Source organism: Niallia sp. FSL R7-0271, from assembly GCF_038005785.1.
GTDB lineage: Bacteria > Bacillota > Bacilli > Bacillales > Cytobacillaceae > Niallia.
In genome coordinates, this window is the sequence record NZ_JBBOTZ010000001.1 from 3,528,763 (window position 1) to 3,643,639 (window position 114,877).

At 39.4% G+C, this 114,877-nt stretch carries 119 protein-coding genes, 5 pseudogenes and 1 riboswitch (2 of these 125 running past the window's edge); of the genes and pseudogenes, 29 read left to right on the forward strand and 95 right to left on the reverse strand.

Features of this window, described 5'->3' with window-relative positions; genetic code table 11:
- Window positions 1-244: the start of a hypothetical protein gene (locus MKX82_RS18020; RefSeq protein WP_341078935.1), read on the reverse strand. Its footprint begins 503 nt before the window's first position; the window shows 244 of its 747 coding nt (coding positions 1-244); it begins with the start codon at window positions 242-244; its stop codon lies beyond the left edge, outside the window.
- A gap of 384 nt (window positions 245-628) precedes the next feature.
- Here MKX82_RS18020 and MKX82_RS18025 point away from each other — a divergent pair, with 384 nt between their 5' ends.
- The 3 genes from MKX82_RS18025 to MKX82_RS18035 all read left to right on the forward strand — a co-directional run bounded on the left by MKX82_RS18025 (window position 629) and on the right by MKX82_RS18035 (window position 2,010).
- Window positions 629-874 (forward strand): helix-turn-helix domain-containing protein, encoded by a 246-nt coding sequence (locus MKX82_RS18025; protein ID WP_233315772.1) that lies wholly within the window; start codon window positions 629-631, stop codon window positions 872-874.
- A gap of 166 nt (window positions 875-1,040) precedes the next feature.
- The gene (locus MKX82_RS18030) at window positions 1,041-1,523 is read left to right on the forward strand and encodes a competence protein ComK (RefSeq protein WP_233315773.1); all 483 of its coding nucleotides are present in this window, start codon (window positions 1,041-1,043) and stop codon (window positions 1,521-1,523) included.
- Between the two features lie 64 nt (window positions 1,524-1,587).
- On the forward strand, window positions 1,588-2,010 hold the full coding sequence (locus MKX82_RS18035; protein ID WP_233315774.1) for a hypothetical protein: 423 nt from the start codon (window positions 1,588-1,590) through the stop codon (window positions 2,008-2,010).
- Window positions 2,011-2,051: 41 nt separating this feature from the next.
- Here the strand turns inward: MKX82_RS18035 and MKX82_RS18040 are convergent, their stop codons facing one another.
- Together MKX82_RS18040 and MKX82_RS18045 are read right to left on the reverse strand one after the other, a co-directional pair.
- Entirely contained in the window at window positions 2,052-3,407 is a 1,356-nt protein-coding gene (locus MKX82_RS18040; RefSeq protein WP_341078938.1) for a zinc ribbon domain-containing protein, read from the reverse strand.
- A gap of 68 nt (window positions 3,408-3,475) precedes the next feature.
- Complete coding sequence (locus MKX82_RS18045; RefSeq protein WP_341078940.1) at window positions 3,476-4,285, reverse strand: zinc ribbon domain-containing protein; 810 nt, start codon at window positions 4,283-4,285, stop codon at window positions 3,476-3,478.
- A 473-nt stretch (window positions 4,286-4,758) separates the two neighbouring features.
- On the opposite strand from MKX82_RS18045, the gene MKX82_RS18050 reads away from it, so the two are divergent.
- Entirely contained in the window at window positions 4,759-7,587 is a 2,829-nt protein-coding gene (locus MKX82_RS18050) for an Ig-like domain-containing protein (protein WP_341078942.1), read from the forward strand.
- 126 nt (window positions 7,588-7,713) lie between these two features.
- Here MKX82_RS18050 and MKX82_RS18055 read toward each other — a convergent pair whose 3' ends face one another.
- The 6 genes from MKX82_RS18055 to MKX82_RS18080 all read right to left on the reverse strand — a co-directional run bounded on the left by MKX82_RS18055 (window position 7,714) and on the right by MKX82_RS18080 (window position 11,937).
- Window positions 7,714-8,391, reverse strand: coding sequence for a class D sortase (locus tag MKX82_RS18055; RefSeq protein WP_341078943.1), 678 nt, complete (start codon window positions 8,389-8,391; stop codon window positions 7,714-7,716).
- 3 nt (window positions 8,392-8,394) lie between these two features.
- Complete coding sequence (locus MKX82_RS18060) at window positions 8,395-9,573, reverse strand: processed acidic surface protein (RefSeq protein ID WP_237941983.1); 1,179 nt, start codon at window positions 9,571-9,573, stop codon at window positions 8,395-8,397.
- A 174-nt stretch (window positions 9,574-9,747) separates the two neighbouring features.
- A complete protein-coding gene (locus tag MKX82_RS18065) occupies window positions 9,748-10,179 on the reverse strand; it encodes a DUF4304 domain-containing protein (protein WP_341078946.1) in 432 nt (143 codons plus the stop codon).
- 260 nt (window positions 10,180-10,439) lie between these two features.
- Complete coding sequence (locus MKX82_RS18070) at window positions 10,440-10,580, reverse strand: hypothetical protein (protein ID WP_233315781.1); 141 nt, start codon at window positions 10,578-10,580, stop codon at window positions 10,440-10,442.
- Window positions 10,581-10,954: 374 nt separating this feature from the next.
- Window positions 10,955-11,242 (reverse strand): hypothetical protein, encoded by a 288-nt coding sequence (locus tag MKX82_RS18075; protein ID WP_233315782.1) that lies wholly within the window; start codon window positions 11,240-11,242, stop codon window positions 10,955-10,957.
- Window positions 11,243-11,388: 146 nt separating this feature from the next.
- Window positions 11,389-11,937 carry a hypothetical protein gene (locus tag MKX82_RS18080; protein ID WP_341078948.1) on the reverse strand — a complete coding sequence of 183 codons (549 nt, stop codon included), beginning with the start codon at window positions 11,935-11,937 and terminating at the stop codon, window positions 11,389-11,391.
- A gap of 284 nt (window positions 11,938-12,221) precedes the next feature.
- Between MKX82_RS18080 and sinI the strand changes: the two genes are divergently transcribed.
- On the forward strand, window positions 12,222-12,338 hold the full coding sequence (gene sinI, locus MKX82_RS18085; RefSeq protein ID WP_233316137.1) for a DNA-binding anti-repressor SinI: 117 nt from the start codon (window positions 12,222-12,224) through the stop codon (window positions 12,336-12,338).
- A gap of 310 nt (window positions 12,339-12,648) precedes the next feature.
- On the opposite strand, the gene MKX82_RS18090 is transcribed toward sinI, so the two are convergent.
- From MKX82_RS18090 to MKX82_RS18115, 6 genes are read right to left on the reverse strand one after another with little or no spacing between them, the layout of a single operon-like run.
- On the reverse strand, window positions 12,649-13,548 hold the full coding sequence (locus MKX82_RS18090; protein ID WP_233315784.1) for a ketose-bisphosphate aldolase: 900 nt from the start codon (window positions 13,546-13,548) through the stop codon (window positions 12,649-12,651).
- A gap of 26 nt (window positions 13,549-13,574) precedes the next feature.
- Complete coding sequence (locus MKX82_RS18095; protein ID WP_237941986.1) at window positions 13,575-14,429, reverse strand: class II fructose-bisphosphate aldolase; 855 nt, start codon at window positions 14,427-14,429, stop codon at window positions 13,575-13,577.
- Between the two features lie 18 nt (window positions 14,430-14,447).
- On the reverse strand, window positions 14,448-15,530 hold the full coding sequence (locus tag MKX82_RS18100; RefSeq protein ID WP_341079579.1) for a PTS fructose transporter subunit IIC: 1,083 nt from the start codon (window positions 15,528-15,530) through the stop codon (window positions 14,448-14,450).
- 16 nt (window positions 15,531-15,546) lie between these two features.
- Window positions 15,547-15,864, reverse strand: a complete 318-nt coding sequence (locus MKX82_RS18105; protein WP_233315786.1) for a PTS fructose transporter subunit IIB — start codon at window positions 15,862-15,864, stop codon at window positions 15,547-15,549.
- A 15-nt stretch (window positions 15,865-15,879) separates the two neighbouring features.
- Window positions 15,880-16,350: a PTS sugar transporter subunit IIA gene (locus MKX82_RS18110; protein WP_396953783.1), complete on the reverse strand. Its 471-nt coding sequence runs from the start codon at window positions 16,348-16,350 to the stop codon at window positions 15,880-15,882.
- Window positions 16,351-16,387: 37 nt separating this feature from the next.
- Window positions 16,388-17,890 carry a BglG family transcription antiterminator gene (locus MKX82_RS18115; protein WP_341078955.1) on the reverse strand — a complete coding sequence of 501 codons (1,503 nt, stop codon included), beginning with the start codon at window positions 17,888-17,890 and terminating at the stop codon, window positions 16,388-16,390.
- Window positions 17,891-18,430: 540 nt separating this feature from the next.
- Between MKX82_RS18115 and MKX82_RS18120 the strand changes: the two genes are divergently transcribed.
- Complete coding sequence (locus tag MKX82_RS18120) at window positions 18,431-20,110, forward strand: methyl-accepting chemotaxis protein (RefSeq protein WP_341078957.1); 1,680 nt, start codon at window positions 18,431-18,433, stop codon at window positions 20,108-20,110.
- Between the two features lie 43 nt (window positions 20,111-20,153).
- Here MKX82_RS18120 and MKX82_RS18125 read toward each other — a convergent pair whose 3' ends face one another.
- The gene (locus MKX82_RS18125; RefSeq protein WP_341078959.1) at window positions 20,154-20,564 is read right to left on the reverse strand and encodes a VOC family protein; all 411 of its coding nucleotides are present in this window, start codon (window positions 20,562-20,564) and stop codon (window positions 20,154-20,156) included.
- Between the two features lie 181 nt (window positions 20,565-20,745).
- Here MKX82_RS18125 and MKX82_RS18130 point away from each other — a divergent pair, with 181 nt between their 5' ends.
- Entirely contained in the window at window positions 20,746-21,048 is a 303-nt protein-coding gene (locus MKX82_RS18130; RefSeq protein WP_341078960.1) for a hypothetical protein, read from the forward strand.
- 26 nt (window positions 21,049-21,074) lie between these two features.
- Here MKX82_RS18130 and MKX82_RS18135 read toward each other — a convergent pair whose 3' ends face one another.
- Both MKX82_RS18135 and MKX82_RS18140 read right to left on the reverse strand, forming a co-directional pair.
- Complete coding sequence (locus tag MKX82_RS18135) at window positions 21,075-21,521, reverse strand: PhzF family phenazine biosynthesis protein (protein WP_341078962.1); 447 nt, start codon at window positions 21,519-21,521, stop codon at window positions 21,075-21,077.
- A gap of 14 nt (window positions 21,522-21,535) precedes the next feature.
- Window positions 21,536-21,943 (reverse strand): PhzF family phenazine biosynthesis protein, encoded by a 408-nt coding sequence (locus tag MKX82_RS18140; RefSeq protein ID WP_341078965.1) that lies wholly within the window; start codon window positions 21,941-21,943, stop codon window positions 21,536-21,538.
- A 229-nt stretch (window positions 21,944-22,172) separates the two neighbouring features.
- Here MKX82_RS18140 and MKX82_RS18145 point away from each other — a divergent pair, with 229 nt between their 5' ends.
- The gene (locus tag MKX82_RS18145) at window positions 22,173-22,655 is read left to right on the forward strand and encodes a hypothetical protein (RefSeq protein ID WP_341078966.1); all 483 of its coding nucleotides are present in this window, start codon (window positions 22,173-22,175) and stop codon (window positions 22,653-22,655) included.
- A gap of 357 nt (window positions 22,656-23,012) precedes the next feature.
- A riboswitch (cyclic di-GMP riboswitch) is annotated at window positions 23,013-23,094 on the reverse strand.
- 981 nt (window positions 23,095-24,075) lie between these two features.
- On the opposite strand, the gene MKX82_RS18150 is transcribed toward MKX82_RS18145, so the two are convergent.
- From MKX82_RS18150 to MKX82_RS18250, 21 genes and pseudogenes are all read right to left on the reverse strand, one after another.
- Entirely contained in the window at window positions 24,076-24,504 is a 429-nt protein-coding gene (locus tag MKX82_RS18150; RefSeq protein WP_341078968.1) for an Imm6 family immunity protein, read from the reverse strand.
- A 94-nt stretch (window positions 24,505-24,598) separates the two neighbouring features.
- A complete protein-coding gene (locus tag MKX82_RS18155; RefSeq protein ID WP_445738834.1) occupies window positions 24,599-25,282 on the reverse strand; it encodes an SMI1/KNR4 family protein in 684 nt (227 codons plus the stop codon).
- A 414-nt stretch (window positions 25,283-25,696) separates the two neighbouring features.
- Window positions 25,697-26,005, reverse strand: coding sequence for an immunity 22 family protein (locus MKX82_RS18160; protein WP_341078970.1), 309 nt, complete (start codon window positions 26,003-26,005; stop codon window positions 25,697-25,699).
- Window positions 26,006-26,125: 120 nt separating this feature from the next.
- Window positions 26,126-26,616 (reverse strand): annotated as a pseudogene (locus MKX82_RS18165) (immunity protein YezG family protein).
- A 210-nt stretch (window positions 26,617-26,826) separates the two neighbouring features.
- Window positions 26,827-27,558: a DUF4261 domain-containing protein gene (locus MKX82_RS18170; protein WP_341078973.1), complete on the reverse strand. Its 732-nt coding sequence runs from the start codon at window positions 27,556-27,558 to the stop codon at window positions 26,827-26,829.
- Between the two features lie 130 nt (window positions 27,559-27,688).
- Complete coding sequence (locus MKX82_RS18175) at window positions 27,689-28,102, reverse strand: Imm30 family immunity protein (protein WP_341078974.1); 414 nt, start codon at window positions 28,100-28,102, stop codon at window positions 27,689-27,691.
- Between the two features lie 30 nt (window positions 28,103-28,132).
- A complete protein-coding gene (locus MKX82_RS18180) occupies window positions 28,133-28,297 on the reverse strand; it encodes a hypothetical protein (RefSeq protein WP_341078977.1) in 165 nt (54 codons plus the stop codon).
- 297 nt (window positions 28,298-28,594) lie between these two features.
- A pseudogene (locus MKX82_RS18185) lies at window positions 28,595-29,302 on the reverse strand (hypothetical protein); the annotation flags it as partial.
- 188 nt (window positions 29,303-29,490) lie between these two features.
- A complete protein-coding gene (locus tag MKX82_RS18190) occupies window positions 29,491-29,847 on the reverse strand; it encodes an Imm3 family immunity protein (RefSeq protein WP_341078979.1) in 357 nt (118 codons plus the stop codon).
- A 561-nt stretch (window positions 29,848-30,408) separates the two neighbouring features.
- A complete protein-coding gene (locus MKX82_RS18195) occupies window positions 30,409-30,924 on the reverse strand; it encodes a SecY-interacting protein Syd (RefSeq protein WP_251648139.1) in 516 nt (171 codons plus the stop codon).
- A gap of 65 nt (window positions 30,925-30,989) precedes the next feature.
- Window positions 30,990-31,260, reverse strand: a pseudogene (locus MKX82_RS18200) (recombinase family protein); the annotation flags it as partial.
- A 36-nt stretch (window positions 31,261-31,296) separates the two neighbouring features.
- A pseudogene (locus tag MKX82_RS18205) lies at window positions 31,297-31,717 on the reverse strand (recombinase family protein); the annotation flags it as partial.
- Window positions 31,718-32,110: 393 nt separating this feature from the next.
- A complete protein-coding gene (locus MKX82_RS18210; RefSeq protein WP_341078981.1) occupies window positions 32,111-32,590 on the reverse strand; it encodes an immunity protein YezG family protein in 480 nt (159 codons plus the stop codon).
- Between the two features lie 5 nt (window positions 32,591-32,595).
- Window positions 32,596-33,108 (reverse strand): DNA/RNA non-specific endonuclease, encoded by a 513-nt coding sequence (locus MKX82_RS18215; RefSeq protein ID WP_341079580.1) that lies wholly within the window; start codon window positions 33,106-33,108, stop codon window positions 32,596-32,598.
- 58 nt (window positions 33,109-33,166) lie between these two features.
- Complete coding sequence (locus tag MKX82_RS18220; RefSeq protein WP_341078982.1) at window positions 33,167-34,405, reverse strand: IS110 family transposase; 1,239 nt, start codon at window positions 34,403-34,405, stop codon at window positions 33,167-33,169.
- A gap of 157 nt (window positions 34,406-34,562) precedes the next feature.
- Window positions 34,563-35,339: a recombinase family protein gene (locus MKX82_RS18225; protein WP_034767640.1), complete on the reverse strand. Its 777-nt coding sequence runs from the start codon at window positions 35,337-35,339 to the stop codon at window positions 34,563-34,565.
- Window positions 35,340-35,756: 417 nt separating this feature from the next.
- Window positions 35,757-36,242: a DUF6985 domain-containing protein gene (locus tag MKX82_RS18230; protein WP_034767638.1), complete on the reverse strand. Its 486-nt coding sequence runs from the start codon at window positions 36,240-36,242 to the stop codon at window positions 35,757-35,759.
- A gap of 5 nt (window positions 36,243-36,247) precedes the next feature.
- Window positions 36,248-38,194 (reverse strand): T7SS effector LXG polymorphic toxin, encoded by a 1,947-nt coding sequence (locus tag MKX82_RS18235; protein ID WP_341078985.1) that lies wholly within the window; start codon window positions 38,192-38,194, stop codon window positions 36,248-36,250.
- A 188-nt stretch (window positions 38,195-38,382) separates the two neighbouring features.
- Window positions 38,383-38,757: a YkvA family protein gene (locus MKX82_RS18240; protein WP_251646632.1), complete on the reverse strand. Its 375-nt coding sequence runs from the start codon at window positions 38,755-38,757 to the stop codon at window positions 38,383-38,385.
- Between the two features lie 166 nt (window positions 38,758-38,923).
- Window positions 38,924-39,856 carry a glycoside hydrolase domain-containing protein gene (locus tag MKX82_RS18245; RefSeq protein ID WP_341078987.1) on the reverse strand — a complete coding sequence of 311 codons (933 nt, stop codon included), beginning with the start codon at window positions 39,854-39,856 and terminating at the stop codon, window positions 38,924-38,926.
- Window positions 39,857-39,946: 90 nt separating this feature from the next.
- Window positions 39,947-40,276, reverse strand: coding sequence for a hypothetical protein (locus MKX82_RS18250; protein WP_233315820.1), 330 nt, complete (start codon window positions 40,274-40,276; stop codon window positions 39,947-39,949).
- Between the two features lie 213 nt (window positions 40,277-40,489).
- Between MKX82_RS18250 and MKX82_RS18255 the strand changes: the two genes are divergently transcribed.
- The gene (locus tag MKX82_RS18255) at window positions 40,490-44,017 is read left to right on the forward strand and encodes an Ig-like domain-containing protein (RefSeq protein ID WP_341078989.1); all 3,528 of its coding nucleotides are present in this window, start codon (window positions 40,490-40,492) and stop codon (window positions 44,015-44,017) included.
- Between the two features lie 298 nt (window positions 44,018-44,315).
- Here MKX82_RS18255 and galU read toward each other — a convergent pair whose 3' ends face one another.
- Window positions 44,316-45,212 (reverse strand): UTP--glucose-1-phosphate uridylyltransferase GalU, encoded by an 897-nt coding sequence (gene galU / locus MKX82_RS18260; RefSeq protein ID WP_233315822.1) that lies wholly within the window; start codon window positions 45,210-45,212, stop codon window positions 44,316-44,318.
- A gap of 247 nt (window positions 45,213-45,459) precedes the next feature.
- On the opposite strand from galU, the gene MKX82_RS18265 reads away from it, so the two are divergent.
- Window positions 45,460-46,290: a PAS domain S-box protein gene (locus tag MKX82_RS18265; RefSeq protein ID WP_341078992.1), complete on the forward strand. Its 831-nt coding sequence runs from the start codon at window positions 45,460-45,462 to the stop codon at window positions 46,288-46,290.
- Between the two features lie 85 nt (window positions 46,291-46,375).
- The gene (locus tag MKX82_RS18270; RefSeq protein WP_233315824.1) at window positions 46,376-46,540 is read left to right on the forward strand and encodes a hypothetical protein; all 165 of its coding nucleotides are present in this window, start codon (window positions 46,376-46,378) and stop codon (window positions 46,538-46,540) included.
- A 195-nt stretch (window positions 46,541-46,735) separates the two neighbouring features.
- On the opposite strand, the gene arfA is transcribed toward MKX82_RS18270, so the two are convergent.
- From arfA to MKX82_RS18290, 4 genes are read right to left on the reverse strand one after another with little or no spacing between them, the layout of a single operon-like run.
- Window positions 46,736-48,241 (reverse strand): arabinosylfuranosidase ArfA, encoded by a 1,506-nt coding sequence (gene arfA / locus MKX82_RS18275; RefSeq protein ID WP_233315825.1) that lies wholly within the window; start codon window positions 48,239-48,241, stop codon window positions 46,736-46,738.
- Between the two features lie 30 nt (window positions 48,242-48,271).
- Window positions 48,272-49,114, reverse strand: a complete 843-nt coding sequence (locus MKX82_RS18280) for a carbohydrate ABC transporter permease (RefSeq protein ID WP_233315826.1) — start codon at window positions 49,112-49,114, stop codon at window positions 48,272-48,274.
- Window positions 49,111-50,040 carry a carbohydrate ABC transporter permease gene (locus MKX82_RS18285; RefSeq protein ID WP_233315827.1) on the reverse strand — a complete coding sequence of 310 codons (930 nt, stop codon included), beginning with the start codon at window positions 50,038-50,040 and terminating at the stop codon, window positions 49,111-49,113. Before MKX82_RS18285 ends, MKX82_RS18280 begins: the two co-directional genes overlap by 4 nt.
- 55 nt (window positions 50,041-50,095) lie before the next feature.
- Complete coding sequence (locus MKX82_RS18290; protein WP_341078996.1) at window positions 50,096-51,397, reverse strand: ABC transporter substrate-binding protein; 1,302 nt, start codon at window positions 51,395-51,397, stop codon at window positions 50,096-50,098.
- Window positions 51,398-51,747: 350 nt separating this feature from the next.
- Between MKX82_RS18290 and MKX82_RS18295 the strand changes: the two genes are divergently transcribed.
- A complete protein-coding gene (locus tag MKX82_RS18295; RefSeq protein WP_341078998.1) occupies window positions 51,748-52,374 on the forward strand; it encodes a YesL family protein in 627 nt (208 codons plus the stop codon).
- Window positions 52,375-52,410: 36 nt separating this feature from the next.
- Window positions 52,411-53,328 (forward strand): ArsR/SmtB family transcription factor, encoded by a 918-nt coding sequence (locus MKX82_RS18300; RefSeq protein ID WP_341079000.1) that lies wholly within the window; start codon window positions 52,411-52,413, stop codon window positions 53,326-53,328.
- Window positions 53,329-53,356: 28 nt separating this feature from the next.
- Here the strand turns inward: MKX82_RS18300 and MKX82_RS18305 are convergent, their stop codons facing one another.
- Window positions 53,357-53,707, reverse strand: coding sequence for a winged helix-turn-helix transcriptional regulator (locus MKX82_RS18305; RefSeq protein ID WP_233315831.1), 351 nt, complete (start codon window positions 53,705-53,707; stop codon window positions 53,357-53,359).
- Between the two features lie 122 nt (window positions 53,708-53,829).
- On the opposite strand from MKX82_RS18305, the gene MKX82_RS18310 reads away from it, so the two are divergent.
- On the forward strand, window positions 53,830-54,852 hold the full coding sequence (locus MKX82_RS18310) for a zinc-binding alcohol dehydrogenase family protein (RefSeq protein ID WP_341079002.1): 1,023 nt from the start codon (window positions 53,830-53,832) through the stop codon (window positions 54,850-54,852).
- Between the two features lie 52 nt (window positions 54,853-54,904).
- On the opposite strand, the gene mmsB is transcribed toward MKX82_RS18310, so the two are convergent.
- From mmsB to MKX82_RS18330, 4 genes are all read right to left on the reverse strand, one after another.
- On the reverse strand, window positions 54,905-56,023 hold the full coding sequence (mmsB, locus tag MKX82_RS18315; RefSeq protein ID WP_233316145.1) for a multiple monosaccharide ABC transporter permease: 1,119 nt from the start codon (window positions 56,021-56,023) through the stop codon (window positions 54,905-54,907).
- A 110-nt stretch (window positions 56,024-56,133) separates the two neighbouring features.
- A complete protein-coding gene (gene mmsA, locus MKX82_RS18320) occupies window positions 56,134-57,636 on the reverse strand; it encodes a multiple monosaccharide ABC transporter ATP-binding protein (RefSeq protein ID WP_341079004.1) in 1,503 nt (500 codons plus the stop codon).
- Between the two features lie 65 nt (window positions 57,637-57,701).
- On the reverse strand, window positions 57,702-58,781 hold the full coding sequence (gene chvE / locus MKX82_RS18325; RefSeq protein WP_233315834.1) for a multiple monosaccharide ABC transporter substrate-binding protein: 1,080 nt from the start codon (window positions 58,779-58,781) through the stop codon (window positions 57,702-57,704).
- 296 nt (window positions 58,782-59,077) lie between these two features.
- The gene (locus MKX82_RS18330) at window positions 59,078-59,233 is read right to left on the reverse strand and encodes a hypothetical protein (protein WP_341079005.1); all 156 of its coding nucleotides are present in this window, start codon (window positions 59,231-59,233) and stop codon (window positions 59,078-59,080) included.
- A 271-nt stretch (window positions 59,234-59,504) separates the two neighbouring features.
- Between MKX82_RS18330 and MKX82_RS18335 the strand changes: the two genes are divergently transcribed.
- The gene (locus MKX82_RS18335) at window positions 59,505-59,777 is read left to right on the forward strand and encodes a hypothetical protein (protein WP_341079007.1); all 273 of its coding nucleotides are present in this window, start codon (window positions 59,505-59,507) and stop codon (window positions 59,775-59,777) included.
- 267 nt (window positions 59,778-60,044) lie between these two features.
- On the opposite strand, the gene MKX82_RS18340 is transcribed toward MKX82_RS18335, so the two are convergent.
- The 4 genes from MKX82_RS18340 to MKX82_RS18355 form a co-directional block, all read right to left on the reverse strand.
- Entirely contained in the window at window positions 60,045-60,947 is a 903-nt protein-coding gene (locus MKX82_RS18340) for a hypothetical protein (RefSeq protein WP_341079008.1), read from the reverse strand.
- Window positions 60,907-61,437: an RNA polymerase sigma factor gene (locus MKX82_RS18345; protein ID WP_341079012.1), complete on the reverse strand. Its 531-nt coding sequence runs from the start codon at window positions 61,435-61,437 to the stop codon at window positions 60,907-60,909. Before MKX82_RS18345 ends, MKX82_RS18340 begins: the two co-directional genes overlap by 41 nt.
- 291 nt (window positions 61,438-61,728) lie before the next feature.
- Entirely contained in the window at window positions 61,729-63,108 is a 1,380-nt protein-coding gene (locus tag MKX82_RS18350; RefSeq protein WP_237942022.1) for an MFS transporter, read from the reverse strand.
- 5 nt (window positions 63,109-63,113) lie between these two features.
- On the reverse strand, window positions 63,114-65,513 hold the full coding sequence (locus MKX82_RS18355; RefSeq protein ID WP_341079015.1) for a hypothetical protein: 2,400 nt from the start codon (window positions 65,511-65,513) through the stop codon (window positions 63,114-63,116).
- Between the two features lie 208 nt (window positions 65,514-65,721).
- Here MKX82_RS18355 and MKX82_RS18360 point away from each other — a divergent pair, with 208 nt between their 5' ends.
- Entirely contained in the window at window positions 65,722-66,591 is an 870-nt protein-coding gene (locus tag MKX82_RS18360) for an AraC family transcriptional regulator (protein ID WP_233315840.1), read from the forward strand.
- Window positions 66,592-66,862: 271 nt separating this feature from the next.
- Here MKX82_RS18360 and MKX82_RS18365 read toward each other — a convergent pair whose 3' ends face one another.
- On the reverse strand, window positions 66,863-67,024 hold the full coding sequence (locus tag MKX82_RS18365) for a hypothetical protein (RefSeq protein WP_233315841.1): 162 nt from the start codon (window positions 67,022-67,024) through the stop codon (window positions 66,863-66,865).
- A 337-nt stretch (window positions 67,025-67,361) separates the two neighbouring features.
- On the opposite strand from MKX82_RS18365, the gene MKX82_RS18370 reads away from it, so the two are divergent.
- Window positions 67,362-68,255, forward strand: coding sequence for a helix-turn-helix domain-containing protein (locus tag MKX82_RS18370; RefSeq protein ID WP_341079018.1), 894 nt, complete (start codon window positions 67,362-67,364; stop codon window positions 68,253-68,255).
- Window positions 68,256-68,349: 94 nt separating this feature from the next.
- On the opposite strand, the gene MKX82_RS18375 is transcribed toward MKX82_RS18370, so the two are convergent.
- A complete protein-coding gene (locus MKX82_RS18375) occupies window positions 68,350-68,928 on the reverse strand; it encodes a TetR/AcrR family transcriptional regulator (RefSeq protein ID WP_233315843.1) in 579 nt (192 codons plus the stop codon).
- A gap of 214 nt (window positions 68,929-69,142) precedes the next feature.
- On the opposite strand from MKX82_RS18375, the gene MKX82_RS18380 reads away from it, so the two are divergent.
- Window positions 69,143-69,769, forward strand: a complete 627-nt coding sequence (locus MKX82_RS18380; protein ID WP_233315844.1) for an FMN-dependent NADH-azoreductase — start codon at window positions 69,143-69,145, stop codon at window positions 69,767-69,769.
- Window positions 69,770-69,808: 39 nt separating this feature from the next.
- Here MKX82_RS18380 and MKX82_RS18385 read toward each other — a convergent pair whose 3' ends face one another.
- The 5 genes from MKX82_RS18385 to MKX82_RS18405 all read right to left on the reverse strand — a co-directional run bounded on the left by MKX82_RS18385 (window position 69,809) and on the right by MKX82_RS18405 (window position 75,850).
- Window positions 69,809-71,068, reverse strand: a complete 1,260-nt coding sequence (locus tag MKX82_RS18385) for a hypothetical protein (RefSeq protein WP_341079020.1) — start codon at window positions 71,066-71,068, stop codon at window positions 69,809-69,811.
- Between the two features lie 81 nt (window positions 71,069-71,149).
- Window positions 71,150-72,523: an allantoinase gene (locus MKX82_RS18390; protein ID WP_285109767.1), complete on the reverse strand. Its 1,374-nt coding sequence runs from the start codon at window positions 72,521-72,523 to the stop codon at window positions 71,150-71,152.
- 29 nt (window positions 72,524-72,552) lie between these two features.
- Complete coding sequence (locus MKX82_RS18395; protein ID WP_233315846.1) at window positions 72,553-73,950, reverse strand: NCS1 family transporter; 1,398 nt, start codon at window positions 73,948-73,950, stop codon at window positions 72,553-72,555.
- A gap of 682 nt (window positions 73,951-74,632) precedes the next feature.
- Complete coding sequence (locus MKX82_RS18400; protein ID WP_233315847.1) at window positions 74,633-75,175, reverse strand: YdhK family protein; 543 nt, start codon at window positions 75,173-75,175, stop codon at window positions 74,633-74,635.
- 72 nt (window positions 75,176-75,247) lie between these two features.
- Window positions 75,248-75,850 (reverse strand): LysE/ArgO family amino acid transporter, encoded by a 603-nt coding sequence (locus MKX82_RS18405; RefSeq protein ID WP_237942027.1) that lies wholly within the window; start codon window positions 75,848-75,850, stop codon window positions 75,248-75,250.
- 123 nt (window positions 75,851-75,973) lie between these two features.
- Here MKX82_RS18405 and MKX82_RS18410 point away from each other — a divergent pair, with 123 nt between their 5' ends.
- Window positions 75,974-77,404, forward strand: coding sequence for an aminotransferase-like domain-containing protein (locus tag MKX82_RS18410; protein WP_237942028.1), 1,431 nt, complete (start codon window positions 75,974-75,976; stop codon window positions 77,402-77,404).
- An 11-nt stretch (window positions 77,405-77,415) separates the two neighbouring features.
- On the opposite strand, the gene MKX82_RS18415 is transcribed toward MKX82_RS18410, so the two are convergent.
- The 5 genes from MKX82_RS18415 to MKX82_RS18435 all read right to left on the reverse strand — a co-directional run bounded on the left by MKX82_RS18415 (window position 77,416) and on the right by MKX82_RS18435 (window position 83,667).
- Window positions 77,416-77,757: a PTS lactose/cellobiose transporter subunit IIA gene (locus tag MKX82_RS18415; protein WP_237942029.1), complete on the reverse strand. Its 342-nt coding sequence runs from the start codon at window positions 77,755-77,757 to the stop codon at window positions 77,416-77,418.
- A gap of 42 nt (window positions 77,758-77,799) precedes the next feature.
- Window positions 77,800-79,119, reverse strand: a complete 1,320-nt coding sequence (locus tag MKX82_RS18420) for a PTS sugar transporter subunit IIC (protein WP_237942030.1) — start codon at window positions 79,117-79,119, stop codon at window positions 77,800-77,802.
- A 36-nt stretch (window positions 79,120-79,155) separates the two neighbouring features.
- Entirely contained in the window at window positions 79,156-79,470 is a 315-nt protein-coding gene (locus MKX82_RS18425; RefSeq protein WP_285109765.1) for a PTS sugar transporter subunit IIB, read from the reverse strand.
- A gap of 136 nt (window positions 79,471-79,606) precedes the next feature.
- Window positions 79,607-81,565 (reverse strand): BglG family transcription antiterminator, encoded by a 1,959-nt coding sequence (locus MKX82_RS18430; RefSeq protein WP_341079031.1) that lies wholly within the window; start codon window positions 81,563-81,565, stop codon window positions 79,607-79,609.
- A 71-nt stretch (window positions 81,566-81,636) separates the two neighbouring features.
- Window positions 81,637-83,667, reverse strand: coding sequence for a Na+/H+ antiporter (locus MKX82_RS18435; RefSeq protein ID WP_233315853.1), 2,031 nt, complete (start codon window positions 83,665-83,667; stop codon window positions 81,637-81,639).
- 181 nt (window positions 83,668-83,848) lie between these two features.
- Between MKX82_RS18435 and MKX82_RS18440 the strand changes: the two genes are divergently transcribed.
- From MKX82_RS18440 to MKX82_RS18450, 3 genes are all read left to right on the forward strand, one after another.
- Window positions 83,849-84,118 carry a DUF3949 domain-containing protein gene (locus MKX82_RS18440; protein ID WP_233315854.1) on the forward strand — a complete coding sequence of 90 codons (270 nt, stop codon included), beginning with the start codon at window positions 83,849-83,851 and terminating at the stop codon, window positions 84,116-84,118.
- 66 nt (window positions 84,119-84,184) lie between these two features.
- A complete protein-coding gene (locus MKX82_RS18445; RefSeq protein ID WP_237942032.1) occupies window positions 84,185-84,418 on the forward strand; it encodes a hypothetical protein in 234 nt (77 codons plus the stop codon).
- An 82-nt stretch (window positions 84,419-84,500) separates the two neighbouring features.
- Window positions 84,501-84,662, forward strand: a complete 162-nt coding sequence (locus MKX82_RS18450; RefSeq protein ID WP_233315856.1) for a hypothetical protein — start codon at window positions 84,501-84,503, stop codon at window positions 84,660-84,662.
- Window positions 84,663-84,698: 36 nt separating this feature from the next.
- On the opposite strand, the gene MKX82_RS18455 is transcribed toward MKX82_RS18450, so the two are convergent.
- The 10 genes from MKX82_RS18455 to MKX82_RS18500 form a co-directional block, all read right to left on the reverse strand.
- Entirely contained in the window at window positions 84,699-84,965 is a 267-nt protein-coding gene (locus MKX82_RS18455) for a hypothetical protein (protein WP_233315857.1), read from the reverse strand.
- A 106-nt stretch (window positions 84,966-85,071) separates the two neighbouring features.
- Window positions 85,072-85,998, reverse strand: coding sequence for an ATP-dependent 6-phosphofructokinase (locus tag MKX82_RS18460; RefSeq protein WP_233315858.1), 927 nt, complete (start codon window positions 85,996-85,998; stop codon window positions 85,072-85,074).
- A gap of 21 nt (window positions 85,999-86,019) precedes the next feature.
- Window positions 86,020-86,469: a ribose 5-phosphate isomerase B gene (gene rpiB, locus MKX82_RS18465; protein ID WP_233315859.1), complete on the reverse strand. Its 450-nt coding sequence runs from the start codon at window positions 86,467-86,469 to the stop codon at window positions 86,020-86,022.
- Between the two features lie 22 nt (window positions 86,470-86,491).
- Entirely contained in the window at window positions 86,492-87,841 is a 1,350-nt protein-coding gene (locus tag MKX82_RS18470) for a gluconate:H+ symporter (RefSeq protein ID WP_233315860.1), read from the reverse strand.
- A gap of 239 nt (window positions 87,842-88,080) precedes the next feature.
- On the reverse strand, window positions 88,081-88,743 hold the full coding sequence (locus MKX82_RS18475; protein ID WP_233316148.1) for a FadR/GntR family transcriptional regulator: 663 nt from the start codon (window positions 88,741-88,743) through the stop codon (window positions 88,081-88,083).
- Between the two features lie 193 nt (window positions 88,744-88,936).
- Window positions 88,937-89,695 carry an SDR family NAD(P)-dependent oxidoreductase gene (locus MKX82_RS18480; protein WP_237942035.1) on the reverse strand — a complete coding sequence of 253 codons (759 nt, stop codon included), beginning with the start codon at window positions 89,693-89,695 and terminating at the stop codon, window positions 88,937-88,939.
- Window positions 89,696-89,718: 23 nt separating this feature from the next.
- Complete coding sequence (locus MKX82_RS18485; RefSeq protein ID WP_233315862.1) at window positions 89,719-90,663, reverse strand: transketolase family protein; 945 nt, start codon at window positions 90,661-90,663, stop codon at window positions 89,719-89,721.
- Window positions 90,663-91,496, reverse strand: coding sequence for a transketolase (locus MKX82_RS18490; protein WP_233315863.1), 834 nt, complete (start codon window positions 91,494-91,496; stop codon window positions 90,663-90,665). Before MKX82_RS18490 ends, MKX82_RS18485 begins: the two co-directional genes overlap by 1 nt.
- A 349-nt stretch (window positions 91,497-91,845) precedes the next feature.
- The gene (locus MKX82_RS18495) at window positions 91,846-92,310 is read right to left on the reverse strand and encodes a hypothetical protein (RefSeq protein ID WP_237942036.1); all 465 of its coding nucleotides are present in this window, start codon (window positions 92,308-92,310) and stop codon (window positions 91,846-91,848) included.
- Window positions 92,311-92,442: 132 nt separating this feature from the next.
- Window positions 92,443-93,624 (reverse strand): YhgE/Pip domain-containing protein, encoded by a 1,182-nt coding sequence (locus tag MKX82_RS18500; RefSeq protein ID WP_341079040.1) that lies wholly within the window; start codon window positions 93,622-93,624, stop codon window positions 92,443-92,445.
- Between the two features lie 170 nt (window positions 93,625-93,794).
- Here MKX82_RS18500 and MKX82_RS18505 point away from each other — a divergent pair, with 170 nt between their 5' ends.
- A complete protein-coding gene (locus MKX82_RS18505; protein WP_233315866.1) occupies window positions 93,795-94,415 on the forward strand; it encodes a TetR/AcrR family transcriptional regulator in 621 nt (206 codons plus the stop codon).
- Between the two features lie 333 nt (window positions 94,416-94,748).
- On the opposite strand, the gene MKX82_RS18510 is transcribed toward MKX82_RS18505, so the two are convergent.
- Genes MKX82_RS18510 through MKX82_RS18525 form a run of 4 tightly spaced genes read right to left on the reverse strand, consistent with a single transcriptional unit; the run spans window position 94,749 to window position 97,261 of the window.
- Window positions 94,749-95,981 carry a glutathionylspermidine synthase family protein gene (locus tag MKX82_RS18510; protein WP_341079043.1) on the reverse strand — a complete coding sequence of 411 codons (1,233 nt, stop codon included), beginning with the start codon at window positions 95,979-95,981 and terminating at the stop codon, window positions 94,749-94,751.
- Window position 95,982: 1 nt separating this feature from the next.
- On the reverse strand, window positions 95,983-96,438 hold the full coding sequence (locus MKX82_RS18515) for an RNA helicase (RefSeq protein WP_341079045.1): 456 nt from the start codon (window positions 96,436-96,438) through the stop codon (window positions 95,983-95,985).
- Between the two features lie 15 nt (window positions 96,439-96,453).
- Window positions 96,454-96,852, reverse strand: a complete 399-nt coding sequence (locus tag MKX82_RS18520; RefSeq protein ID WP_237942040.1) for a DUF350 domain-containing protein — start codon at window positions 96,850-96,852, stop codon at window positions 96,454-96,456.
- A gap of 25 nt (window positions 96,853-96,877) precedes the next feature.
- The gene (locus MKX82_RS18525; RefSeq protein ID WP_341079047.1) at window positions 96,878-97,261 is read right to left on the reverse strand and encodes an aminotransferase yhxA; all 384 of its coding nucleotides are present in this window, start codon (window positions 97,259-97,261) and stop codon (window positions 96,878-96,880) included.
- Window positions 97,262-97,405: 144 nt separating this feature from the next.
- On the opposite strand from MKX82_RS18525, the gene MKX82_RS18530 reads away from it, so the two are divergent.
- Window positions 97,406-97,798 (forward strand): GNAT family N-acetyltransferase, encoded by a 393-nt coding sequence (locus tag MKX82_RS18530; protein ID WP_341079048.1) that lies wholly within the window; start codon window positions 97,406-97,408, stop codon window positions 97,796-97,798.
- A 15-nt stretch (window positions 97,799-97,813) separates the two neighbouring features.
- Here MKX82_RS18530 and MKX82_RS18535 read toward each other — a convergent pair whose 3' ends face one another.
- Window positions 97,814-98,779, reverse strand: coding sequence for a quinone oxidoreductase family protein (locus MKX82_RS18535; RefSeq protein ID WP_341079051.1), 966 nt, complete (start codon window positions 98,777-98,779; stop codon window positions 97,814-97,816).
- Window positions 98,780-98,897: 118 nt separating this feature from the next.
- Here MKX82_RS18535 and MKX82_RS18540 point away from each other — a divergent pair, with 118 nt between their 5' ends.
- Window positions 98,898-99,806, forward strand: coding sequence for a LysR family transcriptional regulator (locus MKX82_RS18540; RefSeq protein ID WP_233315873.1), 909 nt, complete (start codon window positions 98,898-98,900; stop codon window positions 99,804-99,806).
- A gap of 27 nt (window positions 99,807-99,833) precedes the next feature.
- Here the strand turns inward: MKX82_RS18540 and MKX82_RS18545 are convergent, their stop codons facing one another.
- A complete protein-coding gene (locus MKX82_RS18545) occupies window positions 99,834-100,346 on the reverse strand; it encodes a DinB family protein (RefSeq protein ID WP_341079054.1) in 513 nt (170 codons plus the stop codon).
- Between the two features lie 220 nt (window positions 100,347-100,566).
- On the opposite strand from MKX82_RS18545, the gene MKX82_RS18550 reads away from it, so the two are divergent.
- The gene (locus MKX82_RS18550) at window positions 100,567-100,989 is read left to right on the forward strand and encodes an NUDIX hydrolase (RefSeq protein ID WP_233315875.1); all 423 of its coding nucleotides are present in this window, start codon (window positions 100,567-100,569) and stop codon (window positions 100,987-100,989) included.
- A 24-nt stretch (window positions 100,990-101,013) separates the two neighbouring features.
- Here MKX82_RS18550 and MKX82_RS18555 read toward each other — a convergent pair whose 3' ends face one another.
- The 8 genes from MKX82_RS18555 to MKX82_RS18590 all read right to left on the reverse strand — a co-directional run bounded on the left by MKX82_RS18555 (window position 101,014) and on the right by MKX82_RS18590 (window position 106,804).
- A complete protein-coding gene (locus MKX82_RS18555) occupies window positions 101,014-101,355 on the reverse strand; it encodes a GIY-YIG nuclease family protein (protein ID WP_233315876.1) in 342 nt (113 codons plus the stop codon).
- A gap of 19 nt (window positions 101,356-101,374) precedes the next feature.
- The gene (locus MKX82_RS18560; RefSeq protein ID WP_341079056.1) at window positions 101,375-102,127 is read right to left on the reverse strand and encodes a DUF2087 domain-containing protein; all 753 of its coding nucleotides are present in this window, start codon (window positions 102,125-102,127) and stop codon (window positions 101,375-101,377) included.
- A 141-nt stretch (window positions 102,128-102,268) separates the two neighbouring features.
- Window positions 102,269-103,105 carry a metallophosphoesterase gene (locus MKX82_RS18565; protein ID WP_341079058.1) on the reverse strand — a complete coding sequence of 279 codons (837 nt, stop codon included), beginning with the start codon at window positions 103,103-103,105 and terminating at the stop codon, window positions 102,269-102,271.
- 6 nt (window positions 103,106-103,111) lie between these two features.
- Window positions 103,112-103,840 (reverse strand): hypothetical protein, encoded by a 729-nt coding sequence (locus MKX82_RS18570; protein ID WP_341079060.1) that lies wholly within the window; start codon window positions 103,838-103,840, stop codon window positions 103,112-103,114.
- An 81-nt stretch (window positions 103,841-103,921) separates the two neighbouring features.
- Window positions 103,922-104,248 carry a MazG-like family protein gene (locus tag MKX82_RS18575; RefSeq protein ID WP_233315880.1) on the reverse strand — a complete coding sequence of 109 codons (327 nt, stop codon included), beginning with the start codon at window positions 104,246-104,248 and terminating at the stop codon, window positions 103,922-103,924.
- A 388-nt stretch (window positions 104,249-104,636) separates the two neighbouring features.
- Window positions 104,637-105,098 carry a GNAT family N-acetyltransferase gene (locus tag MKX82_RS18580; RefSeq protein ID WP_341079062.1) on the reverse strand — a complete coding sequence of 154 codons (462 nt, stop codon included), beginning with the start codon at window positions 105,096-105,098 and terminating at the stop codon, window positions 104,637-104,639.
- Between the two features lie 64 nt (window positions 105,099-105,162).
- Window positions 105,163-105,873: an SAM-dependent methyltransferase gene (locus MKX82_RS18585; RefSeq protein WP_341079064.1), complete on the reverse strand. Its 711-nt coding sequence runs from the start codon at window positions 105,871-105,873 to the stop codon at window positions 105,163-105,165.
- A 49-nt stretch (window positions 105,874-105,922) separates the two neighbouring features.
- A complete protein-coding gene (locus MKX82_RS18590; protein ID WP_237942049.1) occupies window positions 105,923-106,804 on the reverse strand; it encodes a GNAT family N-acetyltransferase in 882 nt (293 codons plus the stop codon).
- A 286-nt stretch (window positions 106,805-107,090) separates the two neighbouring features.
- Between MKX82_RS18590 and MKX82_RS18595 the strand changes: the two genes are divergently transcribed.
- Together MKX82_RS18595 and MKX82_RS18600 are read left to right on the forward strand one after the other, a co-directional pair.
- Window positions 107,091-108,050 (forward strand): exonuclease domain-containing protein, encoded by a 960-nt coding sequence (locus MKX82_RS18595; protein WP_233315884.1) that lies wholly within the window; start codon window positions 107,091-107,093, stop codon window positions 108,048-108,050.
- Window positions 108,051-108,183: 133 nt separating this feature from the next.
- Window positions 108,184-108,309, forward strand: a complete 126-nt coding sequence (locus tag MKX82_RS18600; RefSeq protein ID WP_267913402.1) for a hypothetical protein — start codon at window positions 108,184-108,186, stop codon at window positions 108,307-108,309.
- An 85-nt stretch (window positions 108,310-108,394) separates the two neighbouring features.
- Here the strand turns inward: MKX82_RS18600 and MKX82_RS18605 are convergent, their stop codons facing one another.
- The 4 genes from MKX82_RS18605 to MKX82_RS18620 form a co-directional block, all read right to left on the reverse strand.
- Complete coding sequence (locus tag MKX82_RS18605) at window positions 108,395-109,723, reverse strand: 6-phospho-beta-glucosidase (protein ID WP_233315885.1); 1,329 nt, start codon at window positions 109,721-109,723, stop codon at window positions 108,395-108,397.
- Window positions 109,720-110,049 carry a PTS lactose/cellobiose transporter subunit IIA gene (locus MKX82_RS18610; protein ID WP_127739042.1) on the reverse strand — a complete coding sequence of 110 codons (330 nt, stop codon included), beginning with the start codon at window positions 110,047-110,049 and terminating at the stop codon, window positions 109,720-109,722. The genes MKX82_RS18605 and MKX82_RS18610 overlap by 4 nt, the downstream gene beginning before the upstream one ends.
- A 105-nt stretch (window positions 110,050-110,154) precedes the next feature.
- Complete coding sequence (celB, locus tag MKX82_RS18615; protein WP_233315886.1) at window positions 110,155-111,483, reverse strand: PTS cellobiose transporter subunit IIC; 1,329 nt, start codon at window positions 111,481-111,483, stop codon at window positions 110,155-110,157.
- A gap of 20 nt (window positions 111,484-111,503) precedes the next feature.
- Complete coding sequence (locus MKX82_RS18620; protein ID WP_127739040.1) at window positions 111,504-111,809, reverse strand: PTS sugar transporter subunit IIB; 306 nt, start codon at window positions 111,807-111,809, stop codon at window positions 111,504-111,506.
- Between the two features lie 356 nt (window positions 111,810-112,165).
- Here MKX82_RS18620 and MKX82_RS18625 point away from each other — a divergent pair, with 356 nt between their 5' ends.
- On the forward strand, window positions 112,166-112,357 hold the full coding sequence (locus MKX82_RS18625) for an aspartyl-phosphate phosphatase Spo0E family protein (protein WP_233315887.1): 192 nt from the start codon (window positions 112,166-112,168) through the stop codon (window positions 112,355-112,357).
- Between the two features lie 166 nt (window positions 112,358-112,523).
- Here MKX82_RS18625 and MKX82_RS18630 read toward each other — a convergent pair.
- Window positions 112,524-113,543, reverse strand: a pseudogene (locus MKX82_RS18630) (homoserine dehydrogenase); the annotation flags it as partial.
- A gap of 139 nt (window positions 113,544-113,682) precedes the next feature.
- Window positions 113,683-114,877: the 3' portion of a SpoVR family protein gene (locus MKX82_RS18635; protein WP_233315889.1), read on the reverse strand. Its footprint extends 221 nt past the window's final position; 1,195 of the gene's 1,416 nt are visible here — the last part of the coding sequence; its start codon lies off the right edge, out of view — the gene reads right to left on this strand; it ends in the stop codon at window positions 113,683-113,685.

Here is a 114,877-nt window from a genome sequence, read left to right on the forward strand (position 1 = left end):
CGTTCAATAACGGCTCATAGGCTGGATCAAACCATTCTTTGTATGGCTTATCTTGGAAGTATTCATTTAGGGCAGCCAAATATTGCTGATTAAAATCATAAAAATGATCTTTTTTCATTGACTGAAAACGAAGGAAAGGGTCTGGGTCAGGGAACTCCTTCTTGGAAGGATTCAAACCGACTGTAATGATACGGATCGGGGATTCAAAATATTTTTTGATATTGCCAAAGTACAAAATTGGCATAGAAGATTTCACAACATAGGATAAATCTTTTTTTGATTCGAAGTTTTCCAAACACTCTTTTGCTAGACTGGTTAGTTTTGCAGGTTGAATAACAATAAAAATCACCCTTTCAAGAATTTTAAAAAAGTATTGCTCTACTAAATATTTCGCCCTCTATTTCAGTTTTCCCTTCAAAACGATTTAACACATCCAAACTTTTTTTAAAAGAATGATTCAAAATGCTTTAGACGCACGCCTTGAAACCTGCCATAATAGGAAAACCAGAGAAAGAGGAGCGTTCAAACTTTTTTTTACAATCATTTACTATAAATGTAAAAAAGCAAACTCTTGGTTGTGGAAACGCCTTCTTTTTTAATGGATAATAATGCTAAAAGAAGGTTTGACATGATTAATGAAAAATTTTTTGCAAGTTCATTAGGAAAACAAATCCGCTATGCAAGAATGAAGAAGGGTTTATCCCTTGAACAGCTCGGCGAACGGACAAGCATGAGCCCCAATTTCATCGGCAGGATTGAACGCGGCACATCTATTCCAAAATCCTTTACTCTATATAAGCTATGCAAGGAATTGGGCATCAATCCTAGTTTTCTGTTCATTCAAGCAGAAAAAGAGTACAAGGAGCAAATTTAGCTTACTAACTCCTTTCCCCTCCCCATTTATATTCTCTCTAAATCCCTGTAATTTTTACTGTATCCAAGAAACAACAGACAATACCTCTCGCAAAAAATTTTTCCCTTCTTAAGATTAACTGCATGCAAACCTCCCTTTTCACCTACTAAAAAAGGAGTGCATCGCAATGGCTAATTTCTATGATGATTATGAAATAAGCGAAAAAACCCTCGCCTTGAAACCTGCCTATAATCTGGAGTACAGCACGATTGTCCTTGAAGGAACAGAAGAATATTATGTAAAGAAAACTCCGCTTGAGCTGATCAAACAGGCCTCCCTTTTCGGCGGGGCTGAATATGACGGACGGCGCTGTGCTGTTTCCTTTCTGACCGGCATTAAAAAGAAAATCCCCATTCCCATCAATCCGCAAAAAAACATCTACGCTTTCCCGACACAATCGCCAAGCCAAATGGACTGCCACTGGATTTTTTTCTCCCATGTTAACCTCATTTCAGGAGCATCCTCTGTCAGCAATAAAAGTACAATGATTGTTTTCCAAAATGGCAGGAAGCTGGAGGTTAAGGAATCGGCTCATATTCTCGACAAACAGATGTACAGAACCTGGATGTGTGTGAAAGCATTGAGCGGTGATTTTCCTGTCAGCACATAATCTCTTGCCAACAATAAGAAAATCGGGTATTAATGAAGAATAAAAGTTGTTACAGGAGGAAGATATGGCAGAGATTATTCGATTCATCGCCGGGATTGTCAATGAAATACATGATATTATCATGCAGGCTGCGGCCCATTTCGGCTGGCAGGCTAGTGATAAAGACTTGCATCTATGGATTATTGGCATCATTGGCATCCTCTCCTTTTTCGCGGTTCATGCCGTTTTCAAACTGCTTGCAAAATGGAGCATCACGAGCATCTCCTTCATTTATACCTTCACACTCATATTAGTACTCGTTTTTGCGATTGAAATACAACAAGGCATCACCGGCCGCGGCAATATGGAGTTTCAGGATGCAGTCGTTGGGATTTACGGATTTTTGCTGTTTTTCGGTGTTTATGTGCTGTACAGGGTTATTCGGTATGGTTTTCTGCGAATGGCACGGAAAAAGGCTAAAGCTGGACGGACGAGAAGATCAGGGTAAAAAAAGGAAGAACCTTTTTTAGCGGTTCTTCCTTTTTCTATTTATTTGTCTTCTGTGCTGATAAGCTCATTTATTTCCAACGCACCATCTTCAAGCTTATTCACTTTATAGGAGGATTTGTACTCCTGCCTTTTTGTTGTTCCATCTTCATAAGTAATGTCATACACATCTTCTGTATCAACAACATAGCCTTCGTCTGTTTTTTCATAATCTGTCACCTCGACAGAGACAACTTCTTCTGTAATGCCCTTTTCGTAAATATACTTTACATAATCTTTCGACTCTGTGTACGCTTTGCCATTCGGATCTAAATACGGACTCACAAAGGAGAATTCCCCTGCATTCATAGCAGAAACACTAGCATAGTAATAATCTTCCATGAATGAGTTCAAAGCCTCTTCTGTTTCTTCTGGTGTATCCTCCGTAAATTCTAAATCAATATAGTTCGTGTTAATAACTTTTTGAGCAGCAGTTTTCATTACGCCGTCCTTTGTTTCATACTCTGCATGAAGACTGATAGAACCGTCTGTAGGAATTGGACCGAAATCATATACATCTGCAACCTTTTTGCCAGTACTCTTTCCATTCACAAACAGGATACTGTCATCAATATTAGAATAAATATCTACATATTCCCCTTCAAAATCAAGATAGATATCCAGTACATTAGCATAAGCATCATCAAAGTCGAGCTTTTCTGTGTGTGATAAAGAGGCATAGTCGCCTTTATAACTGCCTGCAAGCTCCGTGTCACCTGGCAGTACATCCTTTATGGTCAGATCTTCGTCCACCTTCTGCTTGCTGTCTCTATATTCTACTTCTGCTCCGTCCAAATTGGCACTTACAGTTAGCTCAAATGGAATTGCCTCGATTTTGTATTGCTGGTAAAGGCCGAATTTCTTATCTCCCTTTACAAGACGCACAATTTCATTGCTGCTGTTATCTGTAACGGTCGCCCCGGCTGTGACACCTTCATAGGAAAAGGAGCTGGATATTTCGGATTGATAGTCTTTCAGATAAGCTAAGTAGCTTTTAATGTCTTCCTCTTTGAAGTCACCATCAAATTGCTCAAAGGAAATAACCTTCTTCGCCTCTTTTACATCCTTGCTTTTGACAGCTTGTTCAAATGCTTCTATTGTCTTTTCTGGTGTATATAGACTAGCAATGAACTTATGCGCACCAAACAGAATTACCACAGCCAGCGCAGCTGAAAGGATGATGATTTTATTTTTTTTGGACATTGGCTCTCTCTTAGCTTCTGCTGTTTGATGATTAGCATTGCTGGAAGGAGCTTGGACCGTTTTGCCGGTTTGTGCAGCTTCAAATGGCTGTCCACATGAATTACAGAAATTCTGGCCTGCCTTTCTTTCCGTACCGCAATTTTTACAAAATTTCATTTTTCTCTTCCCCCATATTTTAATAAGAGGCCTGAAATACGACAGGCCCCCTAAATTCTCTCTTTATGTTAAAAACCAAATGGATTCATCATATCGAGCATTTCCTCGATGTTTTCCAATGCTGCATCACTAATGATCATAAATACAATCGCAATCGCAATATAGGATAAAAGAATGCTGTAGAATGCATCCAATCCACCGTTACTCTGCTTTTTATAGCTGTAAATAATCAATGGAATCACAAAGGAGAATGCCGTTAATCCCAACAACAGGAAGAATACAAAAGAATAAGAACCAATTAAGGAAATAATTAGTGCAATCACAAAAAATGAGGCTGGAACTACTAAGAATGTACCAAATCTCGCTAGTACATCAAGAAAGCCGGCAGAAGATTTACCAAGCTTGACCGCTCCGAAGATAATTAGTACTACTAATGCAAGTATAATTAATAAAATAAATAATGGTTTAATTACAACAGCACCGAAGCTGATATCTGGCGAAAACCAGCCACTGTTATAGCTGCTAAATGCACTCTTTAATGCAAAATAACTCATAAGCGGAATCATCAAAGCAAATAAAACAATTGTAATGATTCCATTGATGAAATTCTCTTTCCCTGTATTTGCTGCTGCTTGAACAGGATTTTTTAATGCTGTTAAAAAGTATGAAAAGTATTGCTTGGAAACAGTCTTCGTTTTCTCTATATATGCTTGACTGCTTCCTGTCTGTCCAGCTGTTGTTGAAGCCGCTGCAGCTGCTTCCTCTTTGGACAATACTGGATTTGGGTGTGTCCCGGTTTCTGTCTGCAGATTTGCTCCGCATGATTCACAGAATCTAGCATCCCTATCATTAGGATGCCCGCACTTTACACAATTCACTGTTAAGTCTCCCCTTTTTTCTATCTATATATTGAAAATAAAGAAAAAGCTGTATTCTCATACAAAATATTCAATCCCCTAAATTTCCTCACTTATTGTAATAGGTAAATCAACTTAACACCAGTAATAATATGGTAAATAAATAATCCATTATACTCATTATTCCTTTTTAAAAAAACCACTCTAGTTTTTAATGCAATCCTTAACCTCCTGCTAATACAAGGTTTAAAACAATTAAAAAAATACGGATACCTTGTAAATTTTTCTCTGAACTTTCGTTCGACAAATTTCGAGGGTATCAGCGTAACGAATGGAATCATTTACTATTTCATCCTGCTAAAACACTACCGATATAAAGCCGATATCATTAAAAAAAGAGATTCATATAAGGACATGATGTCCAGCTGACGGGTTATCGGCCAAGGGTCTATGCCGATAAGCCGGGCTACTTTTTTCGGGAAGGATGAACACTTGTGGGGAAAATAATTTCTGGATTTTCTGCTTTTCTATTACTCTTTTCTATACCTTTAAGTACTTTTGCCCAAGAGGAGAATGTATCTTTAAAGGCAGCTAGCGTTAATACAAACTTAAACACAAGTTTGGTACCTCGGCTTGATATAAGCAAGCATCTTAACTTTGACAATGTGGAGGATTATCCGCTTATCAGGGACGGTGCTGTGGCGGGAAGCTTGACCGACAGTGTCGGCAGTACCAATACAGTTACCTATATTGGCACCTCTTCCTCTGAAACCGCAGATGAAGCGATGAATTTGCTGCTGGCTGTTCAAAATGACAGCACAAATAAGGATGCTTTTTTGGATATAGAATTTTACACAGACAATAATGGGGCCCTTGACTATATCGGCGGCATTTCAAACGATATGTCTTCCTCTTTCGGAAACATGAAGCTTGGAATAACGCTTCCAAAGTCACTTTATAAAAACAGTGCCTACATATACTTGCGTCTTGGCACCTCGAAAAGCCAGTCTGATTTATATTATTCTGATACAACTTATTTCAAGGTAGCAAACCCATTTTACACAGGAACTGCTTTAAACATAAGCAGCGGGACAAGCTATTACAGCTTAATCAGCAATGAATCTACCAATGCTTATCAAAGCGAAAATACTGGGTCATTAGAGATTAACAATGACGAATATACGTTCAACAAAAACATGGAAAAAGAAGCCTATATGCTTGATTATGTCGTTCCGTTCGAGCCAGAAGATGCGGACAAAGTAACGACTAAAAGCACCAATTCTGTAATCGCCTCCTATGATGAGGGCGACAGCAAAGCATTTTGGGTAACAAATATTGAGACAAATGAAGATTACCAGCTGACTGCAAAGCTTCTGTACAGTGGCACCTACGCAGATGTGTGGGTAAATAACAATGAAATTACGGCAGATGCGGCTGCACAGCTCGGCAAGGAATTCGATGATTCTATTCACCTTTCTGTGGCAACAAATTTCGGGAAGGAATCAGATGTTAATAATGACGGAAAGGTTAACATCCTTGCCTATGATATTAAGGATGGGTTTACTGGTAGCGGCGGCTATGTTGCTGGCTATTTCTCGCCTGTCGATTTATATAATGATACAAACTCAAATAAGTCAGAGATTTTCTATATTGATACGTACCCGCTCATGTATGACGCAGGCGATATCGATGTGTCTGAGGCTTATATGACACTTGCCCATGAATTTCAGCATATGGTCAGCTTTAACCAAAATGTGTTTATCCAAGGATCTACACAGCTGGACACATGGCTTGATGAAGGGTTGGCGATGGCAGCCGAACAAATCTATTCAAAGGATATCCTGCAAAGCAGGATTGATTATTATAATTACAGCACAAGCATCACATCAGGGCAGTCCTTACTGAATTGGGATTATTACGGGGACACGTTAGCGAATTACTCCCTTTCCTACTTGTTCCTGCAATATTTGAAATACCAGGCTGGCCAAGGGGACAGCATCTTTAAGGAAATTATCGCAGACACAAACAGCAATTACAAAGCAGTCGAGAACATCATTCATAAATATATTGATCCTAAACTAACATTCGGACAATTTATGACGAATTTCCGGGCAGCACTTGTCTTGAAGAAGGATTCTGGTCCGTACGGCTTTAAAGGCGTTTCCGCTTTTGATTCCCTTAAAGAGAAGCTGTACAGCGGGACAACAACTTTGTCTTTAAAAGGCGGCGGTGCTGTTGTAAAAGGATTAAGCTCACCAGAAGACTTTTCTGTACCATCAACGAAGGGTGCCGATATTACGTATACAATGCTGACAAACAGCAGCGGCACAGATGTGCCGACAACTCCGACTGTGTATGCAATAGGTGACAGTGATACTGCTTTAAGCGGGATTGCCGACCCATACACAACCATCTTTATTACAGCAAATGGAACAACAATCGGCAGCGGCGCAGCAAGCAGCAACGGGACGTTCCAAATCACGATTCCGAAGCAAAAGGCTGGTACAAAACTAGCCGTCTATTCAATTGATACAGCTGGCAGCCGCAGTGCAGAGGCAGCTGTTACCGTGAAGGATAAAACAGCACCATCCAAGCCGAAGGTTAACACTGTCAGTGATTCTTCCACAAACGTCACTGGAACTGCTGAAGCAGGTTCGACTGTTCAAGTTCGATCAGGCTATTCAACTATTGGAAAAACAACAGCTGACAGTAAAGGTGCTTTTAAAATAACAATTACGAAGCAAAAGGCAAGCACAAAGCTGGTTGTGAATGCAACAGACAAAGCTGGCAATAAGAGCGGTGACACATCTGTCACTGTTGTCGATAAAATAGCACCAACAAAGCCAAGTGTTAGCTCGATCAGTGATGCGACAACATATGTGACAGGCAAGACAGAAGCAAAAGCAAAAGTGTATGTAAAAAGAGGCAGCACAACAATTGGCACAGCAACAGCCGACAGCAAGGGAGCCTATAAAATCAAAATAGCGAAGCAAAAGGCAGGCACGTATTTAACGGTGTATGCTGAGGATGCTGCCCATAATAAGAGTAATTCTGTTTCTATTAAAGTTGCCGACAAAACAGCACCAGGCGCACCTAGTGCTAAAACGGTCACATCGAAATCAACAAGTATTTCTGGCAGTGCAGAAAAAGGAGCTACCGTTTATGTGTACAGAGGCAGCAAATATTTAGGAAAAGCGACTGTCAGCTCAAATGGAACATACAAAGTGAAATTGCGCAAACAGAAAAAAGGCACTTCCTTGAAGCTGTATGCGAAAGATAAAGCAGGCAATAAGAGTTCTTATCGAACCATAAAAGTAAAATAATAAAAACGGCGTCTCTGAAGGTGAAAACCGCTTCAGGACGCTGTTTTTTGCTAGTTAAACAAACGTTTGATTAAAGCTAACTGCAGAAAAAAAAGAAGCTTCCATGGCTGGAGCTTCTTTTTTTCATCAGCTGTTCAGCTGCTTATCTACTAAATCAGCAACTAAAATATACCGTTTCGGAGCATCTCCGATATAGTTAAACGGATAGCAGGTTGTGACAGTTAATGTTGCTTTCGGTTTTGGAACGATAACCGTTCTATCATCCTTATCAACAATTCTGACCCGTTTCACTTTATACGTAAATTCCCCAGCAGCTGTCTTCACTGTTAGAAGATCACCTTTGCCAACTTCCCCAAGTCTTCTAAACACAGTATCTCGATGGCCGGAAAGCACCGTATTGTCCTCTTCACCAGGCATAACACTGCCTGCAAAATGACCAACACCCTTTTCCAGCTCATCTTCATCTGTGCCATGAATGATTGGAAGAGTCGCCTCTAGCTTCGGAATAAGCAAATCCCCCATATAGTCCCCTACTGTTGGCATTTCTGCATAAAGCGGAGTCTCATCTGGTGGTTCTTCCGGCTCTTCCTCCACTGCCGGAGGAGCTTCCGTTTTCTCCTCTTCTTCCTTCGGCAAATCATCTGCTTTCACTTGCTCTGTCTTATAAAGGAAATAGCCCTTTAAAAAAGGATAAAAGTTGGAGCTGGTAAACCAGACTCCAACTATAATGACAGCAGCAGTCAATGAAAGAAGAATCCATTGCTTACGGCTATTTCCTCTTCTGTTTTTATTGGCTGCCCGCATTTTTTATTGTCCTTTCACCCAAACACGTCTAAACAACACAACACCAGCAAGCACAATCACAAGTCCAATGATTGTATTTTGCAAGTAGTCAGAAGCAGTGTTTGGCAGCTTTCCGCCTTTTACAGTCTTTTCAACCGCTTTAGTAGCTGTTTTTACTGGAATTTCTTTTACGATTTGTTCTGCTTCTTGAAGGTCTTTACCAGTCTCTTTGATTATTTCAGAACCGAACATTTCATTCGTTAGAATGATATCTGCCAGGAAATCACCTTGTTTATTGTAAAGCTCAATCAGCAAGTCTGCACCATCTGTTGACGTCATCGTCATCATGCTTTGTACAGATAATGGTTTTTTCACACCATCTTTAACAAGATAATACTTCACATCAAGCTGCAAAATATCCAGCATGTCGTTCGAGATATCCAATAGCTCAGCAATTTGCTCTGCTGTCAGGTCATCTGCAGAATCGAATTCACCAAATGCCATCATTCTTTCGCTCAATGTATATAGTTGATCCTCAAAATCAGGGTTTTCTTCATAAATTGTTATAAAATGCTCAAGCAATCTGTCCATTTCTTCTTCTGTCAGGTCCATGGATAGGAACAGCTCGTCAATCTCTGCTTCTAAATCTGCTCCACCATTCATGTAATAATCTACAGTAGAGTCAAGGTCTTCGATAAATTCATAGTGATCGATAGACTCATCAAACTGCTGAAGATACTCTTCTAATTCATCAGCAGATGCAAAGCCGTATCTTTCTACAAGCTCTTGCAGGTTCTCATCATTGATAAGTGTGCCATAAGTATCATCTAAATAGTAGCCAACATAATCATAAACCTCTTCAGCGAAAAGAAGGTATTCGCTATCAAGAACGTCTTGTCCCACTTCAATATCACCATAATCAGCAAGAAGCTCATTTAACTCTTCTCTTGTTAGATCATAGTCTGTCAAAATTGGCTCGATAGATTCTTCTGTTAATGGTGTGCCCAGCTCATCAGCAGATTCGAAATCTTCCAAATACCAATCTTTGCTTTCTAAGTAATCGATATAATCCTGCTTTTCCCAGCCGATTTCTTCTAAAAATGCTTCGAAATCCTTATCATTAGATTCCATTGCAAACGAAGTTACAGGCAGAAGGCTTAAAGCCAGTAAAATAGCTGTAAACAAACAAAGTAAACGCTTCATTGGTTCCCCCTACTATCTCTATTTTTAGTTTTCAATTTATTATACTTGCAGAAAAAGGGATTAGAAACAAAAATATTTTTCTAAAATAAAATATTTTTGTTGCTTTTTTACTAGAAACCCATACTGAGTAAGAAAAGTAACTATTTTACAATAAATGCATTATACAAAGGGAGATTAGCTTGGAAAAAATCGCTTAAATAAGGAAGATAGCCAACCTACATCTGCCGTGTTAAGCAGCTTCAGCATCCTTTCTGCCACTTTTTGATAATCTTCCTTTGTTACGGCATTTTCATAATCAAACCAAATGCCATCTTGATCTATTGATTTACTTCCCAGTCTGTACCGATTATTCATATGATGAGCTGTAACCTTATTAGGCAGAATCTCTTTTCCCCAAATCATGGTTGTTCCCTCTTTAGGACAAACAGCTAACTCCACAATAAATGAACCTCCCCATTTATTGAATTGGAAGGTAATTAAATCAATATTGTTTTTATTCCTTCTTCTGAAATGGTTAAGAGAACCTTTAAAGCCTTGTCGCCTTAAAACAGGAATGACTACCTCTTTTAACGCAGTGAGCATTTCTCTTCTTTGATCTGACAGCATTCCATTACTCCTTCTCATGTAGTTAAATTACAATCTTAGCAGCTGTCCTACGCTGAAAAAAACAATTTATTTCTAACACTGTAAACATTTCAAGCAAACAAGCATACTCTAACTCTTGAACAAAATAAAAAGCCCTAATAAAATTAGGACTTTTCCTCAAAAATCTTTGCACCATATATGCATGAATAACATAAGATACATCCTGGGCATAGGCAAATGCCGTTAAAAAAACACATAGAGCTCCCTTTTAGCAGGTAAGCTTACCGGCGGCCTACATTGGTATTCAGCTTTGCCAATTCAGACTCTAACAGGCTCATCAATTCCTTCACTGTAGCACCCTCATTGCCTTTATTGTACACACTCAGCAATAATGTCTTGAAGTCCTCTTTATTGTCAGCCATATTATCGCTCCATTTTTTATTTTTTTATTTCAACAAACCATCAGTTCATGAACATGAAAATATTTTATATTATATGCCTGATTTCCAAGAACGTTATTTAGTGTTAAGCCCTTTCTAAAATGAAAGAGCACAATCCCTGATTGATTCCCATTTTTAACGGCTGATAAACTGGTTAGCTTGGACTAATTTACATAAATGAATAAAGCAGCTAATAACGCTTTGTTATTAGCTGCTTTTAGTTAAATGTTCTGGATAGAGAATTTTTCATGTATATGATTAGAAGCAGAGGGTTACTTGCCGTGCATCTAGATGAATCAATATGCTATTTGATACTAAATATTTTCAAGAAGAGAAAGATATTGAAGTGAGATTTTTTATTGTTTTCTCCATTTTTTCCGCTGGAGAATAACAAATAGGGAGGATATCGTGATGCCCATCAGCAAAGCAAGCACAGCAGCACCAATATAAAACGGGGCAGACGGCCAGTAATGGTTTGTATAGAAGATAAAACAGGCAAAAATAAGAAGAACAGCTAAAAACAGTTCAAACACTAACGTAACAAACAGAAACGCTAAATAAGGCCTGACAATTGCTTTATGCGACACATGTTCTAACGTCATGCCTTGCCACCAAAGCTCCCCGAGACGGCTGAGTTTCTTCATCCCCCATCACCTCAATTATATTGTTAATTCATTGTATGTTGGGGGTGAGGGAGATTTTCATCGTTCCTTTAAATATTGTCAGCTACATAAATATTAGGATCGAGAAAAGAAGTATTGACCATTAGCAGCAAGTAACCATAAAACTTTTAATTCATTTTTATCTTCACTATTTCCTCTACGCTATTTTTATTTGTATTTAATATAAGATAGACTGCTTTAATATCTTCTACAGCAGCAGTTCCGTCTACTTCATTAAAGGAACTTTTTTCAGTTAATTCTTTAAGTGATGTTAATTTATTTGTCACCTTAACAATGGAGTCATACTCCATATATTTATATACAATTTCTAAATCAGATCTTAATAGCTTATGATAAAAATGCTGCACAGATTGTTGTATATCAGTATTCCTTACAGGAGATTTCTTAGCAATTTCATCTAAAGTATTTTCACATGTATAAATTAACTCCTCAAGAACTTCCAATCTTACTTTAGACGCTTCTAAAAAAAGCATAAAGTTTCGCCGGTCTATTCTTTCCTTCACTATGTAGCATGTTAATAGTGTTCCAATACAAGCCACTATAACTCCAGTTATTCCTCCAATTATTTCATTAAGCATGTAGAAAAGCAGCCATATCCACAACAAAAGAAGCGCAAAAATAATTATATATATCTTATAAGATTTCATTTTTCTCAACTTACCGCCTCCTACGCCTATTATTAAGAAAAGAATATTGCATTAATACAAATTATAACATTTTTGTATATTTATCTTAATTTAATTCTATTAAATTAAAAAACTAAAGTCGATTTCGATAAATTATATATTTATTAACTGAGCTACCAAAGATGACACTAGCTACTATAGTACTATGCTTCTGTAGAAAATTGTCGAACTTTTTTTCTTTATCTAAGTAACTATTTAAAGTAATATTAAAAATGCGACAAAATACCTATACAGGAGTTCATATGTTACATTCTATGATAGACAATCAAGAGCTAGATACAGATTGGATAGAATTGATTTCATATGCTAAGGAGATAGGTATGTCCATAGAGGAAATTAGAAAGATTCTCACTATACTTAAACCTGCTTAAGGTTCTTTTTAGCATAATAATCATTCATCATTAACTTTCTCTCCCTTCCATAAGGAAAGGAGATTTTTTTTATTACTTTCCACTATCTCTTCTCAAATACTGGATTAAGATTTCATCCAGTCATGATAAATTCTTTATAAGATGTTGCTGCAAGTTCCCTACCCCAATGTGTCTACAACTAATAAAAATAGCTGTTTCGCTTAGTGTTTAATGAAAAAAAGCAGGAGATTATCTCCTGCTTTTAGTACCATCTTTTATGTGATTATTTTCACAAATATCCATTGCTCTATTCAAGCCTTACTATAACTTTTTACAGCTGTGCCGTTCTCCAAGCCCGCACATTCTCCCGTCTATACACATCTGCTTTATCCACTGACTGGAACAGATTCATTTTATATTGAACAACCTCTTTTGCAGCGTCAATGCAATCAGGATAAATAGCATTTGGATCCCACAGCTCTGTTTCAGCAAGTATTTCACGACACTTTTTGTAGAAAGCATATTTATAATCAGAGGAGATATTAACCTTCTGAATGCCGATTTTGACTGCCTCGGCAATCTCCTCATCTGGGTTGGCAGAGCCGCCATGTAAAACTAGCGGGATATCAACAACTTCTTTGATTTGGCGCAAAATATCCATGCGCAGCTGTGGCTTCATGTCTTTTGGATAAATACCGTGACAAGTGCCGATTGCGACTGCTAATGTGTCAACACCAGTGCTTTCAACGAATTCCCTCGCATCTTCTGGTCTTGTGTAAATAACCTCAGTTACGCCACCTTCAATTGTTGTGCCTGTATTGCCAATTGTTCCTAGCTCTCCTTCTACTGACACGCCAAGAGGATGGGCGATATCAACGATTTGCTTTGTAACTCTGATATTTTCTTCAAGAGGTAGAAGCGAACCGTCAATCATGACAGAGCTGAAGCCGACGTGGATGGCTCTCATAATACTTTCCACACTATCGCCATGATCAAGATGAAGCACAAATGGCACATGACTGTTTTTGATCCGGGCAAGCACATAGTGAAAGAAATCATCCTTTGTGAAATCTAGCTCTGTCGGGTGCACGGCGATAATAGCTGGTGAGTTGTTTTTCTCTGCCTCTTCGACAACCACTCTTAAGAAATTACTGTCCGCTACATTAAAGGCTCCTACCGCAAATTGGTGCTCCTGTGCCACTTCTAATAATTGCTTCATGTTTACTAACATTGTCTCTCCCCATTTCGATTAGATTTTTATAAAGACTTGCCTGTTGACTCAGATAAATCCATATAATATTTAACCATTTCCTTGCCAGCATCGACTGTACCTTGGATAAGGCGAACATAATCGACAGTCTCATTTTCCTTTAAGTATTCTTGAATACTGTTGACTTGAGCCTTCATGAAATCAGAACCAACATTGATTTTATTGATGCCAAGGGCAATTGACTTTTTAATATTTGCTTCTCCGCAGCCTGAGCCGCCATGTAAGACAAGGGGTATATTTGTTTCTGCTTTAATTTTCTCGACTATATCAAAGCGGAATGGCGGCACATAGCCGTCTGGATAGTCGCCATGACTTGAGCCATAAGAAATCGCTAAAGCATCAATTCCTGTTCGTCTTGCATACTCAATAGCTGCATCCGGGTCTGTGTACATATCATCATTAGTGAGATTATTGCGGGAAACAGAGCCGATATTGCCAATCTCGCCTTCCACACTGGCATCATAGGTTTGAGCAAACTCAACCATCTTTTTGGTAATCTCAATATTCTGTTCAAGCGGATAAGCAGACGCATCCATCATCACACTTGAAAAGCCGTCTCTTAAGCATCTTTTCACAAAGCCTACATCCTTGCCATGGTCGAGATTAATTGCAACCTCAACACTTGCGTCGCGTGCCATTTCGATAATCGGCTGTGTCAGCAATTTACTGCCAAGATGTGCTTGTAAATGGTCTTGCAGAAGATCAATGATAACAGGCGCTCTTAATTCTTGAGCTGCTAATATGACGGCCTTTGCTGTCTCTAAATTGAAGCAATTGATAGCCATCACAGCGTATTTTCCTTTGTTGGCACGTGCAAGCATGCCTTTCATGGAAACATACATAAGCCTCTTCCCTCCTGATTAAAATGAGATTTTTACATCAGATAAGTCCATATTTTCTTCCTCTGTTGTTTCCTCCGCTTTCTCGACAGGCTCCTTCTTCCAGAAGAACAGCATCAAGCCTGTTACAACAGAACCAATCAGTAACGCCAGACAGAATAGAAACGGATGATTCATGGCTGGTACGATGAACATGCCGCCAGATGGGACAGGTGAGCCTACACCCCAAAGCATGGAGAAACCGCCGCCAACTGCTGCACCGAGTGTACAGGAAACAACTACTCTTACGATATCAACAGCAGCAATAGGAATAACACCTTCAGTGATCATACAAACACCCATTGGAAAGGCAATTTTAATATTATCTTCCTCTGATTTCGTATATTTCTTTTTCTTTAATGCTTTTGATAATACCCATGAGATAGCAACACCGAATGGCGGCACCATAGATGCGAGTATTTTAACGGCTTCTGGTTCATATATGCCTTCAAGCAGCAAGCCGTCGGCAAAGAGGGAGGCTACTTTATTGACAGGACCGCCGAAATCAAATGCTGCCATGCCGCCTAAGATTGCCCCAAACACAAACCTCATCGAGCCTTGCATGCTCGTCAAGAACGATGTTAAGCCATCTGTCGCCCACACAATCGGCACCCCAAGTACAAAGAACATGAGAAGCCCGACAACGAGACTGGAGATGAGAGGAATAATCATCATTGGCATAAGCCCTTCCGCCCATCTTGGCACCTTCAAGTTATTCTTTAAGAAGAGTACAAAGTAACCGACAATAAAACCGCCAAGCATGCCTCCTAAGAAGCCAGCACCAATCGCATTAGCAATCAACCCCATCAGCAAGCCTGGTGCAATACCTGGACGATCAGCAATCGAGTAGGCAATCGCCCCGGCAATGACCGGAGCAAGCAGGCCCATTCCTAGTACACCTAATGACACAAGAGCAGATGGAATCGAGAAGGCTTCTTGATAGTTTTCAATAACAGTCCCGCCTGTCAGATTCCCGATCGCAATTAGTAAACCTGAAGCCACTACTAATGGCAGCATATAGGAAATTGCAGTTAACGCATGCTTTTTAATTTGCAGTTTTTTCAGCATATAAAAGACCCCTTCACTGGTTTTTGTTTAATTCAGCTTCAATCTTTTTGTATAGCTGCTTAGGTGCTTTAATAGCAATATGTGTCGGCACCTCCACAATTCTTTTGCCCTTAAAACGCTCCTTTCCGCTCACCTTTATATCTGCGGCAATGATGACAAGATCAGCTGCTTTTATTTCATCCGCTGTCAGCTCATCCTCAATCCCGATTGTTCCTTGTGTCTCAATCCTGACTTTATGGCCAAACTCCTGTCCTGCCTTAATCAGCTTTTCCTTCGCAATATACGTATGAGCAATTCCAGAGGTACAAGCAGAGATTCCAACAATGTTCATAAGATATTCCTCCTGTCAGTTGTTTTCAGCAAAGATCTCAATGAATTCTTTTCTTGTCTTAAGGGACTGGAACTTTTCAATTTTCTCCTCATCAGCAAGCAAGACAGCAACCTTCTGCAGGAGCTTAATATGAGTTGTTGTCTTGTCGCTATTCTTGACAGCAAATAAGATAATAATATTAATCGGCCCCCCGTCCAGCGACTCCCACTCTATCTCCTTATTTGTCCTGCCGATGGCAATTGATGTTTTTTGAACAAAGTCTGACTTACCGTGAGGAATGGCAATCCCCTTTTCCAAGCCAGTCGGCCCGGCATTTTCACGAAAAAGGACATCTTCTATAAATGCTTCTTCATCTGTTACGCAACCGTTTACAAATAACAGGTGGGTTAATTCAGCAATAACACCAAGCTTAGTTGTCGCCTGTAAATCGAGATTAATTAACTCCTCTGTCACAACTTTTGTAAAGTCTAAGTCATCCATTTTCACATCCATTTTGATCCTCCTATTTAATTCTTTATAGCCATCATCTGTTATAGATGATTACTTGATTTTTGTAGTAATCCTTAATAAACTGATCAATCTTGTATTTATCATCTTCATTTAATATCGGGCTGACCAGGATTGTCGGCTTGTCGCTGATGCTGTGTGTTTTCACTGTGGAAATGACCAGCTCAACATCCTCATAATCAGACTGCTTAATGCGCTCTTGAGCGATGATTTTATTAATGTGAATATTCGGAAAGTTTTTCCTGATTTTTTCGCTCAGCATATGAGACGTGCCAACTCCACTCGTACATTCAATTAAAATCGGAATCTGGTTCACAAAGCGATCATCATAGGAAATTTGAAAATACAGCGTAATATAACCAATTTCTTCATCTGTCAGATGCTTATCATAGATACCTTCTTCCATTAATTCATTTGCCGAAAATCGAACAAGCTGAAAAATATTAGAGAAATTCGTTTTAATTGATTTCAAGATTGGATTAATAATATAAATCTGGTGATTAAGGCGATAAACCATAGAGTGAAGATGCATCGTCAATCTTTCCCGCAGCTCTCTGTCCTCTGTAAACCGGTAGCCGCTGTTTCTCGAGACTCTGGAAATAAGCTGGTCTGCGAGAGCAATAACCTGGTTATTCAACAATACTTCAGACTGCTGGTTAAGCAGAAATCGGGAGTTAAGCTTATAAGCCTTTAAAATATAGTAGAGATTCAGCATTTCATAATGCTTTAATTGGAAGGAAAATTGCTTTTCAAGCTTTTCAGCTAAAGAACGAACCATTGGATAGATGGCAGAGCTGTCGTCAATCTGTTCATAGATGATTTCCTCATTAGGAAACAGCTGGAGATGATGCGCTTGCTTTTCAATAATGGATAAAAGGGAGCAAAACAAGGTTAAATAATAGGGCTGATCTAAAAGCAAGTCCTGTTCCTCCTGAAACTCATGGAGAATCTGCTTTATTTCTGCTAATCTCCCATTCTTCACCTGAATGTCCTTAATGGAATCGGGAATATCATACTGACAAAACGGATCGCCAATCTGCGTTAAATAGCTTTCAATAATAACAGCCATCAGCCTATACAGAGAGAATTGATCACCACTGATGAAGGTTCCCTCATTCGTCCGAGATAAGCGGATGCCATATGGCACAAGCTTCTTCTCAATATGCTTAAAATCATTCAAGATAGAGCTCTGACTGACAAAATAGCGCTCCGAGATTTTCTGAATAGAAGTCTTGCATGGGGCAATCGAAAGGAGAAATAACAACAAATCTAAACGCCGCTCATTAGGATGCTCGAACTGATCAGAAAGTGCTGACTCCTCTTCTTCCAATATCTCCAGCAAATAACCATTATTCTCTTTCTTCGTGAGCCGATAAGCAGAGCAATGATTCCCAATATCCTGCATATCACGATAAATCGTCTTCCGTGAAACAGCCAGCCGCTCCGCCAACTCAGAGGCCGTCACAAACCTCCTCTCTCCCAGCAGAATTTCAATAATTTCACATTGACGCTTATTCATGAACTTTCATCACCTCGTTTCTATGCTCTTATCTTACCAACGTGTAAGCGGATACACAATTACAATTTTGGGGTGGATTTTGTGTCCTTATTGGAGGGAGTAATCAATAATGGAATAATGACTAAGAGAGACTATTAAACACATATAAATTCTTTTTTCTTTATCTATTTAAATATAAAGCGCAAGCTGTCACTTCAACAACACTTCAAAATAAGCTATATCTAGTTCCTGATTAACGTCTTCAATTTTCAATTATAATTATTATTTTACTACGTTCTATTACTCCTTAATAATTCGTTCTTAAAAATGTTTTATTTTAGGTTTATAGTCCTAATTACTTGGGTATATAGTCACTGTTGTGTTATTATCATTTCCTGTCCAATTAAAAAGCGAGGTGAAACAAAGGGCTTCAATCATATAAATATTTAACATACTCAATCGTTCTTTCATTATTTGATAAGAACATTTCCAACTATATATTTCAGTTTCAAAATTCTTTACATCAAAAAATATAAATTAAAGTTATTGCGAGGGGCAAAAATGGGAATTAGAAGAAAAGTGTTTATTGGGTTCGGTGCGATATTATTGTTTATTATTGGGTTTGCTGTTGTTGGTTATTGGGGAAATGATCGTGCTGATAATCAGATGGCAACATTAATTGATACAGATTATAGACTTGTTTCTTTGGCAAATAACCTGGAGGAAAATGTTGCGGAACGTGTTATTATCGCTCGTGGTTATGTGTTATATGGAAATGAAAAATATAAAACGCAGTTTGCTCAGAAAACAGAGGAAGCTGACTTGTTAATGGATGAAATGAAAGAAATATTAGGGGATAATGCAGATTTTGCTGATGCTGTTGCGAAAACGGCAAAATGGGAGAACCTCATTACAGATCAAGTTATTCCTGCTTACGATGAAGGGGGTTTTGATGCGGCAATACCATTAATGGAGCAATATTGCCAAGTGTGGTCGTCAGATGCTATGGATGCTTGGGATAAGATAAAGGATACAGTCGATGGGCAATTATTGAAAACAAGTGATAGCATCATCTCGGAAAATCATGCCCAGAAGAATGTATTTATGGTAATGGCTGTTTTAACTGCAGTGATTGTGTTAGCTGTGGCTGCATGGATGATTTACACTGTCGTAAAACCAATCAAAGTAATTGAAGGAAGACTTACTCAAATTAGTAATAATGATTTATCTGGAGAACCACTTTCTATCAATAGTCAGGATGAATTCTCGCAGCTTGCTAATGCTGTGAATATGATGGTCGCAAACTTAGTAGGCATGATTGACCGCATTAAAACAACAGAAGGAAGATTGTTGAACACTTCAAGTCAGCTGCTTGGTGCAAGACAGGATTTGGAGGCCCAATCAGGTGGAATTCTTGAGTCTTTTGAACAAGTATCTATCGGTTCCATGCTTCAAAAGAATACAGCTAATGACATGGCTGCAACGATGTCTGAAGGTGCAAAAGGTATTGAGCTTATTGCAAGCTCCTCCTCTTCAGTTGCCGACTACTCAGTCCGTGTTAATGACGCAGCAAGTGAAGGTAATAAAGTTATTCAAGAAACTTTGGATGAGTTAAAGGGCTTAAATAGTACTGTTACGGAAACAGTTTCCGTTATGGAAGGTCTCGGAGAAAGAACAAATAGAATTGGAGCAATATCAGAGGTTATCACTAATATTGCAGAGCAGACGAACCTGCTTGCTCTTAATGCGACAATTGAAGCTGCAAGAGCTGGCGAACATGGGAAAGGATTTGCTGTGGTTGCAACAGAGGTTAGAAAGCTTGCAGAGAACTCTAAAGCATCTGCAGAGGAAATTGCTGATTTGATTGCAGTAGTTAAACATGATACAGAAACAGCAGTCACTTCAACTATTAAAAGTAAAAGTGAGATGGAAAGCAGCTTATTTGCAGCTAATAATGCTGGTTTAGCCTTTAAAAACATTTTAGCTTCTATCGAAAATATCGTCGCTCAGATTCAAGATATCTCTGCTACATCTGAGGAACTGTCTGCTAGTGTTGAGGAAATCACAGCCTCTGCTGATGAATTGGCCGCTATTGCAAGTGAAAATGTTGACCATGTTAATGCTGTAGCCTCTGCTTCTCAAAATCAAACTGCAACTAATGAACAAGTGGGCAGTTTGATAAATGAGCTGAATGAGATGTCTAAGGAACTTAATGATACAATGGAAAGATTCAAGTTATAATTAGTCAAAACGCCGCTTATTAAACGGCGTTTTTTTCTTACATTTAATAAACCAACTCAACCTCCCGATGCTCCCAAACATCAAACAAATTCCCGTCCAAGTCCTCTAATGTGAAAAAGTTTCCATTATGTCCTTCATTGCTGATTTCGCTCACTAGTACTCCTTTTGCTAACAGCCTTTTATGAAGGAATTCAATATCGTCGGTGAAGAAGGTGATGATCCAGCGTTTTCTGCCTTCGACACGAAAGTGGGCACGAGACATGTCATCACTTTGTAAAAGATGCAGGATAGGTCGGTCATCCCGGAATAAACTGACGGAATCTTCTTGATGATGTCTTGCATTAAAGCCGAAGTTTTCCGTCCACCACTCAGCAGCTCTTTCCATATCTGCTGTTGGGATAACATTATAAGCGATACCTAATACTCTTCCCCTTGTACTGATGTTAGCTGTCATTCTCTTCACACTCCTTAATTCAATCGATTATTTTCTCATAAATTTGTTATTCTATCTCCTAGATGAAAATACCTTTCAGTTGCGCAAAGATAATGTTTCGGAACAGAATAATTGAATGCGCTTTCCTTGGGTGTTATAGTGAAAATAAGTATGACATATAATAACGAACGGAGATGAACTTATGCTGAATGTCAGAGGCTTATCATATAAAGATGTTAAAATCAGCCACTTGAGCTCCTTTGATGGCTATCAGATAAACTTTCGCATTAATGATCATTTATATCAATTTTTGGTAGGAAATAAGAAAAGACCTTTCCCTTTGAATGTGATGCATATCTTCAAAGAAAAGGATGTATGTGCCTTCTGCAACAAGACGATCTATCCGTACCCTGCTGGGCAGCAAATCTGCTTTGAGTTTCAGAAGCATTTACCGTCCTTGTTGAATCACTTCCAGACAATGTATCCGAAAGAATTTATTGCTTAAGGAGGGAGATTGCTCCCTCCTTTTTCTTATGATAATTCTATCCATTTAGAGGAGATATAGATGCCCTCTCCCCCAACCTCCAATGCTTCCACATTATTATTAGCATCAACCTTAACATGAGAGATAATTTCTGATGGGGCATTCATCGCATGTCCTTGTTCAAAAATAAGGCTTGTGGCGCCTGGCTTCACTACATTATGTTTATAAAGATAGCCTGTTAACGCTCCACTTGCCGTGCCTGTTGCGCTTTCCTCATTGATGTCATATAGCGGTGCAAAATTACGGCAGAAGGCATCAACTCCAGAATCTGTATCTAAAGTAAAGACATGATAACCGACTACTTCCAGCTTGGCGCTTATTTCTTTCATTCTATTAAAATCTGGTTGAAGCGTTTGAAGCACTTGATTATTTTTGACTGGAATTATGATATCCTTTAATCCTGTTGAGACTATCTTAATAGGAAGAGTTGTCATGATATCCGCCTCATTTATATGCAGTGACTCGGCAATTCCTTTTTGTCCAGCTCCTGCCCAAATTGAGGATTATTTTGTGTTAGAAAAACCTTCTCCCCTTCTATCCGAACTGGCAGGATGCCTGCTTTCGTTTCAATTGTAAAATTGTTTTTGCTGACAGCCTTTCTTTGCACTAATAACGCAAAAGAAGCAATTGTTGCATGGCCGCATAAGTCCACCTCAGACACCGGTGTAAAGTATTTAATTTTATAGTCTGCTGCAGAAGAACTTTGAATAAAGGCTGTTTCAGACAGACCCATTTCAGAAGCAATGTACTGCATGTCTTCTGCACTCAGTCCATCTCCATCCACTACAACTCCTGCGGGATTGCCTCCTGATTTGTTTTTTGTAAAAGCATTTACTATAAATACTTGGATGTTCATTGGATATCATTTCCTTTCGGTATTTATGCATATATAATGACCTTAAGGAAAAGAAACTCAGCAGCGTTGATATGCAACCCACATTATTTTTGCCAAAAGTAACCTTTCGAGCTTTATTAGCAAATCTATAGAAGTCTGTAGCTTTATTACGATTGATAAGGGTAAATAGTTTCCCTTCTAATTAGCTTATACCTATATTAACGAAGAAAGAAGGCGTGACATATTGAAAATGCCAGAAGTATACCTAATTGGCGAACTAAGAATGAAAGACTTCGAAATCTTTAGACTTATGCAAACAAAAACAGATGGATGGAATTATGTAATTGGCTTTCTTGTTATAGAAGACTGCAAGAGGAAAACCCGGTTATCAGATTATCCTTTCTTAGAAGCAGTATATAAAGCTAACCCAGAAGAGTTTGAGGCATCTGATAATCTAATAAAAGTGCAGGCAATTATCGCAGAGCCACTTGGTGAAGAGGATACAGAAGTGTTAGAGCATATTGGTGTCAGTTTAGTTGAATTCAAGGAGCATACTGATGTTACGTTTGCTGTAATCGTGAAGGAAAATCTCGACGATTTAATTGATAACTTGGATGAAAAGCCGTTTGAGGTATATACAGAACTGTTGCAGCATTCCGAGTCAAAACCTAATGTTTCTCATTTTAAGAGGGAGTCCTTTCGAAGGCTTTATCAAGATGAATCTTCTTCCTAACACAGAGAGCCCTTATCAATGAGATACGGGCTTTACTGTGTTGTATGGTTAAAAGAACCAAGGTATCTGTCGGTGTGTGAGTGTGTGAGTATAACAAGATACCTCAGATAGGAAATAAGACCTATAATTGGTATTATATTACCAGAATCTATAATGGTAAAGAGGTAAGTAATTCCAAATTATATAAAACAAAAAGCCCTTCTCAAAATGAGAAGGACAATAAGGTTAGTTTTCGAACTTTCTTTTCTTTCCACATCGTACACACTTGTCAGTATAGTAACTGAACTTATGCCTACGTTTACATAGGCAAATAATTGCTTTGAAAAACATGTTAGCACTCCCTTGATGATTTTCAATCGAGGTAGTCCAGCCATCATAGATTTCCTTAGACCTGTGACTTTGCGTCCCATTTTTTCAAGATGGTTTGCCTTTGTCTGATTGGAAAGATATATGGATATATTAACAGTATAATGATAGTTTTTCCATTAACAGCTCATTACATCTTGTTAACATCTATTACAGAGAAGACAAACAACTGTTTATAAAGCTTTACATTATTTACCCTTAAACATAAAAAGACCCTAAAAGCACCATTGGACATCGGGCTCTTAAGGCTAGAAAAGAAACTCCACATCAACACAATAGTTTAGGGTTGGGGTACTATTTGTGTGATGGGGGAACTTACACTTATATATCGTCAAATAATAATATAGATTTAATAAAAATTTTTCCCAGCCTAAACGACTAGTTTTTCTAATAAAAACTAGTCATATTTGTTAAAATTTTCATATGACAGACATAGTTTCTTCCTATACAATAAGGAAGTTCTTAATAACTTTTAAGCCTTACCTTCTAGGTAAGGTCTTTTTTTTGCGTAAGAGAATCATAAACTTAAGGCTAGAGCGAAACCAATACTTTAGCATGGGTTACTATGTGACTTATTCAAGCAGTGTTCTCTCCTCTCAAACATCCTCCACATCATTCCTCAAAACCCACTTCTTATACACCCTCTTTCCCAAGGCAGTTCAGATGGCAGAAAGCCCACTTCCTTAGCAATAAAGAAATCTCCTTCGCCTAGTAATAATTGATTTTCTTTCATCTCCCAGATTGGAAAGGTATGGCCTTTATACTTTGCATACTGATTAAGATAATATAAACTACTGATTTTCTCTCTTTTTACAAGATTTTCGTAGTTTCATTTTCATTGAGTTCAAAGTCTGCAGGTGCTGAGGCAGGGTCTCTAACAATTAATTGAAATGTTATGTTATCCTTTTGTATATATTCAAACTCCATTCCCTTATTTATATAAGGCTCTCCTGCCGCTCCACATTTGTCTCCTCCGTTCTGTAGCTATCTTTCTTTTATAGTCTATTAACCGAAGATTAGCTTTAAGAAATCTTGTCTATCTACTTTATCTGTGTCAGTGCAAGTTGGTAGCAGTTAGAGCTAGTTTCATTTGCCCAGCCTCTTCTATTAACATTAAATCATTTTCAACCGCACTGTTTAAAATAATTGTGATACTATCAGCGGCAAAGCCTTCCAGTGATTGCGGTAAATATTTTACTTCTTCTCGTTTGTAGGCTGCCCATGCTGTATAAGCAACAGTATCAACTAACAGAGACCATATCAAAGCAATGTTTAAGTTTTCTTCTTCCTCCATATATTCCGAGATGCCTGTATAGTCAGCATTATCAATAAGCTCATACAGCTCATCTCCTGTTACTGCCCCAGATTCTACCCAAAGCCAGCACTTATCCAAAGCATCTCTGCCAACTGGATATCTTTCATCTGATTTATTGATTACAGAGAATACTATTTCAGTAGTAACAACGGTCTCTATTATATTCACTGTAAATATTGAAAATAGAATTCATTTGTTTTGTATGCTGACCCCTTAAACAAAAATCTACAATGCAATTAAATTAAATTATTAGGAAGCTTTTTTAATTATCTTGCATCCCAATCACAATCCATTCATCAACAACGTCCCAAAAACTCACATTATATTCTGGCTGATCATTAGTAAACCACAGTGTTGCTATGTCATCATTATTGTTGTCTAAATCTATAGCAACATAGCCTCCCATGCCACTCTGAAAAAAACCATAAGTCTTTTCCATATTAATCCTTAATGGTTCATCTAATTCCTCAAGTATTCCCCATTCATACTCATCAAAACGAGTAACATGCTCAAATGGCACAAGTCCCATAGCACTACTTGCGAAATAATAGAAGCCATTATGTAACTCTTCATAAAACGCCTTAATCACTTCTGGGAATGCTACCCAATCATTTAGTACTGACTTGGTTGAAATACCGCCTTCATAATAGTGAATTTCTTCATCTTCACTTTTAATACTGTAAAGTACTGCATATTTTCCATTGTCTATAATTAATTCAAGTTCCACTAAATTTTCTTTTATGTATGAAATTGTATTGCTTAATTCCTTCTCACAAACACTTTTCCATAAAGCTATTAATTTATCCTTTTGAATAAATTTATCTGCTTCTCGAAAGATCTCTAGCCATTTTCCCGGTATTTTTCCGTTTTCTATATGCAGCAAGTCTTTGTCAGATACAAACTCAATACTCTTTCTATATTGTTTAAGAAAAGCTATTTTATCCAATAAAATCATTCCTTTTTATTATTCTAAAAGAAAAGGTTCATGTTATTTACTATCCAACTACTATTACTGTTCGGCTGAAGGATTATATTCAAGCTTTACATTTTTTAATCGATCCATTACTTTACTTATCCTTTCTGATTTGTTAGCTCACCTACGGCATCAATTGCATTAAATGAACTTAAGCACTTTGTTATATATTCAACACTTCCTAGTCTATTAATTACGGAGAATCTGCCCATTCATGTGGCACAGACTTTAGATATTTTTTATATTTTTAGACATTCTCCTTTTATATAATCAGCAAATTTCCAATCTACCTGAATTATCTTACTCCTCATAATAAACGGAACCTAAATAAGTTAAATTTCCATCCTTAAATTTAACTTTATTGATATTCCCTTCGTATTCGAATTCCTATAATTTAATGACAGAATCATAGGTTTCTGAAAATACTTCCCCATAATGTTCAACAAATTGCAATAAAATTACAGATTCATAAGAAGATCCACTTAAAAGGGTAGTCAACGATGCAGTTGGAACCGCTCTAAAAGAGATTTCTAAAAGATCTTGGTTATAGCTAGTAAAATCCATACCAAAATCGTTCATAAATTCCGATTGAATTCTATCTCCAACTTCATCAAGCTTAATTTCAATATATTCTTTTAGATTATTTTTTGTTTTAAAATTACCTATCCATAACGACATAACACCTGGATTTCCCATGATGTCACTCCCAACTAAACGTAATTAGTAACACTCATCTTTCGAAATATGATTATATCCTTTTATAAATTATTCCCCCAAGGCTATATCTGTTTCCACTGCCTAATAGAGACCGTATTGTTAGATAGGATTATTCGGAAAGTCTTGAAGATACGATACTTATTAATTAAAGCTTTACTATTTTCTTCTGGTACATTGCCTAAGTACTTATTTTTCCAAATAATCATTTGGTCACTAAAACTATAGTCCGTATCGAACCAATTTGTATAATCGTAATGTATCTTAAATTCACCATTATTCTTTAGGGACATTGTAAAAGAGTACCAAAGTTCTTGCTGATTATCCTTAAAAGCATTCCTTAGTTTCTTACTCAATTTATACAAAATATCTTCTTTCTTCTCGAATTCCTCTTCATCGATGTCATATTTACAAGGAATTTGTAAGCTGTAATTATACACTTGCTCACTATCAGGGGTATTATAGAAAAAATAAGTTCCTCCACCAGTTTCTGATATTTGAGCATAAAAATAACACTTAGCCCACTCTTCCGGAATTAAACCATTAACCGTTTCAGCTATCTCTCTATAGAGTCTATTCATTTCTAGTTCCATACTCAATCACCTTCCATTCCTTGAAAAATTTCATTAGTTAGTCTTTGAAACTATCTGGATTATCCATCTTTTATTTCCCTTATATGCTCAAACTTGCTATTCAGGGTTAAAATCCATATTACACCTCAAAAAAAGAAAAGTCAGTAATGTTAAAAGCACTTGCTGTATCATACAAGCAAGTGCTGAAGTATTTGAGTGTTAATTTTTTGGTCATTGGTGAGAAACTAGATTCCACATCCCATATGGATTATAAAATAGGTCATCTTCCTCAAATATTGTACAGCTTTCTTGCCTCAATAAGTATATAGGGGAATCAGAATCCAAGCTAAATGTTTCACCACTAGTAATCTTCGGTCTTTCTATAAGATTATATAAACAAAATACTCTAAACAATGTCTCGACTTCTATACCGGTTATAGTATCTGAAGTTGTAATAACATCTGGGTATCCGAAACTCTGCATACCAGTAGTGTAGAATGTATTGTTTTCACGAGACATTTGAACAAACGCTGTAAATATTCTTGTAATATCTTTGCTCATCGTTATTTCCAACCAATCCGCTTTTGTGCGAGCTCTTCCAGAAGATTCAACATTTACTGCCACTCCACCAGCATGTAATACTGCACTAGCAACCTCCATAATTTTTATAACCTTTTCTAAAGAACCTCCTTCTCCAAAAATATAAACAATACTTTTATGATTTTCCAGACTGATTATGTCTTCTTTATCAAATGATCCATTTCCTGCTATTTCAAAAGCTTCAGCTACATAGGGGTTAAACTCACTTATTTCTACATCAAAGAATTCCCCTGGAGCTTTGAGGCTTCCAATATGATTACCCATATATACATAACCATTACCTTTTCTAGCCATAGCCTCTATAAATTCACTTCTAGTTTCCCAATTTCCAGGTATACCCAAAATGATTTTTGGTAATTCCATTATATTATCTCCCTATTGTTTCAATAATTATTTTTAACTTCTATTATGTCTTAGTATTGTTCCTTTTTCTAACTTAATCTTGCTAAGATGAAATTAACTTTTTCTAAATATAAATCTTGATCCTCTTCTCTTATAGTAACAAGAATGTCATTAATCTTTTTTTTGTTGTTGGGCTATTAACATTTTCTAATGCCTTAATATAAGGTTCCACTAAGTCCTTTGAATTTAAAATTGTCAGATGAATTCTTTCGGCCCAAAACTCTGCATGAGGTAACATTCTTGGTATGCTGATGGCTAATTTATTAAGCCCTTCTTCTAGACCATTATTCTTGGCAATATAAAAAATGGTTTCAATAAGATAATCACCTGCTGATGGTTCCGCGATATCATCTTCAAAAATAGTACACAGTTCAGGGATTATTTCATTCGTTCCATGCTTTGATAATTCATTGAGAATATTTTCAAAAACTTCAATATCATCTCCATCATTTTCAAGAAAACGCATCTTATGTAAAATAGAAATCTCTTCCTTAAAAGTAGCCATTGTGTTTTCCTCCCCTTCCGTCTCTCACAATTACTCAAGCTCATCAAATATCTTCACATCATTATGTTCATACGTTCTATAGTAATTAATATATTCTTCAATCTTCTTTCTAGTTTCTTGGTTATATAAACCATCTTCTTTAAGAATCCGTCTTAAATCATTAATATCGAATGCTAAGGTGTCTCGTGGTTTCAAAGACATATATAAATCGAAGTCCTCTTTCCTTGTTGTTTTACTCAACCCATAAGTAAATGTTCTTCTATGTCTACCACCTTGTCCTGGATGAGGATGTTCTAAGAACATAGCATAACTATCTTTAGTTTTAATACCAGCATATATTTATTGAATGGCATGTGATGCCCCGTTATATTGTCGCCTATTTCATTAGGTAACCATGATTCAACTCATTTGGTAGCAACTCATTACTCGTCTGTGGTATATTTTGTTTTTTATTCTCCACAAAATGTTTATAACGCTCATGAATTTGCTCCTTTATTTTATCATAATGAGAATCCTTATCTCCTTAACATGAGTGGTCGTGCCAGATATGCCTATTACATGATCTGCACCACCTTCTTTTACAACTTCTTTATTCTTTATTCTTAATCCCACTACACGCCCACTCAATCTATTCAAATAACTTTCCTTATCCCCACTAACCTTCCCAACATCAGCCCTGCTCTCAGCTTTCAAGTAGGAACTCATATTGCCAACTCCACCTGCAAACGCTGCATTAGGAGAAGTATTTAGACTACGTCCAAGATCATCCATAAACGCTCTTGAAACATCCGCTCCTTGCTTGCCAATCTGCACGGTGGAGTTCAAGGCTTGTTGGCCAAGTCGGTTGGCTTCTTTCGCCAGACCTGGCACAAATGGTAGGCCGGCGAAAATACTTTGGGTTAGGCTTGCTTGGCGCTGCTGGTCTGTGAGTTCGTTTCCGAACATGTCTTTGCCGGTTACGTATTCGGACAGGCCGTTGGCGGAAAGGAGGCCGTAGATGCCCATTTCGGTTTTTTCTAGGGTGCTGAAGACATTTACGTTTTTGTAGGTGCTCATGGCATTTTCGGCGGCGCTGATTCCTTTTGCGGCTGAATAGATGCCTTTTCCGCCTTTAACTGCTCTGCCTGCCCAGCCGACGACTGGGATAAAGCCGGCTAATACCATACCGCCTGCTGCTAAGCGCTGTGCGGTTGACATCTTTTCGCCTGTGACGGGATCGACGCCTTCGACTGCGCGCTTGTAATCATAATAGCCGGTTAATTTATAGAAATGTTTACTATAACTCTAGCTTCTCATAAAAAAACCTGATTTCCTAAAAGAGAAATCAAGTACTTTATAGTTAAGTATTTTAATAATCATAGTTTAAAAATTTTCTTATTTAGTAAATACTACTCGGAATAAGGGTTATAATCTATTTCAGCCTTACTTAGACCATCCAATACTGTCTCTATCCTATTAGTCAAGTTTGCAATTTCTTCTTGTGTCAGTTCGTTTGTAACATCTAAATCTTTAAACATACTTAATCTCTTTGTTATACCTTCAACATAACCAATAAAGACCTTATTTTTGGATAACAATATTTCACCTACAGCAGTATCAACAATAAAATCTTCTATCTTTCCAAGATTTATATACTCATTAACAGTTCTTGCTATTGCATATTCATGTCCCCTATTTAATTTTAAATAATCATTATATTCTTCATTAATTGCCTCAAATATTTCATGATAATCCCAGTCTTCCACGAAATCACTCCTCTTCCAGCTTTTTTATACTGACCCTCTTGCTCTTTCACTCTATCAATTATACGTGCTTCTGTTACTGAATCTATTTGCTTCCAAGTGCCTCATTCCATGTTTGGCTTTCTGTACAGATTAAGTTTACTTAGAGTCTTTATAAGTATTTACTCGATTTCGTTTAATACTGCTTTTATTTCATTCCCTTCCAAAACAGTCATATATTCATTTGATAAAGCAGGATTGGATGATTTCTGGTTTAATTTTTAGTGTTGATAAGTATATAGAGCATATAACTCGAGGCAAAACTAAACAAGCTGAGTCCAGTAGAATACCGAACTCAGATCTTGGAAACTGCCTAAATATATTGTCTAACTTTTTTGGGTCAGATCACAAAGAAGTGCTTTAAGTTCATATGTTTTTTATGTAGCATAAATTTTGTAGGTCTTAGCTTAATTTTATGTTACCATATATACATCTTTCTATAAAAAACTGCAGTCCAATAGTATCTAACACTTGGGCTACACACTTCATATCCTACATTTTTTTCATATAAATGTTCTTAGTATATTATTTTTGTAACTTTAAACTAGAAATTAACTCATCTAGACTATCCGAAATCACTTCGAACGTACCTCGTTCAAAATCTTCCAATTCAACCTTACCACTTACATTATCTAAAACAACTATCAAACCGTTCCCCTCTATACCTATTGGAGTCTTATCAAGCTTATTATGATTGTTTTTATATCCTTCTAAAACACTTTCGAAGGAATCCAATTCAATATTTGGTAATACAGGTTCTAACTTAATATAATGATTACCAATAAATCCATCTAAATCAGCAAACCAATAAGAATTAAAATAGTCATCAATTGAAGTGTGCAGTTTAATTTCAAATCTTTCCTCAATCGTCGTTAAATCATTCTTATTATCTTTTTCAATAGGTTTCCATGAAATTTCTTCTTCATCATCCATTTCACCTTGATATATAAATGAATCAACTTCTTCGTTATATGGCATTTTAAATAAAAAATCTAACCCTTTATCAAAATATTCTTTTCTTAAATTAAAATATTTGCTCATAGCATCCTTCATTACCAAAATAATCACCCTTACTTTTCTAAGAATTTTTCTAATAGTTCAGCATATTTTTGTATCAATACTTTCGCCATATTAGAGCGCCAGAATCGTGATGTATCCAACACAACAACATAGCTTACTTGTTTATACGCCATATCGGACAATAGTTCTTGTAGTCCATCACTTTCAACTGTTAATCCCTCCTCATCAACAGTCGCTCCGCTTAATCTCTATCTTCATACACACGAAGTAGTTCTAAATTATTTTTGTTACAGTAACGTTCACTCTCTTCTACTTGATTGGCTAAACTATACTCATCATGTGCTTGTAAACTCGTATGTAACCAACTACTTACTTTCCCATCATAAATACCTCCCGTTGATATTGGTCTAATAACTCCATTAAGCCATTTACCAAAAAGTCATTGGGGTCTTTCTTATGGATACTGTACATAGGTTGTTCAATGCTTTTAATGTCACAGTCATATTTCTTCAGCTCTCGTTGTATCAGCACCTTCACAATATCTGAGCGCCATAATCGTCTTGTATTGAGCACTACCACATAATCAATATGGACAAACGAAAGGTGAGCCAACATCTCCTGTAAGCCCCCCTGTCTATTTCAAATACTTCGTCATTCAATTTGGCGCCACTAATTCTTTCATCTCTAAAAATATGAATCAATTTCCAACCTTGTTCCTTACAGTACGCTTTAATTTCGTCTTCTTGATATTTCAAGCTGTATCCATCTCTTGCTTGACCTTTGTTGAGACTCGTAAATACCCTAAAACGTTCAAATACTCACCCTCCCGTTACATAATTTTTATTTTCGTAACGCTTTTTAACGAATAGCGAGTATTATACGACCGTCTCTTGTAAAAATACAACACAATTTTTGTCTGCCCTGTTGCTAAACTAGTTACCTTCTTACGTAACCTACCTTTTATCGCCACGAGCTTTGTCATTCTCGTTAGTTTTTTAGCCATTCCCTGTCATAACTACCCCTGCCATATAAAATGTCATCTCGTCTGGTTATCGTGCTTCTCGCAAAATCCAAATATTAAATCAATACTCCATTATGGTACTACCTTCATGAGCTTTGAATTTCAAACTGGTCTCATTCATGTTGTTCTTACTTCACCAAAAACAAAAGCACCTGTTGCCTAAAAGGCAACCAAGTGCTTTATAGTTTACTTTGCTTCAAATTCCTTCATTCTCTCTAATAAATCAAAATCTAGCTGTTCTTTGTTTTGACTTATATATTTATATTCAAAATACTTAATTCTATCTGTTGGACCAAATTCACTTTCATGCCAATTTGTATAATCAAAATGTACGTTTAATTTACCTGTATCATTCAATATTAATGTCACTGAAAACCAAGATTCTTGGTCATTATCAGTAAAAACTTTTTGGAGTTCAACAGTAAGTTGAAATAATTTATGTAGTTCTTTATTATAAGCCCTCTTATCTACACTATATAATTTTGGAATATAATGTGAAAAAATGTGTTGTTCCTCACCTTTTGGCGTAAAAAAGAAGAAAACTCCTCCTTCTCCTTCCTTAACTTCACCATTAAAATAGAAATTATCCCATTCAGTTGGAATCATATCGTTAACCTGTTGTGCAATTTCTTTATATAACTCGTTTAATTCTGTTTCAAAACTCATCAATATCAGCCTCCTGATTTATTTGCAATCTCGCGAATCACTGGAAATTGGCCTTCAATTTCATATTCGACCATAAAGGAATCTGGTCGCATTGAATTATTAGAATAGATCGGTTCAATACTAACAGAGACTTTCTTGGGTGGTACCTCTTTCAATGCATTGGCCCATTCAGTCTCCATTTCGTACCAAACTCCACCCCTCCTATTAATTTGACTATTTTGTGGTACAAGATTATCAATATCAGGAGGACCATTAAATTGTGCTCCTATTAAATGTCCGCCATCATCATCTGGTAATCTGTCTCTTCCCCCTACATTTGCCTGAGCGTATTTATTTCTATTAGCCTTTTTCAATACAAGTTCGGGAGCATCTACATTTACAATACGTCCCAGTTCATCGGTAGTATATTTGTAGTTATCATTGGTTACGTACTTAGTATTTGGGAGTAGTTGTTTCTTACCATTTTCACCTTTTATTATGTGCTTTCCAAAATCAATTTCTTTAACTTCGTTGACTATATTACCATTACCCGTACCCTATGTTGTAATCTTAAAAGCTAGACAACCATTTATACCCCTATGAAACTCTTTCTTGATTGTTAATTATGGGCAGTTCATAAGCAGTTTTATGCTTCATCATGCCATAAATAATATTCACAAGCCTTCTCATAATACAAACCAACGCTTGTCCTTTTGTCTTGCCTTCTTTAAGTTTACGTTGGTAGTAAGCATGAAAAACCGGGTTCCGTGGTAGCTTACTTCCTTTTGCTACTTGCACTTGCTGAACTGCCAAGTTGTAGAATAACGCGTGTAATGCCCTGTTTCCCTGCTTGCTTTTTCGTTCCTTACCTTTCCCACCAGAGCCAATGTACACAGGCGCTATGCCCGCGAACCGTGCTAATTTGTTGGCATTTGGAAAACGTCTAACGTCACCAATCTCCGCAATTAAAGCGGAAGCTGTTACGAGGTCAATGCCTGGCATGGAGTCTAGTTGAAAGTCTAGTAAGCTCATTAACTCTTTTAATTCGCCTTCCACATAGTTCATTTCCTTCTTTTTAAACGTGATGTCTCGAACGATGCTTCTTACTAGAAAGTCTCGCGTTTCTTGATGTTCTTTTGTTGTGTTCCCATCTTCTATTACTAGCTTCAATATTTCATTCGCTTTTTTCACCGAACAAGTATTATGGCTCACTTCTAATAAGAAGGTGGTCAATTGTTTTATACTCACACCTTCTAAACAAGACGGTGATGGGTATCGTTCCCAAAATGCTAAAGCTGTTTTCCCATCCACCTCGGAGAAAAACTTCTTATAGCTTGGATAATGATGGCTCAATTGAATATGCAGTTGGTTTTTTAAAGCACCTTGAGCTTTCACCAATGCATTTCTTCTAGTGACCAATTGTTGTATCGACCAAAATAAATCATGTGGTTTAGCTTCAGGCAATTGGCTAAGTTGTCTTACCAATATTCTAGCCACACATTCCGCATCCCAGCTATCACTTTTTTGTACGGTCACATGGCTTTTTCGTTCAGCGTACGAAAGTGCTGGGTTAACCTCTTTTACAACTTGTCCATGGTCCGTTAGATATTGTGCCAGCGCTCGACCGTAACCACCCACATCTTCTAAGCCAAATACAGGCGTTAATCCTTCTTCCATCAGTTTATCAATATCTAGTAAAAACGTGGAGAAAGCAGATGGTTTATTTTCTAATGTTAATTCAGTTAACTTCTCCTGCCAACAATTTATGATCACTGCCACATGATGCTGTTTATGCAAGTCTACACCCACATAAATATGTTTCTGCTTTTCATTCATCGTTCATCCTCCTATTCAGTTGTCAATTATTGAATGAAAATGCCGGCAACCTTAGTTCGAGCGTTCACCTATCGGTGCGCATTGGTACGAAAGCCTATCCATTTTCAACCTTACAGAAGAACTTATAAGAAAATGAGTCGCTTTTTTAAGTAACCTTTTAAATTATTGCTTCATGTTTGCCATTTGCTTGTATTTGTCCGTAGGTATAGATCCCTTGATAAAAACTTTCTCGGTCTAATATTCGCTTCACTTGTACTTTCGTAAATGCTTTCCCTTGCGTTGTTTGATACCCTTCTTCATTCAATGCTTCTGCCAACCTAGACAGTGACCATTTCTTATGTAGCTCTTTTAACTCAAATAACCGTTTTACTACTTCTGCATGCTCGTTATGTATCTTTAATTCCTTTTCACCCTTTAGCTTTGTATAGCCAAATGTTGCCCTTCCCCCTGCATATCCACCTTCCTTCGCCTTTTTATTTCTGCCTTTCGTTAGTTTTAGTGCTATCTCAAGCCGTTGGTATTGGTCTAACAATTCCATTAAGCCATTCACCAAAAAGTCGTTAGGGTCTTTCTTATGGATACTGTAAAAGGGTTGTTCAATACTTTTAATGTCACAACCATATTTTTTCAGCTCTCGTTGAATCAGCACCTTCACAATATCTGACCGCCATAATCGGCTTGTGTTGAGCACCACCACATAATCAATTTGGACAGACGAAAGGTGAGCCAACATCTCCTGTAAGCCCACCCTGTCAATTTCTAATGCTTCTTCATTTAGTTTTGCGCCACTAATTCCTTCGTCTCTAAAAATATGAATCAAGTTTAAGCCTTGTTCCTTACAATATGCTTTAATTTCCTCTTCTTGATATTTCAAGCTATATCCATCTCTTGCCTGCCCTTGAGTGGAGACTCGTATATACCCAACAACGTTCAACTTTTCACCCTCCCGTTACATAAATTGTAATTTGTGTAACGCTTTTTAAACGAATAGCGAGTATTATACAACCGTCTCTTGTAAAAACACAACCCAATTTTTGTCTGCCTTGACGCTAAACTAGTTACCTTCTTACGTAACCTACCTTTTATCGCCACGAGCTTTGTCATTCTCGTTAGTTTTTTAGCCATTCCCTGTCATAACTACCCCTGCCATGTAAAATGTCATCTCGCCTAATTATCATACTTTTTTTACTATCCAAGTATTAAACCGATACTCCATGATGGTACAACCTTCATGAGTTATGAATTTCATACAGTCTTTTTAAATTACCTCTCATCTATTAATTATGGAAAAAACCTTGAAGGAACTCACTTCCATTCAAGGTCAACTTTATCGTCCAGAATATTTCGAAAGTTATAATACAATATCTTGATAACCTACTTCTTCTACCATTTCATCTTCGATTTTTATTCCCATCCCATTGTCAATATCCCAGGAAACATCACAAAGTAAACCTAATCTTCTTTTTCCATTCTTTCTTACTCTTCTTACAATTAATTCAACTGGCTTTACTATTCCTTTTAAATCTGAGATAGAATCAATCTTTGGTGCAAATTTATCTGCTTCTGATTCATTACCTAACATCTCTCTATACTCTTCATAGTTCTCAATATAGTAATCGTAGACTTGCTTTTCAGCCTCATGTATTATGTTATTCATTTCTTGATTAAAGTTAATAAATGCTTCTCTTTGCACATTTGAAAAATCAGCGTTTTCATGTGCATCAACACTTAAAAGTATTTCTCTTTCCAAATCAAACATTCTAATGGTTGTTTTTCCTCTCCAAAAATTGTTTTTATATTCAAGCTTTCCAAATAATTCATCATTGATTATAGCCATCCTAATTACTCTCCTAACTTAACTTTTATATTATATTCTCCAACTCCACCCAAATGTTTAAAAACACTATTGATTTTACTTGGCACCAATTGTATTGTTTCCAAGTCGTTAAGTTCATGCCAAGTATATTTATTATCTTCTCGCCAATCAGCTATATCTTCTGCTGTCCATTTTTGTTCTGGTGTACTCCACTTTTTAGCCAATTCTTCATCAGCAGTCGAAAAGTTTGATTTTCTATCATTAGTCATATTTTCTAATTTAATTTCACCTTTGGAAAATGGAGAAAAGTCTGGCATTCCGTTTTTATACTCAACTCCATCAACACCAGCTTCATCAAGGTATTTTTTTATTTCACCGGTCTTATCGGAGATAAATAACGATTCTGCTCGTTCGTTACTCCATTCACCTTTGTTAACAGGGGTAGTTTTTACCCTTTGTTCATAAGTACTGTATTTAGGGTCTACGTCAAAACCTCTTGTAAAGTCTATTTGCCTATAATTATCCGTACCCTTATCCACAACACCACTAGCACGCCCACTCAACATACTCAAATACTCTTCCTTATCCCCACTAACCTTCCCAACATCAGCCCTGCTCTCAGCTTTCAAGTAGGAACTCATATTACCAACCCCACCCGCAAACGCTGCATTAGGAGAAGTATTAAGACTACGTCCAAGATCATCCATAAACGCTCTTGAAACATCCGCTCCTTGCTTGCCAATCTGCACGGTGGAGTTCAAGGCTTGTTGGCCGAGTCGGTTTGCTTCTTTCGCCATACCTGGCACAAATGGTAGGCCTGCGAAGATGCTTTGGGTTAGGCTTGCTTGGCGCTGCTGGTCTGTGAGTTCGTTTCCGAACATGTCTTTGCCGGTTACGTATTCGGACAGGCCGTTGGCGGAAAGGAGACCGTAGATGCCCATTTCGGTTTTTTCTAGGGTGCTGAAGGCTTTTACGTTTTTGTAGGTGCTCATGGCATTTTCGGCGGCGCTGATTCCTTTTGTTGCCGAATAGATGCCTTTGCCGCCTTTGACGGCTCTGCCTGCCCAGCCGACGACTGGAATGAAGCCGGCTAATGCCATACCTCCTGCTGCTAAGCGCTGTGCGGTTGACATCTTTTCGCCTGTGACGGGATCGACGCCTTCGACTGCGCGCTTGTAATCATAATAGCCAGTGAATTCGCCGACGAAGCTTTTGATGCCGCCCCATACTTTTTCGGATGTGGGCTGTTCGGCGATTTCTCTTGCTTGTTGTTCTTCTTTTTTGTATGTAATGTAGCTTAAGGTGGCGGCTTCTGCCTCTCCTTTCAGCTTGTAGATGTCGCTTGCTTGATAGGCATCTGCGTCGAAATGGATGGGGGAGATGCTGCTGCCTTGTTTTGTTGCGCCAAGCAAGGCACTGAACAGCTGAATGGCATAGGCTTCTTCCCCTTCTGAGGTCAGATATTCTTCTTTTAGTTCTTGATCTGTATCTTCGACTGCTTCGATTGTTTTTGTGCGCTTTTTGCTTGCGTCCATCATTAAATCATCGAATTTATCTCGGGAAAAGGCATCTAATGAGACGAGATCATCGATATCCCGAAAGATGTTTTCGAGTGCGCGGCGCTGCTCGGTTATCATTTCATCTGCTTGGCGTTCTTTCTGGACAAGATCTTCTTCCAGAAAGGCTGTCTCTACTCTTGTGTTGCCGTCTAAATCCTTGTCGCTGAGCTTGCCGCCGACGCTTTCAAAAAAGGCGATTTGTCTGTCAAACAGGCGCTGCCATGCTTCGACTACTTCGATTTGGCCTTGGTAAAAGGCTTTGATTGCTTCGGCGCCTCTTCCTTCGAAGTCGTCTAAATCAATGATTTCCTGAAAGGCCTTTCGTAGTGCGGTAAACTGGTCGCGAAGCTTATCATAATGCTTCGCCCTCTGTTCCATTGTATCTTGTAAACTGGAAGCATCTAGTATTTTCACGAAACTCTCCTCTCTTTTTCACAAAGGATTTCGAACATGTAAAGCCTCATTATCCGATATATTACCTAATATCCTTTTATTGTAAAAAAGAAAAAAGCTGTTTTCATATGCCAAAAGGTTCATTTTACACCAGTCGAAATACCCATAATTTACTTTCACTGTTCATACAACTTTCTTAGCACCTATCGTTAACCGCCGATTTTAGCGTCAATCTCTTTTGTGCTGACATTGCCTCCAAACCAGTCTGCTAATTTCTGCTTTGCTTTTTGCTTTGTATCTTCATCTATATACATCGCTACTTGAATCAGTGCAATTCCTAACGCTCCGAGGTCATCTGTAAATCCGATTCCGACTGCCATATCTGGAATTAAATCAATGGGAAGAATGAAATAGCCTAAGGCCCCGATTATCGTGGTTTTCGCTTTAACCGGCACTTCTGGCTTCTTTAATGTGAAATACAAGAGCAGCACTGCATACACGACAGATGCGCCTGCCTTTTTGGCAAACTTCGCGAGCTTTCCCCAGAACTTCTCCTCTGAGAAATGTTTTCCGGCAGCATTCATCGTCACTTGAAGTTCTTCTTGCTTATTCTCCAACCATATCGCCTCCTTGTTATTTATCTACTTCTATCATACTAAAAACAGAGGGAAAATGTATTGCTGTTCGCCTTACTTGGAAAAAATTTCACAAAAAAATAAGCCCCCTTCAGAATTAGGGAGCAGCATTGCCCTACTTTACTTTAATTTTTTGGTTTGGATAAATAAGATGGATATTCTTAATCTGCGGGTTTAGATTTTGGAGATTGGCGAGGGTTATGCCATATTGTTGGGCAATCTTTGAAAGACTGTCTCCTTTTGCAACAGTATGGTATTCTGTTGAGCCACTTGCTTTTGGGTTAATCCATGAGCCTGGCACTCCCTGTTGTTTCGTGACATTAACCATTCCTGCTGATTCATTGAAAATATAGTAGCTTCCAGTCTTTACAATCCCTTTTTTGTGCTTGCCAAGCTTTGCATCTGCTGCTGTTAAATAGGCAGCTGTTTCTGTTTTCACCTCAAAGCTTTTAGTGGCGGAGCTTTTTCCTGTCGAACTCCAGTGCCCTGGTTCTTTGCGAACATCATTTCTGTCTATCAGCACCCCTGCGACTTTAATATTGTTTTCATATTGGTGCATATGAATGAAGTCAGCAATCCTGCCATTCGACCAGGCATATGTCTGCCAGTAATAATCGGCCTTGCCCTTTACTGCAAGCATGACGGCATAGGACCCGTAAATGCCGAGCTTATACGTTTCGAATGTTTTGTTGACTCCATTGAAATAAGCTAGAATGTTTGGCATAGCACTGCTTCTGGCATCAAAGTCAACTGCGAAATAAATCGCTGTTCCCGGTGGCTGGCCGACTGCCTTTGCCGCTTTCACCGCCTCCAGTCCATCAGCCTTGCCTTGTGCCTCTGTAAAATAGGCTGCTCTGTCGGCGCTTTTCTGAAAGATGCTGATCAGCTTTAAGCCGGCCTTGCTGATGGCTTCTGCTTCTGTTTTATCAAATGTCTTCCAGCTGTTCCCAAGATAGCGGGCCGTATAGTCAAATCCTTCTTTCTTTAAGGCACTCGCTGATTTAGTGTTGAGCTTTGTTGCACAATCAAATCCTCTTGCCATCATCATCTCTCCTTTCTTACCTTATATATAGAAGAAAAACAGTTTTTTAGACAGGCAAACTATAAAAAAGCCCAATTGAGGGCTTTTAATTACAAGTTAAGCAGGCGGAATCACCTTTGCGATTAATAAGATAAACAGAATAAGTCCGATTGCTGTATACACAGCAGATGTGATAAGGGAAAGATTCATTCGTAAATAAAACGGCTCTTTTTCGAGCATAATGCCTGTTTGTGCACTTGTCTGGCTGTCGATAAATCTTGTCCATGCTCCGCCGCTGCTGGAAAAGGTAAAAATAATCAGTGTAAACACAAGTCCAGTAAAAAACATTACTTCAATAAAGCGAATTGAAAAAAACGAAGCGACGAGGAAGGTGGCAACTGCCTCCAGCACGAGTGTGAGGATTGGCAGAATCAGTTTTTTGTTCATTTCTTCTCCTCCTATTTACAGATAATGTTTATTTTACCATAAATAGTAGAAAATTTCTGTCATTTCCTATTTCCAGACTTAATGCCTACGAACTTTTTTAACAAATAGGAATAACTGAATAATTTTTCCATTTTTACTAGATATTATTAACACTTCTCCCAAAAACATGCTTTAATAGATTTGTAATCTATTAATTTTCCTAGGGGGAACGTGATGAAAAGCAAAAAACGCATTGGTTCGATCTTTACTTTTTTACTAGCCTTTGTTTTAGTTGTCAGCAATTGGACAGCACTTCCAGCAGCGGCAGCCTCGACTGCAGATGAAGCAGACACTGGAGTTAGCGGGAAGCTAATTGAAGATAGCTTCGCAGACGGAGAGTATGTTAAATGGTTTAAATTCACGCCGACTGCAGAAGACATTAAGAACTTTTCGCACTATGAATTCACATTAGATTCAACAGAGGAAATGAATGTTTCCGTTTACTCTAGTCTTGAAAATGCAAATGCTGAAAACACATTTGATCAGTATCAAGGCTACAGCTTTATCGAATCGCCAGCGGTTATTCATTTTCCGTTAGCATGGATTGGCTCTTACTATGTGAAGGTTGAGTATTATCCATATGAAGAAGAGGTCTTAGAAGAAGAGGTCTCAGAAGAGAAGCTAGCAGAAGAAGAATTACCAGAAGGTGAAGAAACGGAAGAAGCAGAGCCTATCGAAGCTGATACTTCCTTTACACTGAATGTGAAAGGCGAAGTGCTTGAGCCTTCAACAGAAACAGCGGAAGAATGCCCTGTTGAATTGAGCACTAGCGAGCAGAAGGATGGTTTGTCTATCTTGAAGGACTTGCGTGAAATCAGAGATTCGATTTTATCGCAAACAGATGAAGGCAAAAAGCTGTCTTCTTTATACTACAAGGTGGCACCTTTCTTAAGTGCAAAAATCGTTTTTGATGAAGGCATGCGCAGTGATGTGTTAAAGAACTTGCGTCAGCTTAAGCCAATTTACACGGAATTGCTTAAAAACGGCACAAGCTCTACTTACACCTTTACAAGCGCAGACGTGAAAGCAATCAACAGCTTGTACAAATATGCTTATGATGCTGCACCTGAGACATTGAAGGAACAGCTGAAAAAGACGGAAGCAAAAATCAACATCAGCAACTTAGAAGATAAAACACTCTCAACTGTATTTAATAAATTGGGAGCTTCTACAACAGCTATTTCTAACAAGAATACTTCCAACAAGTATATCGTCAAACTGAAATCAGGCAAAAGCCTATCAACTTTCAAGAAAAGCGCACAAGCAGCTCAAAGTGAAACAATCCAAGGTTTAAATAACTCAGATAAAATCGCTGATGATTTATATGTAATCGACCTTGGCAGTGAAGTAAAAGACAACAGCTATTCGACACAGCAAAAGAACAGCATTGTGAACTCTGTCAAAAAATCATCGGCAGTTGAATATGTAGAACAAATTCAAACATATAAAGCATTAGGTAAGACAACAAATGACGTCTCTAATCCATACCAATGGTCTTTATCTAACACTGGCCAAACACAAGGAACAAGCGGTGCAGATATTCAGTTCGGTCCCCTTCATTCCTTGCTGTCAGCAGCTAAGCCCAGTGAAACGGTAATTGCTGTTGTAGATACAGGTGTGGACAGCACACTTGCTGACTTAAGCAGCAATGTATTAGCTTCTGAAGGCTATAACTATATTGGCAACAATAATAATGCCCTTGACGATAACGGTCACGGAACACATGTGAGCGGCATTATCGCAGCAGGTATGGATAACGGCTATTCGATTTCTGGTGTTCATGCTAATGCGAAGATTCTTCCTGTAAAAGTTCTGGACGCAAGCGGCTCAGGTGATACAGAACAAATTGCTAAAGGAATTAAATATGCTGTTGATAAAGGTGCTAAAGTCATTAACATGAGCCTTGGCGGACCTTACAGCAGAACATTGGAATATATGATGCAGTATGCGTACAACCATAATGTAACTATCGTTGCTGCGACAGGAAATGACGGTATGGAAGAAGTCGGCTATCCTGCATCAAGCAAGTATGCTACATCTGTCGGCGCTACTAATGACATGGATATTGTTTCCGATTATTCCAACTATGGTATCGGCACTGATTTAGTCGCACCAGGCACTAATATCCCAAGCCTAGTGCCAAACGGTAATGTTACTTACTACAGCGGTACATCAATGGCAACACCGCATGTTGCCGCAGCTGCAGGATTGCTTCTGTCATTAAACAGCAGCTTGAAGCCTGTGCAAGTCGAAAAAATCCTGACAGAAACAGCAAAAAACATTGCTTTTGAAGAGCAGGACAACCCGTACAAGTTTGAAGATATAGTAGAAGTAATCACAGAGGACGGCGAAATTATTTACGAAGAAGGAGACAGCCTCCCACCAGGCTATGATTATGTTTCCGGCTGGGGCAGACTCGATGTTTACGGGGCATACAGCACAGCATTGCTGAAAGCAACTGTCGCTGATGTTTACAACAGCAGCTATGCTCTTAAAGGCACAGCTGAAAGCGGCACTGCTGTTAGTGTAAAAATCGGCAAGGACGTGAAAAAAGCAACAGCAGACAAAAATGGCAATTACGCTATCGAAATTCCGCTGCAAAAAACAGACAGCATTTTGGAAGTAACATTTGAAAAGACAGTAAATGGAACACCAGCAAAAGCAACGATCCGCACAGCTGTCCTTGAAGACACAACAGCACCTAATGCACCGAAAGTTAATAAAGTTGGTGACAATGATAAGAAGGTGACAGGAACAGCAGAGGAATTCGCAGCGATTACCGTTAAAGCTGGTAAAAAATCAATCGGCACAGGCAAAGCGGACAGCAAAGGTAAGTTCTCTATTAAGATTGCTAAACAAAAAATGGGCACGAAGCTAAGTATTACAGCAACAGACGGTGCGAAGCTGACAAGCAAAGCTGCGACTATCACTGTTGGCGACAGCACACCGCCAGCTGCTCCTTCTGTGACTGGCACAATCAGTGACAAGAGCACAAAAATTGAAGGCAAAGCAGAAGCAAATGCTTCCATTGAAATTAAAGATGGCAAAAAAGCTGTTGCCAGCGGGAAAGCGAACAGCAAAGGTGCTTACGCTATCACCATTAAAAAACAAAAGGCTGGCACGAAGCTGAGCATTACAGCAAAAGATAAAGCTGGCAATGTCAGCAAAGCTAAAACCATTACGGTAGCTGATAAAACAGCACCTGGCGCACCTTCCGTCAGCGGCACAGTCGGCGATAACAGCACAAAAATAACTGGTAAAGCAGAAGCAAATGCTTCTATCACCATTAAAGACGGCAAAAAGACAGTTGCGAGTGGAAAAGCTGACAGCAAAGGCGCTTATTCTATCGCCATCAAAAAGCAAAAGGCCGGCACGAAGCTGAGCATCACAGCGAAGGATAAAGCTGGCAATGTCAGCAAAGCCAAAACGATCACGGTTGCTGATAAAACAGCGCCAAAGGCTCCAAAGGTTAACAATGTCACAACTGCTACAACACAGGTAAAAGGCAGCACAGAAGCTAATGCAACTGTTACTATCACAGTAAATAAAAAAGCTATTGCCAGTGGGAAAGCAGATAAAAAAGGCAACTACTCGATTAAAATTAAAAAGCAAAAAGAAAAAACAGTGCTTGCTGTAACAGCAAAAGACAAAGCTGGGAACACTAGCAAAGTGACAGAAAAAACAGTCACAAAAGCGAAATAATCGACAAGACAGACGGAGGCTAATCTTCCGTCTGTCTTTTTTTGTTGTAAAAAAAGACGAAGATGCGACTCCCTCGTCTTTTATTTAATAATAAAAACATTAATAAGACCCGCCACCAAAACAACTACAAAAATAAACCAGCTTGAATCAGTGAAATCCTTCTTTTCATTTTGCTTTGTATCCTTACTCATTTCCCTCCACCTTTCTACTGTAATTATTATACAGTAAAATTATGGAATAATAGCGTTATAGAACAAAAAAGAACAGGACATCCATTATGCCCTGTTCTTAGCTCTAATTAAAGAATTTTGATTTCTGCATTATCATGCTTTTTCATCAATTGCTTCATATAATCAATCAGCTCTTGCTTCATTTCGTCCTGTTGCAGAGCAAATTCCAATGTTGTCTTCACAAAGCCAAGCTTCTCACCAACATCATAGCGGCTGCCTGCAAAGTCGTAAGCAAATACTCGTTGAATTTGGTTCAGCTCTTGGATAGCGTCTGTCAGCTGAATTTCACCGCCAGCTCCTGTTTGCTGCTTTTCTAAGAACATGAAAATTTCTGGTGTCAGCACGTATCTGCCCATAATAGCCAGGTTAGATGGTGCTGTTCCGCGCTTCGGCTTTTCAATAAAGTTCTTTACTTGATAGCGTCTGCCTTCTTGCTCGATAGGGTCAACAATGCCGTAACGGTCTGTTTCACTGTCTGGAACAGTCTGTACGCCGATGACAGGTGAAAGTGTTTCTTCATACTGGTCAATCAGCTGCTTCAAGCAAGGTGTGTCACTTTGAACGATATCATCACCAAGCAGGACAGCAAATGGCTCGTTGCCGATAAAGCTTTTCGCACACCAAACAGCATGGCCAAGTCCTTTCGGCTCTTTTTGACGAATATAGTGGATATCAGCAAGATTGGAGGAGTATTGAACTTTCTCCAAAAGATCAAACTTCTTCTTCTCAAGCAAATTTTGCTCCAGCTCATGAGCATAGTCGAAATGATCTTCAATTGCTCTTTTGCCTTTTCCTGTTACGATGATGATGTCTTCAATGCCAGAAGCGATTGCTTCTTCAACGATATACTGAATTGTCGGTTTATCAACAATTGGCAGCATTTCCTTTGGCATTGCTTTTGTTGCTGGCAGGAATCTTGTTCCTAATCCTGCTGCTGGAATGATCGCTTTTTTTACTTGTTTCATTTTAACCTCTCCAATCTTCTCTCTCTATCTAAAAAATAATAATATGTACACTTTAATTTTTACTTAACAAAATGTTCTTAATAACGTACAATTATAGTAACACTTTTCCTTAGTATTGCAAAGGTTTTTTAGCACTATTTTATAATTTTTAAAAATAATGGAAAATAATGTGACATATTGCTTGCATTTGTCATTTTAACATATCTATAAGAGTCTGTGATGTTATTGTCTTTTCCATTTTGTTATAATGGTTATTATTAAATGGAATTTAACTTTCGAGGAGGGGAATAACATCCAATCAAATCAGTATCCTGACATGTTTAGAGACAGCTTTATCAGAGAAGCAGTGGAAAGAGTTGGAACCGGTATTGTCATCACAGACCCAAGCTTACTGGATAACCCCATCATTTATGTAAATAGAGGATTCGAACGGTTGACAGGGTATGCGGCAATAGACATTCTCGGCAAAAACTGCCGGTTCTTACAAGGAAATGATAAAAAGCAAGGATCAGTAACAGCATTGCGGGATGCGATCAGAAATGAAGAACATATTGTTGTTCAGCTGCGTAACTATCGCAAAAACGGTGAAATGTTCTGGAATGAGCTTGAGCTTTCTCCCATTCGCATTGGAGACGACAGTAAGCTCTTTTTTGTTGGCATTCAAAAAGATATTACTGACAGAAAAGAATCAGAGCAGCTTATCAACCAATATTTGGAGCAAATAGCGAGTCTTTCTACTCCTATTATTTCCATTAACGAAAAAACATCTATTTTACCGCTTATTGGCGATTTAACAATGGATCGGTTTGAACAGCTTGTTCAGGATATATCAACATATGTCGGCAATTCTAAGGAAGATTATTTCATTATCGACTTGCAAGGTTTATTGAAATATGATGAAGTTGTACATAATGGTCTCAAAATGATCAATGATATTCTTGGCTTAATGGGCACAGAGCTGATTATCAGCGGTGTGCAGGTTAAGATGGCACAGGATACGATTACTTATACGAACGGCAATGACTTGAATATTCGTTTCTTCCAATCATGTAAACAGGCGCTTCTTGCCTTGAAATAACAGCCCGGAGTTTCGGGCTTTTTTTTATGGGCTATGTATAACGGCTTCAGAAGATTGCAAACTAAGAAAAAGGAGTTGAGTGAACATGCAATTCTTGTTTTCATTAATAGAAATGCTTTTTTCTGGAGGCTTGCTGAAGCGAAATCTAGATTGGCACAGAAGGTTAGTAGCTATCTCCTTCCCTATTTTCTTTATCGCTTTGCTGCTTCAGGCAGAATATATTGTTTTTCGAACAAAAAGACATAGTTGACATATTTTTTTAACATACCTTTTACAGTATGTCCGTATTCTGTTCATATTTGTCCATTATGATAAAGATAGCGTGGATAGCATGAGTGGCTATCAATGGCATAAGGCGTAGGTGGGGCCTGTGCTACTTAACTTTTACATTTAAGTTTCTTCTACATAAACAGCCATGCTAAAAATTTAGCATGGCTGTTATCCATTATGCTTTTACGAGGCGGATGACGTTCCATGACAGCTTCGGCAGCATCGCAGCCAGCTGTCCTCCGCTTATGGCAGCATCTCCATTAGTATGTGGTTTCACTGCTTCAGCTGTAGCAGAATTCGTTTGTTTAATATCGTCATTCTCTAACACAATATGCTCGATAACTTTATAGCCTTCAAAGCTGCGCAGATCGCATTCAAGCAGCAAGCCTTCTTGAAGATCTCTGTTGACAGCAAAGATTGTCAGTTCTTCGTTTTCCTCATTATATACTGCTGTTGATTCTAATGTTGGCACATCGGTGAAGTCCTTGCTGTCATATTTAGGGCTGGAGATAACTGGATTTAAGGCAACACCTCTGCCGTAAACGGACGCATGCATATATGGATAGAAAATTGTCTGCTTCCACGCAGGCCCATTCTCTTCTGTCATGATTGGCGCAATGACATTCACAAGCTGTGCAAGGCAGGCTATCTTTACTCTGTCGGCATGCTTTAGCATCGTAATCAGCATACAGCCGACAAGCAGCGCATCCTCAAAATTATAAATATCCTCAAGCTGCGGCGGTGCGACTGTCCACGGTTCAATCAGCTTATCTGCTTCTCTAGAGTGATACCATACATTCCACTCATCAAAGGACAGATGGATTTTCTTTTTGCTCCGTTTTTTTGCTTTAATATAATCTGCAATCGAGATGACAGATGAAATAAAATCATCCATTTCCAGAGACAGAGCCAAGTAGTTGCTGATGTCATTATCATGGTTGCCATAGTACTGGTGTAGGGAAATATATTCGACATGGTCATACGTATGATCCAAAACCGTTGCTTCCCATTCTGCAAATGTCGGCATGTTTCGGTTTGAGCTGCCGCAGGCGACAAGCTCAATATTCGGGTCTACCCATTTCATGACCTTTGCCGCTTCTTGAGCAATGCGCCCATATTCTGCCGCTGTTTTATGCCCGATTTGCCATGGACCGTCCATTTCATTGCCAAGACACCATGTTTTAATTTTATGAGGCTCTCGATAGCCGTGGCTTATGCGCAAATCACTATAGTACGAGCCGCTGTCATGATTGCAGTACTCGACAAGGTTTCTGGCTGCATCTATCCCTCTTGTGCCAAGATTGACGGCCATATTCACCTCCGCATTAACCTGCTTCGCCCACTCCATGAACTCATTTGTGCCGACGACATTCGGTTCTGTTGTACGCCATGCAAGCTCAAGGCGGCTTGGTCTGCTTTCAACAGGCCCGACACCGTCCTCCCAATTGTAGCCTGATACGAAGTTGCCGCCAGGATAGCGGATTAGCGGCACTTGCAGCTCTTTTATTAATCCTGTTACGTCTTTGCGGAACCCCTTTTCATCTGCTTCAGGATGACCTGGCTCAAATATCCCCCCATAAACGGCTCTGCCAAGATGCTCAATAAAGGAGCCATATATTCGGTTATCGACTTCAGCTATTTTAAAATCTTTTTCTAAAATCATCTTCGCTTTTTTGTACATATATCTTTCTTCCCTTCACATTTTTTTAAGTTAACCCTTCACACCGCCGGCAGTCATCCCTTCAATAAAGTAGCGCTGGAAGAAAATATACAGAATCAGCACTGGGAATATCGCCATCACAGACCCGGCAATCAGCACATCATAGTTATTGCCGTATGGTGTTAGCAATGTAGATAAGCCGATCGGCAATGTTAAATTTTCGCTTGATCGTAAAACAATCAACGGCCAGAGGAAGTTGTTCCAGCTTCCTAATGCCTGCAGGATTGCCATCGAGGAAAAGGCTGGTGTCATTAACGGCATCATCACCCGGAAGTAAATGCCGATTTCGGTGCAGCCATCGACCCTTGCTGCATCAAGCAAATCACGAGGCAGCCCACTCGCATACTGGCGGAAGAAGAAAATTGGAATCGGTGCAACCACAAACGGCAGAAAGGCGCCGACTAATGTGTCCATTAAGCCAAGGCTCATCGTGAGCTTATATAATGGAAGCATAATGATTTCAACAGGAATCATCATCACAATTAAAACGAGTCCAAACACAAGGTTCTTAAACTTGAAGTCATAGACAGCAAGACCGTAGCCGACCATGCTTGTTAAAAGCAGGCAGGATAGTGTGGATGCAATGGTGATGATTATGCTGTTTTTATACCAAATGAAATAGTCTGTTTCCCCGTTGAACAAATAAGAATAGTTATCGAATGATAACAGGTCTGCCTGCAGCTTTAAATTGAGCCCGTATCTCATAATTTCTGTTGACGGCTTCAAGGAGCCGAGTGTAATCGCAAACAGCGGAAATAAGGCGAAAATACCGATTGCCACAAAGAGCAGGATCAATAGGATGGACGACAGCTTCAGCTTTTTCTTCGTTTTCATCCTTGTTCCTCCTTTTTGAACATTCCAAAGAATTTAAGCTGAATTAACGTAATAATCAGCGTAATCACAAGCAAAGCGATGCCGACTGCAGAACCGAAGCCGAGATTATTTTGCTCGATGCCTTTTTGGTATAAATAGCCGACAATTGTCAGCCCGATATTATTAGGCGACCTGTTGCTTCCATAAAGCATATAGCTTTCAGCAAACATCGAGAAACCGCCGTAAATACTGATGGTAAACACATAAATACTGATTGGCTTTAACAGCGGTAAGGTAATATGCCAGAATTTCCGTGATGTTGAAGCACCGTCCACCTCTGCCGACTCATACAACTCCCGCGGGATATTTTGCAGTCCTGCCAGGAAATAAAGGATATTGATGCCCATCCATTTCCATGTTGCCAGCACAACAAGAACAAACATGCTTGTGCCCCCATGGTTCAGCCATGCTTTCGGCTCCATCCCAAAGTTAATCAAAATAGAGTTCAGCAATGCACCCTCTTGTCCGCCAAAGATTAAGCGGAAGATCATCCCTGCAACAACGACAGATGTGAGTGCTGGAATGAACGTAACAGACCGAAAGAAGTTCTTCGCAAACATCAGCTTCGAATTAAGGAACACAGCAAGAATCAGCGGCACTGGGATTAAGATAATTAATGTCAAAATTGTATAAACAGTGCTGTTGCGGATGGCTGTCAGAAAGGTTGGATTCCATAATTCCTTATAGTTGTCTAAGCCGATAAAGGTCGTCTGCCCTGGCAGCACTTCCTGAAAGCTCATGATAATCGTCGTGACAACGGGATACGCAAAAAAGATGAAAAAAGACAGAATGAAAGGAAAGATGAAAAAGTAAGGTGCTGCATTTTGAGAATAAAGGAGACTTCTTTTCTTCTGTTTCCTCCCGCCCTGTCTGCTGCTTGCTTCCATGTAAAGATCCCCCCTTTAGAATCAGGAGGCAAAGGCAAAGCCTCCTGAAGATGATTTATTTAATCTGGTTTGCTGCTTCCTCCAGCGCTTGCTTCGGATCTTTCATTTCGACTAATGACTGGAATAAAATCGTTGTCTTAACAGCATTTGAGACGTCTGGTGTTCTTTCGCCAATATTGACACCTTCAATTTCATTCTTCACTTCCAGCAATGTGCCGAAAATATTGGGACCGAAGTATTCTGTGAATTTATTCTCTTCATTGACTTCCGGCAAATCCCATACATCAGAACGAATCGGGTCAAAGCCAAGCTGCTTCCAGATTTCGATATTGCCTTCCTTCGACAGCTTTGCATAAGCAAGGAATTTCTTCGCTACATCTGGATCTTTAGACTGGTTTGTCACAACAGTGCCTGTACCGCCCATCCCTGCTGAACGCGGTGCTCCTTCAGACCAAGCAGGCATTGGCTTGATGACGATTTTCCCTTTCAAATCAGGCATATAATCAGTGAATCTGCCCATATACCACATCGGCATCCACACAGAGGCTGCTCCGCCATTATTCATGAAGCCGTAATATTCCTCAGAATGATGGTCATTTCCTGGAGATGGAATCGCAATTCCTTCTTTAACAAGATCCTGTTCATATTGAAGCACCTCCACAATGCGCGGATCTGTCAGGTTAACCTCGCCATTCTCCTTCAAAAGATCGTCTTTTCCTTCAAGCTGAGCAACCTGCGGCCAGAACGACCATTGATCTTCAATATCAAGTGTCGTCATCGGAATGCCAGTTTTCTCAAGGACTGTTTTGCCAGCTTCCTTGTAATCAGCCCATGTTTTTATGTCATCTGGATTGACTCCGGCTTTATCCAAAATTTCTTTATTGTAATAAATAACGGCAGCGCCGACATGAAAGTCAATTCCATATGTCTTGCCGTCTTTGGCGTAAATATCAAGACGTGATTGCACGATATTTTCTCTTTCTGGGTCAATTACATCATCTAAAGGCAGGATTTGCGGTTCACCTTTCAGGAAGTTGCCGAATTTAGAGATTTCCACATCAGAAATATCCGGGGCACCTTTCCCTGACTGCAAGGCAACAAGCAGCTTGTTATGCAAATCCTCATATGGGTATGTAGTGGCCTTGATGCTGATTTGATCATCAGGATTTTCTTCATTCCACTTTTCCGCCATATGCTCATAATATTGTTCATGAAGCTCGTTGAAGGTCCACAATTCAATCTTTGTTCCCTTTCCACTGTTCGAATAGCCTTTATCCGAACTGCCCTTATTACAGCCTGCTAAAAACATGGAGCTTACTAGAATGATAGCCAGCATTCCTAAAAGACCCTTTTTCATCCTTTTTCCTCCTCTTAGCTTGTTAGGAAAACAGTTTATTTTAAAAGAACATAAAATGTTTTACACATTTACATAGTATTAAGCCATCCCTTTAAAAATGTATGCGTTTTCATAATTAAGAAGATGGTCTAGGAAAACGCTGTCATAAAGTGAAAATAGTCGGTAATCACTTGGAATATTTTAAGGGAAATTCCCTTTACTCCCTTACAAATTGACATATTCTTTCCTTATGCAAAGGAAAATAGGAGGATTTTTCCGTTTTTTTATATTTTTATAGATTCCTTCACATAAACATGAAAGAGAAGCAGCTGCTTATTTTATATTTTATTAAAAGAAAAGGAGTGTCTTCTATGAAAAGAGCTGTGCTCATTGATTCTATCTATTCTATCTCCAACTCGATTCTGCGCTTTTTATATATTCATCTATTATGGATGGTATTTTCTTTGCTGGGTCTAGTAATATTCGGTGTCTTCCCTGCCACTGTCAGCTTGTTTGCAGTGACACGGAAATGGCTCCTTGGCGAAACAGACATGCCGATTTTTGCGACTTTTTTGTCTGTTTTTAAGCAGGAATTTATGAAAAGCAATCTGCTAGGTATGCTGCTCAGCTTTGGCGGACTTGTTCTATATGCTGATTTACTAGCGCTTCAGCATACGTCCATTCCTTTCTTGCAGTATCTCTATTTTCCAGTGTTATTTATCGCTTTACTGTATGCCTGCAGCATTCTCCATTTCTTCTCTATTTATGTTCATTACGAGCTGAAAGGACTTCATATCATTAAAAATGCGCTGCTGTTCACCTTGGCGATGCCGCTAGCAGGATTAAAGCTGGTCGGCGGACTCCTTGTCATCGTCTATCTGTTTATTACCTTTCCAGGAAGCATTATTCTCTTTGGCGCAAGTGTGCCGGCATTTTATATGATGTGGATCAGCTTAAAAACATTTACTCAATATGAACAAAAACGGGCAGGCAAATAACAAGCCTGCTTACTATTTAGAAAGAAGGTAATATCGATGATACATATAAAAGATCTCCGGTCTGGCTTAAATATTTACAAAGCGTTAAGCTCTGAAATCCGCCTTGAAATCTTAACCCTTTTGCAAAGAAATCAAAGTTTAAATTTAAACGACATCGCCCAAAAACTCCAGCTCTCGAACGGAGCGGTAACAATGCATATAAAAAAGCTTGAGGAAAGCGGGCTGATTGACATAACAACTGCAGGGGGCAAGCATGGAATCCAGAAAATCTGTTATTTAAATGAAGATATCCTCACAATCGAGCTGCAGGACAAGGGGGTGGAGAACTTTTACGAATACGAAATAAAGGTCGGTCATTACTGTGATTATGCCGCAGATCCAACCTGCGGCCTTGCGACAAAGGACAGCATTATCGGCGAGTTTGACAACCCCCGCTACTTTGCCGACCCTGACCATATTCATGCCGAAATCGTCTGGCTGAAGAAAGGCTATCTAGAATACCGAATTCCTAACTATTTAAAGAAAAATCAACAGTTCAAAGAAATCCAATTCATTTTTGAAATCAGCTCAGAAGCACCCTTCTATAATAATGACTGGCCTTCTGATATCTTCTTTTCTTTAAATAATGTTGAGCTGGGCTATTGGAATTCACCAGGAGATTTCGGCGGAACGAAAGGCGCCTGCACCCCAAGCTGGTGGCCGCCTCACTTGAATCAGTATGGGCTGTTAAAGCTCTTGCGCATCAATAAAAGCGGTACATTTATTGATGGCTGCCGCATTTCTGATGTAACCATTGAGGATGTCGGTTTGCAAGACCATCCTGACATCAAGTTGAAGTTTGCTGTCACAGATGAAGGCACAGTTGGCGGCCTGACTCTTTACGGCAGAAGCTTTGGGAATTATGAACAGGATATCACGGCGCGGATTCTTTATGAGGAAGTATTGCCGGAGTGATGGGGGCGGGGTTTTCTGCCCGCTTTTATTATTCTTTGACGCTTTCGATTCTTGATTTGTATTTATCGCCCCAGTCCTTCATTTGGGTGATAATTGGCTCTAATGTTCTGCCAAACTCTGTCATGGAATATTCCACTCTTGGAGGAACCTCTGGAAAAACCTCACGGTGAATAATTCCATCTTTTTCAAGCTCGCTTAGCTGGAGGGATAAGATTCTCTGAGTAATTCCCGGCATCAGGCGCCGCAATTCATTAAATCGTTTTTTATCTTCTAGGAGGTAATAAAGAATTACTCCCTTCCACTTTCCCCCTATCACATCAAGAGTTGATTCGACAGGACATCCTTCTGGACATCCATACCCGCTTTTTCTGTTTCGCATAAAAGCTCACCTCACAGTTAGTAACATTAATGATACTATACAACATAAATGTGCCTTCTTACATTATTTTGATTATCATCCTATAATTTCAATTAACAAAGATTAAAGGAGTTGTCATTAGTATGAAAGCTGTTGGACTATTAAAATATTTGCCTATTGAGGATGAAGAAAGTTTGTTTGATGTAGAGCTGCCGAAGCCTCGTGCAACAGGAAGGGATTTGCTTGTTAAGGTCAAGGCTGTATCGATAAATCCTGTTGATGTAAAGGTGCGCTCCCCAAAATCAAAAACAGAAGAACAGCCAAAGATTCTTGGCTGGGACGCAAGTGGCGTGGTCGTTGAAACAGGAGAAGATTGTCACGATTTCCAAGTCGGTGATGAAGTCTATTATTCCGGTAGCCTTATCCGTCCAGGAACTTACAGCGAATTCCATTTAGTGGATGAAAGGATTGTCGGCAAAAAACCGCACACATTAACTTTTGCCGAATCGGCAGCATTGCCGCTTACCTCGATTACAGCATGGGAAGCTTTATTCGACAGATTAGCCATTGAAGCTAGTGACAAGGCAAACAACAAACAAAAGACCATTTTAATAATCGGCGGAGCTGGCGGAGTTGGTTCTATCGCGATTCAGCTTGCTAAATGGGCCGGTCTTACTGTCATTGCCACCGCCTCTCGTCAAAGTACAAGCGATTGGGTCAAAGAACTGGGAGCAGACTTTGTTATGAACCATCATCATTCCTTTCAGGAACAATTGAAACAGCATGGCATGGAAAATGTTGATTTCATTCTATGCTTGTATAATACCGACCAGCATTGGCTAGCCATGGCAGATGCCATTAAACCACAAGGAATGATTTGTTCCAATGTAGAAAATGCCCAGCCTCTTGATTTAAATGTGTTAAAAAATAAAAGTGCTACATTTGTTTGGGAGTTTATGTTCACACGATCTATGTATGAAACAGAAGATATGGAGAAACAGCAACAGCTTTTAAACCAATTGAGTGAGCTAATTGATATAGGTGTTATTAAAACAACATTAAAGAAGACATTGTCTCCTATTCATGCTGAAAATATTAGGAAGGCACATGCTTTAGTCGAGTCTGGAAAAACAATAGGAAAAATAGTGTTAGAGGACTTTGCATAATCACTCATAAAAGCAAAAACCCGAGCTCTACTAGAGCTTGGGTTTTAAGCATTTACGATGCTAATTTATTCTTATTATAAATATCAAAAGCAACCGCAATCAGCAGCACAAGTCCTTTAATGGCCTGCTGCCAGTCGATCCCAAGGCCGATGATGGACATACCATTATTCATTACACCCATAACAAGACCGCCGACAATGGCCCCGCCGACTGTGCCGATTCCGCCATATGCGGACGCACCGCCGATGAAGCAGGCTGCGATTGCATCCAGCTCGAACAGGTTCCCGGCTTTTGGTGTTGCAGCGTTAAGCCTTGCTGCGAAAATCAAGCCAGACAGTGCAGCAAGAACACCCATATTCACAAACACCCAGAAAGTAGCTTTCTTTGTTTTGATTCCAGAAAGACTTGCAGCCTTTTCGTTGCCGCCGATCGCATAAATATGTCTGCCCATTACAGTTTTCTTCATCACAAAGCTGTAGATAGCAACTAAAGCAATCAGGATAATTAGAATCATTGGTATCCCTTCATATGTTGCTAACACATATGTGAACACATTAATCAGAACAATCACAGCGGCTATTTTCGTGATAAACAGTCCTTTTGAAGAAACTTCAAAATCATAACGAAGCTGTGTTCGGCGATTTCGTACTTCAAGCAGCAAATAAATAATTGAAAAGACAATGCCCGCGACGATTGTGAGCATATGCAAGGTGCTGCCGCCAAAAATATCAGGAATAAAGCCTGAGCTGATATCCTGGAAAGACTGTGGATATGGCGCAACTGACTTGCCTTTAAGGACAAGCATCGTCAAGCCTCTGAACAGAAGCATCCCTGCAAGTGTGACGATAAAGGCGGGAATCTTGACATATGCAACCCAGAAGCCTTGCCATGCACCGATTACTGCGCCTACTAATAAGGAAAGAATAACGGCCAAAAAGACGGGCATATCATGGTTGATAATTAATATTCCAGAAATGGCGCCAACAAAGGCAGCAACAGAACCGACTGACAAATCGATATGGCCTGTAATAATAACAAGGACCATCCCAATTGCAAGGACGAGAATATAGCTGTTCTGCAAAATCAGATTGGTGATATTCAGCGGCCGCAGCAGAATTCCCTCTGTTAAAACTTGAAACAATATCATAATAAGCACTAATGCGGTAAACATTCCATATTGGCGTAAATTACTCTGAATCAGTGATAACACAGAGCCTTTATTTCGATAATCTTCCAACGGTGTATTCACCTTAATTCCCCCTTCCCTACTATAGGAAAATATCAGCTTGTGATATATTTCATGATGCTTTCCTGTGTCGCTTCCGCTGCTTCTAGCTCTCCCTTTATCCTGCCTTCGTTCATCACATAAATTCTGTCACACATTCCTAACAGCTCTGGCATCTCCGAGGAAATAAGAAGAATGCCTTTGCCTTCTTCGGCAAGCTGGTTAATGATTGTATAAATCTCATATTTCGCGCCAACATCAATCCCTCTTGTCGGTTCGTCGAGGATGAGGATATCTGGCTCTGCATAAATCCACTTGCTTAACACAACCTTCTGCTGATTGCCGCCACTTAAATTCCCTGTCTTTTGCAGAATCGACGGTGTTTTAATATTCATCTTCCTTCGATAGTTTTCCGCTTCTTTCACTTCCACTTGCTCATTCACAACCGTGAATTTTGAAAGCTTTTTTAAGTTAGGCAGCGATATATTTTGTTTAATATCTTCTATTAAAATAAGTCCATAATTCTTTCGATCTTCTGTCACGTAAGCCAGTCCATTCTCAATAGCTTCTGGAACATTTTTGAGAGTGATTTCTTTGCCATCCTTATAAAGCTGGCCAGAGATTTTCGTGCCGAACGACCTGCCGAAAATGCTCATTGCAAATTCGGTCCTTCCAGAGCCCATTACCCCAGCAATCCCGACGATTTCACCTTTTTTAATATGCATATTAATCTTGTCGATGACTTTCCTGTCACTTTGCAGCACTTCCCAATCCTTCACCTCAAGAATAGTTTCGCCAATCTTCGGCGTTCTGTCTGGATAGCGGTTCGTCAGCTCCCTGCCGACCATGCCTTTAATGATTCTGTCCTCTGAAACTTCCTCCCATTTCAATGTCTCAATTGTCCTTCCATCCCTGATGATAGTAATGCTGTCAGCAACCTTTGAGACTTCGTTCAATTTATGGGAAATCATGATGCTCGTCATACCTTCTTTCTTAAAGGAAAGCAGCAGCTGCAGCAAATTTTCGCTTTCTTCTTCATTTAGCGCCGCTGTAGGTTCGTCCAAAATCAACAGCTTAACATCCTTCGACAGAGCTTTAGCAATCTCCACAAGCTGCTGCTTGCCGACACCAATTTGTGATATGAGTGTATTCGGATTTTCAGACAGGCCGACCTTCTTCAATAGCTCTCTTGCTTTTACTACGGTCTCATTCCAATTGATAACACCAGCTTTCGCCTGTTCATTTCCTAAGAAAATATTTTCTGCAATCGACAGCTCTGGTATCAGCGCAAGCTCTTGGTGAATGATAACAATCCCTAAGCTTTCACTGCTCTTTATGTCTTTAAACATACAGACATCATCTTGAAAGAGAATATCTCCTGCATATGTGCCATGAGGATACACACCGCTCAGCACCTTCATGAGCGTTGATTTTCCCGCTCCATTTTCGCCGCATAATGCGTGAATCTCGCCTGCTTCAACCTTCAAGTTCACATCATCAAGCGCCTTGACGCCGGGAAATTCCTTCGTAATATTTCTCATTTCGAGAATACTCCCCATGCTGTCCTCCCCCTTTTTTACTTTCGGCAGTTCCCCTTTAATGAAGAGGAACTGCCGAAATAATTTTAGTTGTTCAATTCAGACTCATCATAATAGCCGCTGTCGATAACAATTTCTTGATAGTTTTCCTTATCAACTGACACTGGCTCTAATAGATAAGCAGGAACAACCTTAACGCCATTATCATATGTTTCTGTATCATTGACTTCCGCTTCTTCACCATTCAAAACAGCCTCTGACATTTCAACTGCTTTCTTCGCTAACTCTCTCGTATCCTTAAAGACGGTTTGTGTTTGCTCGCCTGCAATGATGGACTTAACAGACGCCAATTCTGCATCCTGTCCAGTCACGACTGGCAGCGGCTTATCTGCTGTACCATAGCCGACACCTTTTAAGGACGCGATAATACCGATGCTGATCCCGTCATACGGAGACAAGACTGCATCCACATTTTCCTTCGTATAATGAGCACTCAACAAGTTATCCATCCGTGCTTGAGCTGTCGCTCCATCCCATCTTAATGTTGCACCTTGCTCAAACTTCGTCTGTCCGCTTTGAACAACAAGCTTGCCTGAATCAATATAAGGCTGTAAGATAGACATCGCCCCATCAAAGAAGAAATACGCATTATTATCATCAGGAGAACCGCCAAACAGCTCCACATTAAATGGGCCTTCGCCATCCTTCAAGCCAAGCTGCTCTTCTATATAGCTGCCTTGCAGCACACCAACCTGGAAGTTATCAAATGTAGCATAATAATCGACATACTCACTCTTTTTAATCAAACGGTCATAGGCAATTACTTTAATTTCCTGCTTATGCGCCTTTTCTAAAACATTTGTCAGCGCCTCGCCGTCAATTGCTGCAATAACAAGCACATTTACACCCTTTGTAATCATGTTTTCAATCTGGGAAACCTGGTTTTCCACAACATCCTCTGCATATTGAAGATCAACCTTATAGCCTTTCTTCTCAAACTCTTCCTTCATATACTTACCATCACTAATCCAGCGCTCAGATGATTTCGTAGGCATGCTGACACCAACAAAGCCCTTTTCATCCTCACCGCCTCCGCCGCCCCCCGAACAGGCAGCCAGCGCAAACAATAAAACAGCAGCTAAAATTACAGATAAAAGCTTCTTCATCCGTGAACCCCTTCCCATATGTCTATTTCTTGGGCCTTCTGTGCTTGGTGCCATACTTGTCTTTTTTAAAGACTCTCGCAAGCAAGTATACGCTTTCATTTGAATCTCTAAAAAAGGAGCTTATCTCTCCGACGAAAGCCCAATAATATTGCTATGTGCCACCATTTTGGAATATGCCAGTTTATTTTTTCCGGTGTGCGGGACAAGGAGTGGAAAAGTTGGATTGGAAATTGATAGTTTTAACAGCTGCAGAGTTACAGCTAATTCTATGGTTGATAATATTTACTTAAGGATGCTCATGATTTGAGACTTTCGATATTCATATGGAGGTGAATTTTCTGGATTTCAGAAACGGATGAAAGAGCAGTTTCAATTCTAAAATAAGCTGTTTCTTTTTTGAAATATTCCTGCTGTGAAATTGTATTAATATAATAGTGTATATAGAAATTCATATAAAAGGGCTCCTGATGACATAAAGATAAAAAAAGAGAGTTGGTCATGAAAATTGATTGTGTTTTGCTTATTGCTTTTCCACATCTGCCACCAATTCCTTACAGGAGAAAAAATGGAAGTTTAAGATAATAGATTATGTATAAACGCAAAAAAATAAGTTGAGCCTTATAAAGACAAATTTTTAGGAGTTTAAGAGACTTATAGAAATAGAGAATTAAAATTAGCAGTAAGAAAAGGGTGAATGAAATGAAGCTTAATTTTAATGAAAAAATGAAAGCTAGTACTATTAATTCACACGGAAAATTAGAACCGGATGTTCCTTTACCAGATTATATAAAAGTGACACATGCAGCTAAAATTTTGCAGTTACCTCCAGAAGTAATCAGAAAGTATTGTCACGAAGGGATACTGGAGGCTAAACGAAATAATCCTGGCAGCGGGATGTGGAGAATTAAAACAAAGCAACCGACTATCCTTAATGGTGAAAGCTGGGGAGAGTTTGTTGATTATTGCAGAAGGAAACAGGAGAAGTTTAGGGGGTAGTAGTTTTTATGCTGGCTTAAATTAACTGGAGTTTTAGTAAAATACAATAGACCTGATGCTGATTTTAGAAGCATGATAATACTATGAGCAGTAGCAATACTCCAATAGATTATGAATGCGTACAGTATTGCATTAAGAGGAAGAATAGCTATATGTCAGGAGCTTTATATTTTCAAACTGCTCAGCTGCTTCAAAAATGAAAAAACGACTGCTTCTATTTCACAGTCGCTTCCAACCTTTAAATATCAATTAGTCTTCGAATCTCCATTACTTTTCTATCATAGATAGAGACACTTTTTCCAATTCTTCTTTTGACAAGTCATGCGCGAGGACTATGACTTTGTACCCTTCTTCTGGGAAACTGACCCGCATACCATTCAACGGCCAATCCACTTTAGAGGGAACATAATCAAAATGATATCCATTTAAAGAATATGATTCCGATTTTTCGAAAAAACAGGCTTCCTTTGATTCCATATCAACTTTTTGACCAATTTTTATTTGTTGTATCCAAAAATCTGACTTTCCATTGCTATATTCTATTGAAAAAACTGGTTCTTCTTTTAAATTATCTAAATCGTAGTTTTCACCGACTTGTTTATAGCCTTCAGGTATAAATGTTGGGTGAATAAAATCGAAGCTTGCCAGCTGTTTGGCTTGTATTGGTATAATTTTATTTTCATAAGTTCGCATCGATGCTTGAATTTTGTCTAGTTTCTTTTCTTCTTCCTCATTAGGATACTCTCTATCTTCTTTTTCTACCTTAGTAAAAATCTCAGTCTGTTCTTTTAATAATTGAGTATATTGGTTAAACTCTTCTTCTGTTAAATTTTCTTTCGCTATCGCTAAGGTCTGCTCAAAGATGTCAATCTCTTCACTGCTCTCATTAGGATAAGCTTCTTCAAACTGTTCTTTGGAACCAAATAGTTGGTTGATTAATGTCTCTGCGGCATCGGCAATATATGTACCTCCGAAATTTATTGCTGTACCAATAATTATTATTGAAGCAGCAACAGCCATCATCCACATAGGATATTTTTTCTTTCGTTTAACCTCTAGCTTCTTTTGTTTACTTTGATCTAATTTCTCAAATGTTTCTCTTTTAAACTTCTCCATGTTCACCTTATGATTAAAGTGCATTTTTGCTGATCTTAACTCTTTTTCCTCCATATCCATCCTCCTTGATTTTCCTGCTTAATAATTGCCGACCACGAGCAAGTCTGGATTTTACTGTACCTATATTAAGATTTAAAATTTGAGAAATTTCCTGAATGGCCAGCTCTTCAAAATAAAAAAGCGTTATTGGTAGACTATAGTGCTTCGGTAGTTCATTGACGGCATTATGTATCTCTTCTTCCTTCACGCTTTGAAGATATACATCCTCACTGCTTTCCTGCTTTCTTTCAGGAATAAAATCCGATATAACCTCCCGTAAAGATTTTCTATAAGTACTCTTACATTCGTTAATAACAATTCGTGCAAGCCAAGAAAAAGGCTCTTCTTTATTCTTTAATTGATCCATCGAATGAAACGCCTTAATAAACGCTTCTTGTACTTGGTCTTCCGCCTTTAAATAATCTCTTACATATGTATAGGCAAGCCTAACGAGACGTTGCGCATATTTATCTATCCATACTTCCAATACTTCCTTCTTATCCAAGAGTTCCTCTCCTTATTGTTTTGTTCATTTTGTTTTTCAAGTGTAGGATGTATTTAATATCGAAAAGGTTCCACTTTTTTAAAAAAACATACCAGCAATTATTTCCCAGAAACTTTATTATAAGAAAACTAGGTTATTCTATCACTAATTCTCCACCTATGCGCTCCCTATTTTCTATGAAGGGATTACGATACTCTCAATGAACCTAAACATAGTTATGACTACGGAAACAGAAAAAAGAGCCTAAGTAAAAACATCGCTGTTCTACTTAAGCTCCTACTATTATTCTATTTACCGCTTCAACAACAACTCATTCCGAACCTTCTCCTCATTCTTCTCATACTTTTTATAATTAAGCATAATTACTGCTCCAACTATAAAGAAGATTGCCGGCAGCCATGTGAAGCAGAACTTAATTGCTGCAAGTGAGGAAGCTGTTTGAGTGGCGTTGGCTACATAGCCTGCTTTATCCATAATGATGGATGGAATAAAGCTTCCTAAGCCTGCTCCGATTTTGATACAGAAGGAGCTGCCGATTGCTGTTAGGAAGCCGCTGGCACGGATACCTGTTTTCCATTCGCCATAGTCAACTGTGTCAGACAGCATGGCAAACGGCAAGGTAACGGCGATTCCTGTTCCTAGTGAAGCAATAACCCAGCCAAAGATAATCATTGACGTACTTGCTCCTGCGAAGGCAATAATTATTTGACCGATTGCTGCTACAGCAAAGCCTAAGATTTGTGTGTGCGTTTTCAAAAATTTCTTGACGATAAATGGAATAATCGTGATTGAAATCATTTGGAAAACGACCAATCCATTTAGTATGGATGCTAAAGATTTTTGATCCAAATTGTACTGGGAGTAATAGATTAATGTCGATGTTCTTGATGTGTTGCCTAACCAATAAAAGATGAAGGCAAGCACTAATGTTATCCATGGCCAATTTCCTTTAACTGCTCTGAAGCTTTGGCGAATTGGGATGGATTTGATTGTTTTTGTATTGATTTCCTTTGTTCCTGCGAAGGCGAACAGCATTAAAGCAATTGCTATAACAGCGTAAATTCCAACCGTTACTTGGAAGCCTAGTTTATCGTTTCCGTTTCCAAAAAAGGCTACAAGCGGCAGAGTGAAGGACGCAGTAATTAAATAACCGATCATGCCGCCATTGCTTCTCCATGAATTTAAGCGCACACGCTCATTGGAGTTATTTGTTAAGTTCGGCAAAATTGCTGTAATTGGTGTGGCAATTCCTGTGTAGACAATCCCCATTAGAATATAGGTGATTAAAGCGTAAATTACCTTCGCATTTCCCGATAAGTCTGGAGCTAAAAATGTTAAAAAGAACATGACACCAAAAGGAACGGCCAGCCAGAGCCAATACGGGCGGTTCTTTCCGTGTTTTGTGTTCGTATGGTCGATGATTAATCCCCAGATAGGTGCATCTAATGCATCGAATATCCGGGCAACCAGCAATATTGTTCCTGTTGCTGCAATAGAAATCCCAAAGACATCGGTATAAAAATACATGATAAAACTAGTAAGCGTACAATAAAGCAAATTTCCGGCTGTATCTGTACTTGCATAAGCTAACACGCGTTTTAGGGGCATTTTTGAATTATTATCATCGATATTATTTTCTGGTAACTGTTTAGCTGTGCTGCTTTGTTCCATCTCACTCACTCCCTAGTCAGTAATTGTTCTTTCGCTTTGAACTGTCCATCTACTAACAAAACTTGCGGCATTAATCGGCCGTTTTCTGAAACGAAGTGTAAGTCTTTTTCATAAAAATAATATTCAGACGGGTATGGGGCATAGCTTGTGATTAACAGTCCATCCTCTGTATCTTCAATAGAACCATTCACAACAGCGATTTTACCGTCTTCCTCATATAAGAATGTCTTCTTGCCGAATCCGTCTAAATAGGCAACCAGCTCTTCCCCCATATCCCAATCCGCTGTCTCTTCTTCTTTTGTAAATAAGCGGGTAAATATACCGCCATCTCGGAAGAAGGTTGATTGACCAAAGCGATTGCGAGACAGGTCTGGCCTGTTTATATGAGGACCAGCAATGCTGTAAGTGGAAGCAGCCTCTCCAGTAGTTAGTTTCGTATCTGTTGCTTTTGCATTCGTGTCATAGCAGTAAAGAATCCCGATTGTTGCCCGGTATGCCGCTTTTAAGTAGCGGATATCCTGTAATTCCTCGTAAACTTTCAAGCAGGCAGCTGCTGTAACTCCTCCCCAAAGGGAATGAATCATATAAGATAATGCCTCCCACCAGCGGTCAGGGCTTTGGGCGCGGAAGTCATTAGAAAAGCCAATATTCGCAAGCACTAATTCTCCATATCGTTTTGCAGCGTTATGATGTTTTGTGCTTGCCAACGCTCCTGCAGCTGGTCCAAATCCGGCATTATCATAGAAATGCTCTGTGACGGCCGCTTTATATGTCGAGCTGTCTTTAGCTACAGTCTGTGCTATGTTAGACCATAGTGCGCTGATTTCTTCATATTTTTCTGTTAGTCCGCGATTTTTCAGCTCTGCCATTAATTCGTCAATGTATAAGAAAAACACCCCTAACATTTGCGCTTCTTCTTTTCCTCTTGGCGTATTGTGGAGATCAGGGTTTACTCTTAAAGAGAACACGTCGGCAGCCCAAGATAAATAGGTATCTGGCTCATTCAGCTGCAAAATATCTTGATCGAACTGGGAAAGAAGATAGAAAACATGGGCTATATATTCGAAATCCATGCAGCGATAGAAGTCGCCATAAAGGTAAACAGGCTTTGTAAACTCACCGTTTTCGAACCATTTTTCACGAATATAATGAACACAGCTTGCTTCTACTTGCTGTACTTCTTTCGCATTCACTTTACCAAGCAGGTTATTTTTCAATACTAAGCTTAATTTTCCTAATGACTCACCTTGATTAGATAGCGGCGAATAGCTGTAAGGATTTTCGCTGTCTGCTCCATTAAATAACACATCGCTAATATAGCGGGAGCGATTTTCAATGATGGTTTTGATTGGCTCCATTACATTTAAGATAATGCTGTCAAAAGACTGGTCATCTATTTCAATCGTAATTTTATGTTCGCCAGGTACAGTGAACAGCAGCTTCCCAGCGTATGTTTGTTTCATGCGTTTAATTTTACCGACAATATTTTCTTTCTTTCGGTTGCCATTCCGGTCCAAATACTCGATATAGGCATCTGTTAAATACTTGTTGTCAGGCAGCTGTACCGAAAAATAATAATATTTACCTGCTATCGCAAGGGGCTCAAAGTTAAAAACAGGATGGCCGTGCTGCTCTTGGCCAATTTGATAGAAGTCCTGCTGACTTTCAAATGATTGCAGCTTGTATTCCCATTCCTTCTCACTTAAGCCAGACAGCGCAAAGTCAGTTTTGTTGTATAACCAATCGGCATTCTCAAAACTATCTGGATATCCGCCTGCCAAGATTAATTGGTGAAAAAGCAGACCATCAAGAGATGGAGAAACGCTTTCAAAAAAGAGATTATTATACGCACAGTATGTTCCTACCGATAATGTTTGTCCTTTTGTTTGAAACATACCTAAATGCGGGGCTTCATTACTTCTGCGAATACATGCCAGCTTCGAATAATCGGCAGAGATAGAAGTAAATACAGCCGCAGAATGATTGGTTTGCTGATTAAGGTCATTCTTGCGGAACATCACGTAAGAAAAGGAAGACCAGATGGCAAAATCGGAAATATTCACTTCCTTCGCTTCCAGGTTTTTCATCGTTATATTCCAGACAAGATTGTCTTCAGCTTGCTTTAAATCGTACTTCATGATGACTTCTATCTGTTCAAAGGTGTATGTGACTAAAGCTTGGGCCGCTTCTCTTATAATTGTTGGGGCTGTATCTGCACTAGTAAGCTTCATACCGTCAACTGTCAGTGAAAAGCTCCCAAATAATTTATCTTTTTCTTCATATCCTGTTTGCGTAAGATAGTTTGAGTCAATGACCCAATTCATTTGATGTGTATCTTCTGTTAAAACTAAATTTGTTAAATTTCCACTCGGTGAAATTTCTAATGTAAAATGGTTATTCTCCATAAAAAATACCTCCTTTATTTAAAATACTGTGGTAATTTCCTATCCCGTAACGGTGTTTTTGAAGGTATAATAAGTTGAAAGCGCTAACTTTTAATATCGCCACTAAAATATAACAAAATAAATTGTCATTGAACATAAAGGATTCTAATCATTTTTTAAGATATTTCACTCGATTTACAAAATTTTTTTAGAGAAAGAGGTGAGTTGGATGGAAATAGTTTCAATCGCTGTACCGCCCTTTCCTATCTTTATTGAAGGCAATATAACGTTATATGAAAAAGGAACAAGCCATCCGGACAGAAGCGAATTGGAGTATTTTGATATTATTCTTGTGAAGAAAGGCCGGCTGTATTTAACGGAGAATAAGAAAGAATTTATAGTTAATAAGAATGAGATGCTGCTCTTACTGCCCTTCAAACACCATTTCTCCACCATTCCGACAGATGAGGAGACAGAGTTTTATTGGCTGCATTTCTATACAAACAGCTACTATACAGAAGAAATTCAACCTGTGAAGCTAGAATCAACGATTCCCATCCCAGCATTGCATTTTCATAATCACAGCTACACACTGCACCTGCAAAAACAATGCACTCTAGTTGATTATGAAGAAATTTATAAAAAAATAGACCAGCTGTTAGCGGCCACCACGAAGGAAAATAAAGATTTGTCTTTCTGGGATATTCAGATCAGCTTCTTCTCTCTTATCAATCTATTAGAATCGCAAGGCATGGCAAAGGACAGCGGCTACATCATCTCTGAAAAAGTTGCCCAATATATACGCGATCATTATCACAAACCAATTACGAACACGATTCTGGCAAAGGAATTTAATATTCATGAAAATACGATTGCAAAGTATATGAAAAGATTCTATAAAGTCACGGCACTGGAATACTTAAATACGTACCGCCTAGAGCAAGCCCGAATTCTGCTCCTTAAAACAGATTATCCAATTCAGTCTGTTGCAGAGCAGTGCGGCTTTAGCTATGGTCCTTATTTTTCCAGTGCTTTTAAAAAGACTTATGACATTTCGCCATTGAATTATCGGAAGAAGCATATGGGGAAAGAAAAATGATACCAAACTTTGTTTGGCTTTATTTCCCTTTGTTTTCATTTGTTGGCAGCTAGTATGCCTTTTTTCATAATATGCAAGTTTATTACGGTGCATCATAAAAATCCAATTAATCACGGCTGTATAGTCCCCTTTATACGCATAAGGTTCAATTGCCAGTAATTCTTTTACGAAACTAAACAATCCATAATTGAAATATTAATAACATCATTGTTTAGCGAATGATACCAAAACTGCATAAAAAAAGAGCCGCAAATTAGCAGCTCACTATCTATTATTCTGTTCCACCAACCAGCTCAATTTCTGACCGTCTGACAAGCTCTACCGTATAGCTGTTTTGCTGAAGATCCTTTATTTCCAGGAAACCAGAGTTATAGATATGTATAATTCGGTATTTTCTCCCTTTATATTTGACCTTTTTTCCCAATGACAGCATATGGTTGAACCTCCTATTTAGAATGAGATTAGCGACTCATGGTGAATATCTGCAAAACTTATCAATGCTCAAATGGCAGTCCGGCTGCCTTAACGACTGAAGTGTCTAAGGATTGAGTTATGTTTCCAAATGGTGAGATCAATAGACCAAACAACAAAATGGCTGCAAATAGTTTTTTCATAAGATCACCCTCATCTTTCGCTTTTTTTCCAGTATACTTTGGCTGAAGAATCGGTGCGTTTATGATGAGAGCTTGTCTCAACGGATATGCTATAATGAGAGGCAGAAAAGCTGGATTTCCCTCAAAAAATATAAAAATTTTTATAAAATGGTGAGAATGATGGTAGAGTTGAACGCTAAAGCACTTGGGGAAGAGGTTAAGCGGCTGCGGAAACTGAATAAGCTTTCACAAACACAGCTTGCAGACGGAATCTGTACACAGGCGACAATCAGCGGCATTGAAGCTGGCAGGGGCTATCCAAGTGTGGATATTCTGTATATTATCTCTATTCGCTTGAAGGTAACGCTAGAATATTTATATAAAATTCTCTTAAATGATGCCGAGGATTATATTAAAGAAACAGAAGAGCTTCTGGAAGATTTAATGAAACAAAAAAATTATAAAGAAGCCTATGAAATTTGTCAAAGTGAACGAAAGCAAGGAAACAGAAATCTCGGCTATAAATTCGAACAGCTGATAGCGTGGGTGCATATTGTGTCTGGTTATTATCTGCAAAAATACGATTATCGAATCGCTATCAAGGAACTGGAGAATCTTCTCGATGATGATCATCCCCTTTTCGGGCAAGACTTCATTGATTTCCGTATTCAAAACAGCATCGCTATCATCTATGCAGAAAACAGCCTGTTTCAGAAAAGCCTGCGGCAATATAAAAAAATCCTTTCTTATCAAGAATTTTTGAAACAGCAGCATAAATTCCAAATTAAGCTTCATTATAATATTTCGAAGTTATTCTTTCTGCAAAAAGAATTTATACGGTCCTTAGAGCATGCCGACAGCGGCATCACTCTTACTAAACAAAAGGAAGATATCTCAATGGCTGGCCAGCTGTATTTCCAGCGGGGAGAATGCTTAGAAGAATTGGATGAGGACTTGGATGCTGTCAAAGAGGCATACAGAAAGTCGCTTTTTATTTTTGAACTGCTTGGAAATGAACAGTATGCAGCTATGGTGAAGGAACAAAAACAGGATATCTTCTCTTCTATGTAAAGATGTACTTAGAAAAAACTAAATTCCTAATTTAAGATAGAAGAAAAAACACCGCCAATATCATCCGAATTGACGGTGTTTTTTCTGTTTTAACTTATCCCTTAAAATAATGCTCTAAACCGCTTGTCCACATCGGTACAACCTGCTCAATAAGCTCTTCTACAGATCTTTTTCTGCCTTCTTTATTCCAAGTGTAACTCGCTCCGTAAATGCCCCAGCTTAATGAGGTGGCTATTGCGATATGCTCGTCCTTCGGATTTGTCTCATGCTCCAGAAGATGAAGGATGACATCGTAAACTGCCTCAATCATCTTATTCTGAAAGTGGTCGCCGAGAGATTCATAGTTTTTGGCACATTGGCCGCTTAATTCTTGATGGTATTGGCACATCACGTAAAATAGGCTGCTCAGTGAATTTTCGTTGAAGACGGCATGACAAGAAAGACGCTGATGCAGTGTTTCTCTGAAACCATCAAGTAATGTCAGATCCAACAGCTCATATTTATCGAGGAAATGTGCATAAAAGGTTGCTCTGTTGATGGTTGCTTTTTCCGTGATATCCTTGACGGTTATGTCTTTGAAATCCTTCTCCTGGATTAAAACAGTAAAGGCATCCAAAATAAGCTGTCTCGTTCTAAGTACTCTTGGGTCGCTTTTTGTTGTGGTCGTTTCCATTTTCCCCACCTCCATATGTAAAAAAATGTTCTATATATTGAACTAAACGACATTTTTCGACTTATGTTGTTTAGGCTACATATTAAAAATAATGACGATTGCTACTAGTATAATTATATTCTATCATAAAGTAAGCAACACATGTTGTTTAAACGATAAGCGTTTAACTATAACTGCTAGAAATATATAAAATTTAAAATAGAGGTGTTTAAGAATGGCAAACGTATTATTTATAAAAGCAAACTCACGTCCAGCTGATCAAGCAGTGAGCGTTCAGTTATATGATGCTTTCTTGCAAAGCTACAAAGAAACTCATCCAGAAGACACAATCACTGAATTGGATCTTTTCCAAGAAAACCTTCCTTACTTGGACAACGACAAAATCAACGGTATGTTCAAGCTTGCTAGAGGAATGGAATTAACAGAAGGCGAAAAAGCTGCATCTGACCTAGTAACTAAATACTTGGATCAATTCCTTGCTGCTGATAAAGTAGTATTCGGTTTCCCATTGTGGAACTTCACTGTGCCTGCAGTATTGCACACATACCTTGACTACTTGAGCCAAGCAGGCAAAACTTTCCGTTACACTGCTGAAGGTCCAGAAGGCCTTGTTGGCGATAAGAAAGTTATGCTATTGAACGCTGCTGGCGGCGTTTACTCTGAAGGACCTGCTGCTTCTGTTGAATTAGCAGTTCGTTATGTAAAAACAATCCTTGCATTCTGGGGCGTACAAAATCCTGAAACAATTATCATTGAAGGACACAACCAAAACCCAGATCAAGCTGCAGAAATCATTGCTGCTGGTGTTTCTAAAGCTGCAACTGCTGCTGCAAAATTCTAATTATAAAGGGCTGCTATCTAGCAGCCCTTTTTTATATTCTCACAGGTCATTTAAGAGTCCGACTTTGCCTGTTTCTCCGTCTACATAATGGTGGCAGTCAAGGAATCCGCATAAGACGTATTCTTCTTTTTCTTTGTCGTAAACATAGCATGGCTTCAAAATGAGGTAATCCTTTATTGCTTCATATGCTTCCTCTTGGGAAATTTTGATTTCCCTCGGCTTTTTATACTCTGAAAATCTTTCAAACATAGGTTCATTATCCATATAATTAAATGCTTTGAAGCTGCTGCCATCCAGCATGATTAGTAGTTTTCTCTTAAAGATATTTTTAGATATGTCTGTTTGGACAAGCTTCACGTCAATAAAGTCATAATGACGGTGAATATTAGTCATTCTCCAATTTCCTGAATCATGTGGATACACCTGTTGCAAGAAACTTCGCACCTCTTTTACGCACATTTGAATGTCTCCATCCGTTAGTGGGAAGGTTTCCGGATGCGGTTCACATGCTAAAGCCTGTTCTAGTGTTATTTCCCTCGTAAATTCAACTGGCTTCCGTGTGAAAGGTTTATGTATAGGCTCATCCCATTCCATTACATAATCGATATCCTTTGAATTCAGGGTTAGCCCCATAGGGAATGTTCCGCTAAGGTCATTGCGGATATAAATCTCTTCTAATCCATAGAGAGAAATAATTTGCTTTTGCTCATCTAAAGGAAAATCCCATTGTTGAAATTGTTGTTTCGCAATATGCTCTGCTTTGTGAAGGTCAAGTGTGTATATCTCTTCTTTTACAGGGAGTTTGTTTATAAAATCCCCATACATACTGAAAAACACAAGGCTGCCATCTTCATCAAACTCGATATCTATCCACTCTATTGGTGAAATTTGCACACCATTGATGATTCTTTTAAAAGAAAGCCTATCCTCCTCTTCCTTCCAAAATACAAAATCCTTCTCATAAGTCAAACCTGTTTCCGCCTCTAGCCAATCGATAATCCCCGCTTTATCTTTTACATGTAGAATAGGCTTGTTCAAAAAAGATTTACCGCCGACAAAGATTATACTGTTAAACTTCCTTGAATCCATGTAAATACTGACAGAAGCTGTCCCTTCTGGAACCTCGTCCTCCTCATCATATGCTTTAATATGCTCAGGCAGCCATTCCATTTCCAATGAGTACACTGTTTTGTTCTGATTTGTTACTTTTCTATCAAGGTCACAGGAGTAAAGATAATAGTTTCCTAAACTAAGCTTCTCTTTCGTATAATCTACCAATGCTTGTATTCTGGCATCCACTCTGTTTTCCTCCTCGTACATAATCTCTTAAGGTAAATTATACCATTAACTAACATAGAAAAAACCCTAAACACTTTTGGTTTAGGATTTGATTTCTATTTGTTGTACTGGTTTAATCCATTCTCCTTCAGGGCCAGCTGCCTGAATCCTTCCATCATGAAATAGAAGTTTGCCTCGATTAATCGTGCTGTTTATTCTGCAAGGAAAAGTATGGCCTATATATAAGCTGATTTTATTTTTCGCAAAGAAGTTATCTTCACTCACAGTAAATGGTTCATCTGTAGACACAAGGATAAAGTCAGCGTCATAGCCTTCAGCAATTTTACCTTTTGCTTTCAGTCCAAATCGTTCGGCTGGATTTAAGGCTGTGATATTGGCGATTTGTTCAAACGGAATCTCGTATTTTAACGCTAATTCCATCATCGACAAGAAGGAAAACTGGCCGCCGCTAATGCCGCCCCATGCTTGAAAAATATTATATACAGCCGAGTCCTTCAAATCACTTGTACATGGGGAGTGATCGGAGGAAATCATATCAAATTTCTGGTCGATCAGGAGTTTGATGAGCTTTTCCTGTTCGTCTTGTTTGCGCAAAGGCGGAGCACATTTAGCAACAGGACCGTACTCACGCAGTGCTTCATGGTTAAACAGCAAATAATGCGGGCATGTTTCGACGGTAACATCCATGCCTTTTTTCTTTGCCTCTTCAATCTTTGTGATTGCCTCATGTGAGCTGATATGAACAAAATGCAAGGGACAGCCAGTTACTTCTGCATAATACAAAGCACGCTGTACTGCTTCTGCTTCGGCAGCAACCGGACGTGTTTCTAAGTAATCATCTGCTGTTACATGTCCTGCCTCTATCTTACGGGCAGCAAGCCAGTCTGTAATCGGACCGCTTTCAGAGTGAAGCGCAAGCACCTTCCCTAAGCCGGCGATAATCTTCATTCCATTCAGCAAGGTGATATCATCGACATTTTCGAATTCCTTATTGCCTGTTGTAGACAGGAATGCCTTAAAGCCAATCACGCCCTCTTCTGCAAGCTCTGCTAAATCCTCTTCATTGCCAGGAACAAGTCCGCCCCATAAGGCGAAATCTGTGTAAGATTCTGCCTTTCCTCTGTCACTTTTCAAGTAAAGAGCTTCTTTGTTTACAGTAGAAGGAATGCCGTTTAGTGGCATATCAAAGAAGGTTGTCACACCGCCAGCTGCCATCATTTGTGAGCCTGTGCAAAAGCCTTCCCAATAATCACGGCCAGGATCACTGAAATGAACATGCACATCAATCATGCCTGGAAAAACATACTGTCCAGCTGCATCAATAACAGAGTCTGCTCCTGCTAACTCAGCACCAATCGCCACAATCCTGCCGTCTTTAACTCCGATATTTGTTGTCTGTACTTTATCAGGAAAAACAACCTTTCCGTTCTTAATCAGCATATCAAACATTACTATCTCTCCTTTTTTCTCATATGTTTATACCATTACCGCTCGAATATTGTTCCTTTCTTGAAGACCGAATCTTTAAAGGTATATTTCATCAACAGGAAGTACGACAATCCGCCAACAATAACTCCAACAATCCAGCCGAGATCTACTTCAATAAATGCAGCACCTGCACCGAGCAGCATCGCAATAATTGCACAAGGATTGAAGCCTGCAAACGGGCCGGTTTCGTCATATAAATCAGCAACATTCACCGTTTGTCTTCGCAATAGATAATATTCTACGAGCAAGATGGCAACAATTGGACCTAAAAAGGCGGAGTAGATTAACACAAATGTGTTCAAGCCGGCTGCTGAATCATCTTGGACAAGCACCCATGGGAATGAACCAAATGCAAGCAGGCCAGTAATGATGACAGCAACTTTGTATTTCGCTTTTGTCAGCATGGTAATCACATATGTTGGCGGAATGATGTTCGCTACCATATTTACAGCAATAGCACCAATCACAATAAATGCCGAAACAGCTGCCGTTATATAAGGATTATCAACCACTACTGCAAATGCTTTGACCGGATTTGAGATACCTGTTGCTGATGCAAGCATCGCACCGATTGTAAGAACAAAACCATAAGCAATGAAGATTGGTGAGAAGTATAAGAAGCCGCGCTTTGTGCTGCTGACACCTGATTTCAACTCACGAGAGTAATCTGCTGCACTTAGGAAAATGGCTGCATAGTTGCCGAGGAACACCATGATGAATGCAAAGAATGGCAGCCCCCATGTCCCTTCAGAATGAACCCATCTTTCTGCAATAATTTCGCGGTGTGATGCCATAAGAAGATAAAACACATAAACAAGTCCCAGCATGATAACAACAGATGCTAAAATCTCGACCCATTTAATTGCGTGGAATCCATATAAAGAAAGAACAATTTGCACTAGCTGTATCACTACAAAGCAGATAACCGTATTATCAAAAGCACCGCCTGTCACTATTTTCGCAATCTCATTCAAAGCTGTACCGCCAAGCCAGCTTTGGAAGCCAAACCAGATGATGGCAGGAACTCCACGCAATAAAGCTGTAATGGCAGAACCCTTGATCCCAAAAGACATCCGCAGCTGCATAACATAAGGAACTCCCGTTTTATAACCGAGCCGGTCATTCAATGTAAAAAATATAGATATAATTCCAATCGCAATAATCGCAGCTACGAATGTTTGCATAAGATTCAGCGTTGCTGCTCCAGCGACAATCAAGCTTGCACCTAAGGTCATATTCCCTAAATTAACGCCATCACCAATCCACATGAACATGTACGAAAGCTTACCGACACTTCTTTCTTCAACCGATTTCGGTCTTAATGATTCATCTACATCTCCCCCATTTGGAAGTGTTGCTTCTGCAATTGGTTGACTTGCCAAGTTTGTAGACATGTTCCATCATCTCCTTTTAAATAAGTGATCCAACAACTTGAATATTATGATTATTATGAAAATTTAAGTTATAAAGAGCCCTTTTACAGTCTGACAAATGCTCCTTTCCATCCGTTATAAAAAGTGACAATAGTTGTTAATAAACCTCACATACTTTAATATGTGTTAATAATATAAGAGTTGTTTTTGAAAAGCATTGGAGAAAATGTAAAATTTACACAAGATTTCTAGACTGTTTGCACATTTTTGGAGGAAGATCGGCTTTTGAAGTAAGCATTTAGTTAACAACACAAAAAATGGAGTTACCCTATTCTGAATACACCTCTACTTCTTTCAGTTATTAGTGATATTATGGCAGAACCAAATGTAAGCTTTTTTACATATAAGAAGAGGTAAAAATCATGAAAAAATTCACGCGAACTAAGTTTAAGCATAAATGCACTACTATAAATCTTACTTATAATAGCTATGCTAAATACGATAACCCCTTATTGCCGCAGTATTTCAATATTTCTTTTATTATAAAAATGATTGGTGAGAAGGATGTTATCTTAGTTATGTTCGTTTAATAGACTAATAAATGGATAAGCTTAACAACAGCTGAGCTTATTTGTTAGCTGACCTATATTTTTACAGTTAAGAAAAAAAGAAGCCTGTCCTTATAACAAGCTTCCTTCCCTCACTATCTAGCCTCGAGTTCATCCTCTGTCAGCCACTTATGATTCGTCACTTTTTCTCCACCGTTTGCTGGTGTATAGTCGACCATGTAAACAGTAGTTTCTACCGCTGCATCGATCACTGCTTCTGCGCCTTTCATACCTTCCATATGGTCCGCTTCTAGGGTTACTTCTGTTCCTGGGGCAAGCTTTTCGTTGCCGGCGTCTTTTATTTCCTCCTGCACGACCCATTTGTGGTTATGCACCATTTCGCCTCCGCCAACAGGAGTATAGGATACTTCATATGCAATCGTATCATAGGAGCTTAGCACCGTTCCTTCAGCATCTTTCATGCCCTTCATATGATCAGCGAGGATGGTCACTTGGCTGCCGTCAATGAATTTTGGTTCAGCGGCAAGCTCTAATCCTTCTGGCAGTTCAGCAGTGCCTGTATGTGTATGTTCTTCATCTGTATGATTATGGTCTGTTTCATTATCGTTATTTGCAGTACAACTGCCCATAATGATGGCAACTGCTAGTATTGGCAATCCTAGCATTCTCCACTTCATCTGTAAAATTCCTCCTTTATGTATTATTCCTATTGTTATCACTAAAGGAGGGGTTTTAAACATGAAGGGTTGTTATAGAAGCTGTTTGACCATCACAATTGCCATTGCCCACATAACGAGAGCGGAAGCTTTGTTGAGCAGAACAAGCAGCTTTCCTGACTTATCTGCTTTGCCTAGCATTCTTCCGGCAATTGCCAAGCAGAAAAACCAAACCCAAGATACGGCGATGCAGGCTAGAGTAAACAGCTGCTTTTCTGTGCCGCTGTAGATAAGCGAGCTTGTGCCGATTACTCCGACTGTATCCATAATTGCATGTGGATTCAACAGCGAAACGGACATGGCAAAGCCGACTTGCTTACCAGGTGTAAGTGTGTGGCCGCCGTCTGTCTTCGGCTTGCTTTTCCATATTGCATAGCCCATATAGATAAGGAAGCATGCCCCTGCTATAAAGAGGAGGTTTTTCAGCCAAATGAATTGAAATAAAAACAACGATACTCCTAATACTGCAAGCAAAATCAACAAGGTGTCACAAATGCTTGCTGTCAAAATGGCAGGCAAACTGCTGCGGAACTTCCTGTGGCCTGCTCCTTGGTTAAAAATAAATATATTTTGCACACCTAAAGGCAGGATGAGCCCTAGTGCTAATAACATTCCATGAATAGCTGCTTCTAGCATGATATTCCCTCCAAATCGTTAATATCCATCAGTTTACGGCAACACTTCGTCCTTGTCTCCAACCAATTGGTTGGTAATCTCCCCAACCATTTTATATAATGAGACAAAAACAGGAGAACAAGTATGGATAATCACTGGAAGCCAAGCAAGCAGGGTGCTCTTCCTCTCTATCAGCAAATTTACGAATTTATTCAAAAACAGATTATTTCAGGGAACTGGCCTGTTGGCTACAAGCTGCCTCCCCAACGAGAGTTAGCTGACAATTTCCAGGTCAACAGAAGCACGGTTGTGTATGCGTTAGAGGAGCTGAAGGCAGATGGCTGGATTGAATCACAAGTCGGACGAGGCACAGTCGTTTGTCAAAATACATGGAGTTCGCTTACAGCAGGATCACGTGCCGACTGGAAAACTTATGTTCAATCAGGAACTCATCTGCCTAATATTCAAATGATTCAAGAGATAAACAAAGCAGAATTCTCCCCTAATATCATTAGACTTGGAACAGGTGAGCTGTCTCCAAGCCTTCTGCCGACTGCGATGATTCAGCAGGCCTTCGCAGAAACAGCTGCTTTGTCATTAAGCTATCCAGAAGGAAAAGGCAGCTTTCTCTTAAGAAAGGCTGTAAGTGACTATTTGCAAAAAAAGGGGATTGGCACGACACCAAATTCCATAATGATTGTTTCTGGAGCCATTCAGGCATTGCAGCTGATTTCAGTCGGCCTGCTCGACCAAAATTCTGCCATTTTGACAGAATCACCGTCTTATTTAAATTCCATTATGGTGTTTCCATCTGCAGGAATACGGATGGTTCCACTTAACGGTGAGCTGTCCTTCTCGGCGATTAGCCGGGCAAAACGGCAGCATAATACGGCACTGCTGTATACGACGCCTACCTTTCATAACCCAACAGGTTACTGCATGGCAGAAACGAAACGGATGGAGCTGCTGGAGGCATGTGCTAAAGAACGAATGCCTATTTTGGAAGATGATGTTTACGGTGATTTATGGTTTGACTCACCACCGCCGCCTCCCTTAAAGGCACTTGATAAACATGGCAATGTTTTGTATGTAGGCAGCATGTCGAAGGTGTTAGGGCCAGGACTTCGCATCGGATTTATCGCAGCCCCAGAGCCTGTCATTGAAAGGCTCGCAGACATTAAGATGCAAACAGATTACGGCTCGAGTACACTCTCCCAGTTTGCTGTCGCAAAGCTTTTAACAAATGGCCAATATGACATGCATATAGAGAAAATGCGGCATGAACTGAAGGTTAGACGGGATTTTGTACAGAAGCTTCTGTCCACCTATTTCGCAGATCTTGCTGTTTGGGAAAAGCCGGCAGGCGGCTTTTATATATGGCTGTCACTAATAAAGGAAATCCCGCTGCAGCTGCTGTTTAAAAAAGCCCTTCAGCACGGTATTCTCATTAATCCAGGCACACTTTACGGCAACTTCAACAGCCATATCCGCCTGTCTTATTCGTACGCTTCCTTTGAGGAGCTCGAGGAGGGCCTGATTACGCTCGCGACAATAATTAGGAGTTTTCGCGCATAAAAAAGGCAGTGTCAGCTGTTGACACTGCCTTTTTCTATTACTTCTAATCGTTTATACATATCAATCATTTCTTTGACCAGCTCATAAGTTGTCTCAGCGCTCATAAGCTGGTCTTCTGCGTGCATGAAGAGGAGGGAAAACGGCAGGCTTTCGCCGTTTGCTTCCCTTTGAATCAATGCGCTATGTGTCTTGTGGCTGATGAGGAAAAAGTTTTGAGATTCTTTCAGTTTCTGTTCTGCCAGCTCATATTCTCCTTTTTTCGCTGCATAGAGAGCTTCCATGACGAGGCTTTTTGCCATTCCCACATTGCTGATAATTGTAAAGCCTGTCAGCTCCATTGCATCCTCTGCCATTTCTATATCACGTCCTTTTCCTGCCTTTTATTTGGCATTTCATTAGTTGAAGTTAACTCCGCCATCATTGGAGATTTCTGTTTTTTCTTGCTCCTTCTCATTCTGCAATGCTATTCTGTCGACAGATTTGAAGAATGGATAGTACAGAAGGATAGAAATACCGATTTGCACGACGTTAAGTAATGCGCCTTTCCAGCCGCTGACGAGAAAGCCGGCAATAATCGGCGGTGTCGTCCAAGGGATATTCGTGCCATTTGTCAGCGGCACGATTCCAGATGCCATTGCAAAGTATGCAACTGTTGCCAAAATCAGCGGATTTAAAATAAACGGAATCATCATAATTGGGTTTAAAACAATCGGAATCCCGAAAATAAGCGGTTCGTTAATACCGAAAATCCCAGGTCCAATCGCCAGCTTGCCTAATGTTTTATACTGCTTTGATTTAGCGAACAATAACAAAATAATAGCAAGTCCAAGTGTGCCTCCAAAGCCGCCGACCTTCATGAAGTTCGCGTAAAACTGGAAGTTGATAATATGCGGAATGGCTTCACCTGCACTGAACGCAGCTGCATTGTCTGCTGTTAAAGCAAGCCAGATTGGCTTCATAATACCGCTGACAACATTGGAACCGTGAATACCAAAGCTCCATAGAACTCCTTCAAAGACGGTAACAATTAAAGTCGCCGGCAATGTGTCTCCTAAATACAGGAGTGGAACTTGAAGATAATGATAAATGAAGGCTTGAACTGTCCCAAATGGTGTTAATGAAAAGATGATGCGGACAAGATTGAAGACGATAATAACAAACAATGCTGGAATAAGTGCTGAAAAGGATCTGGCCACATTTTCAGGAACAGAATCAGGCATCTTGATTTTCCAGCCTTTTTTATCGATATAACGGACGATTTCAACAGCTGCAATCGCAACAATCATCCCTAGGAATAAGCCGCTTGCGCCAAGATTAGTTACAGGGATACCTAATCCGCCGTCTTTCAGCTCTAACATCGGTGTTAGAATGAGGAATGCTACGACAACAATGCTGATACAGGCAATGCCATCGAGCTTATATGTGCGCGAAAGACTTCTTGCCATTGCAATGATGACATACACTGTCATCACATTCATTGTCACATCATAAGGAACAGTAAAGTAGGATGCCCAATCTTCCCCTAACAGGGAACTCATGAATTCGGCATAGCCCCCGATTGGAATATTGCCAAGCAGCAAAAAGATCGAACCGATAATCAATAGGGACATAACACCAAAAAATCCGTCTTTAATTGCCGTAATATACCTGTTTCCATCAAGCTTCATTGCAAGTGGACCCATCTTGCTTTCCAGGTTCTCAATAAATTTCTGCATGTTCTCCCCTCGTTTCTTCTAAGTTTTATGAAAATACTAGCTTCCTACAAGACTCAGTGCTTGCTGCAGTACTTTTTCTCCATCCATCATGCCATAATGCTGGATGTTGATTTCATCAAGCAGAATATTCTCTCCTTGCAACCTTGCTTCTATTTCTTCCCTTCTGAACTTCACTTGCGGGCCGAGCAGCAAGGCATCAACCTTTCTGGTCTCAAGGACATCATCTATCTCTGTTGCAGATACGGCAAAGATGGTGATATCCAAGCCTTTTGCGTGAGCTGCCCGGCGCATCTTCGTCACAAGCAAACTTGTGCTCATTCCCGCAGCACACACGAGCATGACTGTCTTCACTTTTTTTGTCCCCCTTATAAGGAATTTCTCTACTTCCTCATTGTATAATGAAAGCGCTTAATTTATCATATTTGCATTTTCCGCTTAGAAGCGGAAATCTCTACATGAAATAAAAAGAAGCTAATTGCACAAACAATTAGCTTCTTACTGTTTCTGTTTGAAATAACTCGATGACTTCCGTTTTGGACTTTGCCTTGATTACTTGCTGTATCACCTTTTTATCTTCAATGATGGAAATGAGCTGCTCATACATTTCCTCTAAATCTCCCTTTGCGTCCTTGCTTATATTTAACAAGCAGACAACCTGAACCATCTGATTTTCATTCCAGCTTATCGGCTTTGCTAATGTGCAAACAGTCCAGAATGTATCTTTTGTTTCCGGCATGGTCGGATGAGGGATTGCAACCAAATTGCCAAAGCTAGTGGAGGCAATTCCTTCCCGCTCGAGCACAAGCCTTCCATACTGTTTGGAAACAAGACCTTGTTCATAAAGGATATTGCTCAAAAATTCGATAACAGCTTCCTTCGTTTCCAGCTGTTTACCGATAAACACATGGTCTTCAGCAAGATAACTGTCTTTAGTAGCCTTCTCTGTTGAGGTAAGCCGCTTTTTTATTCCTTTTATATCGTCTGCTTCAAGAAAGTTGCTGACAACTTGCACAGGTGCTGCTAACCTTTCCGCTATCGGAATCGTGCTGATAACAAGGTCAATTGCAGAAAGATCATAGTCTGCCAGCTTATAGTAATTAATGCATTCCACAATTTCCAGCTCTCTGCTAAACTGCTCCTGCAGCCTGTAGGACAGCAGCTTTGCACTTCCCACACCTGAAGCACATACAAGAATAACACGCTTTTGCTTCCTGGCTTTTCTTTTCATACGCTCAAGTGCAACACCGATATGAAGGGCAATATAGCCGATTTCATCTTCTTCCACTTTAACGGACAGCCAGTCTTCCAAACATTTGCTGGCAATGATGGCTCCTTCAAAGGCACTTGGGTATTTCACTTTAATATCATTAACGAGCGGATTGCGAATATTCATTTCAAAGCGCAGCCGGTTAATGGCAGGCCTAATATGGAGCGCCAAAGCATGTAAAAACTCCCGGTCTGATGTGAAATCCCAATTGAGCTCCTCTTTCAGCCTTGTTACCATACAGCTGACAATTTCTCGTGTCTCATCAAATTCGCGATACTCTGTCAGCGCATTTTCATGCAGAAGCTTCGTGCCCATCAAGTGGATAATTATATATTCAAGCTCCGCACTAGGAAACGAGAAGCCTGCTAGCGCTTCTACCTCTCCAATAATTTCTAACGCTACTTTTTTCTCGAAGGGATGCGCCTCCCCGATTGTATGCTCCAGCTCTCCCATCGCAAAGCCTTGTTCCATCCGTTTGCAAGCAATCACAATATGATTTGTCAGATTACCTAAGGCAACATCAGAAATTTCAATTTTATGAACATTTACTTTATTAATAATGATTCTTTTTATTTGGTCAGCAAAGGCTTTCTCTGATAACCTGCTATTGTTTTTAGAAGAGTCTTCCATCAGCCTGTAGTTGGCGAAGCATAATCGCTTTCTGTATTCACTCCCAGCGACATTTACACCATAGTGAGGCTTAACTAGCAGTGACAGCTTATATTTACCAAGCATTTCCCGAACATGCCGAAGATCCTTTTGAATAGTTGATTTCGAAACATACATTTCTCTCTCAAACTGCTCCAGCTTTACATAACCCTCCTGCAGCAAAAGATGTTTCAAGAGAAAATGCACCCTTGTCTTTTGGTCAGAAAAATCATAGCCTCCTGAATCGGCTTCCGTCAGAATCGGATTGATTTCCTGCTGGAACACTTCATGGTCTAATATATGTAGACAGTAGCCTTTTCCCTTAATAGGGCTGATGCTCACTCCAAGTTGTTTGCAGTCACCCTGCATATTCTTCAATTCCTTGCGAATCGTTCTGTCGCTCACACTCAGCTCTTTCGCTATCCATTCAGCCGTAACCGGTTCCTTATGTCTGCTCAGCAGCAGCAAGATTCCCCTTTGTCTCCCAGACAGCATGCCAATCCTCCCTTCGCCTGCAGTATTTCCTCTCATTATAACAGAAACCGCTTTCTTGTTTCCGAAAAATAAACAGCAGCCTGTAAAAAATAGGCTGCCGTTAGTCTTTATTCTGCATGCTCATGTAAAGCGGCACTTTCGACGTAATTAATAAATCGTCTAAGCTCCTTTACCTGGTCCCTGTTAATCTCTCCACTTTCATACATACTTTGAATTTCTGCTCTTTCTACATCAAGCACCTTTATACGAAGCTCTTCCTTCTGCTCTTCCTGTATTTCGTCATAATTTCGCGATGATGTTCGCAGTCTTTCCATCATGAGCTTGTAATCAAGGATAACTGCATGAATCTGCTGTTTGAGCTCTTCCATTTCCTCTGCATAGTCCTTTAGGAAATCGATTGCTGCCTGCATGGCCTGCAGCTGAACATCCTTGCCTTTCTCCAGCTTGGCAATCGCCAATTCCTTATCTTTACGATAAAACTTTCTTACCTTTTTCCACTTTCTCAGCATTCTTCCGACAAGATAAAGGGTACCAGACTGCAAACTGCCAGCTAATGCCTCTTCCCTGTATTCAAGCGACCTCTCAAATGTACAGAAAAGCTCTTCATCGATTTTGTTCTTATCCATTAGTGACTGGATATATCTTCTTTCTGCTTTGACTGCCTTGATGCGGATTTCCGTTTTCACATCCAATTCCACATCTGTTGCCGAAATCTTCTTGCCTTGGTCTCTTGCCAGTTCACGAATTCGGCGCCGGTATTCTCCGATTAGCTCGTAAGCGGCTGTCTTATTTTCCTCATTGACTACAGACCTGATCTGGTCGACAGCTTTCTCTAGCAGTCTCTGCTTAAATGGAGACAAATCCTTTTCTCCTTCTGCATCCTCCATATCTTCTCCTTTACTTAAGACTGGAAGAAACACGGTTGCTACAATTAATGTAAACAGAATAACTCCTGCTGCTAAAAACAAGAGCAAGGACCTTGCTGGGAAAGGATCTCCGCTGTCTAAAAAGTAGGGAATCGATAATATCCCTGCCATTGTCACAGCACCGCGCACACCTGTTAAACAGACGAACAAGGCATTTTTTATATCTGGTTTTTTAGCACCCTTGTTCAAATAACGATATTCAAAATGAGCAAACACATATGCCCAAACAAAACGAATGCCTAATATAACAAGGCCGATGGCGAGACAATAGCCGATAACGAGCCAATTGCCGATACTTGGATCTGAAACGGTCTCTCTCATCGAGGATGGAATGTTCAAGCCTAACAGTAAGAACACAACTCCATTTAATGTAAACAGAATAAGCGACCAAATATTTTCTGTCAGCACCTGTTCTTCAGGGCTTGCAGATTCGCGCCTTTCCCTTACTAATGAATGAACAATCCCGCCAACAACGACAGCGATTACGCCAGATGCGTGAAGCAAATCCTCTGTCACGATGAAAATGATGAACGGAGTAATGATATGCAGCAAGGAATGAAAAGTAACATCATTAATTCCTTGTTTGCGTAAAATAAATCGCACCCATGTGATTAGCAACGCCAACGCCGCTCCAAGCAAAGCTCCTAATATAAATTTATATACAAAATCAAGAGTTGCCTCATGCAAGGAGAAATAACCTGTCACAACTGCCGCAACAGCATAGTTAAAGGCAACTAAGCCAGAGGCATCATTAATCAGCGATTCTCCTCTGACAAGATGAAGCACGCCAGCTGGAATGTGAATGCGTTTGGCAATTCCATTAACAGCGACAGGATCTGTCGGTGACAGGATGGCTGCAAGTGCAAATGCTGCAGCGAGAGGTATGACCGGTATCATCCAATGAATGAAATAACCGCCGCCGATTGCTGTCAGGATAACAAGGATAATCGCATTTCCGAAAATCGGCGCCCTCATATTCCACAGCTCCTCTCTAGGAAAATACCGTCCGTCATTATAAAGAAGCGGTGCTACAAACAGCAGCAGAAACCATTCTGTTTCTATTTCAAAGGAGATATCCTCAAAAAAGAAAGCTAACAGCATTCCAAACGCAATTTGAGTGAGCGCCGTTGGAATGGAAGGTATGTAGTGACTGATAATATTAGATATCAGCAAGGATAATAACAGTAAAATAATCGTAATCAGTAAATCCATGGTATTCTCCCTTGAAAAAATGAAATTTGGCATAGTTTTTGTCTTGTAAGGAACTTTTATGTTAGTACGTTAACGAATGTGAAATGAAAACCAGTATTCAAGAGGAAATAAATTACATTTAGTGTTATAATATTTACAAGTAACGGAAAATTCCCATTTTACTGTAAAGGAGGTAACTGAAATGTACTCCACTATTTTCTTCACCGTGATTGGTATTTATGTGCTGCTTTCCATTGTAATGCTGCCAGTTCAATACCGCTTTCTCGTAGCATTAAAGGAAGAAGAACGTAAGTACAAAGCAAAAGGCAAAACACAGGGAGAAATGTACGACGAGATGAATGCAGGTGAATTAGTGCTGCACAGCCATAATCAAGGAAATGCTCTATTCTTCCTTGCCAATATTATGGCATCCATCGTTTATAAAATAAAACATCCAAAGACAAGCATATAAGGAACCTTTAGCAGCCTCCACAAGGCTGCTTTGATTTTTTACCCTATTACACTAAATGGAGGCTCTATGAAAACAACGATCATCAGTGCTGCATGTATCCTGTCTTCTGTGCTATTATTTTCTACCCGTTATATGTTTATAGCCATCTTATGTACCACTCAAAACACTTCAGCAGCAAATTTTCACGATTTACTTGAAGAACATGGCGGACCCTTGCTTACTCTTAGTGTGATTGCCTTGCTTATCGGGCTCGGAATTTTACTGCCAAACCTATTTAAAAAGCGAGAAACCACCAATTAAGTAATATTTAGTATTCAACACACATATATGTATTTTTATGGTAAAATAAATATATGGATATATTTGTAAAAGGGAGCGTTAGATGAATACTAAGTGGTTAAATGTTATTTCTTTATTTTTATTTCTTGCCGCCATTACTTATAAAGTAATTGGCCATCATACAATGAATGCGGCAGGTGTAATCATTGTCTTATTGTTTATTGTCTTAAATATTGCGGCATTAATGAAGAAGGATGCTACATAGAAAAGGAAGGAAGACTGATTTGTATCTTCCTTCCTTTTATTTAAAGATAGCACCGACAGCTAACAGAACAAGAGCGACTAAATGAAGCCAAACTGTATATTTAATAATAATCAGCGCCCATAATTTCTTTCGCAGTCCAAACACAAGTACTAGCAGGAAAAATACAAAACTGAATAAGCTGCGAATGATATTTCCTTCTATTAGGAAAAAAAGAAGATTTACAAAAAAAGATATAACAAATAAGACTATATAAGTGTTAGAACCTTTCGCTTTTTTTCTGGATTCCTGTTCAAATTCGTACATTTATGTACCTCGTATATTTCGTTTTTCATTTTCTGTTAATGATAATATACAATGATAATAGCAAAAAAAGCTGCCATCAGCAGCTTTCTAAAAAATCTTTACAAATTTAATAAGGCAAAAACGGCTCTTTATTTGTACTAGAAAGCACCTTCCCTAATTCCAATTCAACTATAGCATTAGCGTGAACAGCAAGGCATATGCCGCTTTTGCCTGCAAGCAATGTTTCCACACTTTTTTCACCGAATTTAATGCCCATGATACGATCGGTAACAGAAGGTTTTCCGCCTCGTTGAATATGACCAAGCACTAGTGGATGGATTTTAAATTCGGAATGACTTTCGATTTCTGCTTTAAACTTTTCTGCACTAATCGCACCCTCCGCCAAAATATAAATTTGGCTTTTTCCAGCAGAACTTCTCATTCCTTCTAGCACTTTTTCTAAGTTCCAGTCTTCGCTTGTGCCGATGATGCCGTCAGCAGCTGTTGCCAGGCCGGCCCAGATGGCGATATCAGAGGCTTCACGGCCCATTACTTCTATACCAAAAATATGCTTATGGCTTGCTGCTGATGTTTTTATTTTATCAATGGCATCAACGGCATTTTCTACAGCAGTGTGAAAGCCAAGTGTGATATCCGTAAGGGCAATATCATTATCTATCGTGCCAGGTATGGCAGCAACAGGGAAGCCCAATTGGGACAAGGCTTTAGCGCCTTGATAACTGCCGTCTCCGCCAATTACAACAAGCCCGTCTATTTCATGCTTCCTTAAGATATCTACTGCTTTTGTTTGGATGTCTTTGTCTGCAAACTCGGGAAAGCGTTGCGTACCGAGAATGGTTCCGCCAATATCAATGACTTTAAACAGCTCTGATTCAGTTAACAGCATAAACTCTTCCTTTATGATGCCAATATAGCCATTTACACAGCCAAAAACTTGTATTTCATGGCGTGCTGCTTCCTTTACGACTCCAAACAGGGCAGCATTCATGCCTGGTGAATCACCGCCGCTCGTAATGACTGCGAGCTTCTTCATAGTAACTTCCTCCAATACTTCTTAGCATAGGAATTCTTCTTCGATATCAGCAATCATGCCAATTCTTCTTGCATGTCTGCCTCCCTCGAATTCTGCATCTAACCAAGCCTTTACAATTTCTTTTGCTAAAACACTGCCGACTATTCTTCCGCCAAACGCTAAAATATTCGTATTATTATGCTGTTTTGATAGCCTTGCTGTTGCCGGTTCACTGCAGACTACTGCTCGGATGCCTTTGACCTTATTGGCAGCAATCGATATGCCCACACCCGTTCCACAAATTAAAATACCTGCATCTACTTTATTTGCCACAACATCCTCTGCAACCATTTTGCCATATTGAGGGTAGTCTGTGCTTTCTCCTGACTTAGGTGAATACTCTATTACATCATGCCCTAATTCTTGTAAATATTCCGCGATAACAGGTCTTAAATCATCGCCGCCATGGTCACATCCAATTGCTATTTTCATCATAAAACCTCCTAATTATAGTTTATACAAATAAGTCTAAAATCAGCGTGCAAACCAAGCCAATAACAGAAGAAATTGTGGAAAGAACGGTATATGTTCCAAATGTTTCTTTCAGCGTCATGCCCGAATATTCCTTCACGATCCAAAACGCAGCATCATTAACGTGAGAACAAATCGTGCTGCCGCAGCCTATTGCCAAAGTTACGAGCGCTAAATTAACTTCTGGGTGCATTGCAAGCATTGGTGTGACTAAACCAACTGTGGAGATGGCCGCAACCGTTCCAGACCCAAGAGCTATTCTTAATATCGCAGCCACAATCCACGCAAATAAAACTGGTGATAATGCAGAGCCTTCAAATAGTTCTGCGATATATTCGCCAACACCGCCTTCAATGATGACTTGTTTAAAGGCACCGCCTCCGCCGATAATTAGCAGCATCATCCCAATCGAATTAATAGATTTCGTACAGGATTTCATTAAATCCACCATAGCAATGTTTCTTTTTATGCCCATTGTATAAATCGCAACTAACAGCGAAATAATCATTGCAGTGGAAGGCTCACCAAGAAATTGCAGCACCTTAAAAATAAGGCCGTCATGATAATTCAGTGCTTCTTCAATAATTTTAATAACAGCAGCAATTGCCAGCAGAATTACTGGCAGCATCGCTGTAAATACACTGATGCCAAAGCCTGGTGTTTCTTCTAATTTAAAAGATTTCTCTTCCTTAAAAACTCCGTCTGGGGTAACCTTTTCAAAGGCACTTGGCACGATTCTTTTAGCAATATTCGGATAGATGACTCCTGCGATAATCACACAAGGAATCGAAATAATCAGCCCGTATAAAAGAACAGTCCCAACATCTGCGCCAAGTCCGTTCGCAACCGTCGTAATACCTGGATGCGGCGGCAAAAAACTGTGTGTGATCAGCAAAGCCGCACTCATATGCAAAATCAATTTAACAATCGAGATTTTCACTTCTTTTGCGATTGTGAATATAATCGGTACGATTAACACAAAGGCTACTTCATAAAACAAGGCGATACCGACGATAAAGGAAGCAATAACAACCGCCCAATGAATTTTATTTTTTCCGAACTTATTGATAAGCGTCATCGCAATCCGGTTTGCTCCGCCAGCATCAGCGATTAATTTACCTAGCATAGCACCAAGTCCAAAGATTAACGCTATATGTCCTAATGTACTGCCTAATCCATTTTCAACAATTAGTCCAATCTCTTCTAAAGGTATCCCTAAAAGCAGGGCAACGATAAAAGAGACAATAATCAGTGAGAAGAAGGTATTTAATTTCAGCTTCATAATTAAAAAGATTAATATTATTACCCCAACAGATACGTAAAGTAATGGCATATTATTCACCTCAGCCTTTTTATTGGTTCGAACTTCACTACAATGAATCTATCAGTCTAGCATTATATTTGAATACGCTTTCTTTTTTACTTAACATTTGTATACTTATCTTCTTGTATGCTAAGTACACTAAAAAAATAAAGCAGTTACTATTAAATAATATGTTGAGAGCGCCTAAAGCCATTCCTAAGCAATCCTGTTTAGGCTATCTCAACAAATTATGTAATAAAAGCAGCTCATCATTTCCAATAACGGTCATATAAGTTTTGCATATGGTTAGTCATAATGTCTGTCGCTTTTTTTTCATCTCGTTTTTCTATAGCCTCGATGATTTGTTTATGTTCATTTAAATTTACTTCCAAATAATCTGGTCTTGTTACAGTACGATCACGTATGAACTGCCACATTTCCTGTTTCTTCATCGCATTAATGATTGCTGCCATAATATTGATGAACAATTCATTATGAGAGGCTTTTGCAATATTATAGTGAAGTGCTTCGTCTGTTTCCGGAACGTAAACACCTGACTTTGTTTCCTCTTCCATCTTGTTTATTGTTTCCCTGAGCACAGCAATTTCCTCATCTGTAGCACGCTGTGCGGCAAACTTAATGATTAAAGGCTCGATATTCATTCTAACCTCTACTATTTCTTCTGGAGAAACAGAATCAAATGAGATAGGATCGTGGGAATTGTTAGCTTGGTTTTGATTGCTTTTTACATAAACGCCTTCGCCTTGGCGGGAATAAATGAATCCATTTAACTCCAATGCACTCAGTGCCTGACGAACTGGAGCACGGCTGACACCAAACTGCTCACATAATTCTCTTTCTGCAGGCAGCTTATCTCCTACTTTAAAAGTTCCTGACTCAATCTCTGATAAGATTTGCTGATATATTTGCATATACAATTTTTTGCTGGAAACTGGATTAAAATTAATAATAACCACTTCTCTCTGCGTTAATATTATTAGATAACCTATTATACTATAAGGTTATTATATAAAATAAAAATATGTAAGCGCAATAAAAGTAAAATAAATCATAGCCGAAGCTTCTTTTATCTAAGGCTATGATTTATTTTTAGAAAGTGGTTAATTAGTCCATATGTGATCCGCCGTTAATATCTATTTCTTCCCCAGTGATATAGGATGCCTCTTCCGTTGCTAAAAACGCAATGGCTGCAGCCACTTCCTCTGTTTCACCAGGTCTGCCCATTGGAATTCCATCAATTACTTTAGCTGCCTGTTCTTCCGGAAGTGACTTCCAAATATCTGTGTTTACAAGACCAGGAGCAACACAGTTGACTGTGATTCCGTGCTGTGCCACTTCACGAGCTAAGTTTTTCGAAAATCCTAGAACAGCCGCTTTTGATGCAGAGTAATGAGCTCCCCCGAACACACCGCCGCCTCGTTTTGCTGACACGGAAGACAGACTGATGATCCTGCCGAAATTTTGTTTTTTCATTGTGTCTAGGACTGCTTGTGTACATAAGAATAATCCAAACATATTTACGTTAAATACTTTTGTAATATCCTCAATTGTCATGTCTTCAACTGTTACTTTTTGAGAGATTCCAGCATTGTTAATTAAGATATCTATGCGGCCATACTTATCTAAGACTTTTTGAACCATCGCATCATTGGATTCTTGGCTGGTAACATTCAACAGCACACCAAATGCCTCTCCACCTTGTGTTTTAATGGCATTAACTGTGTCTTCGATTCCTTCTTCATTTAAATCAGCAACTACGACAATGGCACCTTGTTTCGCAAGTGTTAAAGCAATCGTGCGTCCAATTCCCTTTTTCGAACCGCTTCCTGTTACAATCGCAACTCTATTATCTAATTTAAACATAGTATTCTCTCCCTTTAATAGTATTATTGAAGCAATTCTTGCGCTGTGTTTACGATATTTTCTATTGTTATGCCGTTCAGCTCTAATAATTTTTCATATGGAGCAGATTGCCCAAACTGGTCTTGAACACCGATTCTGCGCACTTTCCCTCTTCCTTCTTCTGCAACGACCTCACATACAGCGCTGCCTAATCCATTGATAATATTGTGATCCTCTACAGTGATGATTTTGCCGATATTCACACACTCTACAACTGCGTCTCTATCTAATGGCTTAATCGTATGCATATCCAGCAGTTTCACAGAGATACCTTTACTTTCTAATTGCTTCGCCGCTTCCAAGGCAAGATAGACAGTATCTCCATTTGCAATAATGGCGATATCATGGCCTTCCTTTAATCGCTTCGCTTTGCCGATAATAAACTCTTCATTCTCATCGTAAATGAATGGCATCGTATCTCGTGTAAAACGAAGATAGACAGGACCATATTTCTCAGCAGCTTGCGCCACCAACTTTCTTGTGGAATGATAATCAGCACCCATCACAACGGTCATGTTAGGGATTGTTCGCAAAACACCCATATCTTCAATCGCTTGATGGCTCGCACCGTCGTTTGCTGGCGTCAGACCGCCATGTGAACAAGCAATTTTCACATTCAAGTTCGGGTAACAAATTTCCTGTCTAATTTGTTCTGCCATTCTCATCGAGCCGAAGACCGCGTAAGTGCTTACAAAAGGAATTTTGCCTGTAGTCGCTAGACCTGCTGCTAATCCAGCGCCATTTTGTTCAGCAATCCCGACATTAACATGCTGTTTCGGGAACTTATTGGCAAATTCTGTTGTTTTACAAGACTTACCGATATCAATATCTACAACGTAAATATCTTTATTTAATCCGCCAAGACGGACAATTTCATCACCAAAGGCTTCTCTTGTTGCTTTCTTTTGTAACACTTTGTTTTCACTCATTATTTTAGCCCTCCCTCTAATTCTGCCAATGCTTTTTGGTATTCTTCATCATTAGGAGCAATTCCGTGCCAAGTTACCGAATGTTCCATAAAGGAAACACCTTTTCCCTTTACAGTGTTACAAACAATACATTTCGGTTTGTTATTCTTAGAGTTTCTTGCGCTGTCTAGTGCTGCAACAATTTCCTCCATTGAGTGGCCGTCTATTCTTGTTGTTTCAAAACCAAAGGACTTAAACTTCAGCTCAAGATCTTGGTTCGGCATAATTTCTTCTGTTGGACCATCAATTTGCAGTCCATTATCATCCACAAAAACTACTAAGTTATCTAATTCATATTTAACGGCGCTTTGTGCAGCTTCCCAAATCTGTCCTTCCTGACATTCGCCATCACCAACCATTGCAAACACTCTATATTCTTTTTCGTCTCTTTTTCCTGCCAACGCCATTCCGACTGCACATGAAAGACCTTGACCTAAAGAGCCTGTAGAAATATCAATTCCTGGACACTTCTTCATATCCGGATGACCTTGGAATGGAGACCCCATTTGGCGAAGTGTATAAATGGTGTCATACTCAACAAACCCTCTTAGCGCTAAAGCCGAGTATTGAATTGGACAAACATGCCCTTTTGATAAAACGAAACGGTCTCTATCTTCCCAATTAGGATTGTTTGGATCGATGTTCATTTCCTTAAAATACAGTGCCGCAATAATATCAGCCGCCGAAAATGAACCTCCAGGATGCCCTGATTGTGCCTTATGAATCATCGTCAGTGCCGTTTTTCTAAGATCAACTGCATTTTGCTTTAACTCTTCAATAATTGTTGCATTCATATTAATCACCCCAAGGAATTGAATTTTAACCTGTATACTTATTTACTTGTCTACTTGTATACTAAGTTACCTTTGTTTACCATTATAAAACGTTTTCAACATTTGTCAACAGAAATGTAAACGATTTATTTGGGTGGATTTGTTATTTTTCTATTATTTATTAGAATTTTCGCCATTTAACGACAACAAAAAACGCTAAGCAGCTTTGCTGTTTAGCGTTTGAAAGTATTTATTTATCCATTTCCTTATCTTGAGTAAAAAAGAAAATAAAAATCACGAGAGATAATGCGATTAGAAACTTCCCTGTACTGCTCGTTCCTTTAATGACAGGCAAATCTGTTAAACTCATTTAGAACACCTCACTAGCTTTTTTAAGTTTATCCACTAGCTGTGTATCGAGACGAAAGCTGGTATTGACAATATTTCTGAATTCCCTTTGATTCTTTTTTAAGTATGGAAGAACCGGAACTACCTTTTCCCTTCCAAAAATGGGTCCGCTGATACTTAAAGAAAATCTCGCATCTGATGAGATAAACAGACCAACAAGATTAATTTCGTCCTTTATCAACAGAATGGCTAAGATAATATCAATAACATCTAATGAAATATCAGCAAACTGATTGCCCTTTTTCGCTTCTAGCCTAGATCCACCTGTAATTGGCCCGCCGACTGTAAAACCAAAGTAACCTGGACCAAAGTAAATTCGGCTAACGGTTATTTGCCCAGTTAAAAGCAACGAAGCAATCACAATATCAATATCCCGTTGTATTTCCCTTAATAAACGACAATCTAAGGTTTTGTCCTCCAGCTTCATTACACTCACCTAAAAACCGACATAGATAAATTATATGCATCGCAGTTCAAAACGGTTGATTGTCTAGAATGAAAATACCTCTTTCATTTGACCATAACCCTACTTCTGATAAGCTGGGATTTTTTCTAATTTTTAATTTTGGGTTTGCTTATTTGTTGCTTTGAATTTTAACGCAGAAGCTAAGATGACGACAAAGCCTACAACTCCAATCCAAACAAGGGTAGAAACAGAATCCCAAGTTAAACCTTTATCAAAGAATAGTAGTTCTCGTAAGCCTTCTACCATAAATCGCATCGGTAACCAAGAATAGACCCAGTTTTGATAGAATGGTGACATCATTTCTGGAGCCATTGCCAGTAATGGTGCACCAAAGAATAGCATTAAGATAAAAATAGGCATACCTCTTAGTCCCATAATGGAAAGGACAGCTGAAATCATTAGAAAATAGCTAAAGGATGTTATCGATAAAAATAAAGCTGTACTCAAAAAATCAGGAATATGAAGTCCTACCATTCCATCTGCCAGCCAAGTTAATCCAAATCCTACGACCAGTGTGATAATTGCTCCAATAAAAACCTGCACTGATCTCACTACTAAACTTTCTTTTCGACTAGTTATGGTTGCCTTTTTAAGTGAAATAAAAATAATGGCAGCACTCGCTAAGCTTGCCATCCAAAGAGGCTGGAATAAAGAAACAGGTGCATTGCCATTAGCACTTTTAGTACCAGTTTCATTAACATTAGTAACTTTTGAAGTGATAGGTGTTGCCAGGGCTTCAGCTTGTTGTATGCTTATTGCTGTTCCTTGTTTTTCTAGTCCATTTAGTAGTTGTGTACGAACATTGCTGTTTATATTGTCCACTACACCGTTCAAAATTTGCCCTGCCAATGTTGATGCCATTGTATTCATACCTTGATTAATAAAGATTTGAAGTTCAGATGGTGAAGCAGGTGCTGCTGTTTGTAAAGAAGCCTGGTTAGCACTAAAATCTTTCGGAATAACCATGGCTGCATAATATTCCTGGTTATCTAATCCTTTTTGAACTTCCTTAAGACTACTTACTTCAATCCATTTGACTGCAGGGTCTTCTTGGTCTGAAGTTGTCTGTGAATTTTCTTTAATCATTTCCACTATTGTTTTGCCCACATTCATTTCTGATTGATCTGGTATCTTCACTCCAGCATCCTCATTCACAATTGCTATCGGCAGATTTTTAGGTACTGGTTGGACCGATGGAAATAATGTTAATAAAAATATAAATATTATGACCAATGTAATGAATGGTGATAACAGTAATAGTTTGTTTTTAAACATATTTGAACTCCTCCAAAAAGATAAGTATAATAAACGAACAACGTGTTGTTTATTATCTTCTAAATTATATGGATGAAATGTACTTCCTTCAATAAGCAAATAAATAGTATATGTTGGATAAAGAACACCTTTATAAATTGTGTTGGATAACAACAAAGGAGGAACCTGAGATGTCTGAAGGTAAAACTGATTTAAGAGTCACTCGAACGAAGGAATCTATTCTAGACGCATTGATAGAGTTAATAACCGAAAAAGGTTTTGAAGCCATTACAGTTAAAGATATAACAACTAAAGCAAAAATTAACAGAGGAACATTTTATGCCCATTATCAAGATAAATTTGACTTAATGGCAAAATGTGAAGAAGAAATCATGGAGGAAATGTCCAGTATTGCAAAGCAAAACTTCCCCAGTGTTATTGCTTCACTTGAGGCGGATGCTCCAGTTGTGCCACCATTTCCTCTTACTGTTGCATTATTTGAATATTTAAACAGTAATAGTGCTATTATGAAAGCTTTATTAGGTCCAAAAGGTGATTTATCATTTCAGACAAGACTGAGAGAATTTATCTGGAATTCACTTTATGGAAACAATCCAAGCTCTCTTGTAAAAGAAGAAAATTTCCTTGTTCCAGGGCAATACTTGGCATCCTACATGGGAACGGCATTGATTGGAGTAGTGCAACAGTGGTTGCATAGCGGCAGGAAGGAATCTCCCCAAGAAATGGCTCGTATCCTGACAACCATTACAGTCAACGGTCCTCTTTATGCAGCTGGGTTAAAAAATAACTAACTATTAGAAGCGAAGAAATGCATCGACTTAGCCCAACATTCTTAAATTTTTCATTTACACACAAAAAAACGTAAAATCCCAGCTCAATCACAAAAATAGCTGGGATTTTTATTAAGGACTTACTACGACACCATTAATGGGTTTTCAGTAGGATATTCAGGAACTTCAGCTGACTCATGAAATTTGTATATTTCTATGAATGATGGTGACGGGCACTTTACAGATAATGCAGGTCACTGATTGCTAACATTCAAGTAAAAATAAAAAAGAAATTATATTTAAAAAGCAAAACAAAAAAAGGAATCAGATCTCCTTCTGATTTCCTTTTTTCTTTTATTCCCTAACCCCAACCGGAAGATAATAAGATAAATTATTCGTAATAGTACCTCCAGCCCGAAGTCCGATGGCTGAGGGCTTTCCATTAAGAAGGAAGCTGCCGATAAGAAGGCTCCCTTCTTGTCGGCCTTTTTCTGTCAGTATTGATGCTTTTGGATGCTCGATGTACTGCTGATAGACAGGGAGAAAGTCGGTATAGGACTTCTGGGTATCTGCAAGTGCGAGCCTGCCGCTCCCTTTATATATTTCAACAGTATCTCCTTCTCTGCCAAAGGCTGGCTTCTTCACAAAATCCATATTCCGCTCTATGAAGGGTTCAGCCTCGAGGTAGGTTGGCAGAAAATAGGACTCGATCCAGTGATGCTCTTCATCTGTATAAAATGGATGTCTTTGTTCATGCAGATTCCAAATAACTGCCTGAACTGCTTTGTTTTGCAGCAGGAAGGCAGATGGTGGATTGATGATGGACAGCTTCCCTTCCTCAACAAGCTCTAACAGCCAGATGCCAATTTTATTTTCTTCTTCATCTTCATCAAGAATAAGATTTTCAATTGGAAAGGTTTGTCTGTACAGGATGTCAATTTGATTTCCAGCCTCGTCAAACAGCCCCTTCCCCTTTTCAATCTGGAGCTTATGCAGCGGTATGTATGTGCCGGTTGTTTCTGAAATGTTCAGCAAGTACAGGCTTGTTTCTTTATCTTCGATATTGTCGTCATGGGCAGTAAAGGCAATCGTTGGCCTATCCTTGCCAATTGCTTCTGCCGCTTCCTCGATCGCAGTGCGGACAGCCTTCTTTAATGCCTGTTCCAAGCCTGCATTCGGATTTGTTACGGCAAACTCTGAGCATACTTTGCCGTTTATGGAAAACAGCTCTTTAATAAAGGTTGGTGTGTCTGCGTTAATTTCAATGCATTTATAGCTGTCTTGATATGGGATTAAATCAAGTCTGGAAATAACACTTCTTATTGCCATTGTCTCCAGACGCAAGAAAGAGAAGGCTTCTTCTGGAAAGCCCATTTCCCGCAATGTCCGGTCTGGCACTTCCTTTAAAAGCTCCCATGTTTTAAAGAATATTCGCCCAGTATATTCACTGACTTGGCGTATCTTTTCCACTTCTTCCTGTGACAGCATATGCACATCATAAAGGGCATACTCCTCCCCGTAAAGATCTGCCCAGAAGCTGTCTATCTGGGAATAGAAGCGCCTTCTGTTTTCTATGTGGCGATCCATTCTATTCCTCCTCCAAATCCTTTACATACAGGACGTATACGCCTCTGTCTTCATCGATTTCTGTTGAAGTTACCTCCATTTGGCCAACATTGGGAATATCAATGATATCCTTCAGTAAAAAGCGAATCACATCAAAGTGGCTTGCGATAGGAATGGAAGCTAACAATTGATAATTATCTGCTTCACGATGCTTTCTGAACTCGATATAGATGCCTTTGCCTCTGTAGTTCTTTTCATCAAGCACGGTGACATTTCTGCCTCTGTCCTGGATGACGAGAATTTCCTCATTGCCTGACATCTCATTGCATACAAGCTCATATTGCTGGCCTCTCATGATGAGGTATGTGCATAATTGCCTTGCATACAGCTCATCTACACCAACATCCCGAACATCATACTCATAAAATGGCTCATAGTTTCCGTTGCCTTTATCAATAAAATACGTCAGTTTTTTCATTTTACAGCTCCCTCATTAATAGGACAGGCATTTTGCCACGATCCAGCCAATTGCAAGAGATAATGAAAACAGCATGACGCCCACTGCCCGATTATCTTCTTTAATAGCATTGCTGATACTGAAGCGGATTGTAACTACCTCTGCCAATACGAAAACGACAATCTGTGCTACAATTCCGATTGCTCCCCAAATAGCCATATCTACCAGTGAAACAGAATATTCAGCTGCTGCTCCTAATACTATTGCCAAGCCGACGACCTTACCGCCGAGGAGCAGTGCCGCACTGACATTTTTCTCTGCAATCAGCCTCATTTCATTTATTTTTGGTGTACTTAACATAAATAACAGAATACCGATAACAAGCAGCACGATTGCTACTCCTAAATAAGAACCGAAATTAAGGTATAAGTTCACGTTTACACTCCCTTTCTAAAATATATTAGCCGCCATAGCTTTTTTTGCCGCTTCCGAAGCCGCTTGATTTGTTGGTTGAATCACTGCCACCGCTCACACTTGAACTGGAGCTGCTTGATTGCTGCTGTTTCTTATAGCTCGTATTTTTAAGCAAAGAAGACTTTGAATTATAATATTTTCCACCGTAGAAATAATGGCCGTAATATCTGGAATTGCTGTCCTCGCATTCCCAGACACCATCATCTTCATCCCATTCCCAATTGGTGCAGTTTGTATCATCTGGAACTGGTGGAATATCGCTATTGCTCGATGAACTGCCTGTTGCTGTTCCGCTGCTGCTGCAGCCGGTAATGCCAATAAGGACAGCTGTTGATAAAATCCCTGTCATGACTGTTTTTGTTTTCCCCATGTTAATCACCCCACTCTCATGATGTAACTATACGAATATATCTTCATAAAGATTCTATATTTACAAAAAAATAGTCAAGTTACCTAATCTATTCCTTTATAATTACTTTACAGCATTTTTTCAATAAAAAAAGGGGTGGCATACATGAAAGTAAATATAGCGGTTAACCTTCCAATTGAAAATCATGAAGTTCCTGACCTCAGGGAGGCTGTTGGCTGGGGAAGACGGGATAAGGACTATCCTTCTTTATTCGAGAGATGTAATTTCTGGGCTGGCGGCAGGGATGAGCTCGGCAAGCTTGTCGCATTTGGCTATGTATGCGGGATGGGCTTGGAACACGGTTATGTGGAGGACATAATGGTCCATCCGAGCAAACAAAAGCAAGGTATTGGCATGGAACTTGTCACAGCATTGATTGCGGAGGCAAGACAGTTCGGGTTAGGAATTCTGACTGTTTCCTTTGATGAGCATAATGCTAACTTTTACAAAACGTCCGGTTTTACGGTTTCATCCGGCGGTGTGCTTTATTTGGACTAATAAATAATCCTCCAGCTATGGCAGGAGGATTATTTTTCCGATGTTTTTTCTGCTTTCCAACAAACCGTGAGCAGCTTGCCCCTCACTTAATGGGAAGGTAGTTATGGAAGGAAGCAAAAGCTTGCCTTCAGCCATTAGCTGAAACAGCTCGCCTGCTCGTGTGATTCGGTTTTCCCTAGTAGTTAGGACATTCCACAAGTCTCCACCTGTTAGTGTTTTGCTTGTATCCATCAACATCCGAGGATCTATGAGCGGTGGATTGCCGCCTGCCATTCCGTAAAATACTACCGTACCGCCTACCTTTACTGCTTCAAAGCTTTGCATTAAAGTTGCTCCGACCGCATCATAGACTACATCCGCTCCCTTAGTATCGGTCAATTCCTGCACGGAAGCTGTCCAATTATCAGCATATGTGAGCGTATGGTCCGCTCCTGCTTTTTTGGCCGCCTCTGCTTTAAGCGCTGATGACACAATAGCAATCACTTTTGCTCCTTTTATTTTAGCCAATTGAACAAGCAGCTGACCGACACCGCCTGCAGCTGAATGAATAACCACTGTATCTCCTTGTTGGACAGGGAAACTGTCCGCTACCAAATATTGAGCAGTCAAACCTTGAAGCAGAACAGCCGCTGCGTCTGTAAAGGCAATATTATCAGGGATTGGGATGGCTTTATGAAATGGGACTGCCACTAATTCGGCATTAGCATAAGGTACATCAGCGAAAGCAATGGAGTCACCAATCTTAATTCCCTGCACCTGTTTGCCAACAGCTTCTACAACTCCTGCCCCTTCGTAGCCGAGAATATACGGCGGTTCGCCTTCAAGATGATAATGGCCCTTTCTTCTGTAAATATCAGCATAATTCAGCCCGATTGCTTTTGTCCTTATTAGCACTTCATCTTCCTTCATAACCGGATGAGGCACATCCATATAACGCAACACTTCCTTTTGTCCAAATTCCATAAAGCATAATGCCTTCATTAAAAATCCTCCTTTTAAGTTCTTATTTCCTTATCTTTATTTTATAATGGTAGCATTAATCAAAAAAGCTGAATATAACTATTTAAATCATCGAAAAAACCGATTTAGAGGTGGGAATATGGAGATTAAACAGCTAAAAACATTTAAAACTGCAGCAGAAAATTTAAATTTCACGTTGACTGCCAAGCAGCTCAACTTTGCACAATCGAGTGTGACAGCCCAAATAAAAAGTCTTGAAGCAGAGCTTGGTACTCCGTTGTTTGAACGGCTCGGCAAGCGGATTGTCTTAACGGATGCAGGAAAAAAATATAAGCAATATGCCGATGAAATAATCAGACTGTCAGAAGAGGCGCATACATCTATTAATGAAAAAGCAAGGACAGGCAAAATTATTATTGGTGCGCAAGAAAGCCAATGTACTTACAGGCTGCCGCCGATTTTAAAGACATTTAAGCAGAAATATCCTGAGGTGAAGGTTATTTTCAAACCTGCCCATTCTGATGAACATGCCAGAGAAGGACTGTTAAAAGGGGAATTGGATGCTGCTTTCATTACCGATATCTCCCGGAGTGACACTTATCTGCATACAGTCCGACTTTTGGAGGAGGAAATGGTGCTCTTTGTCGCCTCTGATCATCCACTAGCTCAATTACAATATGTGTCTCCAGAGGAATTAGCACAGGAAACCTTGCTGTTGACAGAGGAAGGCTGCTCTTATCGGACAGCGTTTGAAGAAACATTGGCACTCTCAGGGAATTATGCACGCTCCAAGGTGGAATTTTCTAGCATTGAAGCACTTAAGCAATGTGCCCTTTTAGGGATGGGTGCTGCCATATTGCCGTTAATGGCGATAGAAAAAGAGGCTGAGACTGGTTTAATTAAGAAGCTGGATTGGGGCAATAGTCTTCCATCTATTTATACAAATCTCGCCTGGCACAAGGATAAACATCTGTCGCCATTGCTGACAGACTTTATTAAGATCAGCTCTAAGCTTTACTTGTCGGGAGGCAGCATATTGGCGACTTAATTTCTTAGCCAATATGCTCTCTCCCCTTTAGCCAAGCATATATCGCGATTTAAGAAGACCGACATGATGACGCTCATGGCCAGCAATAATATAAGCAATAGAGTTTACTGTGAATTCTCCATTGTTGGCAAAGCCTGTTTTCATCCAAGCCCCTTCAGGCAGCCCCTTTAACAAAGCAACAGTGGCAGCTCTTACAACAGTCCATTCTGCCAGAAGATCAGCTATCGTTCTGCTTGAAAAGTTAGATTCTTCCACATACTTTTCATCATCATACCCAGCAAGCGGTGTTTGATCTCCCCTTGCCATTCGCAATATCCGATAGTTCATAATTCGCTCTGTATCCATCACATGGCCGACAACCTCAAGCACACTCCATTTTCCCTCTGCATAGCGGAAATCAGCCTGCTCTTTTTTTATGTCTGCAAGCAGGTTCTTCGTGTCATGAAGCTGGCTTTCGAGGATTTCAATGATATTTCCCTCAGGCACAAGGTTAACATAATTACGGTAATGCTCTGGATAATCTGTAATTGCTGGTTTCAACTTTGTCACTCCTTTTTTAGTGTCTCTTAATTGATTCTGCTTTATTTCCAGTTTTTCCTTCCTCATTAATTTCAGAATACTGCTTTATAAAATAATTGCAGCAAAAAAGAGTATGCATTACTAGTGTTAAATTTTATTGAATAAATATGGTAAAAGTACAGCTTTATCTATACACTAAGCTTATTAAATTACGAGTTACCATAGGGAGAGTGTAAGTCGATTGAAAAGAGTAGATGTTGTTTATGTTTTGCTGTTTGATGATGAAAAAAAACATGTCTTAATGGTGCAAAACAGCGGCAGCAATGGTCCTTACTGGACATTGCCAGGCGGGGCTGTTGAACAGGGCGAAACTCTCATGGATGCAGCTGTCCGAGAGGTAGCGGAAGAAACAGGATTAGAGGTTGAGGTAGGCGGAATTTCTTCAATTACAGAAAAATTTTTTCCAGACAGAGGTCACCATGCTGTCTTTTTCACCTTTTACGGAAAAATTATGAGCGGGAAATTAGCTATACAGCAGCCTGAAGAGATTGAAGCTATCGCTTGGATGGAGCTAAAGGAAGCAGAGCAGTATATATTCCTTAAAGAGCAACAAGGATTGGACCAAGAGGAAGTATCTGTGCCATATTTACTTTTCCAACCATAAAAAAAGGATGGGCATCCCATCCTCTTAATTATAGCCTCTTTCTCCAAACGGCTGCAGCTCTGCTAGCCATTTTTCCTCCAGCTTGCCTAGTTCTTCTTTTTCATTGAAATATGGATCGTTCTTTTTCTTTAAGACTTCCAGCACCTCAAATGTGAAGGCATCCTTTCCATATTCCTTCCACTCAGCTGCTAACCCATTATTCGTATGTCCACCGTTTTCGAGTGTGAATTTCACACCGTTTAATGTTTTCAGATTTCGTGTGCTTCCAACAAATAGCTTGCCATTTTCACGATTTTTAATGAGATAGATACCTGCTTCGACTGGTGTTTCTTTATATAATTGCTTTAATTCCTTTTTCCTGTCCATTTTATTCACCTGCTTGGTATTATTTTTTGACCCAGTATTCGCTTCCGTCGTCTTTCCTGTCAATAAAGCCGTACTCAATCAGCAATCTTCGAATTAGTACATAGTCTTCATAGATTGGCTTTAGTAAGTCATTCAGAGCTGTTTCGCTGTATATCACTTCATTATCGATACTTTTCATAATCTCTCTTAAAATAATCAGCCGCTGCTTTTCTTTTAAAGGGAATTTTTTCAGCTTTGCTTCTGGCTGGTTCTCAAAATATTTGCGAATTGTTTTCTCTTGTTCTTCCTCTGTGATGTTATAGCGGTCATCCACTTGTTTTGCTGTTTTATGAATAGGTACAAAGCTTGGCGCATGGTCATCTTTTTCCTTTAACAGCTCCATCAGTGCAAGAAAGGTTCTTGCCTGCCTTTCCTTTTCCTTCAACACAAAGCGGTGGTGACGAATCGTTGAGGCACTGCCGATTTCAAGCTCCTTCTGTACCTCTGCATCACTCTTACCTTGATAAAATAGGCGAAGCAGATTGCTTTGGTGGTCAGTTAGGCCTGTTATTTTTTTATCAAGACTTATTAAATATTCAAAAACAGATTGATGGCTTCTTTCAATATGAAGCCTCATAAACTTTTCCGCTTCGTACAGCACATTTCCATCAGGATAGATGATTCCTTTTTCAACTGCTTCACCGCATAACAGACAGATAAAAGTGTCCGTTTCCTCGACATATCCCTTTTTTAAGTCTTCTAGGGTTGATTTGCTAAAATAGTCTTCCTTCATAAACAAACACTCCGTTTAAAAGTTTGTATTTAAACAAACAAATTTTACTTTCGTTTGTTTATATTCTATGCATTTTTAAATTAATTGTCAATAACTCAAAAAAGGAGAGGATACAGTTCTCTGCATCCTCTCCTTTTAAGGCTATTTATTCTTAATAGTAATCTCGACTATTTCCGGGGTGTTAAACACCCTTTGTGGAATAATACTGTTGCCGAGCCCGCGATTTACAATCATTGCTGTTTCATTTTTTTCAAACATACCTGCAGTATACTTTGGCATAAAGCCTTGGTCAGGTGCGACTAATCCGCCAACAAAAGGGATTCTCACTTGGCCGCCATGTGCATGTCCAGACAATACAAGATCGATATCATGCTTTTCATATAAGGAAAATAGCTCAGGTCTATGTGATAACAGCAGAACAAAATCCTGCTCTGTCACGCCTTCTAGAGCTACTTTCAGCTCCCCTTCAACTGTTAATGCCGCATCATCGTTTCCGCTGACAGCTGGATCATCAACACCTGCGATAAGAAGCGTCGTTCCGTTCATGTGTAGCTTTTCCTTCCGATTATGCAAGATATTAATATTGGCCGCCTTTAACCCTTCCTCCAACTGTTCATAACGCCCAGACCAATACTCATGATTTCCAGTAACATAAAAGGTTGGTGCAATTGCTGCAAGCTGCTTCATTAAAGCAAGAGCAGCTTTTTCATTATATTTTTTCTGGTCAACAAGATCACCTGTAAATGTAATAATATCAGGTTTGACTGCTTTCACCTTGGTAACGAGCCGCGTCTGATTCTCACCGAATTGCTTGCTGTGTAAATCAGACAGCTGAACAATTTTCACACCAGCACCAGCTAACTTTTGTGATGTTATGGTATAGCTGTTCCAATCTAGTTTGTTATTTTGGTAATAAGAAAACAAGGCTGCACAAATGATAAGCCCAGCTGCAAGCAGCAGGTTCCTTTTCTTCATCATAAACCTCTAAGAGTCTTGTGTGCGATTTTGCCATTCTACATCAAAACCGCCTCGCAAGCTTTCCCCTTTTACTATTATTGTATAAGTATCGGTTTTATCTATATTCAGCTTGAGCTGACTTGGATTTGTTTTTATGGAGGAGACAGTTCTGTTTTGTTTATCAACAATATAATAGCTGTATCCGCCGCCATTTTCATTTTTTACCTTTACCGTCACAAGTAGCTCCTCACCCTTTTTCACTTCAATTGGTATTTCCTTTGCCCCATCAAAGTATAAAAAATAAGCAGAATATGAGTTTTTGCCGACAACCTCATTCCATTCCTTTTTGATTGTTGTATCTGGTAGGGTAATCAACAAGCACAGGATGGGAAGCACACAAAAGCTGTATCTGAATAGCTTGAGTTTTCTTGCCAAACTCTTCCCGAAATAAAGCAACAGTGTGCATGCGGCACTAAGCAGGACAGAGACAACAATTGTGTAGCTCGGTTTGAGCAAAAGAAAAAACATAACAGCTGCAGCTGTGTATGCTGGCAGTGTCCATTTTGGATAGCTTGCAGCAATCTGGCTCACTAAAAAAGAACCAAGAGCTCCGCTGCACCAAAAAAGAAGCCAATAAGATCCATCAACCGTAAACGCATACATATTCCAGTCAAAAAACAGGATTAATCCCATATAAAAAACTGCCAAAAACCCTGCACCAGCAATATCACTGAGCAAGCACGCTTTTCTATCCATTATTATCCTCCTGTCTGCTACTCTACCAATATATTACCAGATTAGGAGGAGAAAGTTCCAATTTTTTCTATTTAACTATTTTTATTCTACGTTTTCAGCATAGCGTTTATTAAGCTTTTCGCGGTGGGAATGGAAGATTTCTTCAAGAGAAATGTCATATTTGTTAGCAATAACAATAATATTGCCTAACACATCGCCAAGCTCCTCTGTCAATTCCTGTCTTTGCTGATCAACTGTTCCTTCCGCTTCGTCCGGTCTGTCTCTGCCAATTTCTAACGCCCGTATCGCTCTTGCAACCTCGCCTGTTTCCTCTGCCAAAAAACCGATGCGGATGAAAATATCCAGCTCGGACCAGCCCCGTTTTTCATAATAAGCTTTAACCCATTCTTGAAATTCATTTACATTCACAAAAATCCGCCTCCCTTTTTTTACACTATAAATCTTATCAAAAAATCTTTGTGCAAATAAGACAGACACCTAAGTCATGGACACAAAGCCTTCACTATTAGGTTTAAATGACTAAGTTTTTCATTAGAGATATTTCATATAATAGGATTTAAAGGAGGATGTTTATGAAAAGCTGCCGTTTTCTCGTGGTCTTGTTCTGATGAATAATATCACAGCAAGTCTTTTAGCCGGAATCACTATACTATTCATGAGCCTATCTGTGAAAAAACTCGAAAGAAAAAAGAACCAATATACAAAGGCAAGGTTCTATTGGATACGCACAAGTCTTCTTGTTATTCCAAGTGTATTAATTATGGTCATTCTATATTATCTATCAAAATAAGCCTTTCTAAATGGTTTTTGCCATTACATAAAATATCATATCTTCACCAGTAAACATATATGTTTTTCGGAAGCCAGCACGTTCATAAAGAGTAATTGCCCGTTCATTAAAGGCTGCGACAGTGAGGCGGACGGAGCTGCTGGTTGTTTTAAGCTGGTTCAAAATATAGCGGATAAAGCTCGCCCCCATTCCCTTTCCAGTCAGTTCAGGCTTCATTCCTAAGCCAATATCTAGACTATCCTCCAAATAAACACCATAAAACAGCCCGAGGGGAACTTGCGCAGAAGTACCCGTACAGTAAAAACCAATCAATGCCCCGCCGTCATCCAACACTGCAAAATAAGGCTCTTCAAGCAGTTCTTGCATCGACTCTTCCTTATTATGATCATTGTAAAAATCATATGGCGGTTCATACTTCCAGCTGAGGATTTCCTCTGCCCAGCTTTTTGTCATTATCGCTGTTTGCATGCTCCTAACCCTTTCTAACGTTTGTTCTTTAGTCTATCATTATGGCGTTAAAAAGGACATCAGCTTAATCGTGATGTCCTTTAATAATACGCAGCATCGTATTAGCATTTTTCTGAAACTCATAACCGACCTTCATTTCTTGTGCTTTATAACCTTTTGCTGTCAGTCTATCAATCAGCTCATCCATATGAGCATATCTATTGCCGTCAAGATCTGCTGTCGGAAAAATCCGCAATTCTTCGTTTGTCACTCTAAGCAGTTCATCGATTGCAGCAAAATGAAACTCCTTATCCAGTCTGTCTGCATACGTGAATAAAAAGTGGGCTGACAGCACGATATCAAATTCCTCTTCTGCGAAGGGCATAGTTGGCAGAGTGCACGGAATATACTTTTTAGGGTTACTAGCTCTGTCCTGGTAATAGTCGTTAAGCGCTGCTTTTCGATGCTTTAGCAAGCTTGTGACATCATTAAAGTAGTTCCAGACAAAATGTTCCTTTACTTTTTCAAGAGCAGAGGCAGTATGCTTTATGTCTTCAAGACCTTTTTCATACAACTCATCATTTCCATAGTAATAAGCTATGTCTGATGCTGTTATATCTAGATGCTGCTTTGTCCCTTTTGCAGTAAAGGAACAGGCACCTGCTGGACAATCTAGTATCCGCTTACCTTTTAATTCTTCTAAAGACAGTGAGAACATATCGATATATTCCTCATATGTCCTGCCGATAAAGATAATTCTTTCTAGCGAGAGCCCTTCCTTTTCTATTGTCCTCACTCCTTTTTTATTTTCCAAACATATTCATCTTTTTTATTCCAGTATAATTTTATGCCTTTGTTAATAATGAATGCCTCTTGTTTTCCGGGTACACAGTCTCCCCTACCGTCCTCACAAACAGCGCATCACCCTCTTTAGGCAAATGCCTTGTTGACAAACCAGTCAGGTTGTCTAGGGTAAAATGAAAGACCACTTCAGTCGTATCAGCCTTTGCGATTTGCGCTAGTAATTTCTCAAGAACAATGGAATGACTCGCCATCACTTCATATAGATGAAGTTTATTCCCTTCCATCTCGCAGATAACGATAACTTCCTCTTTTTCCAAATAATAGATATGCTCATGAAATACATTCAAGCAATAAAACAGCAGAATCCCCCATGCCCCCTCTGTCGAAAATGCTTGAGACAACGGTTTTCTCCTGCGTGCCACAGACTCAATGAACCGAAGATCGTCTACACTTTTTCCATTGAGCTTACGAACAGTCACACCTTCTGTCTGTTTATGCTTGTACTCAAGAAAGAACTCTTGCTCTTCCACTTCTTTAAAACCGAATTTCGGATAAAAATCCAGCACTTCATTGTTAGCAAAAAGATATATTACATCTGTTTTCTCCTCATAATCTGCAAGGACTTTTTCTAATAAACTGCGAGATAATCCACATCCCCTGTAGTCTGGATGTGTCATAACTGTACCGATTTGCACAGCCTTCTTCTTCTGTCCTGCTATTAGTAAATCAATTAGATTAACAGAGACATTAGCAACAATCTTTCCGTGATCATGAAAAGAATATGGAATATACCGGTCATTCCAGCAGTCTTTTTGATACCATTCCTCAAAACTTATCCCAAATACACTGCTAGCAAGCTCTGAAAAACTTTGCCGCAAAACGTCATCTTGTTTGTAATCTTTCACGAATTTCAACTTTTCCATTTATATCCCTCCTTTACTTCTAAACTTACATATCCATTATATGACTATATGTGCAGAAAAAGTAATCTTTCGACGAAGATTACAACAGAGTAATAATTATTTTAAAATATTAATATATTGGAAATTATCTTTGAGAATCATTAGAAAATCCCTTGAAAGGAGGAAGGGATACTGTTTATAAGACTAGGAGCCTCAGCTTGGAATAATTTGCTCTGTTTCTTGATTATCACTCTAGTGAATGTACATGTTATATTATTAATAAGAAGTATGTGCGAGGAGTGATAACATGGATTTTATTGCGATAGATTTTGAGATTGCGAATGAAGAGATGGACAGTGCCTGTTCGGTCGGACTTGCTTATGTGGAAAACAATCGGGTTGTAAAGACAGACTATTATCTCATTAAACCGCCCGTGTTAAAGTTCAATGAGAGATTTATTCGAGTTCACGGCATTACTGCAGAGGATGTTATGGAGCAGCCAGCATTTGATCAAGTATGGAAGCAGCTTGAGTCTGAGCTGACAGGTCAGCTGCTTGTTGCTCATAATGCTCAGTTTGATATGAGTGTTTTGCACAGCTGTCTGGCAAGATACAATCTTAAAGCACCGCAGCTGCGCTTTGCTGACAGTATATCCATCAGTACGGCTGCCTGCAGGGGAGAAGGTGTGAGACAATCTTTAAAAGCACGCACCGCCCGCTTTGGTGTAATGTTAGAAAACCATCATCATGCAGGAGCGGATGCGATTGCCTGTGCAGAGTTAGTAATTGCCTGCGTGAAAGCGATGGATGAACGTGATCTTGATGCTTATTTAACGACAAATCGACGAATTTCAGTAAAGCCATTTTCAGCATTAAAGCCGCAAATATCCTTCAGCAAAAAAAGAACGGCTCCAAAACCTGTTAAGAAATTTAATTCTGTAGCAATTTCCGAAATTGCAGCAACAACGGAAACCTTTGACGAGACACATGCACTGTTCGGCAAAAACGTCGTCTTCACAGGGGACTTAGCAACACTAGACAGGAAAGAAGCAATGCAGAAGGTCGTTGACGCAGGCGGACTTGTCAAAAGCGGTGTGAGCGGAAAAACAAACTTCCTTGTTGTCGGCGTTCAAGATAAACAGCTTGTCGGTGCCTCAGGCATCAGCACAAAAGAAAAGAAAGCTTTTGAGCTGCAAGAAAAGGGGCAGGATATCCAGATTGTTAACGAAGAGCAATTCTTGCGCCTGATTGATGGAAAGAACGGATAGTCATAAACCGAAGCCATGCTAATTGCATGGCTTTTACATATAGTTTTTTTCTTTTCTACTAATCTTTTTTCACTTTCTATGCATAAGAGTTTGCTAGTTTGGGAAGAATGCTAGTATAAAGGAGGAATTAACGATGAAGAAAATGACGAAAATGAATGTAACGGATTTTATTACAGAGGAAAAATTTGAGCTTCACTCCTACCTAACCTATTTATTTACACATACACAAGCAGATAACTCTGAAGAAGCAGCTGTTTAATTTAATTTTGCTATCATACATTTTTAAGAAAAGCTGTTCAAACAAAAAAAGACGGATTGCTCCGCCTTTTTTCGGTTTATATTTTTTAAGCTTCTACTTTGTTGAAGAACTGCGGTAAATGCTCTTTATGTGCTTCAAGCATTTCGTCGATTATTTCTTTCGCAACTGTGTCAGATGGTGATAACGGATTGATTGTCAAAGCTAGAATAGCTTTGTCATAGTCTCCTGTTACTGCTGCTTCTGCTGCAACTCTTTCAAAGGATTTGATCTGTTGAACAAGTCCTCTTACTGCTACTGGAAGCTCACCCATCACGATTGGTTTTGGGCCGTCCTTTGTAATGATGCTGGACACTTCGACAGCTGAGTCATTCGGGATGCCGGCAATTGCACCATTATTGATTGTGTTAACAGGCTGGATGTCGCGTTTGTCATTGTAAATGGAATTGATTAAACGGACTGCAGCATCAGAGTAGTATGCTCCTCCGCGTTTTTCCAATTGCGGCGGCTTGATTGCTAGATTTGGATCTTTGTAGAGTTCGAACAATTCTTTTTCAAGTTTTTGTACAACTTCAGCACGAGTTCCCTCGTTTTTCGAATTCTTCTGATCCTTCGCGATCATTTCGCTCGTTTTATAGTAGTACATATGGTAAGGGCATGTTAGTACATTCAATGCTTTGATAAATTCAGGCTCCCAGCCAAGACCTTCAATATTTTTTACGAATGAGCTGTTGTTTGGATCTGTCAGCAGGTTGATAACCTTATCCTTTACGCTTTCTCCGTCTACATAAACATCAAGGCCGTAAACCATATGGTTCAATCCCGCGAAATCGATGCGAACTCTAGAATGATCAACCTCTAGAAGCTTCGCGATACCCATTTCCATGCCGATTGGAACATTGCACAAGCCTACTATTTTTTTGATGTTAGAATAGCGAAGCACTGCTTCTGTTACCATGCCGGCAGGGTTTGTGAAGTTAATCAGCCATGCATTAGGGCAAAGCTCCTCCATATCCTTACAAATATCCAAAATAACAGGAATAGTGCGCAAGCCTTTGAACAAACCGCCAGGTCCGTTTGTTTCTTGTCCTAGCACGCCGTATTTCAACGGAATTCTTTCATCCTTCGCACGGGCATCAAGGAGGCCGACACGGAATTGTGTTGTAACAAAGTCTGCATCTTTAAGTGCAGCTCTGCGGTCAAGTGTTAAATGAACTTGAATTGGCAAGCCAGCTTTTTCAATCATGCGTTTTGCTAGATTTCCAACGATTTCAAGCTTTTCCTTCCCTGCTTCAATATCAACAAGCCATAATTCTCTGATCGGCAATTCGTCATATCTTTTAATGAAACCTTCTACTAATTCTGGTGTATAGCTTGATCCTCCGCCAATTGTGGCAATTTTAATTCCGTTTGTCATTTTTGGACACCTCCAGGAGTTTTAACAAGTTCATATAAATCAATAATTTCTTGTGCTAAATCCTTAAGCGTAATTGCATTCATTAAATGATCCTGTGCATGCACCATCAGCAAGGAAACCTCAATTTTGTTCCCTCTTACTTCATTTTGGATGAGGGATGTCTGGATATGGTGGGCATCATTCAATGCTTCAGCAGCTTCCTCCATCTTTTGTTTCGCAAGCTCGAAGTTTCCTTCTTTAGCAGCAGCAATTGCTTCCATTGCACAGCTTTTTCCATTTCCTCCGTGGAGAATAATCTGGAATACTGTTTCTTCCATATTAGCCATTTTATAATCAGCCTCTCTATTTTAGAATGTAAAAATTGTTAAGTATAAGCGCAAGTATTTTTAAAGCGTTTTCAAAAACACTTGCGCACTAAGTTGTTATAGTTATTAGCTTACCTTTGTGAATTCTGTGCCTTTTTCTTCTGCTAGTTTTTGTTTATCCCAAGTTCGGAAGAATGGGAAGTAAAGTACAAATGCGATTCCAATGTTGACAAGCTGCATCACTGCACCGGAAAGCTTTCCGCCTGTTGCCAAGTATCCACCGATTAGTGGCGGAGTAGTCCAAGGAATTGCAATTCCTGCTGGTTTTGCCACAAAGCCAAGTTTCATTGCATAATATGTCACTGTGATTGTTACAATTGGTGTTAAGAAGAACGGGATGATTAGTAATGGGTTCATTACGACTGGTGTACCAAAAATAACTGGTTCGTTAATCATAAATGCTCCCGGACCGATTGATAATCTGCCCAAATCCTTCATTTGTCTGCTTCGTGCAAACAATACCATCATTAGTACGAATGCGAATGTTGCACCAGAACCACCGATGTTGATAAATACTTCAAAGAACTGAGCTGTAAAGATCTCTGGAAGTTCTTTTCCTGCTTGGAAAGCAGCTTTGTTAGCATCTGTGTTAGATAGCCAGATTGGGTTCATAACTCCCCCAACGATATTTGTACCATGAAGACCGGCAGACCATAGAAGCATTACTAATCCGTAAGCGATAATAGAACCGATTAATGATCCACCTAATAGGCCAAGCGGTTTGCCAAGAACTAATGTTACAATATCATGTATGCTGTTAATACCGAAATATTCTACAATTAAACGAATTACCCAAATGATAGCGATTACAATGAAGCCCGGAATTAAAGCAACAAATGATTTGCTGACTGCTGGTGGAACACCATCCGGCATTTTAATTACCATGTTTTTATTAATGATGAAACGATAAACTTCTGTTGAGAATAATGCGATTAAGATTGCTACGAATAGACCTTTGCTTCCCATTAATGCAACTGGGATAGCGCCGCCTACTGCTACAGCTTCTGTTGCACCTTCTGCAAGGAAAGGAACATTAAATGGTGTTGCCAACAGGAAAGCACATAGTGAGATAACCCCTGCTGTAATAGCATCTAATGAGTATCTTTCAGCCAATCTGTACGCAATACCGAATGCTGCGATTAGACCCATCATATTGAATGTTGCATCAACTGGATAAGAAATCTTTGTCAGCCATGCATCGCCAAATGTTCTTGCCATGAAGTCTGCGTAGCCTGGAATTGGCAGATAACCTAGAATCAAGAATACTGAACCGATAATAATCATCGGCATTGCCAATATGATACCGTCTTTTAATGCGCCTAAGTGCCTTTGAGCAGCCAATTTGGCTGCAAAAGGCATAAATTTTTCTTCTAAGAAGGCTAAGAACTTATTCATATTTATCACCTTATCCTATTTTAGTTGTTAACTAGGTTGATAGCTGATTTTAGTACTTCTGCTCCGTTGCAAGTTCCATAATGCATCATATTGATAGAATCTACTGGAATTCCCTTTTCTGCGCCAAGCTTTTTCATTTGCGGAAGCAAATAGCGAACTTGTGGTCCAAGCAATAGGACATCTGCGTTATCGATATGGCTTTTTACTGCATCTGCGCTTTCTGCCCAGATTTTGCACTCAATACCTTGTTCTTTTGCAGCAGCTTCCATTTTTGTTACCAATAGACTTGTAGACATCCCTGCAGCACAGCATAGTAGAATATTCATAATATAATTCCTCCTAGAAATTAAAATTGTATAATAAAAGAGTTTTTTGGAATGCTTCCTAGCATATACCATTGTTTCATTTAAGTTTGTTTTTGTTTGCCGTATATGCTTTTTGCATTCCGTGTTGCTGTATTACCTTATGTCCTTATCTTAATGTAAAAGCGCTTACATGAACACATAATGTTTTTCCTTTGCCTAACGGAAATGATTGTGTCTCTTTGGAAAAAGTCTGTACCAAACTTGCAGTTTTTTGTCGGATGTTTTCAAATTATGTAAATTTCCTTATAAAAACACTTAATTTTTCCAAATTAATTTGTTAAAATAAGTACAAAGATTGATACCTAGGAGTAATCATTATGATAACGAGAAAAGATAATAAGGAGAGTATGAGCGCGCTGCTGCAAGATATTGAATCGTTGAAGCTGAAGCTGATTAAATCAGGCAGCGATAAAGGACTTAATGATCCGGGAACACTTCAGATCAGTGAACAGCTTGATACGTATATCGTCAAGTATCAGCGACTCGCTGCCCAGAAATCAGCACTATGACTAAAGCCAAGCCGTAGTATGAGAAGCTGCCCCCTATGGACGGAAGCTTATCCGGCTTGCTATGCCTGCGGTGTCAGCAGAATGCAACCACAGATACTCTCTTAACAGCTTTTAGCGTTATCTCCTTAATAAAAACCGGCCTTCGTAATGATGGCCGGTTTATTCTTTACCGATATAAATTAAGCATGTCTTTAACAGCTGCCGCTGCTGCTCCTCTAGGATGGGAAGCGCCGCCAATACAGCAAATCGTACCCATTTCTTCTGTGTGAAACAAGATGCCTTTGTTTGTTCCTTTCACATTAATCAGCGGGTTATCTGCAAAAATAACTTCAGGCTTTACTTGAATAGACACTTTGCCATTGATGGTTCTTGCACTGGCGACAAGCTTAATATCATTGCCGTTTATTTTAGCATATTGCATATCGCCCTTTGTTACCTTTTCAATGCCTTCAATGCTAATATCCTTTAACGTCCATGTTTTATTAAACAGACCGTTTGCGAGCAGCAATATTTTGCAGGCACTGTCATATCCTTGGACGTCAAGTGCTGGGTTTGCCTCGGCAATCCCTTTTTCTTGGGCCAGCTCCAGAGCCTTCTCAAAGGAAAGATTAGCATCTGACATACTTGTTAAAATGAAATTAGAGGTGCCGTTCAGGATGCCTTCTATCCCGGTAATCTGACTGCCTGCGAGACTGTATTCACCAATATCCAGAGTCGGAAGAGCTGCAGCTGTTGCGCCGCTGTATTTGATGCGGCAGCCGTTATTGTCAGCAAGCTGCTTCAATTCAGGCAAAGCATGAACAAGCGCGCCTTTGCTCACTGAAATAATGTCCATATTCTCCTTTAAAGCAGCTTTTATATAGGTCAATGCCGGTTCACCTGTTTCCAGATTGGTTGGGGAGCATTCAATCAATACGTCACCTTTCATTTGCGCTGTTGCCAATGGCACCTGCTTGTATTGGGCATACTGCTTGAGAGCTTGTGATCCTTTGCCGAAGGACAGCAATGTTTCTAAGTCTAATCCAGCTTCCTCGTAAATCATTCCTTGTGACCCGATAATGCCAGTAATTTTGCTAGAAAAACCATAGGTATCCTGATATCTCTTATTGTGCTCCTTAATTATCTTTACTATTTCCTTCGCAACCGTTCCGTACCCTGTTATGATTATTTTTCTTTCTTCCATGGCAGATCCTTCCCTCGTTTCTTGTTCAGCGTTTTTTTACTTAATTCTTGATGAAAGAGTATTTATCCTTTTTTCCTTTTATAAAATCCTTTTGAAACAGAAAAAAAGGCCCGCAGCTGCAAGCCTCCCGAATATTTCCCTCTTATAGATACTTGCGGTGCAATGCCTTTCCATCATAGGTGTACAGCATATTTTTGTCCTCAACAATCGTTTCCATATGAACATTTCTGCCCCAAAGCTGATGTATATATGGAAGAACCTTTTCCAAATACTTAAGGTCCAGCTCAATCCCCTCATAGCCATGCTTTAAGTACAGCTCGCCGTTCTTTAAGTAATCGCCGTCATTAACAGTGATATAAGGAAACCCTCCATTGACTCTCATGCTGACAAGCTGATCTCTTACCTGTTCCCAGCCTTTATCAACAATTTTGTATTCTCTGCCTTGCTTTTGGAATAAATACATGTCTTCCCTTGTCACTAAATCCTTCGTTAAATAGTTCCGCAAAAAGGAAATATCGGATTCAATTTCTCTGACCTCAAACATCTTCTCTCTGCCTGAGTTTGGCTTAACGCCTCTCTTTTTCATTTCCTCTGTCGGATTATTGTAACGCTCTTCAATGTCCTCAAATATCTTCAGACCAAGATAATAAGGATTAATTCCCGTTTTTGAAGGCTGCACAACACCTGCGTTCAGCTTGGCGAATTCAATAGCCTCTGAGCTCGTTAAATCAAGCTCCCGAACGATTCGCTGATGCCAATAGGAAGCCCAGCCTTCATTCATAATTTTCGTTTCAAGCTGTGGCCAGAAATACAGCATTTCTTCTCTCATCATTGTTAAAATATCACGCTGCCAGTCTGTCAGCTCTCTGCTGAAGCTTTCGATAAACAGCATAAGATCCTTTTCAGGCTGTGGAGGGAATTTCTTAATGATTTTCTTTTTTTCCTTCTTTGGCTTATTGCGGGAATCCAAGCCCCATAAATCATCATATGGCGTTTCTACCGTTTCTTCCACTTCCTCAAATTCTACATCATCCATTGTCCAAGCAAGCTTCGGTCTCATTAAGCTTGGATCGATATGCTCTTCAATGGCAAGAACTGCATCAAGAAATGTTTCCACTTCATGCTTGCCATACAGTATTTCATATTGGCGGACACGGTCGGCAGTGGCTGCCATGCTTTCAACCATTTCCCGCTTCGTATTTTGAAAGCGGACATTGTTCTTAAAGAAATCACAATGAGCCAATACATGGGCAACAATCAGCTTATTATTGATAAGTGAATTGCTGTCGAGCAAAAAAGCATAGCAAGGATCAGAATTAATCACAAGCTCATATATT

What these genes read in the sequence shown, in the direction of transcription:
- MKX82_RS18025 (WP_233315772.1), top strand. Translation starts at nt 629, where the DNA reads ATGATTAATGAAAAATTTTTTGCAAGTTCATTAGGAAAACAAATCCGC.
- MKX82_RS18030 (WP_233315773.1), top strand. Translation starts at nt 1,041, where the DNA reads ATGGCTAATTTCTATGATGATTATGAAATAAGCGAAAAAACCCTCGCC.
- MKX82_RS18035 (WP_233315774.1), top strand. Translation starts at nt 1,588, where the DNA reads ATGGCAGAGATTATTCGATTCATCGCCGGGATTGTCAATGAAATACAT.
- MKX82_RS18040 (WP_341078938.1), bottom strand. Translation starts at nt 3,407, where the DNA reads ATGAAATTTTGTAAAAATTGCGGTACGGAAAGAAAGGCAGGCCAGAAT.
- MKX82_RS18055 (WP_341078943.1), bottom strand. Translation starts at nt 8,391, where the DNA reads ATGCGGGCAGCCAATAAAAACAGAAGAGGAAATAGCCGTAAGCAATGG.
- MKX82_RS18060 (WP_237941983.1), bottom strand. Translation starts at nt 9,573, where the DNA reads ATGAAGCGTTTACTTTGTTTGTTTACAGCTATTTTACTGGCTTTAAGC.
- MKX82_RS18065 (WP_341078946.1), bottom strand. Translation starts at nt 10,179, where the DNA reads ATGCTGTCAGATCAAAGAAGAGAAATGCTCACTGCGTTAAAAGAGGTA.
- MKX82_RS18070 (WP_233315781.1), bottom strand. Translation starts at nt 10,580, where the DNA reads ATGGCTGACAATAAAGAGGACTTCAAGACATTATTGCTGAGTGTGTAC.
- MKX82_RS18075 (WP_233315782.1), bottom strand. Translation starts at nt 11,242, where the DNA reads ATGAAGAAACTCAGCCGTCTCGGGGAGCTTTGGTGGCAAGGCATGACG.
- sinI (WP_233316137.1), top strand. Translation starts at nt 12,222, where the DNA reads ATGATAGACAATCAAGAGCTAGATACAGATTGGATAGAATTGATTTCA.
- MKX82_RS18090 (WP_233315784.1), bottom strand. Translation starts at nt 13,548, where the DNA reads ATGTTAGTAAACATGAAGCAATTATTAGAAGTGGCACAGGAGCACCAA.
- MKX82_RS18095 (WP_237941986.1), bottom strand. Translation starts at nt 14,429, where the DNA reads ATGTATGTTTCCATGAAAGGCATGCTTGCACGTGCCAACAAAGGAAAA.
- MKX82_RS18105 (WP_233315786.1), bottom strand. Translation starts at nt 15,864, where the DNA reads ATGAACATTGTTGGAATCTCTGCTTGTACCTCTGGAATTGCTCATACG.
- MKX82_RS18115 (WP_341078955.1), bottom strand. Translation starts at nt 17,890, where the DNA reads ATGAATAAGCGTCAATGTGAAATTATTGAAATTCTGCTGGGAGAGAGG.
- MKX82_RS18120 (WP_341078957.1), top strand. Translation starts at nt 18,431, where the DNA reads ATGGGAATTAGAAGAAAAGTGTTTATTGGGTTCGGTGCGATATTATTG.
- MKX82_RS18125 (WP_341078959.1), bottom strand. Translation starts at nt 20,564, where the DNA reads ATGACAGCTAACATCAGTACAAGGGGAAGAGTATTAGGTATCGCTTAT.
- MKX82_RS18130 (WP_341078960.1), top strand. Translation starts at nt 20,746, where the DNA reads ATGCTGAATGTCAGAGGCTTATCATATAAAGATGTTAAAATCAGCCAC.
- MKX82_RS18135 (WP_341078962.1), bottom strand. Translation starts at nt 21,521, where the DNA reads ATGACAACTCTTCCTATTAAGATAGTCTCAACAGGATTAAAGGATATC.
- MKX82_RS18140 (WP_341078965.1), bottom strand. Translation starts at nt 21,943, where the DNA reads ATGAACATCCAAGTATTTATAGTAAATGCTTTTACAAAAAACAAATCA.
- MKX82_RS18145 (WP_341078966.1), top strand. Translation starts at nt 22,173, where the DNA reads ATGCCAGAAGTATACCTAATTGGCGAACTAAGAATGAAAGACTTCGAA.
- MKX82_RS18160 (WP_341078970.1), bottom strand. Translation starts at nt 26,005, where the DNA reads ATGGGAAATCCAGGTGTTATGTCGTTATGGATAGGTAATTTTAAAACA.
- MKX82_RS18170 (WP_341078973.1), bottom strand. Translation starts at nt 27,558, where the DNA reads ATGGAATTACCAAAAATCATTTTGGGTATACCTGGAAATTGGGAAACT.
- MKX82_RS18175 (WP_341078974.1), bottom strand. Translation starts at nt 28,102, where the DNA reads ATGGCTACTTTTAAGGAAGAGATTTCTATTTTACATAAGATGCGTTTT.
- MKX82_RS18195 (WP_251648139.1), bottom strand. Translation starts at nt 30,924, where the DNA reads ATGAGCAAATATTTTAATTTAAGAAAAGAATATTTTGATAAAGGGTTA.
- MKX82_RS18210 (WP_341078981.1), bottom strand. Translation starts at nt 32,590, where the DNA reads ATGAGTTTTGAAACAGAATTAAACGAGTTATATAAAGAAATTGCACAA.
- MKX82_RS18220 (WP_341078982.1), bottom strand. Translation starts at nt 34,405, where the DNA reads ATGAATGAAAAGCAGAAACATATTTATGTGGGTGTAGACTTGCATAAA.
- MKX82_RS18230 (WP_034767638.1), bottom strand. Translation starts at nt 36,242, where the DNA reads ATGGCTATAATCAATGATGAATTATTTGGAAAGCTTGAATATAAAAAC.
- MKX82_RS18240 (WP_251646632.1), bottom strand. Translation starts at nt 38,757, where the DNA reads ATGAATGCTGCCGGAAAACATTTCTCAGAGGAGAAGTTCTGGGGAAAG.
- MKX82_RS18245 (WP_341078987.1), bottom strand. Translation starts at nt 39,856, where the DNA reads ATGATGATGGCAAGAGGATTTGATTGTGCAACAAAGCTCAACACTAAA.
- MKX82_RS18250 (WP_233315820.1), bottom strand. Translation starts at nt 40,276, where the DNA reads ATGAACAAAAAACTGATTCTGCCAATCCTCACACTCGTGCTGGAGGCA.
- MKX82_RS18255 (WP_341078989.1), top strand. Translation starts at nt 40,490, where the DNA reads ATGAAAAGCAAAAAACGCATTGGTTCGATCTTTACTTTTTTACTAGCC.
- galU (WP_233315822.1), bottom strand. Translation starts at nt 45,212, where the DNA reads ATGAAACAAGTAAAAAAAGCGATCATTCCAGCAGCAGGATTAGGAACA.
- MKX82_RS18265 (WP_341078992.1), top strand. Translation starts at nt 45,460, where the DNA reads ATGGTTATTATTAAATGGAATTTAACTTTCGAGGAGGGGAATAACATC.
- MKX82_RS18270 (WP_233315824.1), top strand. Translation starts at nt 46,376, where the DNA reads ATGCAATTCTTGTTTTCATTAATAGAAATGCTTTTTTCTGGAGGCTTG.
- arfA (WP_233315825.1), bottom strand. Translation starts at nt 48,241, where the DNA reads ATGTACAAAAAAGCGAAGATGATTTTAGAAAAAGATTTTAAAATAGCT.
- MKX82_RS18280 (WP_233315826.1), bottom strand. Translation starts at nt 49,114, where the DNA reads ATGAAAACGAAGAAAAAGCTGAAGCTGTCGTCCATCCTATTGATCCTG.
- MKX82_RS18285 (WP_233315827.1), bottom strand. Translation starts at nt 50,040, where the DNA reads ATGGAAGCAAGCAGCAGACAGGGCGGGAGGAAACAGAAGAAAAGAAGT.
- MKX82_RS18290 (WP_341078996.1), bottom strand. Translation starts at nt 51,397, where the DNA reads ATGAAAAAGGGTCTTTTAGGAATGCTGGCTATCATTCTAGTAAGCTCC.
- MKX82_RS18295 (WP_341078998.1), top strand. Translation starts at nt 51,748, where the DNA reads ATGAAAAGAGCTGTGCTCATTGATTCTATCTATTCTATCTCCAACTCG.
- MKX82_RS18300 (WP_341079000.1), top strand. Translation starts at nt 52,411, where the DNA reads ATGATACATATAAAAGATCTCCGGTCTGGCTTAAATATTTACAAAGCG.
- MKX82_RS18305 (WP_233315831.1), bottom strand. Translation starts at nt 53,707, where the DNA reads ATGCGAAACAGAAAAAGCGGGTATGGATGTCCAGAAGGATGTCCTGTC.
- MKX82_RS18310 (WP_341079002.1), top strand. Translation starts at nt 53,830, where the DNA reads ATGAAAGCTGTTGGACTATTAAAATATTTGCCTATTGAGGATGAAGAA.
- mmsB (WP_233316145.1), bottom strand. Translation starts at nt 56,023, where the DNA reads ATGTTTACCGCATTAGTGCTTATTATGATATTGTTTCAAGTTTTAACA.
- mmsA (WP_341079004.1), bottom strand. Translation starts at nt 57,636, where the DNA reads ATGGGGAGTATTCTCGAAATGAGAAATATTACGAAGGAATTTCCCGGC.
- chvE (WP_233315834.1), bottom strand. Translation starts at nt 58,781, where the DNA reads ATGAAGAAGCTTTTATCTGTAATTTTAGCTGCTGTTTTATTGTTTGCG.
- MKX82_RS18330 (WP_341079005.1), bottom strand. Translation starts at nt 59,233, where the DNA reads ATGAATTTCTATATACACTATTATATTAATACAATTTCACAGCAGGAA.
- MKX82_RS18335 (WP_341079007.1), top strand. Translation starts at nt 59,505, where the DNA reads ATGAAAGCTAGTACTATTAATTCACACGGAAAATTAGAACCGGATGTT.
- MKX82_RS18340 (WP_341079008.1), bottom strand. Translation starts at nt 60,947, where the DNA reads ATGGAGGAAAAAGAGTTAAGATCAGCAAAAATGCACTTTAATCATAAG.
- MKX82_RS18350 (WP_237942022.1), bottom strand. Translation starts at nt 63,108, where the DNA reads ATGGAACAAAGCAGCACAGCTAAACAGTTACCAGAAAATAATATCGAT.
- MKX82_RS18355 (WP_341079015.1), bottom strand. Translation starts at nt 65,513, where the DNA reads ATGGAGAATAACCATTTTACATTAGAAATTTCACCGAGTGGAAATTTA.
- MKX82_RS18360 (WP_233315840.1), top strand. Translation starts at nt 65,722, where the DNA reads ATGGAAATAGTTTCAATCGCTGTACCGCCCTTTCCTATCTTTATTGAA.
- MKX82_RS18365 (WP_233315841.1), bottom strand. Translation starts at nt 67,024, where the DNA reads ATGCTGTCATTGGGAAAAAAGGTCAAATATAAAGGGAGAAAATACCGA.
- MKX82_RS18370 (WP_341079018.1), top strand. Translation starts at nt 67,362, where the DNA reads ATGATGGTAGAGTTGAACGCTAAAGCACTTGGGGAAGAGGTTAAGCGG.
- MKX82_RS18375 (WP_233315843.1), bottom strand. Translation starts at nt 68,928, where the DNA reads ATGGAAACGACCACAACAAAAAGCGACCCAAGAGTACTTAGAACGAGA.
- MKX82_RS18380 (WP_233315844.1), top strand. Translation starts at nt 69,143, where the DNA reads ATGGCAAACGTATTATTTATAAAAGCAAACTCACGTCCAGCTGATCAA.
- MKX82_RS18395 (WP_233315846.1), bottom strand. Translation starts at nt 73,950, where the DNA reads ATGTCTACAAACTTGGCAAGTCAACCAATTGCAGAAGCAACACTTCCA.
- MKX82_RS18400 (WP_233315847.1), bottom strand. Translation starts at nt 75,175, where the DNA reads ATGAAGTGGAGAATGCTAGGATTGCCAATACTAGCAGTTGCCATCATT.
- MKX82_RS18405 (WP_237942027.1), bottom strand. Translation starts at nt 75,850, where the DNA reads ATGCTAGAAGCAGCTATTCATGGAATGTTATTAGCACTAGGGCTCATC.
- MKX82_RS18410 (WP_237942028.1), top strand. Translation starts at nt 75,974, where the DNA reads ATGGATAATCACTGGAAGCCAAGCAAGCAGGGTGCTCTTCCTCTCTAT.
- MKX82_RS18415 (WP_237942029.1), bottom strand. Translation starts at nt 77,757, where the DNA reads ATGGCAGAGGATGCAATGGAGCTGACAGGCTTTACAATTATCAGCAAT.
- MKX82_RS18420 (WP_237942030.1), bottom strand. Translation starts at nt 79,119, where the DNA reads ATGCAGAAATTTATTGAGAACCTGGAAAGCAAGATGGGTCCACTTGCA.
- MKX82_RS18430 (WP_341079031.1), bottom strand. Translation starts at nt 81,565, where the DNA reads ATGAGAGGAAATACTGCAGGCGAAGGGAGGATTGGCATGCTGTCTGGG.
- MKX82_RS18435 (WP_233315853.1), bottom strand. Translation starts at nt 83,667, where the DNA reads ATGGATTTACTGATTACGATTATTTTACTGTTATTATCCTTGCTGATA.
- MKX82_RS18440 (WP_233315854.1), top strand. Translation starts at nt 83,849, where the DNA reads ATGTACTCCACTATTTTCTTCACCGTGATTGGTATTTATGTGCTGCTT.
- MKX82_RS18445 (WP_237942032.1), top strand. Translation starts at nt 84,185, where the DNA reads ATGAAAACAACGATCATCAGTGCTGCATGTATCCTGTCTTCTGTGCTA.
- MKX82_RS18450 (WP_233315856.1), top strand. Translation starts at nt 84,501, where the DNA reads ATGAATACTAAGTGGTTAAATGTTATTTCTTTATTTTTATTTCTTGCC.
- MKX82_RS18455 (WP_233315857.1), bottom strand. Translation starts at nt 84,965, where the DNA reads ATGTACGAATTTGAACAGGAATCCAGAAAAAAAGCGAAAGGTTCTAAC.
- MKX82_RS18460 (WP_233315858.1), bottom strand. Translation starts at nt 85,998, where the DNA reads ATGAAGAAGCTCGCAGTCATTACGAGCGGCGGTGATTCACCAGGCATG.
- rpiB (WP_233315859.1), bottom strand. Translation starts at nt 86,469, where the DNA reads ATGAAAATAGCAATTGGATGTGACCATGGCGGCGATGATTTAAGACCT.
- MKX82_RS18470 (WP_233315860.1), bottom strand. Translation starts at nt 87,841, where the DNA reads ATGCCATTACTTTACGTATCTGTTGGGGTAATAATATTAATCTTTTTA.
- MKX82_RS18475 (WP_233316148.1), bottom strand. Translation starts at nt 88,743, where the DNA reads ATGCAAATATATCAGCAAATCTTATCAGAGATTGAGTCAGGAACTTTT.
- MKX82_RS18480 (WP_237942035.1), bottom strand. Translation starts at nt 89,695, where the DNA reads ATGTTTAAATTAGATAATAGAGTTGCGATTGTAACAGGAAGCGGTTCG.
- MKX82_RS18485 (WP_233315862.1), bottom strand. Translation starts at nt 90,663, where the DNA reads ATGAGTGAAAACAAAGTGTTACAAAAGAAAGCAACAAGAGAAGCCTTT.
- MKX82_RS18490 (WP_233315863.1), bottom strand. Translation starts at nt 91,496, where the DNA reads ATGAATGCAACAATTATTGAAGAGTTAAAGCAAAATGCAGTTGATCTT.
- MKX82_RS18495 (WP_237942036.1), bottom strand. Translation starts at nt 92,310, where the DNA reads ATGAAGCTGGAGGACAAAACCTTAGATTGTCGTTTATTAAGGGAAATA.
- MKX82_RS18500 (WP_341079040.1), bottom strand. Translation starts at nt 93,624, where the DNA reads ATGTTTAAAAACAAACTATTACTGTTATCACCATTCATTACATTGGTC.
- MKX82_RS18505 (WP_233315866.1), top strand. Translation starts at nt 93,795, where the DNA reads ATGTCTGAAGGTAAAACTGATTTAAGAGTCACTCGAACGAAGGAATCT.
- MKX82_RS18510 (WP_341079043.1), bottom strand. Translation starts at nt 95,981, where the DNA reads ATGGATCGCCACATAGAAAACAGAAGGCGCTTCTATTCCCAGATAGAC.
- MKX82_RS18515 (WP_341079045.1), bottom strand. Translation starts at nt 96,438, where the DNA reads ATGAAAAAACTGACGTATTTTATTGATAAAGGCAACGGAAACTATGAG.
- MKX82_RS18525 (WP_341079047.1), bottom strand. Translation starts at nt 97,261, where the DNA reads ATGGGGAAAACAAAAACAGTCATGACAGGGATTTTATCAACAGCTGTC.
- MKX82_RS18530 (WP_341079048.1), top strand. Translation starts at nt 97,406, where the DNA reads ATGAAAGTAAATATAGCGGTTAACCTTCCAATTGAAAATCATGAAGTT.
- MKX82_RS18535 (WP_341079051.1), bottom strand. Translation starts at nt 98,779, where the DNA reads ATGAAGGCATTATGCTTTATGGAATTTGGACAAAAGGAAGTGTTGCGT.
- MKX82_RS18540 (WP_233315873.1), top strand. Translation starts at nt 98,898, where the DNA reads ATGGAGATTAAACAGCTAAAAACATTTAAAACTGCAGCAGAAAATTTA.
- MKX82_RS18555 (WP_233315876.1), bottom strand. Translation starts at nt 101,355, where the DNA reads ATGGACAGGAAAAAGGAATTAAAGCAATTATATAAAGAAACACCAGTC.
- MKX82_RS18560 (WP_341079056.1), bottom strand. Translation starts at nt 102,127, where the DNA reads ATGAAGGAAGACTATTTTAGCAAATCAACCCTAGAAGACTTAAAAAAG.
- MKX82_RS18565 (WP_341079058.1), bottom strand. Translation starts at nt 103,105, where the DNA reads ATGATGAAGAAAAGGAACCTGCTGCTTGCAGCTGGGCTTATCATTTGT.
- MKX82_RS18570 (WP_341079060.1), bottom strand. Translation starts at nt 103,840, where the DNA reads ATGGATAGAAAAGCGTGCTTGCTCAGTGATATTGCTGGTGCAGGGTTT.
- MKX82_RS18580 (WP_341079062.1), bottom strand. Translation starts at nt 105,098, where the DNA reads ATGCAAACAGCGATAATGACAAAAAGCTGGGCAGAGGAAATCCTCAGC.
- MKX82_RS18590 (WP_237942049.1), bottom strand. Translation starts at nt 106,804, where the DNA reads ATGGAAAAGTTGAAATTCGTGAAAGATTACAAACAAGATGACGTTTTG.
- MKX82_RS18595 (WP_233315884.1), top strand. Translation starts at nt 107,091, where the DNA reads ATGGATTTTATTGCGATAGATTTTGAGATTGCGAATGAAGAGATGGAC.
- MKX82_RS18600 (WP_267913402.1), top strand. Translation starts at nt 108,184, where the DNA reads ATGAAGAAAATGACGAAAATGAATGTAACGGATTTTATTACAGAGGAA.
- MKX82_RS18605 (WP_233315885.1), bottom strand. Translation starts at nt 109,723, where the DNA reads ATGACAAACGGAATTAAAATTGCCACAATTGGCGGAGGATCAAGCTAT.
- MKX82_RS18610 (WP_127739042.1), bottom strand. Translation starts at nt 110,049, where the DNA reads ATGGCTAATATGGAAGAAACAGTATTCCAGATTATTCTCCACGGAGGA.
- celB (WP_233315886.1), bottom strand. Translation starts at nt 111,483, where the DNA reads ATGAATAAGTTCTTAGCCTTCTTAGAAGAAAAATTTATGCCTTTTGCA.
- MKX82_RS18620 (WP_127739040.1), bottom strand. Translation starts at nt 111,809, where the DNA reads ATGAATATTCTACTATGCTGTGCTGCAGGGATGTCTACAAGTCTATTG.
- MKX82_RS18625 (WP_233315887.1), top strand. Translation starts at nt 112,166, where the DNA reads ATGATAACGAGAAAAGATAATAAGGAGAGTATGAGCGCGCTGCTGCAA.